The sequence below is a fragment of the Amycolatopsis sp. NPDC049691 genome (assembly GCF_040675005.1).
Classification (GTDB): Bacteria; Actinomycetota; Actinomycetes; order Mycobacteriales; family Pseudonocardiaceae; genus Amycolatopsis.
The window spans coordinates 1-109200 of the sequence record NZ_JBFANX010000002.1; the positions used below are offsets into that span (position 1 = coordinate 1).

A 109200-nucleotide genomic window follows, 5' to 3' on the forward strand; every position below is an offset into this window, starting at 1 on the left:
GCCGCACCCGCCGGCGGCGCGGGCCCCGCCGTTGCCGTTTTTTACGCGGGACTCCCGGGGATCGTGGTTCTTGAACTGGGTGGTCCACCCCCCCCCCACCACTCACGAGCGTCAGCCGCAGGCCGCGCGCAGGGCGTCGAGCTTCTTGACGTTGCGCTGCACCCACTGGGCCACGACGCCGGCGTCTTCGATGCGTTCCTTCTGCACCTCGACGTAGGACCCGGCCATGCCGAGCAGCGCGTTCTTGACGTCCTGGTCCTGGACGTCGGAGGCGAGCTCGCGCAGGCGCTTCTCCTTGTCGGCGGCCCGCGCCTTCAGCTTCTCCGGGTCGACCAGCGGGTTCAGGTCCGCCAGCCCGAGGGCCTCCGTGCAGACGCCCACCTTGTCGACGGTCTTCGACCCCTGGTCGACCGCGTTGCCGACCTCGGCGCACCCGCTCAGCAGCAGTGCGGCCGCGGCCAGCAGCGCGGCCGTCGTTCCACCCCTCGTCATGGCGCCAAGGTACCGGTCAGCCCTTGACGCAGACCACCTGCTTGAGGTGCGCCACGACCTCGACCAGGTCCGTCTGGGCCTGGATCACCGTTTCGATGTCCTTGTACGCGGCCGGGATCTCGTCGACGACCCCCGAGTCCTTGCGGCACTCGACGCCCGCCGTCTGCGCCGCGAGGTCGTCGGCGGTGAACAGCTTCTTGGCCTTGTTGCGGGACATCCGGCGGCCGGCGCCGTGCGACGCGGACTGGAAGGACGAGGTGTTCCCGAGACCGCGGACGATGTACGAACCGGTCCCCATGCTGCCCGGGATGATCCCGAGATCACCCGATCCGGCGCGGATCGCGCCCTTCCGGGTGACGAGCAGCTCGACGCCGTCGTAGGTCTCCTCGGCGACGTAGTTGTGGTGGCACGAGATCGCGTCGTCGAACGTCGTCCGCGGGACGACGTCCTTCAGCGCCTGCTTCACGAGCGCGACCATCGTCGCGCGGTTGCGCGCCGCGTAGTCCTGCGCCCAGAACAGGTCGCGCCGGTACGCCGCCATCTCGGGCGTGCCCGCGACGAACACCGCGAGGTCTCGGTCCGGCAGGTCCGCGTTGTGCGGCAGCTTCCGCGCGACCGCCATGTGGCGCTCCGCGAGCTCCTTGCCGATGTTGCGCGAACCCGAGTGCAGCATCAGCCAGACGCGGCCCTCGTCGGCGCCACCCTGCTCGAGGCAGACCTCGATGAAGTGGTTGCCGCCGCCGAGGCTCCCGATCTGCCGCGCGGCCCGGTCGTGCAGGTCCTGGACGCCTTCGTGCAACTGGCCGAAGCCCTTCCAGAACGCGTCCCAGCCGCCGACGCCGTGCACCTTCGCCGGGTTCACGGGCGTCTTGTGCAGCCCGAACCCGACCGGCACGGCGCTTTCGATCCGGCGGCGCAGCTTCCCGAGGTCGTCGGGCAGGTCGGCGGCGGTGAGCGACGTCCGCACGGCGCTCATCCCGCACCCGATGTCGACCCCGACGGCGGCGGGCGAAACGGCGTCGCGCATGGCGATGACGCTGCCCACCGTGGCGCCCTTGCCGTAGTGGACGTCGGGCATCACGGCGACCCCGTGCACCCACGGCAGGTTGGCGACGTTCTGCAGCTGCCGCATGGCCTGGTCTTCGACCGACGCGGGGTCCGCCCACATCCGGATCGGGACGCGCGCGCCGTCGACAGCGGTGTACATGGTTCCTCCCCTTGACTTGCTTGCGGTGCCGAGGATCCCCCATGGCCGCCGAAGCGACAAGGCGATTTCCGATCGTCCACTGTAGATAGTCAGCTCACCACAGCGAGCTTCGTGCCGGTCAGCTCGATCAGCTCGAGTGCCGCCGCACGAACCGCGCCCGTGGTGTCGGCCGCCGGGTCGTACGCCGCGAAGGTCGCGCTCACCAGCGGCAGCCGGGCACTGATCGCCTCGACGACCGCGCGGACCTCGGCCGCGTCGGGGCCACCCGGCGCCGCGTACTCGTTGGCCCGGCCCACCCGCCGGGAATCGTGCACGTCCAAGTCGACGTGCAGGTGCACCCGCCGCACCCGGGGCGGGAAGACGGCCGCCGCCACCTCGGCGGGCCGGGCCGGGAGCAGGCGGATGGCGGACCCGGCCAGGACCTCCCGCTCCGCCGGGTCGAGGTCGCGCGCGCCCACCAGCAGGACCTGCTCCTCGGGAACCGGGCGCAGCCCGGGGATCGCCGTCCGGCAGCGACCGGTGAGCATGGCGAGGGCCATCCCGTCGACGAAGCCCGAGGTCGTCGTCTCCGGGGTGTTCAGGTCGGCGTGCGCGTCGAGCCACACCACCGCCAGGTCGCCGTCGGTGTCCATGCTCGCGACCACGCCTGCCGACGCGCCGCAGTTGCCCGACAGCACCACCGGTGCGACACCGTCGGCGACCGCGCGCGCGACCTCGTCGGCGACCGCCCGCTGGACGTCCTCGTAAGAACCTTCCGACTCCACCGTGCGGACCTCGGCCGCGCCCAGCCGGCCGGCCGCGCCGTGGCGCAGCAGGTCGGCGGGGCCGGCTCCCATCCGCCGGTCGCGGTGGCCCGAGTCGAACGGAACGAGGATCAGGCGGGGCACGCGATCAGTGCTGCTCGGCGATCAGCTCCGCGATCTGCACGGCGTTGAGCGCCGCGCCCTTGCGCAGGTTGTCGTTGGAGATGAACAGCGCCAGCCCGCGGCCGCCCTCGATGCCCTGGTCGACGCGGATGCGGCCGACGTAGCTCGGGTCGTTGCCCGCCGCCTGCAGCGGGGTCGGGACCTCCGACAGCTCGACGCCCGGCGCGTGCGCCAGCAGCTCCGTCGCGCGCTCGACCGTCAGCGCCCGCTCGAATTCGGCGTTCACCGAGATCGAGTGGCCCGAGAACACCGGCACGCGCACGCAGGTGCACGAAACGCCGAGGCCCGGGATGCTCAGGATCTTGCGGCTCTCGTTGCGGAACTTCTTCTCCTCGTCCGTCTCCAACTCGCCGTCGTCCACAATGGACCCGGCCATCGGGAGGACGTTGAACGCGATCGGGCGGACGTACTTCTCCGGCTGGGGGAAGTCGATCGCCGCGCCGTCGTGGGTCAGCAGGGAAGCGTGCTCGGCGGCCGCCTTGACCTGGCCCGCCAGCTCGTCGACGCCGGCCAGCCCGCTGCCGGACACCGCCTGGTACGTCGACGCGACCAGCCGGACCAGCCCGGCTTCGTCGTGCAGCGGCTTCAGCACCGGCATCGCGGCCATCGTGGTGCAGTTGGGGTTCGCGATGATCCCCTTGCGCGCCTCCTTGATCGCCTGCGGGTTGACCTCGCTGACGACCAGTGGCACGTCCGGGTCCATCCGGAACGCCGAGGAGTTGTCGATCACCGTCGCGCCCGCCTCGGCGAACCGCGGCGCCTGCGCCTTGGACGTCGAGCCGCCCGCGGAGAACAGCGCGATGTCCAAACCGGACGGATCGGCCGTCGCCGCGTCCTCGACCGTGACTTCCGTGTCGCGCCAAGGCAGTTTCGAACCCGCCGAGCGCGCCGAAGCGAAGTACCGGAGCTCGGCGATCGGGAACTCCCGCTCCGCCAGCAGCTTGCGCATGACCGCGCCGACCTGGCCGGTCGCGCCGACCACCCCGACCCGCAACCCGTCCGCCATCAGCGACCACTCCCCGCGTAGACCACAGCTTCCTCGTCGCCGCCGAGCTCGAACGCGTCGTGGATCGCGCGCACGGCGTCGTCGAGCTGGGCGTCCCGGATCAGCACCGAGATCCGGATCTCCGAGGTGTTGATGATTTCGATGTTGACGCCGGCGTTGGCCAGCGCTTCGCAGAACGTCGCCGTGACACCGGGGTGCGAGCGCATCCCGGCGCCGACGAGCGAGACCTTGCCGACGTGGTCGTCGTAGAGCACCGACTCGAAGCCGATCTCCGCCTTGACCTTCTCCAGTTCCTTGACCGCCTTGGCGCCGTTGGCCTTCGACAGCGTGAACGTGATGTCCGTGCGGCCGGAGACGGTGCTGGAGACGTTCTGCAGCACCATGTCGATGTCGATCTCGGCGTCGGCGATCACGCGGAAGATCCGGGCCGCGGCGCCGGCGTGGTCCGGCACCCCGGTGACCGTGATCTTGGCTTCGGAGCGGTCGTGCGCCACACCGGTGATCAGGGCTTGTTCCACGGGGATCTCCTCGATAGAACCGGTCACCGTCGTGCCCGGCTTGTCACTGTAGGAAGAGCGGACTCGGATCGGGACGCCGTAGCGGCGCGCGTACTCGACCGAACGCAGGTGCAGGATCTTCGACCCGCTGGCGGCGAGCTCCAGCATCTCCTCGTACGGGATGGTGTCGAGCTTGCGCGCGTCCGGCACGATCCGCGGGTCGGCGGAGTACACACCGTCCACATCGGAGTAGATCTCGCAGACGTCGGCGTTCAGCGCGGCGGCCAGCGCGACGGCGGTGGTGTCCGAGCCGCCGCGGCCGAGCGTGGTGATGTCCTTGGTGTCCTGCGCGACGCCCTGGAAGCCGGCGACCAGCGCGATGTAGCCCTGCTCGAGCGCCTCGGTGACGCGGCTCGGGGTGACGTCGATGATGCGCGCGTTGCCGTGCACCGACGTCGTGACGACGCCGGCCTGCGAACCGGTGAACGACCAGGCCTCGGCGCCCTGGGCCGCGATGGCCATGGCGACCAGCGAGTTCGAAATGCGCTCACCCGCGGTGAGCAGCATGTCCATCTCCCGCTCCGGCGGCGCCGGGTTCACCTGCTGCGCCAGGTCGAGCAGCTCGTCGGTGGTGTCACCCATCGCCGAGCAGACGACGACGACGTCGTTGCCCGCCTTCTTCGTGGCGACGATCCGCTCGGCGACGCGCTTGATCCGGTCGGCACTTTCCAGCGACGATCCGCCGTACTTCTGGACCACGAGGGCCACGCCCGAACCTCCTCGCGGGCCGGGCGGCTCCCTGGTGGGCACCGGAGAGCCCCCGCGTCCCATGATTTGCAGTGGAGCCTACCGGGGCCGGGACGGCCCGCCACCCTCTTGACGTGGGGCGGACCCTCCGCGCGGGTCGTTCGGAAGTAAATCTTCCGTAACACCAACGAAATGCGCGGAGCCCTTCCTCCCGAGTGACGCACAGCACTCATCGGTATCTCCTCCCATGCCCCCACCACCACCCTCAACGGAGGCGCTTCGCGCCGCAGTACCGTCTTAATCGTGCGGAAACCAGCTGTGACGAGCGTCCCGATCGCCTCCCTGATGGCCGAGCGGTGGAGCCCGCGGGCGTTGGACGCGTCCTTTTCGGTGACCGAGGACCAGGTCCGGGCGCTGCTGGAGGCGGCTCGCTGGGCCCCGTCGTTCGGCAACACCCAGCCGGCCCGCTACCTGGTGGGCGTGCGCGGCACGCCGTCGTTCGACGCGATCCTGTCGACGTTGAACTCGGGGAACCGGGCCTGGGCGCACCGCGCGAGCCTGCTGCTGATCGGCGTGATGATGACGACGAACGAAAAGGGAGACGTGCCGTACGCGGAGTACGGGCTCGGGCTGGCGTCGGAGAACCTCGTGCTGCAGGCGGTGGAGCTGGGGTTGGTGGCGCACCAGATGGCGGGGTTTTCGGCGGACGCGGTCCGCGCGGCGTTCTCCCTCCCGGCGGACGCGGTCCCGAAGGTGGCGATCGCGGTGGGGTCGCCGGCCGACCCGGAAGTGCTCGAGGAGGACTGGCGGATCGAGCGCGAAAAGTCGGAGCGCGTGCGGCTGCCGCTGGCGGAGTTCGCGTTCACCGAGCAGTGGGGCAAGCCGGCGCTATGACGCGCCGCCCACCCGGCGGATGATCTTCGCCAGGATGCCGGACACCACGAGCCAGAAGATCGCCGCGATGCCGTAGTTCACCAGCACCCGCAGCTTCTCGTCACTCGGTGTGAACAGATCGCTGAACCCCAGTGCCAGCGAGTCCGCCCAGGACTTCACGAACGACACGATGCCGTTTTCCGGGTTCGCCGAGCCCACCGTGAAGATCACGTGGATCACCAGCAGCGCGGCGAAGATCAACCCCACCCAGCGGACGATCGACGCCACCACGGAGGCCACGCGGCCGCTCGCGCCGCGCCAGTCGACCGGGGCTCGGCGGGACACCTTCGTCTCCTCCGAAGACGACGCCGACGACGACTCTGCGTGCTCACCCATGCTCGCAGTTTCGCACGGCGACCCGCCGATTGCTACCCACAGGTAACCCCCGGAACGGGCCGCCCGGCTTCCCTCGCCCGGCGTTCCGTGGTTATGGTGGGGGCGTGGCGCGTGTTCTCCTGCTTCGCTGCCGCGACGGGGCCTGATCGGACCGGCTCCTCGTCGCGGGGCTTCGTGGTGCCGGTCGCACCCGTCGAGCTGGAGACACCCCCAATCCCATGAGCAAGATCCGCAAGCCTTCTCGTCCCGCGCCCGCCGACCAGCCCGCCTGGAACACCCAGCGCGGCACGTCCATGCCGGTACACCGCTACCGCCCGTGGTACGACCTCGTCGAGAACATCGACCTGCCCGACCGCACCTGGCCCACCAAGCGCATCGAGCGCGCGCCGCTGTGGTGCGCCGTCGACCTGCGGGACGGCAACCAGGCCCTGATCGACCCCATGTCGCCCGCGCGCAAGCGGAAGTTCTTCGACCTGCTGGTACGCATGGGCTACAAGGAGATCGAGGTCGGCTTCCCGGCCGCGAGCCAGACCGACTTCGACTTCGTCCGCGAGATCATCGAAGAGGGCGCCATCCCGGACGACGTCAGCATCCAGGTGCTGACCCAGTGCCGTCCCGAGCTGATCGAGCGGACCTTCCAGTCGCTCGAAGGCGCGCCGCGGGCGATCGTCCACATCTACAACTCGACCTCGATCCTGCAGCGCCGCGTCGTCTTCCGCGAGGAGCGCGAAGGCATCAAGAAGATCGCGACGCAGGCCGCGGAAATGGTCGTCGAGCTGGCCGCGAAGCAGCCGGACACCGACTTCCGCTTCCAGTACTCGCCGGAGTCCTACACCGGCACCGAGCTGTCCTACGCGCTCGAGGTCTGCAACGCCGTCACCGAGATCTGGCAGCCGACGCCGGAGAAGCCGGTCATCCTGAACCTGCCGGCGACCGTCGAGATGGCGACGCCGAACGTCTACGCCGACTCGATCGAGTGGATGTCCCGGAACCTGGAGCGCCGCGACTCGGTGATCCTGTCGCTGCACCCGCACAACGACCGCGGCACCGGCATCGCCGCCGCCGAGCTGGGCTACCAGGCCGGCGCCGACCGCATCGAAGGCTGCCTGTTCGGCAACGGCGAGCGCACCGGCAACGTCGACCTGGTCGCGCTGGGCATGAACCTCTACAGCCAGGGCATCGACCCGCAGATCGACTTCTCCGACATGGACGAGATCAAGCGGACCGTCGAGTACTGCAACCAGCTGCCGGTCGGCGAGCGCTCGCCGTGGGGCGGCGACCTGGTGTTCACGGCGTTCTCGGGCAGCCACCAGGACGCCATCAACAAGGGCCTCGACGCGCTGAAGGACGCCGCCGACAAGGCGGGCGTGCCGATCGACGAGTACCCGTGGGAGGTCCCGTACCTGCCCATCGACCCGAAGGACGTCGGCCGCACGTACGAGGCCGTGATCCGGGTGAACTCGCAGTCCGGCAAGGGCGGCGTCGCCTACATCATGAAGGCCGAGCACCAGCTCGACCTGCCGCGGCGGCTGCAGATCGAGTTCTCGAAGGTCATCCAGCGCTACACCGACTCCGAGGGTGGCGAGGTCGACCCGACGACGATGTACAACGCCTTCTCGGCCGAGTACCTGGAGCTGAAGACGCCGCTGGAGCTGGTCCGCCAGCACGTCCGCGACAACGGCGACGGCGAGTACGACATCACCGCGACCGTGAAGGTGGAGGGTGACGAGCACGAGGTCACCGGCCGCGGCAACGGCCCGATCGCGGCGTTCTTCGACGCGCTGTCGACCGTGGGCTTCGATCTGCGCCTGCTGGACTACTCCGAGCACACGCTCTCCCCGGGCGACGACGCGCGCGCGGCGTCGTACATCGAGTGCGCGATCTCGGACCGGGTGTTCTGGGGCATCGGCATCGACCCGTCGATCGTGACGGCGTCGCTGCGCGCGGTCGTCTCGGCGGTGAACCGCGCCAACCGCTGAACCTGTGGGCCGCCTGTCGGGTTGCTGTGAGTACTCCTCGATCAGGAGTTTTCCGGTCCCGGCAGGCGGTTAATGGAGACGTGGACGCGACTACGGCCGGACTGCTGGTGCTGTTCGTCGTCTCGCTGGTGCCGCTGCTGCCCACCGAGGTGACGCTCCTCGGCATGGGGGTCGCGGCGGCCCAGGGCGGGACGTCGCTCGCGGTCGTGATCGCGGTCGCTTCGGCCGGGTGCCTGGTCTCGGACCAGGCGCTCTACGCCCTCGGCCGGTTCGGTGGCCGGGCGGCGCTGAACCGGCTGAGCCGGCGGCGGAAGATCGCCGCCGGCATCGGCTGGCTCGACGGACGGCTGCGGCGCCACCCCCGGCCGGTCCTGGTGGTCGCCCGCTGGCTGCCGTCGGGCGGAACGATCGGCGCCTTGCTCGCCGGTTCGCTCCGGTGGCCGATGGCGGAGTTCTTCACCGCTTCGGCCGTCGGCGTCACGCTCTGGACGTCCTACGTGGCCTTCCTCGGCTACGCGGGCGGCCGGATCATCACCGAACCCGGGATCGGCATGCTGCTCTCCCTGGGCGTCGCCCTGCTCCTGGGTTCGGTGATCACCTACGGCGTGAAGCGCGGGGCTAGAGCGCTTTGAGGATCTCCGCCGGCTCGGTGCGCGTGACGAAGTCCGGGTGGACGTCGACGAACCGGAGCACCCGGTCCCGGTCCACCACGACGACCGCCGGGTGGACCAGCTCCCAGGAGCCGTTGACCTGCTCGAGGTCCGTGCCGAGCGTCTGCATGGCTTCGCGCACGGACGCGGAGACCGGGTAGCTCAGCCCGAGTCCGCGGGCGACGGTGCTGCCGACGTCCGACAGCACCGGGAACTCCAGGTCCGGGAGCGGGCCGTCCGGCTTCTGCGGACTGATCGCGACCAGGCTCGCGTTCCTCGCCGTCAGCTCCGGCAGCAGTTCCTGCTGGTACGTGCGCAGCGTCAGGTTGCAGTACGGGCACCACTGGCCGCGGTAGAACACGAGCACCGCCGGCCCGTCGGCGACGAGGTCGCCCAGGCTCACCGGCGTGCCGTCGGCCGCGGGCAGCGTGAAGTCTTCGATCTTGTCGCCCACCTCGGCGAACTTCGTCTCGGCAGCTCGACGCCGGGCCGCTTCGAGGACTTCGAAGATCTCCGGCGGCAAGGCGCTGCGGGCGTGGTCGTTCACGCCGGTCAGGGCGTCGTTGAGCGTCACGGATCCCCCTTGCTCGTTGTACTGATCGGTACAGTGGGCCGAACTGTACTATCCGGTACATGGAGGTGCAAGCGGCTTCGACCCCGCGCGGCAAGCGGACCCGCGACGCGATCGTCGACGCGGCGGCGGCGCTGATGTACGTCGACGGCGTCGCGGGCACGAGCGTCGACAAGGTGCTCGCCGCGAGCGGGGCCGGGAAATCGCAGATGTACCACTACTTCAAGAACAAGGAACAGCTGGTCGGGGCCGTGATCGACCGGTACCTCGAGCAGATCCTCGGCAACCAGCCGGCGATCTTCACGCTGTCGTCCTGGGCCGATCTCGAGACGTGGACCGAGCAGCTGCTGGACGTCCACCGCCGCGCGGGCGGGCCGATCGCGTGCCCGCTGGGCAACCTCGCCGGCGAGGTCGGCGACAACCCGAAGCTCGCGCCGCTGGTCGACCAGGCCTACCGGACGTGGGAGTCGCACCTGGAGCGCGGGCTGGAAGTGTTGCGGGACAAGGGTGAGCTGATCCCCGACGCCGACCCGGCGCGACTGGCCCGGGCGGCGATGACGTCCGTCCACGGTGGACTGCTGCTGGCGCACATCCGCAACGACCTCACGGCGCTGCAGGACGCGCTGGGCATCGCGCTGGCCTACCTGCGCGGCTTCAAGCGGTGAGCTGACCGACCTCCGCGCGCAGCTCGTCGATCACCTTGGCCACGGCCGGGCGTTGCAGCGCGCCCGTGCGGCACACCGCCTCCACCAGCCGCGCCGCGCGGATGCCGGACAGCGGCCGCCCCACCAGGCCGCTGGCGCGTCCGGTGTTCATCGTGTACCGCGGCAGCAGCGCGATCCCGTGCCCGGCCGCGACCAGGCGTTCGGTGATCCGGAAGTCGTTGATCCGCTGGACCACCACCGGCCGCACGCCGGTGCGGATGGTCAGCGAGCGCAGGACGTCGTCCACCGGGAAGCCGAAGTCGACGCTGATCCAGCGTTCGTCCGCCAGGTCCGCCAGCTCGACGCGCCGCCGGTTCGCCAGCCGGTGCCCGGCCGGGAGCGCGACGTCGAGCGGCTCGCGCAGCAGCGGCACGACGTCCAGCCGGCCGGAGTCGAACTCCGGCGCGTGCTCGTCCCGGTGCGCGACGACGATGTCGTAGTCCGCGACCAGGCCGGGCACCTCCGGCGGCGTCATGTCGACGTCGCGGACGTCGACCTCCAGGCCGTCGTACCCGGCCACGCGGGTCAGCAGGCCGGGCAGCAGCATCAGCCCCGCCGACTGGAAGATCGCGATCCGCACGCGCCCGCGCGGCGCGCTGCGGTAGGTGTCCAGTTCGGACTCGGCGCGTTCGAGCGCGGCCAGCACCTCGTCGGCACGGGCGACCAGCGCGCGGCCGGCGTCGGTCAGCCGCAGCCCGCGCCCGGCCGGTTCGGTGAGCGGCAGCCCGACCTCCGCCTGGAGCGCGCGCAGCTGCTGCGAAACCGCCGACGGCGTGCAGTGCAGCGCCCGCGCGGCCGCCGTCACGCTGCCGCGGTCGGCGAACTCCCGGAACGTGCGCAGGCGACCCAGATCCACGACGCCAGCATATGTGAAGCACGGCTACAAAGTCCCTGCAGATAATCTCGCTGGTCCTTCACTGTCCGCCTTGCGAGAGTGGAGGCATGCCCACCCGTGACCGCCTGCTCGCCGTGCTCGTCGCCGTCCTCTGGGGCCTCAACTTCCTCGCCATCCACGCCACGCTCGGCCAGTTCCCGCCGGTGTTCGCGGGCGCGCTGCGGTTCGCCGTCATCGCCGTGCCGACGATCCTGTTCGTGCCGTGGCCGAAGGTGAAGGTGCGGTACCTGCTCGGCTACGGCCTCGGCTTCGGCACCGGCCAGTTCGCGTTCCTGTTCATCGCGATGGACACCGGGATGCCGACCGGGCTCGCGTCGCTGGTGCTGCAGGCGTCGGCGCCGTTCACGGTGCTGCTCGGCGCGGTCTTCCTGCGCGAACGCGTCACGCCGCACCAGCTGGCCGGCATCGCGCTGGCCGTCGCCGGGATGGCGGCGATCGCGTGGCAGCAGTCCGGCCACGCGGCGCTGCTGCCGATGGTGCTGACGCTGCTGGCCGCGCTGAGCTGGGCGTTCGGCAACCTGAGCACGCGCAAGGCCGAGCCGGACAACCCGCTGCACTTCACGCTGTGGATGTCGGTGGTGCCGCCGCTGCCGATGTTCGCGCTGTCGCTGGTCATGGAGGGCCCGGCCGCGCAGTGGCGCTCGCTGACGACGCTCGGGACGCCGACCGGGCTGACCGCGCTGGGCGGGCTGGCCTACGTGGTGCTGATCGGGACGGTCGTCGGCTCGGGCCTGTGGACGACGTTGATGCGCCGCAACCCGGCCGGCGTGGTGTCGCCGTTCTCGCTGCTGGTGCCGGTGGTCGGGCTGACGGCGTCGTTCGCGTTCCTCGGCGAGCGGCCGACCTGGCTGGAGGCCGGCGCCGCCGTCGTCGTGATCGCCGGGGTGCTGCTGGGGTCGCTCCGGCCGGCGCGCAAGCCCGCGCCGGAACTGGTGACGGTCTAAGCCGCGTTCTCCTCCTGCTTCGGCGTCTCTTCGCTCTCGTGCTTCTTGCCGAGCCGCTTCTTCATGACGAAGAAGACGACGACACCGATGATGATGGCGGCGACCAGACCGTACTTGGAGAAGTTCCCCAGCCACTCTTCGGCGACGACGCCGAGGTAGTAGACGGCGGCGGTGGTGCCACCGGCCCAGACGATGCCACCGGCGGCGTTCGCCAGCAGGAACTTGGGGTAGTGCATCCGCAGCGACCCGGCGAGCGGGCCGGCGAGGATGCGCAGGAAAGCGATGAAGCGGCCCAGGAAGACGGCCCAGACCCCGCGTTTGTTGAAGATCCGTTCGGCGTTGGCGATGTGCGTCGGGCCGAAATGCTTCGGGAATTTCCGGCCCGCCCAGGCGAACAGCCGTTGCCCGCCGGTCTTTCCGATCAGATAGCCGATGCTGTCCCCGATGATGGCGCCGGCGCTGGCGAGAACCCCGATCCACAGCGGGTTCAGGGTGCTGTGCTGCGAAGCCAGCAGGGCGGCACTGACCAGCACGATCTCGCCGGGCAGCGGAATGCCGAGGCTTTCGATCATGATCACCGCGCCGACGATCAGGTACACCGAAAGCGGCGGGATCGCCTCCAGCCATTGGTCGATGTGCACTGTTCGTACCCCCTGCTGTCGCGGAATCTGCTTTTTGAAGGGTACCGGGGGTGGGGTGGCCGGGGCGGCCTACTCAGGTATTGGCAGGGGTACGACTTCAGTCGGGGGTCACGGAGTTGTCCACAGGGTTCACCCCCATGTGGACAACTTGTGGGCTACTGGGACGAACGGCGGTTTCGGTCGGTGGGCGCCGGTAGACTGGACGTGGGCACGCCCCCAGGGCAGGGCGGGGCTCCGGCGCTGCCGGTCACGGCTCCAACTTCGCTGCCCGGGCCTGCAGGTACCCCTGCTCCGGCAAACTCAACGTCCGCCGAGCGGCGGCCAGATAAGCCTCCCGAGCCCCCGCGAAATCCCCCACCTCCTCCAGCAAATGCCCCCGCACGGCAGCCACCCGGTAGTGCCCCGCCACCTCCACGCCGGCCAGCTCCGCCAACCCCGCCTCGGCCCCGTGGACCTGCGCGAACGCCACCACCCGGTTCAACGTCACCATCGGCCCCGGCGCCACCACCCGCAGCAGGTCGTACAACGTCAAGATCTGGGCCCAGTCCGTCGACTCCGCCGACGTCGCCTCGTCGTGGACCGCCGCGATCGCCGCCTGGAGCTGGTATGGCCCGATCGGGGACGTCGCCAGCGCCTTCGTGATCAGCGCCGTCCCCTCCGCGATCAACCCGGCGTCCCACAGCGAACGGTCCTGGGCCGCCAGCGGGACCAGGGCCCCGGACTCCGACACCCGGGCCGGGCGGCGGGCCTCCGTCAGCAGCATCAACGCCAGCAGGCCCGTGACCTCGCCCTCGGCCGGTAGCTCCGCGTGCAACGCGCGGACCAGGCGGATCGCCTCCGTCGTCAGCTCGACGCGGCTCACCGCGCCACCCGAACTGGCCGTGTGGCCCTCCGTGAAGATCAAGTACAGCACCTGCAGCACCGCCGCCAGCCGCTCGGGGTGCGCGTCGCCGGAGAACCTCTCGCCACGCAGTGAACGCTTCGCCCGGCTGATCCGCTGGCCGATCGTCGCCTCCGGAACCAGGAACGCGCGGGCGATCTCCGCCGTCGTCAACCCGCCCACCGCGCGCAGGGTCAGCGCCACCTGCGAAGGCCGCGGAAGCGCCGGGTGGCAGCACAGCAGCAGCAACGTCAGCGTGTCGTCGACCGCGACCGGCGCGGGATCCGGTGGCTCGGCCGAAAAGACAGCCTCTTCACGCCGCCGGCGGGCCGAGTCGCTGCGCAACTGCTCGATGCGGCGGCGGGACGCCGTTGTGATCAACCACCCTTTCGGGTGATCCGGGATCCCCGCAGACGGCCACTGCTGCGACGCCGCCAGCAACGCTTCCTGGACGGCGTCCTCGCACGCCTCGAAGTCGCCGTACCGCCGGACCAGCGCCGCCAGGACCTGGGGCGCCAGCGACCGCAGCAGCTCCGGGTTCACAGCTCCGGCCCGTGCAGTCCCATCACCGGCCGCACCTCGACCGCCGCGAACGCCGCCTCCGGGATGCGGAAGGCGATCTCGACCGCGCGCTCCTGGCTCTCGCAGTCGAGCAGGTAGAAGCCGGCGAGGAACTCCTTCGCCTCCGCGAACGGCCCGTCCGTCGTCGTGCCGGCGCTGATCCGGGTGGTCAGCTCCGGGTAGGCCAGCCGCTCGGAGACGATCCGTTCGCCGGACGCGTCGAGCTCGTCGGTGAGCTGCTGGTAGTACGCGAGCCCGGCGGCCCGCTGCTCCTCGCTCATCCCCTCCCACGCCCGGCGCGACTCGGGGTTGCCGTAGATCAGCACCACGTATTTCACGAACGCCTCCCGGTCGGTGTCGAAATCCGCGCGGCGGCGCCTACGTCCCCTCCGAAGGCACCACACCCGAGGAGGATGGCATGACCGAGCAGCGAATCCGCGACTTGATGGCGGCGCGTGCAAAGGCGATGACCGAACGCGACGCCAAGGCGCTGGCAGCGCAGTACGCACCGGACGCCGTGGCGTTCACCCTCGCCCCGCCGCTGGTGCACCACGGCGAGGACGTCGAAGCCCGCGAAGCGTGGTTCGCCACCTTCGACGGTCCGATCGAGTACGAGACCCGCGACCTCGAGATCGTCACCGGCGGCGGCATCGCGTACTGCCACGCGCTCACCCGCCTGTCCACGACGCCGAAGGGAATGCCCCAGCCCTTCGAGCTGTGGTTCCGCTCCACCGTCTGCTTCCGCGAGCAGGACGGCGACTGGCGGATCACCCACGTCCACGACTCGACGCCGTTCTATATGGACGGCTCGATGAGCGCGGCGCTCGACCTCAAGCCGTGAAAAAGGGCCGGCCGGGGCGAAACCCCGGCCGGCCCCTTCGACAACGAGAACTCAGAGGATCTCGGCGGCCGTGCCGACGTCCGGCGGGCCCAGGTCGGGGTTCAGCGCCCCGGTGAGCTCCACCAGCTCCGGCTCGACCTCGTGCGGCTGGATGCGCCCGTCGCGGATGTCCTCCGCGTAGTGGCACGCCACCCGGTGCCCGCCACCGATCTCACGCAGCTGCGGGCGGTCGGTGTCGCACAGGCTCGCCTGCCGCCACGGGCAGCGCGTGTGGAAGCGGCAGCCCGACGGCGGGTTGGCGGGCGAGGGCAGGTCGCCCGCCAGCAGGATCTGCTCGCGGGTGTCCTCGACCTGCGGGTCCGGCACCGGGATGGCCGACAGCAGCGCCCGCGTGTACGGGTGCAGCGGGTCCCGGTACAGCGAGTCCGCGTCGGTCTCCTCGACCAGCGCGCCCAGGTACATCACGCCGATGCGGTCGGAGATGTGCCGCACCACCGCGAGGTCGTGCGCGATCACCACGTACGTCAGGCCGAGCTGGTCCTGCAGGTCCTCCAGCAGGTTGACGACCTGGGCCTGCACCGAAACGTCCAGTGCGGACACCGGCTCGTCGGCGACGATCAGGTCCGGCTCCACCGCCAGCGCCCGCGCGATGCCGATGCGCTGGCGCTGCCCGCCCGAGAACTCGTGCGGGTACTTGCGCAGCGACGTCTCCGGCAGGCCGACCGCGGCCAGCAGCTGCCGCAGCCGCCGCTGGGTGGCTTCCTTGTCCTGGTCGAGGCCGTGCGCGTGCATGCCCTCGAGCAGGATGGACTCGACCGACTGGCGCGGGTCCAAACTGGACATCGGGTCCTGGAAGATCATCTGCATCCGGCGCCGGGCCTTCCGCAGCTCCTCTCCCTTGAGCTGGGCGACATCCGTGCCGTCGAACTTCACGGAACCGGCGGTCGGCTCGTTCAGCCGCAGGATCGCCCGGCCCAAAGTGGACTTTCCGCAGCCCGATTCGCCCACCAGGCCGTAGGTTTCGCCGCGGCGGATGGCCAGGTCGACGCCGTCGACCGCGTACACGTGCCCGACCGTCCGGTCGAACACGATGCCGCTCTTGATCGGGAAGTGCACCTTGAGGTCGTCGACCTCGAGCAGCACGTCACCAGCAGGACGGGTCATCGGGCTCCTCCTCCCGCGGCGACCGCGGGCCGCACGGGGTTGTGACAGCGCAGCAGCCCGCCGTGGTCGGGCACCAGCTGTGGCTGGACCTCGCGGCAGGTCTGGAGCGCGTTGGGGCAGCGCGGCGCGAAGGCGCACCCGTGGTCCCACGGGATGTTGTCGGCCACCGAACCCCGGATCGGGATCAGCTTCTCGCCGCGGCCCGCGTCCAGCCGCGGGATCGACGCCAGCAGGCCGTGCGTGTACGGGTGCCGCGGCTCGGCGAACAGCTGGTGCCGCTGCGCCCGCTCGACGATCTTGCCGCCGTAGAGCACGTTGACCTCGTCGCACAGCCCGGCGACGACGCCGAGGTCGTGCGTGATCATGATCAGCGCGGTGCCGGTGTCCTGCACCAGTTCCCGCAGCAGCGCCAGGATCTGCGCCTGGATGGTGACGTCCAACGCGGTGGTCGGCTCGTCGGCGATGAGCAGCCGCGGCCGGCACGCCAGCGCGATCGCGATCAGCGCGCGCTGGCGCATCCCGCCGGAAAGCTGGTGCGGGTACTCGGAAAGCCGGCGCGACGGGTCGGGGATGCCGACCTTGTCGAGCAGGTCCACCGCTTCGACGGAGGCCGCCTTGCGCGACATCCCGCGGTGGCGCTCCAGCACCTCGGTGATCTGCAGCCCGATCGGGATGACCGGGTTCAGCGAGGACAGCGGGTCCTGGAACACCATGCCGAGGTCGCGGCCGCGGCGGTCGCGCATTTCCTTGTCGGACAGGCGAAGCAGGTCGGTGCCCTCGAAGCGCACCGAACCGCTGACCTTGTTGCCGCGCTTGGCGAGCAGCCGCATGATCGCCAGCGACGTGACGGACTTGCCGCAGCCGGACTCGCCGACGAGGCCGACCGTCTGGCCCGGCTCGACGTCGAAGCTGACGTTGTCCACCGCGGTGAACGACTGCTCGCCACGGCGGACGAACTGGACCGTGAGATCACGGACCTCAAGGAGTGCCATGGGGGTTCACCGCCTGTTCTTCGGGTCGAGGGCTTCGCGGAGGGACTCGCCGAGCAGCGTGAACCCGAGCGCGACGACGATGATCGCGATCGCCGGGTAGTACGCGAGCTCGGGCCGGACGTCGAGGAACTGCCGGGCACCCTTGCTCAGCATGATGCCCCACTCCGCCCGGTTCGGGTCCGGGTCGCCCAGGCCGAGGAACGACAGCGCGGCGGCCTCGAGGATGGCGGTCGCCAAGGTCAACGTGGCCTGCACGATGACCGGGCCGAGCGAGTTCGGCAGCATGTGCCGGAACACGATCGCGCCGCGTTTCACGCCCAGCGACGTCGCCGCGAGGACGTGGTCGCTGCTGCGCTGCGTCAGCATCGAACCGCGCAGCAGCCGCGCGAAGATCGGCACCCCGATCAGCGAGACGGCGAGGATCACCGTCCACTGGCTCGGCTTGGCGAACAGCGCCGCGACCGAGATCGCCAGCAGCAGCGACGGCACCGACAGCATGACGTCGACCAGTCGCATGAGGACGGTGTCGACCCAGCCGCCGAACGCGCCGGCGAGCCCGCCGATGATGACGCCGAGGAGCACGCCGATCACCGTGGCCAGCACGCCGACCAGCAGCGTGTTCTGCGCGCCGACGATCAGCCGCGACAGCTCGTCACGGCCGAAGTCGTCCACCCCGAGCGGGAAACCCGGCTGGGCGCCGGGGATGATGCCCTGGCCCAGGGCGACCTTGTCCTGCAGGTACCGCTCGAACGGGTCCTTGGGCGCGACCAGCGGCGCGAACACCGCCAGCAGGACGAACAGGCCGGTGATCACGCCACCGGTGATGGCGACCGGGCTGCGCAACATCCGCCGCAGGGCCTCGCCGCCGAGGCTGTGCCCGCTCGCCGCGGCGAGCTTGTCGATCGGCTCTTTCTTCTTGTTCAGCAGAGTGTTCATCGCACACGCACCCTCGGGTCGATGATCCCGTACGAGACGTCGACCAGCATGTTCACCAGCACGTAGACCAGCGCCCCGAACAGCAGCAGCGCCTGGAGCCGGGGGTAGTCACGCCGTTCGATGCCTTCGGCCAGCAGGAACCCGAGGCCGCGGAAGTTGAACACGCGCTCGGTCAGCACCGCGCCGCCGAGCAGCGCGCCGGTCTGCAGGCCGATCGTGGTGACCACGGGCAGCAGGCCGTTGCGCAGCACGTGCCGGCGGCGGACCACCGGCTGCGTGAGGCCCTTCGAGTTGGCCGTGCGGATGAAGTCCTCGTTGAGCACTTCGAGCACCGACGCCCGGGTGATCCGGGTGATCACCGCGAGCGGGATGGTCGCGAGCGCGAACGCCGGGAGGATCAGGTGCTTGATCGCGTCCCAGACGGCGTCCCACTCGCTGGTCATGATGCCGTCGAGGACGGCGAAGTTCGTGACGGCGGTGGCGTCGAGCCCGGCGGTCTGCCGTCCCTGCGACGGCAGACCCAGGGGGCCGGCGAGCAGGTCCTGCATCATGTAGCCGAGGAAGAAGACGGGGACCGCGACGCCGATCAGCGTCAGCACGATGATCACGTTGTCGGCGACGCCACCGCGGTAGCGGGCCGAGAGGTAGCCCGCCGGGATGCCGATGAGCACCGCGACGATCATCGCGGAGACACCCAGCTCGATGGTGGCCGGCAGGAACGTGCCGATCTCCGACATCACCGGCTGGGTGGAGACCAGCGAGGCACCGAAGTCACCGGTGACCGCGCGGCCGAGGAACTTGAAGTACTGGATGATGACCGGCTGGTCGAGCCCCAGCACGTGGTTGAGGTTGGCGATCTTCTCCGGCGTTGCCTTGTCGCCGAGGAGGGCGGCCGCGGGCCCTCCGGGCAGCGACCGTAGCCAGGCGAAGACCAGGATGGACAGGATGAGCAGCGTCGGTATCGCTTGTAGCAGCCGACGCACGAGAAAACGGAGCACTTGGTGTCCTTTGGGGCCAGCCCGGGAGGTACGGGCAAGGGGTGGGCGCGGTAGCACCCACCCCATGCCTCACAGGTGGAACGTCAGTTGACGGTGACGGTGTTGAACCGCTCGTCGGTCAGCGGACTGGCGACCAGGCCCTTGACCTTCGGGCCGACCACGATGGCGGGCGGGCCGTAGGAGATCGGGATGGCGGGCAGGTAGTCCATGATCTGCTTGTTCACTTCCTGGTACGCCTTGGCGTGCGCGTCGCCGGCGGGCGAGGCGTCCGCGGCGGCCAGCGCCTGGAACAGCTGCGGGTTGTCGAACCCGAACTCCGGCTTCTTGCGGCCGAAGAAGGTGCCGACGAAGTTCCCCGCGTCGTTGTAGTCACCGGTCCAGCCGAGCAGGTGCAGGTCCTGCTTGCCGAACTTCTGGACGTCGTCCTTGTAGCCACCGTTCCACGGCTTGGCGACGGCCTCGACCTTGATGCCGATGGCCTTCAGGTCCTCGGAGATCGACGTGAAGACGTCCGCCGGGTTCGGCATGTACGGCCGGGTGACCTCGGTCGGGTAGTAGAACTTCAGCGTCAGGTTCGTCGCGCCGGCCTGCTGCAGCAGGTCCTTGGCCTTCTGCTGGTCGTACGGGTACTTGGTGACGTCGTCGGTGTAGCCGGAGATCGTCTTCGGGACGAACTCGGTGGCCACCTCGGAGCCCTCGGGCAGCTTGCTCTTGACGAACTGCTCGCGGTTGATGCCGTAGGCCAGCGCCTGGCGGACGCGGACGTCCTTCAGCTTCTCCCCGGCCGGGCCGGACTGGTTGATGCCCAGGTACAGCACGTTGAACGGCGGCCGCACGAGCACCTGCTCGCCGTCGCCGCGCAGCAGGTTGTAGTCCGCGGGCGCCGGGTAGTCGTAGCCCTGGATGTCGCCGGCCTTGAGCGCCTGCTTGCGGGCGTTCTCGTCCGGGATGACCTTGAAGATCAGCTTGTCGAGCTTCGCCGTCTGGCTCGGGCTGGTGTCGTTCTTGACGAGGGTGATCTCACCCTTGCCCTGGTCCCAGCTGTCGAACTTGAACGGGCCGGTGCCGACCGGGTGCTTGTTCGCGTACTCGCTGTAGGTGAACGAGTCACCGCTCTGGGTGACCTGGTCCGCGTTGTACTGCTTCAGCGCGGCCGGGCTCTGCATCGAGAACGACGGCAGCGTGAACGCCGCCGGGAACGCGCCCTTGGCCTTGTTCAGGTTCAGGACCGCGGTCGCCGGGTCCTTCGCCTCGCAGCTCTTGTAGACCGGGTCGCCGTACTCGTCGCTCTCGTTCTTCGCGAAGCCGCCGAAGACGTCGGCGTAGTAGATCATCTGGCTCTGGGCGGCGGCGCCCTTCATGTTGAACCAGCGGTCGAAGTTGAAGCAGACGGCGGTGGCGTCGAACGGGGTGCCGTCGGAGAACTTCACGCCCTGCTTGAGGCTGAAGGTCCAGGTCTTGCCGTCGTTGCTCGGCTCCCACTTCTCGGCGAGGGAGGGCTCGAGGTCGGCGGTGCCCGGCTTGTTCTGGATCAGCGTGTCGAAGATCTGCCGCGTGATCCGGAAGGTCTCGCCCTCGTCGTTGAAGATCGGGTCGAACAACTTCGGGTTACCGGCCGCACCGAAGATCATCGTGCCCCCGGAACCACCCCCCGCGCCCTCTTCACGCTTGGATTCCGCACAAGCGGACAGCGAAACCGCGAGCGCGCCGGCGAGCCCGATCAGGGCCACGCGGCGTGTTCGGGTCAGCCGCAATTGCTGCATCTGGCACCCCTTGGGAGATGTTCGGGATCAAAGTCACCGTCCGGTCGGTCAGGAACTCGACGGACGATCGGTGTGCCCCGCGACACTAGCGGGAACTCGGCCCAGGCTTAAGTACGTGAGGTTACGATCGCGCTACGTGGGCACCGATTTGACCGCAATGTGTCCGTAAATCGTGACAAAATGTGACCGTTTGAGGCCCGCAACTCCGCCCGGTGCCGGATCACTAACTCAGATGGCGGTACCAACGTTAGCCCGGGCGTGGTGGCGCAACCGTTCCGCCTTGATCGATCCGGACCGTCACCCTCACACTGGGTGACCGGACGAACCCCTACGAAAGTCGGGTGCCGGCGGCTTCGGCCGTGCCGTCGACGGCGAACCAGCCGCGTTCGAACCGTTGCCAGCGGCCCAGTTCGGCCTGTGCGGCCGCGCCGTCGCGCGCGACGGTCCTGGCCAGCCGGGCGGCTTCCGGGCCGCCGGAAAGCCAGCAGAGGTGCGAAAGCAGGGGTCTTACCGAAGTGCGGCCGCTGGAAACGCCCTCCAGCACCAGGACGTCCGGCACGGGCACCCGGACGAGCTCGCCGGGCCGGGGCGTCCCGCTCGTCCAGTCCATCCGCCGGTAAGCGCCTTCGACGCCGTCCGCGAGGGGCCGCAGGACGCCGTCCACCAGCCGGGGCCACCACGAAACCGGGTCGTCCCAGGTCGCGAAGGCGTCGGTACTCACCAGCTCCGTCCGGCAGCCGCGCGCACGCAGCTCGGCGACGACCTGGGCGGCCAGCGTGGACTTCCCGGCGCCCGACGGGCCGTCGATGGCCAGGACGCGCACCCCGCCGAGCCGCGCGGGCGCGGCGAGCAGGGCGTCGATCACCCGGTCACTTGCTGACGCGCTCGACCTCGGGAAGCCCTTTGACGTCGTCCGGCGCGGTCGTGCGCGCCTCCAGCTCGGCGATCCGGCCCGCCAGCTCGCGCTTGGCGTCCTCCAGCTCGCAGCGCAGCAGCGCGATCTCCTCGACCGACGTGCGCACCTCCTCCTCCAGGTGCCCGACCTCGGTCGAGAGGTGCAGCGACACCAGGGCCAGCACGACGCCGGCGAGGAGGAAGACGAAGTTCGACGGCGTCTGCACGCCGGTGTGCTTGGCGAGGAACTCGGCGGCCTGCGGCAGCACCGCGAGGACGACCACGCCGACCGCGACGACGAGCCACACGCCCGCGTACTTCTCGCGCAGCTTCCGCCGCCGCATCATCTCGAGGACGACGAACAGCACGACACAGGCGACGACGATGCTGAGGATGCGCCAACCCTGCATTTCTGCTTCCCCTTACGCCGAGTCGGACGAGTCGACCGCGGGCCGGCGGCGCACCAGCGCCAGCAGCAGCGCGAGCCCGGCCCGGCTCAGGTAGACGGCGGACTTCACGGGCGAGTGGCTGGGCGTGCCGCCCGCGCGTTCCCGCATGACGACCGGAACTTCCTTGATGGTCAGCTTGGCCCGGATGGCCATCACCAGCGACTCGACGGTGTCGCCGAGGTACTCCGCCGGGTAGTAGCCGGCGAACAACCGGATCGCGCGGGGCCCCATCGCCTTGAAGCCCGACGTGACGTCGGTGAGCTTGGTCTTCGCCAGCCGCGAGAAGACGATCGAGAGCGCGACCATGGCGTACTTGCGCGGGCCACTGGCCTTGTACGAGCCCTTGCCGGCGAACCGGGAGCCGATCACGATGTCGGCGTCGTCCAGCCCGCGCAGCAGCGCGTCGAGCTCGTCCGGGTCGTGCTGGCCGTCCGCGTCCACCTGCACGACGACGTCGTACCCGCGGGCGGCGGCGTAGCGGAAGCCGGTGCGCATCGCGCCGCCGACCCCCAGGTTGACCGCGAGGCGGGCCACTTCGGCCCCGGCCGCGCGGGCGAGCTTGGCGGTGTCGTCGACCGAACCGTCGTCGACGACGAGCAGGTCACCGCTCGGCAGAGCGCGTTTCACCTGGTCGATGACCGAAGCGACGCTCGCGGACTCGTTCAGCGCGGGCATCACGATGAGCACGCGGCGGCTGGTCACGGAGGTGCTGGACACGCGATCACTCTAGCCTTTCACTGCCCGTTACCGGCCGCGGACCCGGGAGCCGCACCAGCTGCGACGACGCCCTGCTGGCCCTCGATCTCGTACACGGTCGCGCCCGGGTTGCGGAACACGACCTTGAAGCCGGGGGTCGTGTCGAGGTGGCTCAGGCCCGGCCCGTTGAACGTGTCCTTGGTGACCTTGCCCGCGCCGACGAAGACGTACCTGACCTTGAGGTCGGTGAGCAGTTCCCGCACGTGCGGGAACTTGTCGATGTCGTCGAGGTAGACGCTCAGGTAGCCGGCCGGGGTGTTGCCCTCGGCGCCGTAGAACGTCCACTCGACCGGCTGGACGCCGTCGAGCGCGTACATCCAGACCGAGCCGTCGGCCTTGCCGTTCATCACCCGCTCGCCCGGCGCGACGTGCGCGGCGAGCCAGTCGAAGGCCTGGCGCTCGTCGTTGCTGACCGTCGGGCCGCCGCTGTAGTTGAGCTGCAGCCGAGCGGCGTTGCGGCCGATGTAGCCGCCGCGGCTCAGGCCGCCGATGACCACGACGAGCAGCACGACACCCACCGTGGTGAGCGTCGCCGGCGAAACGTTCGGCAGCCGGCCGCCGGCCTTGCGCGCGATCCAGCGGGCGGCGGTGTCGGTGAACTCGCCGAACGCGACCGCGCCCGCCAGCGGGACCAGCGCGCCGATCCGCCAGTGGTCGTTGTAGAAGATGCCGGTGAGGGTGTGGATGAGCGGCGTCTCGAGCGACACGGTGGCCGCGAACAGCCCGCCGAACACCACGTACGCGGCGACCATCCACAGCATCCGGCGGTGCCGGACCAGCAGGAAGACGCCGATCAGGGCGGGCACGCCGATCCACCACTGCGGGAACGCGGCCATCGGCGAGAAGGTGAGGGTCTCCCCGAGACCGCCGGTGACGGTGGCCTCCGACGCCCAGTACGCGCTGGTCACGCCGCCCGCGTTGTACAGCGAAGGCAGCGCCAGGGGCAGCCCGCAGACGACGGCGAGCGCGACCGTGGCCCCGAGCGAGGCCGCGGACCGGCGCCAGTCGATGCGCTCGAACTTGACGAGCACCGCGAGCAGGATCAGCAGGAAGTACACGACGACGACGAACGCGACGCTGGTGTGCAGGCCGATCAGGCCCGCGACGCCGACACCGATCGCGACCGGGCCGGAGATCCCGCGCGGCTCCAGCAGCCGGCGCCCGAGCGCGAGCATCGCCGGGATGAGCGCGACGCCGGCGACGTACGGCCAGAGCGGGCCGCGCCACAGCGAGTCGTACGGGAAGTTGGTGAACGACGCCGACACCGCGGCGGCCGCGGCGACCGCCAGCGCGGGCATCCGCCAGACGTGGCACATCGCGGCGACACCGATCGGCACGCACAGGATGACGGTGAGCGCGCCCATGTTCAGCGTCGGCATCATCGCCAGGCCGGCCTTGTCGAAGACCAGCGCGAGCAGGGCGTGGTAGGTGTCCGGGTAGAAGTAGTTCGTCTGGTCCGGCAGGTTCGCGATGGTGCCGACGGTCGAGGGCCGGGCGTCGCCGTGCTCGGCGATCCAGCGGACGAGGTTCGCGTGGAACGGCGCGTCCCAGCCCTGCTGGACCTGGTCGAGACCGCGGGCGCCGCGCAGGAACGTGACGATCCCGACGAGGCTGCCGGCCAGCACGCCGGCGCCGATCAGCAGGTGCTCGCGCAGCGAGCGGGCGGGCGCGGCCGCGGCGGCGTCCCGCTCGGCCCAGTCCGGGTGGCGGCGCGCGGTGAACCGCTGCACGCCGAACGCGAGCGCGAAGCCGACGATCGACAGCACGAGCGTCCACAGGGCGACGTCGAGCGTGGTCCAGCGGATGCCGAGCCCGCCGAGCACCGGGACGCCCAGGCTGACGATGCCGAACGTCAGGATCGGCGCGGCCGCGGCGAGCAGCCAGCCGCGAAGCCGGATCGCGGCCCCGAAGACGAGGCCTGGCAGCCAGAAGGCGAGCACGACCAGAAGTACGTTCATGGTTTTCCGCTGTCCAACCTCACCGGCGTTTCACGCCGATCCTGTCCCGGGTCCGGCCGGGGTCACCCTACTGGGACGTCCGGGGCGGGCCGCACGTTGCCCGGCCGCCGCAAGACGAACATCAACACGACCACCAGGCCCAGCGTGGGCCCCCCGGCCAGCCCGGCGACCGCCTTGAGGATCGGGTCGCCCGGCACGAGCAGCAGCGTCGCGGCGGTGGCGACCGCGACCACGGCCCAGGTGACGAGCACCTTGTTCGCCTCCTTGCGGGCCACCAGCACGGCGGTCATCAGCTGCAGCGCCGTGAGCAGCACCGCACCCCACACCATCCACGCCACCCACCAGCCCTGGGCGACGAAGCCCGAGCCGTAGAGCAGGGAGACCAGCCACGGCCCGATCAGCCAGCCGACCAGTGCGCCGACCACGCCGACCACGACCGTGCCGAGCGCGCCCGCCGCGAGCAGCTTCCGCAGCCGGTGCCTGCCGTCCTCGGTGCCCGAAAGCCGGACCACCGTCGGCACGGCGAGCGCCTGCAGCGGGGAGAGCAGCAGCAGCGGCACCCGGGACACGGTGAGCGTCGCGAAGAGGACGCCGACGTCGCGTTCGGAGCCGCCGGGCGCGAGCAGGCTCACCATCGCCGGGTAGCCGGTGATGACGCTCGCGGTGAGCGCGGCGCCGGTCAGCAGGACCAGGATCCGGGCGGTCACCGGGCCCCAGCCCTCGCCGTCGGCGTGCGGGTCGACCAGCCCGGAGATCGGCTTGACGAACAGCAGCCAGGCGAACGAGCCCGCAGCGGCCGCGATCGCGTAGGACGTCACGCCGGTGAGGCCGGCGGCGGCGATGCCGAACAGCACCAGGACGCGGACCGCGGCCTCGGCCACGACCAGCCAGGAGTACGGCTTGATCCGCTGCTGCCCGACGAGCAGGCCGCGGGCGGCGAACTGGCAGGCGAACGAGATCGCGCCGCACAGCACGATGACGCCGAGCGCGGTGTTGCCGTTGTAGAGCCGGTCCGACAGCACCGGCACGGCCATCGTCAGCGCGGCGACGACGGCCACGGTCACGGCGCCGACGGTCAGGGCGCGCAGCGCGGGCTTGCCGGCCTTGCCGCCGTCGAGCGCGGCCACCGCGGACTGGCGGGACAGCTCCTGCTCCAGCGGCGACAGCGCGCTGCCGAGGCCCATCAGGATGCCCCAGAACGAGAGGTAGACCTTGCTGTTCTCGGGGCCGAGCCAGCGGGTGGCGAGCAGCGTCAGCACGTACCCGAGCGCGATCGCGACGAGCAGCGAGACACCGATCTTCCCGGCCGAGCGCCCGGTCTCCTTCGCCAGGCTGCGCCCTTCCGCCTCGTCTGCCTCGTGGGGCTCGCGAGTCATCGGTGAGCTCATCGTCCCCGCCGCCGGCGGGCCCGCAGCGCCATGACGAGACCGCGGACGGCACCGGCGCCGAAGCCGGCCCCGAACACCGGAGCCAGCTTCGCGACGGCCTTGGCCTCCGCGTTCGTCGCGCCGAAGCGCGTCACGGCGGCCCCGGCCGCGGCCGAGCCGGCGGCCGCGAGCAGCACGGCCGTCTTCGGGCGTTTGACCGCGACGCCGAGGCCGAGCAGGCCGACGCCGAACGCGGCGAACAGGCCGGTGCGGGCCGGGCCCGGCGAGCCGAGGTAGGAGTCCACGAAGGTCGTTCCGCGGAAGTAGGCCTGCGCGGCGAACTTCTTGAAGCTGTCGCGCCCGTGGTAGGTCGCGGAGAACTCCGGCGCGAGGAAGATGCGGTGGCGCTCGGCGATCCAGCGCAGGACACCGGTGTCGTCGCTGGCGAAGCGGACGTCGTCGAAGAGCGAGACGAAAGCGTCCGAAGCCGCTTCGAGAACGCCGCGCGGCGCGGAAAAGAATCCGGTGCCCTTCGGGAAGAGGTCGAACTCCTCGATGCCGAAGGACATCAGGCGCGGGTCGGCGCAGTAGCGGCGCCAGGGAATCTTCACCAGCCCGGCCATGAAACCGGCGTACGGGTTGTTTTCGGAAGCGACGTTGACGTGGCCGTTCCACACCGTGCGCTCGGGGTGGTCGGCGAGCTGGTCGCGCAGGAAGGTCAGCGCGCCCTCGTCCACCACGACCCGGCTGTCGAGCAGCAGGATCTGGTCCCCGGCGGCCTTGGCGATGCCCGCCCGCCGGGCCTCGAACCGGCCCGCGTTGGCCTGGCCGACGACGGTGATGCCGTGGCGTTCACGCAGCTCGTCGAGCCGCGACGGCGTGGCGTCGGTGCTGCCGTCGTCGACGACCACGACCTCGATCGGCCAGTTCGCCGTCTCGGCCGAGGCGAGCAGCGCGCCGACACTGCGTTCGATCCAGTCCTGCTCGTTGTAGACCGGGATCACGACGCTGAGCGAGGGGAGGAGCGGGTTCGCACTCACCGTGCCGAGGCTACCCGGCGGCCCCCGCGGGAGGTCGGCCAGTATCCTTACGCCACCGCACCCGACCAGAAATGGGCTCCTCCGGTGATTTCCTTCATTCTCGGCACCACCGCGGAACTGATCAAGATCGCGCCCGTGTACCACGGGATCCGCGAACGCGGGATGCGGCCGAAGATCTGGTTCACCGCGCAGCACGTCGACGAGGTCGCGGACGTCCTCGCGGACCTGAACATGCCGGAGCCGGACGTCTGGCTGGTGCCGGAGGACAAGGCGCACAACCTCGAGTCGCCGGCGCAGGTGCCGGGCTGGGCCGCGCAGGTGCTGCGCACCGCGTGGAGCCGCCGCCACGAGCTGCGCGCCGCGCTGACCGAGGACGGCCGTCCCCCGCTGGTGCTGGTGCACGGCGACACGTTCACCACGCCGTACGGCTCGCTGATCGGCAAGCGGATCCTCAAGTCCCGCGTCGGCCACGTCGAGGCGGGCGCGCGGTCGGGCAGCATCCTGTCGCCGCTGCCCGAGGAGCTCAACCGCAAGATCGCGGCGAAGATCGTCGACATCCACTTCGCGCCGAGCATCCGCGAGGTGAACAACCTGCGCAACGCCCGCGGCGTCGTCGTGGACACCGAGGCCAACACGGCGATCGACGCGATGCGCCTGGCGATCAACGGGCCGCTGGACGTGCCGAACCTGCCGGAGAAGTTCGGTCTGGCCACGCTGCACCGCTTCGAGCTGGTCTCGCGCCCGGACAAGTACCGCGAGGCGCTGGAGATCCTGCGCGAGCAGAGCCGCAAGATGCCGATCCTGTACATGGCGGGCGCGCCGGAGCGCGAGAAGATCCGCGCGCTGGGCATCGGGAACATCTTCGACGACCAGTTCATCGTCCAGCCGAAGATGCGCTACCTGAAGTTCCTCCCGCTGGTGGCGCGCGCCGAGTACGTCGTCACCGATTCGGGTGGTCTTTCGGCGGAGTGCTACTACCTCGGGCTCCCCTGCGCGGTGCACCGCGAGCGCACGGAGACGCCGCAGCACCTCGGCGAGACGGTCGTGCTGACGGAAATGCGCGGCGACAAGCTGCAGAACTTCCTCGACACGTACCAGAACCGGCGCGGTGAGTCCTGGATGGACAAGTACCACCCGTCCGAGATCGTCGTCGACACGCTGGCGCAGCTCGGCTACTGCTGAGGTCTCTTTGGGGTGACCCCGTGTTTTTCCGGGGGTGAGCCGGGCAAAGTGTCGCCATGATCCACATCGGACTGGCGGCGCTGCTGGCGGTGGTCCCGCCGCCCATCGACCAGGCGTCGGTGCGTGACCAGGCGCTTTCCTCGGGCTTCCAGGAGGCGTACGTCGGCTTGGCGGCCCCGATCGCCCGGGAGATCCACGCGGCGTACGACATCCCGGCGTCGGTGACGGTGGCGCAGTCGATCCTGGAGTCGAACTGGGGCCGCAGCAAGCTGTCGGTGAACGAGCTGAACCACTTCGGCTTCAAGTGCGTGACGCCGACGAGCCCGGGACCGATCGCGCTGCGGTGCGCCGCGTACCCGACGACGGAGTGCGTTCCGGCGCCTTGTCACCCGGTGGATGCGTTTTTCCGTTCGTACGCCTCGGTTTCCGACTCGTTCCGCGACTACGGCCGGCTGTTGACGACGTCGCCGAACTACGCGGCGGCGTTGCCGGTGCGGAACGACCCGGACGCGTTCGTCCGGGCGGTGGCGCGGAAGTACGCCACCGACCCGGAGTACGCGAACAAGGTGATCAGGTTGATGGACCGGTACGACCTGCGGCGGTTCGACCGGTGAGCTTGCCGATCTCCTGGTCGTAGCAGCGGCCGGTCAGCTTGCCGAGCTTCTCGAAGAACGCGACGCCGCCCAACGCGAGGGCGGCGAGCAGGTCCTCCTCGCCGGCGACATTGGTCAGGCTCGTGTCTTCGCTGTAGGCCAGGGTGAGCCGCGCCAGACCGCCGGGAATAGCCTCGAGCCGGAGCTCACCGGGCTGGTCGGGCAGGTCCGTCGTGGCCTGGCCCGCCTCGCGGTACCGGGCCACGAGGCCGGCGATGCCGGACCACATCATCACCACCTCGGTGTCGAGCGTGGTCCGGCCGATGACCGCGGGTGCTCCGAACGGCAGCTCGATCGAGCCTTCCACGAGGCCGAGCAGCCTGGCGCCGGGCAGCTCGGCGCAGTCGAGGATGTCGACGTACCGCCCCTTCCGCCCCCGCCCGACGAGCACGAGCGTGCGGATCCGCGGAACCGGCCGGCCGTCAAAGGACACGGCGGCCCGAAAGCGCCCGGCCCAGGGTCAGCTCGTCCGCGAACTCCAGGTCACCGCCCATCGGCAACCCCGACGCCAGCCGCGTCACGCTCAGGCCCGGGAAGTCCCGCAGCATGCGGACCAGGTACGTCGCCGTCGCCTCGCCCTCCGTGTTGGGGTCCGTGGCGATGATGATCTCCTTGATGTCCGCCTCGCCGATGCGCTTGAGCAGCTCGCGCATCCGCAGCTGCTCCGGCCCGATGCCCGACAGCGGGTCGAGCGCGCCGCCCAGGACGTGGTAGCGGCCCTTGAACTCGCGCGTCCGCTCGACCGCCAGGACGTCCTTCGGCTCCTCGACCACGCAGATGACCGTGAGGTCGCGGCGCTCGTCGCGGCAGATGCGGCACTTCTGCTGCTCGGAGACGTTGCCGCACACCTCGCAGAACTGCACGCCCTCCTTGACCTTGCCGAGCACGTCCTGCAGCCGCGCGATGTCGGCCGGGTCGGTGGCCAGCAGGTGGAACGCGATCCGCTGGGCGCTCTTCGGCCCGACCCCGGGCAGCCGCCCGAGCTCGTCGATCAGGTCCTGGACGACACCTTCGTACAAGTTCGTCAGCCGCCGAAGCCGAGGCTGCCGAGGTCCGGCATGCCGCCACCGCCGCCGAGCCCGTTGGCCAGCGGGCCGAGCTTCTGCTCGGTGAGCTTCTGCGCGTTCGCCGACGCGTCGCGCACCGCCGCGACGACCAGGTCGGCCAGCGTCTCGACGTCGTCCGGGTCGACGACCTTCGGGTCGATCTTGAGGTTCTTCAGCTGGCTGTCACCGGAGACGGTCGCGGTGACCAGCCCGCCGCCGGCGCTGCCGGTGACCTCGGTGTTGGCGAGCTCTTCCTGCGCCTCGACGAGCTTCTGCTGCATCTGCTGCGCCTGCTGCATGAGCTGGGAAATGTCGAAGCCGCCGCCGGGTTGCGCCATGATTCGCTCGGTCCTCTCTGCACGCCTGTGTCAGCCACCAGGGTAGTCGCGCCACGCGGGGTGGGGGGCTGTGGCACCGTGGTCGCCGTGCGACGCGTGATGGTCCCCCTCCTGCTGGCCGGTGCCCTGCTGCTCACCGGCTGCTCCGGCGACGTCCCGGCGGCGCCGGCCTCCGTGACGACCAGGACGGTCACGCCGACGACCGTGACCTCCGCGCCACCGCCGCCACCGGTGTCTTCGTCTTCGGCCGCGCCGCCTCCGTCGTCGGTTCCCGCGCCGCCGGTCGCGTCCGGCAAGGTCGTCGTGCTGGATCCCGGGCACAACGGCGGGAACGGCGCGCACCCGGCCGAGATCAACCGGCAGGTGCCCGCGGGACGCGGGCAGACCAAGCCGTGCAACACCACGGGCACCGCGACCAACGCGGGCTACCCCGAGCACGCGTTCACCTGGGACGTCGCGCAGCGCGTCGGAAAAGCGTTGGCGGCCAAGGGAATCCGCGTTGTCTACACGCGACAGAACGACACCGGCGTCGGCCCCTGCGTCGACCGCCGGGCGGCGATCGGCAACGAGGCGAACGCCGACGCGGTCGTCTCCATCCACGCGGACGGCTCGACCGCGGCGGGCGCGAACGGCTTCCACGTGGCGTATTCGTCGCCGCCGCTGAACGCGGCGCAGGGCGAGCCGTCGACGAGGCTGGCGCAGGTGGTCCGGGACACGCTGCGCACGAGCGGCTTCAGCACGTCGAACTACATCGGCGGCAACGGCCTCTCGGCGCGGGCGGACCTGGCCGGGTTGAACCTGTCGACGCGCCCGGCGGTGCTGGTGGAGTGCGGCAACATGCGCAACGCGGCGGAGGCCGCCCGGATGACGAGCGACGAGGGGCGTCAGCAGTACGCATCGGCGATCGCGGCGGCGATCGAGGCCTACCTGGCTTCCTGAGCCGCGACGACGGCGTCGCCGTTGACCGTCGCCCACTTCGTGAGGACGCCGATGGGCTCGACGAGGGTCTCCCCGAGCTCGGTCAAGCGGTACTCGACGCGGGGCGGCGCCTCGGCGTACGCGCGGCGGTCGACGAGGCCGTAGCCCTGGAGCTTGCGCAGGGTCTGGGTGAGGACCTTGCGGGAGATGCCGCCGATGAGGTCGACGAGCTCGCCGTGCCGCCGCGGCCCGCGGCTGAGCGCGAACACGACGACGACCGCCCACTTGTCGGCGATGATCTCGATCGCCAGCCGGGCCGGGCAGTCGGCGAGGAAGACGTCACCGGAGAAGTCAGCCACGGAACCAAGGTACCCAGTGGTACCTATCGGATTCCTAGTCTCGGAGGCATGGAACTTCCCGAAAGCAGCCACCGCCTGTTCGAGCGGCCGTTCAACGCCGTGCTGACGACGATCAACCCGGACGGCTCCCCGCAGACCTCGCTGGTCTGGGCCAGCCGCGACGGCGACGAGATCGTGATGGGCATGGAGGGGCGGCGGCCCAAGGTGCGCAACATCCGGCGGGACCCGCGGGTGACGGTGCTGATCGAAGACCACGACGAACGCGACGAGCGTGGGCTGCCGCAGTACCTGCTGGTCCGCGGGACGGCTCGCGTCGTCGGCCCGGACATCGCCGACGAGTTCACGGCGTTGATGGACCGGCAGGCCCAGCGGTACCTCGGGGTGCCGAAGTACCTGCTGGGCAACCAGGGCTCGCCGACCGCGGTGATCGTGCGGATCACCGCGGACCGCGTGACGGGCATCGGCCCCTGGGCCTAGTCCAGGGGGCGAGCGCCGAGGTGGTCGGCGATGAGCTTGCGGGCGACCTCGTCCGGGTCCTGGTCCGGCGGCGGTGGGGGCGGCGGCGGGGCGGGGCTGGCGTCCTCGTTGTAGAGGTCGTCGTCGTCCTCGTCGGCGGGTTCCGGGGGCAGCGGGATGTCCGGCTCGCTGGTGGTCACCTTCGGCCGCGACGGCGCGGCGGGCGCCGGGGCGGGCCGCGCGGGGGCCGGTGCGGGAGCGGCCGAGGACTGCCGGGTGAAGGACCGTTCGGGCGCGGGCGCGGCCTGCTGGGCCCGCGCGGCGGGTGCGGCCGGGGCGGTGCCGTGGACGCAGCGGACCTGCCAGTCGCCCCCGAGGACGTCCGACAGCGCGCCGGCGATCTTGCGGGCGTTGTCCTGGTCGGACAGGCGGCGGGCCAGCGGCTCGGACTTGTGGGTGAGGGTGAGGGAGTTGCCCTCGACGCTCGCGACGGTGGCCTGGGTGAGCATGGCTTCGAGGCTCCGGCCGCCGGTGAACTTGCGCAGGGCGGTCATGAGCTGCGGCCAGACGTTCCGGATGCCGGCGGCATCGAGCGCGCCGGAAGCCGCGGGTTCGGCCGCGGCCGGGGCGGGCGGGGACGCCGGAGCCGCCGCAGGGGGCTGGGCCGGAGTACCGCCGCCCGGCGTGCGCGGGGTTCCCCAGCCACCGTCGGCGGACTGAGCCGCAGGAGCTGCCGCCGCGGGCTGCGCCGGAGTACCGCCACCCGGCGTACGCGGGGTACCCCAGCCACCGTCGACGGACTGAGCCGCAGGAGCTGCCGCAGCGGGCTGCGCCGGAGTACCGCCACCCGGCGTACGCGGGGTACCCCAGCCACCATCGGCGGACTGAGCCGCGGGCGCCTGCCCCGCCGCAGGGGCCGAGGCACCAGCGCCTACCGCGCTGGTCGGCGCGGTCGCGGGACGCACCGGCTCGGGAGCCGCCACCGGCGCTGGACCGGCCGAAGCCGCGCGCTGGGAAGGGCGGGAAAACTCCCTCTCCGGGGCCGCCCGGACCGGGGGCTCCACGCCACCCTCCGCGGGCGCTCCGCCGCCGCCGGCCACCGTGGCCCGGCGCTCCAGCCTCTCGATGCGGGCCAGCAGGGCCTTCTCCGCCTCCGTCACCGACGGCAGCAGCATCCGCGCGCACAACAGCTCGAGCACCAGCCGCGGCGAAGTCGCGCCGCGCATCTCCAGTAGTCCATTGTGGACGATGTCGGCGTACCGGGACAGCGTCGCCAGGCCGATGCGTTCCGCCTGCGCCACCATCCGGGTCAGCTCTTCCTCCGGCGCCGACACCAGCCCGCCCGCGGAGTCCGGCACCGCGCGCAGCAGCACCAGGTCGCGCAGGCGGTCGAGCAGGTCCGTCGCGAACCGGCGGGGGTCGTGGCCCGCCTCCGCGAGCTTTTCCACCGTCGAGAACACCGTCGCGGCGTCCTCGGTCGACAGGGCGTCGACCATGTCGTCGATCAGCGCGACGTCCGTGACGCCCAGCAGCGCCACCGCGCGCGAGTACGAAACGCCGTCCGGGCCCGCGCCCGCGAGCAGCTGGTCGAGCACCGACTGCGTGTCCCGCGCCGACCCGCCGCCCGCGCGGATGACCAGCGGGTACACCGCCTGCTCGACCTGCACGCCCTCGGCCGCGACGTTGCGCTCCAGCAGCTCGCGCATCGAGCTCGGCGGGATCAGCCGGAACGGGTAGTGGTGCGTGCGCGAGCGGATGGTGGTCAGCACCTTGTCCGGCTCGGTCGTCGCGAAGATGAAGATGACGTGCTCGGGCGGCTCTTCCACGATCTTCAGCAGGGCGTTGAAGCCCTGCGTGGTGACCATGTGCGCCTCGTCGATGATGAACACCCGGTACCGCGACTCGGCCGGCGCGTAGAACGCCTTGTCCCGCAGCTCGCGGGCGTCGTCGACACCACCGTGGCTCGCCGCGTCCAGCTCCGTGACGTCGACGCTGCCCGGCCCCTCGGGCGCGAGCGCGCGACACGAGTTGCACTCACCGCACGGGTCCGGCGTCGGGCCCTTGGCGCAGTTCAGCGAGCGCGCCATGATGCGCGCGCTGGACGTCTTGCCGCAGCCCCGCGGCCCCGAGAAGAGGTAGGCGTGGTTGATCCGCCCGGCGGACAGCGCCGTGCGGAGGGGTTCGGTCACATGCTCCTGCCCGACGACCTCGGCGAAGGTTGCCGGACGGTACTTGCGGTACAAGGCGAGAGCCACCTCGCGAGGGTACCGGGCACCACCGACAACCTTCGCCGTGCGGTCAGGGCAGCTGTGCGAGCAGCGCGTTCACCTTGGCGACGTGCGCCGCGGTGAAGGCGTCACGCGCCCGCGCCTTGCCCAGTTCGCCGTCCAGGTACGGCTGCAGGTACGAGTCCGGGCCGTCCAGGACGCCCTGCGCGACCGCGGTGACCTCCGGGCCCTCCGACAGCGTCTGCGCCACCCGGATCCGCAGGTCGTGCGTCCGCGCGACGTACTGACCGGTGGCCAGGAACGCCCGGACGTCGGCGACGGTGCCGTCCAGCGCCTGCTGCGCCGCGGACTTCGTCGCGGGCCCGCCGGCGGCCATGATCTGGTTGACCTCGACGCGGTCGTCGGTGTCACGGCCCGGGTAGTCCCGCGTGCGCAGCAGCGCGGCGACGCCGGCGTACGGCCCGGCGAGCGCGTCACGAGCCGCCTGCCGCAGCCCCGGGCGAGCCGTGGCGTCGGCCGCGATCGCGGCGACGGCGGCGCGGTCGTCGGTCTCCTGCGCGGCGGCCAGCCCGCCGCGCACGAACGCCACGACGTCGTCATCGGTGCCGCTCAACGCCGCCCGCGCGGCGTTCTTGACGGCGACACCGCCGGTGCGCAGCAGGTAGACCGACGCGCGACGGCCGTTCGGCACGGTCAGCGCCGGGTCGGCCGCGTCGGTGAGCAGCTTGTCGTTGTCGGCCTTGGCCTGCGCCGCGCGGGCGGCGGCGTCGCGAGCCTGCTGCTGCGCGGCGGCTTCGGCGCCCGCGGCGACCTGGGCGTCGTGCTGCGCCGCGGACTGCTGGGCGGCGAGCCGGTTCGTGTTCGCCGTCCGCGCGTCCGACGCGATCTTGCGCGCCCGTTCTCCGGCGAGCCGCACGATGAGCGGGTGGTGGGCGGCCGCACCCGCCTTGGCGCCGTCGAGCTGGCCCTGGACCGCGGCGAGCTCGGCGTCGCCGTCCGCGGCGACCTGCCGCCAGACGGCGAGGAAGTACCGGACGTCGGCCGGGGTGCCGTCGAGCGCGGTCTGCGCGGCGGCCTGGACCTCCGGCCCGCCGGCGGCGAGCGCCTGGTCCGTGCTGATCCGGTCGTCGGTGTCGCGCGCCTGCTGCAGGCCGCTCTCGAGGAACTTCCGGACGTCGGCGGGCGTGCCGTCGAGCGCCTGCTGGGCCCGCTCGTTGACGACCGGGCCGCCGGTGCTCATGGCCTGGCCGACGGCGATGCGGTCGTCGGCGATCCGGGCCTGGGCCAGTCCGGTGGCCAGGAACGCGCGGACGTCCTCGATGGTGCCGCTCAGCGCCTGCTGGGCGGCGCGCTTGGCGACCGGGCCGCCGGTCGACAGGACCTGGGTGACCAGCACCCGGTCGTCGTCGTCCTTCGCCTGCTGCCGGCCGGTGGCCAGGAAGGCCTGCAGGTCGGCCGGGCTGCCGAGCAACGCCGCTTCGGCGGCTCTGGCGACGCCGGGGCCGCCGGTCTCCAGGTACCCCACGGCCTGGGCCCGGTCGGGCAGGACGTCCGCGGCCGCCGGCGTCGCGAAGACACCGGCGGCGAGCGCCGCGGCGACGATTACTGCGTTCGCACGCAAGGAAAACCCCCTCGATCGATGATCGTTCCGCTCCCTTATCGCCGAGGCGGTCGGAATGTTTCCGATACGCTGCGGCTTCGTGAGCCGTTCGCGAAAACCCGGTCCGGTGCCCGGGCGCTACCCGGTCCGGTTCGGGACGGCGGAGCTGCTCCGCGACGCCGACCGCGGCAACGCGTGGCTGCTGTCGGTGGACGGCGTCGCCCAGTCCTACGTCGACCTCGACGACCCGGCCAACCTGGAGTTCGACTACGTCCGCCGGTTCGGCGACGTCGTGGACCAGCTGCCGCCCGGTCCCGTGGACGCGCTGCACATCGGCGGGGCGGCGTGCACGCTGCCGCGGTACGTGGCGGCTTCGCGCCCGGGGTCGCGGCAGCTGGTGTTCGACGCGGACGGCGAGCTGGTGGAGCTGGTCCGCGCCCAGCTCGGGCTGCGGGTGCCGGGCCTGCGCGTCCGGATCACGGACGGCCGGGCCGGGCTGGCGACGCGCCGCGAGGACTCGGCGGACCTGGCGGTGGTGGACGCGTTCGAGCGAGCAACGCTGGCGGGCGGCCTGGCCACCCTGGAGGCAACGCGCGCGATCGCGACGGTCCTGCGCCCACCGGGCATCTACCTGGCGAACATCACGGACGGCGCGGGACTGCCGTTCGCACGCCGCTTCCTGGCAACGCTGCGCGAGGTGTTCCCAGAGGTATTGCTCCTCGCGGACCCGGCGGTCCTGAAGGGCCGCCGTTTCGGCAACCTGGTGTTCGCGGCCTCGGCATCCCCGCTGCCAACGGCGGAGATAGCCCGCCGAACGGCCTCGGCGGCATTCCCGACAAGGTGCGTGGAGGGCCCAGAGCTGCGAAAACTGGCAGGAAGGGCGGCCCCAATCACGGACGAGGACCGGCCCCCATCACCCCAGCCACCAGACGACGTACTGGGCCTCTTCTGAAGAGGCCAGGAGGAAGCCGCGGCAGACCCGAGAACCGGCGGCAGAGGCACCGTGGGGGTCCGGGGGCTCGGCCCCCGGGTGAAAGGACGAAATGAAGGCCCGGCCGAAGGGGCGAAGCCCCGAAGAGCCGGAGCCGAAAAGAAGGGGACCCCGCGCACCCGTCAGAGCCTGCTTATCCTTGCTGCCTTCCGGCCCTGGGGAGGTTCACAGGGTGGACGCCGCGCGGGGTCCGTGGATCAGTGTACCCACACGCGTTCAGGCTCCCGCGCCCGCCTGGGCACGGGCCTTCTTGAACGTGTTGTGCAGGACCGCCAGCAGGGCGTCCCGCACCGACAGCTTCTGGCGCGCGTCGAACGTGATCAGCGGGACGTCCTCGCTGACCGCCAGCGCCCAGCGGACGTCCTCCAGGTTGTGCCCCAGCGATCCGTCGAACATGTTCACCGCCACCACGAACGGCAGGCCCGCGTTCTCGAAGTAGTCGACCGCCGGGTAGCAGTCGTCCATGCGGCGGGTGTCCACGATGACCAGCGCGCCCAGTGCGCCGTGGACCAGGTCCTGCCACATGAAGCCGAAGCGGTCCTGGCCGGGCGTGCCGAACAGGTACAGCTTGACCTCTTCGTCGATCGTGATGCAGCCGAAGTCGAGCGCCACCGTCGTCGTGGTCTTCGCCGGGACGTGGCCGGTGCTGTCCACCTGCGCCGCCACCGACGTGATCGCCGCCTCCGTCGTGAGCGGCTTGATCTCCGAGATCGACGACACCGCGGTCGTCTTGCCGACGCCGAAGCCGCCCGCGATGACGATCTTGACCGGGGCCGGTGGGCGGGCACCCGGTTCAGTGAATGGCTTCGAGTCCACGAATGACCCTTTCGATCATGCCGAGGTCTTGCGACGTGTGGTTCGCCGGCCGCCGGACGACGACGTAGCCCAGCTCGGCGAGGTCGGCCACCAGCACGCGGGCGACGCCGATGTGGAGGCCGAGCATGGCCGCCACCTCGGCGACCGACATGGTGGTGCGGCAGAGGGAAACGATTTCCTGCCGCTCGAAGGTGAGCTTCGGGTGCGACGCCGCGCCCAGGCGGGACGTCATGACCTGCGCCTCGATCTCCAGGCTCTGGTCGACCGGCTGGGCGCGTCCCGAGGTCATCAGGTACGGCCGCAGCAGCGAAGGTTCTTCGGTCATCACGAACCCACGGTGTTCTTCAGCTCCTCGATGAGCCCCGGCGTGAGGACTTCGGTGGCGCGGTTGGCGAACATCGCCATCTCGTAGGCGATCGTGCCGAGGCTCGCCTGCTTGTTGGCCAGCACGCCGAGCGAGCAGCCGATGCTGATGGTGCAGACCAGCAGGTACCCGTGCTCCAGCTCGATGATCACCTTGTCCGGGGAGCCGAGCGGGTGGCTTTCGGAGACGCCGTGGGCGAGGCCGAGCATCGCGGAGGAGATCGCGGCGAGGCGGTCGGCGTTGGACCGCTCGAGCTCCGACGACATCGCGATCAGCAAGCCGTCGGCCGAAACCGCGATGGCGGCGATCGCGCCCGCCGTGTGCTGCGCGAAGCGGCTCACCAGCCAGTTGAAGTTCTGGGCTTCGACACTGACGCCAGCTGCGGGGATGCTCATTTCCTGCTCTCTTCTGCTCGTTCCGTCACACGACCGGCGACCACGCCTCGCGGCGGGCTGTCTGCCGTCACCACGTCCGCCTTGGCGAGGCCGGCGGCGAACGCGTCGAACGCCGCTCGCTCGGCCGCCGGGTCCCGCCTGGTGCGGTTCACGACGGCTCGGGCGATCGGCCTGCCCGCGGGCTGCTGGCGCAGGCCGGGGGCGAGCTGGGCACCCGGGACGCGGCGGACCAAGCCGTCCCGGGACTGCGGGCCGGCCGGGACGCCGGCCGGCGGGGTGGCGGGGCCGCGCGCCGGGTGGGACGCGGGCATCGCCGAGTCCCCGGGCACGCGCACCGGCAGCGACGCGCCGTCTCCCGGCGCGGGCACCGGCGCCGTCACGATGGTCGGCGGCGCGGACGGCGGGTCGGACTCCATCGCGCTGACCTCGGCGGCCTTGGCGAAGGCGCTCTGGAAGCCGTCCATGGCGGCCCGGGTGGCGTCCGGGTCGTGGCGCGGCTGGTCGCTCGCCACCGGCGCGGTCGCGCCGGGGCTGGGCAGCTGGGCGCCGCGGACCCGGCGGCGCAGGCCGCCGCGGGTCTCGGCGTCCGCTTCGGCCGCGGGCGGCTCGGCTGGCTCGGTGTCCGGCCACACCGGTTCGAGCTGGTTGAACCAGCGGAAGCCGTTGGCGTGCGGTGCGCCGAGCAGCGCCGGGATCGCCGGTGCCGGCAGCGGTTCGACCGGCCGCGGAGTGTCCGAAGTGGACACCGCGACGGCCTCGGCGGGCCGCGCCTCGACGGGCGCGGGCGGCGGGGCCGGGGCCGGCGCCGCCGGCCGCACTCCGGAGCGGTGGCTGAACAGCGACGGCGGGATCGTCAGCCGCGCGGTCACGCCGCCGGTGGTCGGCGTCGCGAGCAGTTCGACGCCCAGGTCGTGGCGCCGCGCCAGGCGGCCGACGACGAACAGGCCGAGCACGCTGGTCGGGGCCAGCTCGAGGCGTTCGCGCTCGACGAGCCGCTGGTTCTCCTCCGCCATCTTCTCTGCCGTCATGCCGATGCCGTGGTCGACGATGTTCACCAGGCAGGAGCCGTCGGCGAGGAGCATCGTGTCGACCTCGACCACCGACCCCGGCGGCGAGAACGACGTCGCGTTCTCCAGCAGCTCGGCGAACACGAGCACCAGGTCGGCGCCGAGCGCCGACGACAGCAGGATCTCCGCGACGACGCCGAGCTTGACGCGCTGGTAGTCCTCGATCTCGGCGAGCGCGGAGCGCAGGGCCGTGGCCAGCTCGATCGGGCCGGCGATCCGGGCTTCGTCGCGGGTGCCGGACACCACGAGCAGGTTGTCGGCGTTGCGACGCAGGCGGGTGGAGAGGTGGTCGAGCCGGTAGAGGCTGGCCAGCAGCCGGGTGTCCTGCTCGTTGCGCTCGACCTCGTCGATCAGCGCGAGCTGGCGGCCGACGAGGTTCTGCGTGCGCTTGGCGACGTTCGCGAACATCAGGCTGGTGTTGCGCCGGGTGAGCGCCTGCCGTTCGACCAGCTCGGCCGCGGTGGTCTGGACCCGGTTGAACGCGGCGGCCAGCTTGCCGAGCTCGTCGCTCGAGACGACGTCGATGGTGGCCAGCCGGGGGATCTGCTGCTCGGCCTCCTCGGTGTCGGTCACGCGGACGAGCTCGGTGCCCGCGAGGTCGGCGACCGACGTGGCCGCGGTGGTCAGCCGCCGCAGCGGCCGGGCGATCGAGCGGGAGACCGCGACGGCGAGGAAGGCGACCAGCAGGAACAGCAGCCCGGCCCCGATGCCGACCGTCCAGGCCAGCCGGGTGCCGGCGTCGGCGCGCCCGGTCGCCGCGTCGGCGATTTCGCCGGTGACCTTCTCCTGCACCAGTTTCCGCTGGCCCGCCTGGCTTTCCGACGCGGTGAGGACGTCGGTGACGTACCGCGTGGTGGCCGCCGCGTCCCGCGGGTTGTCGATCTGGGCGGCGAGGTCGTCGATCCGGCGGCCGGCTTCACTCTGCTCGACGTTGACGACCAGCGCGGACTGGTCGCGGTCCTCCTCGTCGTCGGCCTGCTGGACGAACCGCTCGGTGAAGATCGGCGCCTGCTGGGTCGCGTCGTCCAGGATGGACCGGCCTGCCTCGGGCGACACCGCCGTCACGATCAACGCCATGCCGCGCAACGAGTTCTCCTCGTTCGCGCGCAGGAGCGCCTCCAGCGCGGTCAGCTCCCTGGTGCCCTCGGCGTCGCTGGTGAGCTGCGGGACCAGCCGCAGCGAGTCGATCACCGCCCCGATCACCGCGTGGTAGGTGCGGGCGACGCTGTCGAGCGCGACGCCGCGCAGCTGCGCGTTGTGCCGCAGCTCGTTCAGCGAGCCGATCCGGGTGAGTGCCGCGGAAAGCTCGTCCGGTGCGTCGGAGCCCAGCGATCCCCGGACGCTCTCGACCGCCGCGTCCACCGTCTTCTGCTGCTGGAGCATCTGGTCGGGCGGCATCGACGGCGTCGCGACGAAGGCGCCGGTGAGCAGCCGTTCGCGCTGCAGCTGCCAGACCAGGCCGCCGAGCTGCTGGGTGTGCCGCGCCACCGTGGCCGACTGGGTGGCGGCCAGCGCGCTGTTCGCCTGGGTCAGCACGAACGGCACCGACACCAGCACCACCGCGGCCAGCGGGGGCAGGAGCAGCAGGTTCAGCTTGCCGCGAATGCCGAGCCGGGCGAGGATCCCCCCGCCGCCGGCCCGTTCCGCGGTCGCCCCGCCGTGCCTCATCCCGCCACCTTCCTCTTCCGTTCTCACCCGTCCGCGGCCACCCGGCTCACGTGCCCGCGGTGCTGCTCCCGGACGAGGTCCTCGATCCGGGCGCGCAGCGCGAGGAACCGCGGTTCGCGCTTCACCGCCAGGTCCCGCTCGGCGGGCAGCGTCACCTCGACGTCGGCGGCGATCCGGCCGGGGTCGGAGGCGAGCACCACCACCCGGCCGCCCAGGAACACCGCTTCCTCGACGTCGTGGGTCACCATCAGCACCGTGGTGCCGGTGTCGGCCCACACCTGGCGGATGAGCACCTGCATGTCCTCTTTGGTCTGGACGTCCAAGGCGCCGAAGGGTTCGTCCAGCAGCAGCACATCCGGCTCGCACGCCAGCGCCCGCGCGATCGCGACGCGCTGCTTCTGGCCGCCCGAAAGCTGTTTCGGCAGCGACTTGCGCACGGCGTCGAGCCCGGTCTCGGCGAGGTACCAGTCCACGCGCTTGGCGCGCTCGGCCGCGTCGACCGGCAGCAGCTCCAGTCCGAACGCGACGTTCTTCTCGACGCTGCGCCACGGGTAGAGCGCACCGGCCTGGAAGACGAGCCCGCGGTCCGGGCCGGGGCCGGTCACCGGGACGCCGTCGAGCACGATCTCGCCCTCGGTCGGCTTGGCGAGCCCGGCCACCAGCGACAGCAGCGTCGACTTGCCCGAGCCGCTCGCGCCGACAACGCAGACGAACTCGCCGCGCAGCACTTCGAGGTCGACGCCGTCGAGCGCGCGCGTCACCTTGCCGCGCACGGTGTAGTCCTTGGCGACGTTCCGCAGTTCCAGCGTCATGCCGCCCACTTCCCGACCCGCGTGCGCAGCAGCCGCAGCAGGACGTCGATGACCAGTCCGGCGATCCCGATGACCACGAGCACGGCGAAGATCTTGTCCGTCTGCAGGAACCGCTGCGCGCGGACGATCCGGTAGCCGAGGCCGGCCGAGGAGTTGATCAGCTCGGCGACGACCACGAAGTTCCACGCCGCGGCGGCGTTGACCCGGATCGCGTCGATCATGCCCGGCAGCGAGTGCGGCACGACGACCTTGCGCAGCACCTCGCCCCGGCGCGCGCCGAGGGTGTAGGAGACGTCGATGAGCGCGCCCGGCACGCCGCGGACGACGTCGGCGGTCATCAGCGTGTTGAAGAAGACCGTCCCGATGAAGAGGATGGCGATCTTCGACGGCTCGCCGAGGCCGAGCCAGATGATCAGCAGCGGGATGAACGCGCTCGCCGGCAGGTAGCGCAGCAGGCCGATCAGCGGCTCGAAGAACGCCTGCCCGGCGGTGAACGTGCCCATCAGGATGCCGAGCGGCACCGAGACTCCCGCGGCGAGGCCGAACCCTTCGAGCACCCGCTGGGTCGTCGCCCAGAGGTCGCCGAAGAGCTCACCGGTGCTCGCCATGTCGACGCCGGCCTTGACCACCGCGGCCGGCGACGGCAGGAACGTCGAGTCGACGGCCCCGCTGGCGCTCAGCACGACCCAGGCGAGGAACGGGATCGCGAAGGACAGCGCCGCCAGCGTCCAGCGCGCGCCCGCGGAAATGGGCGCCCGCAGGGAAAACAGCGCGGACGCGGTCTTGGGCGCGGCCCGGCGCGGGAGCGGCGCCCACGCCGGGCGGTCCGACTCCCGGCGTTCGGCGAGCTGCTGGGCCGGACCCGTCACTGCGGCGCGGCCTTCACGAACTGGTCGTCGAACAGCCCGTCCAGCGACGGCCGCTGCTGCGCGAGCCCGGTGCTGACGATGAAGTCGACGATCTTGTTCGCCTGGAAGTCGAGGTGCTGCGCGGTGACGCCCGGGGTGAACGCGTCGATGTTCTGCTGGCGCGTGAAGATCGTGGTGCCTGCGTCGTAGGTCTTGTAGTCGGCGTCGGAGACCCCGCCGCGCTTGGCCATGATCCCGACGGCCGCGTCCTTGTTGTTCTTGATCCAGGTCAGCGTCTCGAACCAGGTGTTGACCAGCGCCTGGACGTCCTTCGGGCGCTCCTTGACCAGCTTCTGCGACGTGACGAGGTGGTCCGGGATGGCGCCGGGGAACTCCGCCGACGTCGAGATCGCGCGGCTGCCCTTGCGCTCGAGGGCCTTCGAGGTGAAGGGCGCGAACGCGCCCACCGCGTCGACCTGGCCGGCGACGAACGCGGCCGCGGCGGCGTCGGTCGGCAGGTTGACCAGCTCGATGTCCTTTTCGGTCAGTTTCGCCTCCTGCAGCGCGAGCAGCAGCAGGTAGTGGTCGACCGTGCCCTGCTCGACCGCGACCTTCTTGCCCTTCAGGTCGGCGACGGCGTTGATGCCCTCCCGGGCGATGATCTTGTCGTTGCCGGTGGAGTTGTCGTTGACCAGCACGATCGACAGCTTGGCGCCGCCGGAGGCCGAGGAGAGCGTGTCGTTGAGGGTCTGGCTGTTGGCGTCGATGGCCCCGCTGGACAGCGCGTTGATGCTGTCGGTGTAGTTGTCGAAGTACTTCAGGTCGACGTTCACGCCGTTCTTCGCGAACAGGCCCTGTTCCTGCGCCACCTGCCAGGGGAACCAGCCCGGCCACGCGCTGAACCCGAGGGTGATCTTGCCGCCGGTGCCGGAGGCGTCGCTGTCGCTGCACCCGGAAAGGGCGGTGACGCCGGCGAGGGTCAGCAAGGTCAGGAGCACCGTCAGCAGACGGGGGCGGGAACGGGAAATCACAACGAACTCCAGGTTGCGGGGGAAGTGGAGTGGTGCCGTACCAATGGGGGAATTGCGGTGCTCGGAACTACGGCCGGTGACAACGAGGAGGGGGGTCGGGCCGAGCGGCGCCACCGCGCACGGTCATCGCTGCTCTCTTCCAGCCGCACCTGATCGGGTCATGGCGAGAGAACAGGACCGGGAGCACCCCGACGAACCCAGCACTCACCGCGCTGGGCAGCCACCCCTTGTCCCTCTCCCGGCGGAGAGCCTAGCGACTAGCACAAGATCCCCACAACGTCTCCGCAGTGCATCCGAACGAGTGACCATCTACCGTGTCAACCAGCAACATCGACAGTATCGAAGATCAAGTACGACGGTGTTTCTGTCGGCCGTCCAGCCAAGATCACCGGCGGCGCGGAAGGGTGTCCCGTGCAGCTGCACGGCCGATCGCCCCTAGTCGTTACGGCGACCCCGAAGGGCGTCTTGATCATCACCGGCAACGGCCTCGACGACCCGAACAATCGTTCGGAATAGGCCATTCACCGGTACCGCGCTCGAACGGGTGTTCGCACTCCCGGATACCGCGCCGCCTCCGGAATCGCCGAATGATTCCGCGACTGTTAACACGCCGGAAACAATTCCAATTTCGGTCAAGCGACCGATTTTGTCAGGTCGTAAATCGTCGTGCCGCCGACGGTGACCGGCGCGAAGTTCTGCTCGACCCAGGACTGGATCTCACCCGACGTCCCGCGGCCGCCGCCGAAGCCGCCGCGCCCGCCCGCGACGTAGTAGTGGATGTCGCCGTCGGCGACGTACTGCTGGAACTGCGCGAGCGTCGGCGCCGGGTCGCTGCCGCTGAAGCCGCCGATCGCGAGCACCGGGCGGCCGCTCGCGAGCGCCAGCCCGGCCGACTGCATCGCGCCGCTCTGCGCCGCGGCCCACTTCGTCGTCGTGCCCTTCAGCAGGTCGATGACCGCGGAGTCGGTCTGCCCCTCGCCGAAGCCGCCGGGGCCGCGGCCGAACCCGCGTCCACTCGCGACGGACGGGCCGGACGACGGCGTCCCGCCGGAGTGCGCGGTCGCCGCTGTCGCCACGGTGTAGGACGTCGTCCCGAGCAGCGCACCGCACAGGCCCACCGCGGCCACGGCGGGCCCCAGCCGCCGGACGCGGTCGGCGCCGAAGAGCAGCGCCAGGACGGCGGCCGCGCCGAGCACGAGCAGCGCGTAGCGGATCCACGGCTGCCACTCCGGCGTCCGCGCGAGCAGCACGAACCCCCACACCGCGGTGACCGCGAGCAGGACGGCCAGCACCGCGCGGGCGGCGAAGTTCGCCCGCCCGCGCCAGAGCTCGCGCGCGGAGATGCCCAACGTGCCGGCGATCCCCGGGGCCAGCGCGACCGTGTAGTACGGGTGGATGATGCCGCTCATGTAGCTGAAGACGAGCGCGGTGACGACCAGCCAGCCACCCCACAGCAGCAGCGCGGCGCGGGTGGAGTCGGTGCGGGGCGCGCGGCGCGTGAACCACAGGCCGGCGACCAGGCCGATGACCGCGGCGGGCAGCAGCCACGACGCTTCCCCGCCGAACTCGCCGCTGAACAGCCGCGTCAGGCCGGTTTCGCCGCCGAAACCACCGAAGCCGCGCCCGCCGGCTCCCGCCGGCGGCGTGAAGGAGCCACCGCCGCCACCGCGGCCCTCGCCGAAGATCCGGCCGAGGCCGTTGTAGCCGAAAGCCAGTTCCAGCACGGTGTTGTCGGTCGAACCGCTGATGTACGGCCGATCGGCGACCGGCCACAGCGCGACGGCCGCGATCCACCAGCCCGCCGAGACGACCACGGCCCCGGCCGCGGCGAAGAGCTGCCCGACGCGGCGCCCGAGCGACGTCGGCGCCGCGACGGCGTACGCCAGCACGAACGCGGGCAGGACGAGGAACGCCTGCAGCATCTTGTCGAGGAAGCCGAAGCCGATCGCGACCCCGGCGAGCACCAGCCACTTCGTGCTCCCGCGCTCGAGGGCGCGCACGACGCAGTAGGCGCCGGCGACGAGCAGCAGCACGAGGAAGGCGTCGGGGTTGTCGTAGCGGAACATGAGCGCGGCGACCGGCGTCAACGCCAGGGCGGCCCCGGCGAGCAGGCCGGCCCCGGGCCCGGAAAGCCGGCGCACGGCGAGGTAGAGCAGCCCGACCGACGCGACGCCGGCGAGCGCGTTCGGCACGAGCAGGCTCCAGCTGGAGAAGCCGAAGATCCGCCCCGACAACCCCATGATCCACAGGGAGAACGGCGGTTTGTCCACGGTGACGACGTTGCCCGGGTCGAGCGAACCGAAGAACAGCGCCTTCCAGCTCCACGTGCCGGCCTGCGCGGCCATGGCGTAGAAGTCGTTGGCCCAGCCCGTCTTCGCCAGGTCCCACAGGTAGAGCAGGCCGGTCCCGAGCAGCAGGGCGGCCACGGAGGGCTTGACCCACCGGGGTTTCCGGACGGCTTCGGGAGCGGGCTGGGCGTGTTCGAGCGCCGACAGCGTGGTCGTCATGGGGTTCACCGTGTCGGCGGCGCATGTGGTGAACTTGTGCCGAAGCTGTGCGCCGGCTGTGCATCGGCCCCCGATCGGGTGGTGAGGGTCATGACGGAGTACCCGGACGAACCCGAACTGGCGCGCCGCGCGGTGCGAGCCGCCGGGCGTGCGGGTTTCGGCCGGTCCTGCCACCCCGCCCAGGGCAGGCTCCTGAGGGTGCTCGCCGGCGGCGTCGCGGGTGGGACGATCGGCGAGACGGGAACCGGCTTCGGGGCCGGCCTAGCGTGGCTCGCCGCCGGCGCACTGCCCGGGACGACACTGGTCAGCGTCGAACGGGACCCCGAGCGGCACGCGGCCGCGGCCGCGCTGTTCGCCGGGGTCCCGAACGTGACGCTCCTGCGCGGCGACTGGACCGACCTGGCCGCGGCGGCCCCGTTCGACCTGCTGGTGCTGGACGGCGGCGGTCAGGGCAAGGGCGCGGAACCGCCGCTGGCTCCGCGCGACTGGCTGCGCCCGCACGGCACCCTGGTCATCGACGACTTCACGCCGATGTCGTCGTGGCCGCCGACGTTCGAGGGCGAGCCCGACGAAGCACGGCTGCACTGGCTCCGGCACCCGGACCTGCTGGCGACCGAACTGCGGCTGGCGCCCGGCGTCGCGACCGTCGTGGCTCGGCTCACGACGCTGCCGGGAACGTGATCTCGAACTCCGTCCGCCCCGGCCGGCTCTGCACCCCGACGCGGCCGCCGTGCGCCCCGACCACCGCCGCCACGATCGCCAGCCCCAGCCCCGTGCTCCCCGCCGCCCGGGAGCGCGAGTTGTCGCCGCGGGCGAAGCGCTCGAAGACGTCCGGGAGGACGTCCGGCGGGATACCCGGGCCGTCGTCGGCCACCCGCAGCCGCACCACTCCGTCCGATGTGGACAGTGTGGTCGTCACGGTCGTGCCCGCCGGGGTGTGCGTGCGCGCGTTGGCCAGCACGTTGATCACCACCTGGTGCAGCTGGCCCGCGTCGCCGAGGACGCCGATCGGCTCGCCGGGAACGTCCATCAGCCACTTGTGGTCCGGGCCCGCGACGTGCGCGTCCGCGACCGCGTCGGCCACCAGCCGGCACAGGTCCACCCACTCGTGCACCACCGGGCGCCCGGAGTCCAGGCGCGCGAGCAGCAGCAGGTCCTCCACCAGCGTCGTCATCCGGCGCGACTCGGACTCGACGCGGCCCATCGCAAATGCGACGTCCGGCGGCACCTGCTCACCGCCGCGCCGGGTCAGCTCGGCGTAGCCGCGGATCGCCGCCAGCGGCGTCCGCAGCTCGTGGCTCGCGTCCGCGACGAACTGGCGGACGCGGTTCTCGCTCGCGTGCCGCACGGACAGCGCGTTCGCGACGTGCTCCAGCATCCGGTTCAGCGCCGAGCCGACCTTGCCGACCTCGGTGTTCGGGTCGGTGTCCGCTTCGGGAACCCGTTCGGACAACGCGACTTCGCCGCGGTCCAGCGGCAGTTCGGAGACGCGCGTCGCGGTCGCGGCCAGCCGGTCGAGCGGCTTCATCGTGCGCCGGATCGTCGCCGCGCCGACCGCGCCGGCGACCAGGATCCCGGCGAGCGCGACGCCGCCGAGGATGAAGCCCAGCCGCCACAACGTCTCGTTGACGTCCTTCAGCGGCAGGCCGATGACCGTCTTCTGGCCGCTGGGCGCCGTCGACGAGACGACGCGATACTGCCCGAGGGTGCCGCCGAGGTCGACGCTGTGCGGCTTCCCGTCCGACGGCAGCGCCAGCAGGGTCAGCACCTGCTCCGCCGGGACGGCCTTCACCGGCGGCCGCCGCTTCGACGGCGTCCCCGCGCTGAAGTCGAGCACCCCCGCCTGCGCCCGGTTGCCGGTCTGGACGACCGCGAGCGTGCCGTCGCCCTGGCCGAGCACGCGCAACGGGTCCGGCGGCGGCGCCTCGCCGTACGGCCACTCCGGCCGCTCCCCGCCGTGCGCGGCGCGGTCGCTGGCCGCCTTGAGCCGGTCGTCCTGCTGGCGCACCAGGAACTCGCTCAGCGCGAACTCCGTGACCACGCCGACGACCAGGCAGACCAGCGCCAGCAGCGCGGCGAGCTGGACGATCAGCCGCCGCCGCAGCGACCACGGCCGTCGCAAGCGGTTCGGTTCAGCCTGCTGGCTTGAGGACATACCCGGCGCCCCGCATGGTGTGGATCATCGGCTCGCGGTCGGCGTCGATCTTCTTGCGCAGGTAGGAGATGTAGAGCTCGACGATGTTGGCCTGGCCGCCGAAGTCGTAGCTCCACACGCGGTCCAGGATCTGGGCCTTCGACAGCACGCGCTTGGGGTTGCGCATGAGGTAGCGCAGCAGCTCGAACTCGGTCGCGGTGAGCGGCACGAGGTCGCCGCCGCGGTGCACCTCGCGGCTGTCTTCGTCGAGGGTCAGGTCGCCGACGACGAGCGTCGACCCGCTGGCGCCGGTCACCCCGCCCGCCCGGCGCAGCAGCGCGCGCAGGCGCAGGGCGACCTCTTCGAGGCTGAACGGCTTGGTGACGTAGTCGTCGCCGCCCGCGGTGAGCCCGGCGATGCGGTCCTCGACCGCGTCCTTCGCCGTCAGGAAGAGGACCGGCAGGTGCGGCGCCTCGGACCGCATCCGCCGCAGCACCTCGAGGCCGCTGAAGTCGGGGAGCATGACGTCGAGGACGACGGCGTCGGGCCGGAAGTCGCGCGCGATCCGGACGGCCTCCGTGCCGTCACCCGCGCTGCGCACCTCCCAGCCCTCCATGCGCAGGGCCATCGACACGAGCTCGGCCAGCGTCGCCTCGTCGTCGACGACGAGGACCCGCACCGGGCTCCCGTCGGCGCGGCGCAGGTCGGCCTTGCCGGGGCCGGGTGACGCGGCGTTCATAGCGGTCATAGTGCCATCTTCTCGGCGGCTCTTCAGTGCTCACTGTGACACCGCTGTGCGTTTCCTGTGAAGGTCGTTCGCCCGGGTAAGGGAGCCACAGCGCCCGCTGACGCCGCGCACAGCTCAAACACAGCCACGGCGGTGAACCTGGCCGGGACCAGTGTGGGCACGACCGGAGGACACGATGACGACCGAGCCGAACACGCCGCCCGAAGGCGCCGCGAACACCCCGGCCTGGGGCGAGCCCGCCCCGGCCAACTGGGGCGACCCGGCCCCGGCCGCGCCGAAGAAGGGCTGGTCGGGCAAGAAGACGGCGATCGCGGCCGGCATCGCCGTGGTGATCGCGGCCGGCGGCGGCGCGGCGATCTGGGCGGGCACGAGCAGCGCGGACAACTCGGCCCAGCAGGGCCCCGGCGGGTTCGGCGGCCAGTTCCCCCGCGGCGGCCAGGGCCAGGGCTTCCCGGGCGGCGGTTTCGGCGGCGGGATGGCGGCGCTGCGCGAGGCGCTGCACGGCGACTTCGTGGTGTCGAACGGAAGCGGCGGCTACACGACCGAGCGCCTGCAGACGGGCGACGTGACGGAGCTGAGCGCGACGTCGGTGACGCTGACGAGCAAGGACGGCTACAAGCAGACGTACACGCTCGACGGGTCGACCCAGAAGACGGGCGAGGTGAAGCAGGGCGACACGAACGTGACGGTGGTGGCGAAGGTCGAGGGCACCACGGCGACGGCGACCTCACTGGGCCAGGCCTTCGAGCCGGGCCAGGGACAGCGGGGCCAGCGGCGCGGCGGGGAGTATTCGGCCCGCCCGACGAACTGACCCGCGCTTCTCGGCACAACGCGCACAACCTCGCACAACCCGCGCGCGTAGGGGCGCCCCCGGTTTCAACGTTACCGGGTGGCACCGACAGTTTCCGGGGCCCGAAGTGGCGTTCGGTGCGGTCCCCCACTCACCTGACCAGGGAACGTCCCGGTGCCGCGGCCCCCTCCCGCCGCATCGGGGCGTTCCCGCCCATCACGCCCGCCCGTTAGGGCACAGTGGCACCTGTGCACGACATCAGCGGCTCCCTGCGACGCCAGTCGCTGCTGGTCGCGCTCGTCTGCGTCGTCTGCGACGCCGCCCTCTTCGGGCTTCGCGCCCCTCTCGCCGAAGCCGGCTGGCGGGCCTGGGCCGTCCTGCTCGGCGGGGTTGCCGTCAACGCCGCCCTCGCCGGCCCGGCCCGCTACTCCGGCTGGGTCGCCCTCGCGCACGCCGTCCTCTTCGCCGGCGCGCCCCTGCTGCTCTGCACCTGCTCCGGCTACGTCGTCGGGAACAACTCCGGCATCCTCATCGCCGGCTACCGGGCCGGGGCGTGGCTGCGGCCCAAACCCGCCGTCCTCGCGCTCTTCGCCCTGCTCGCCGGGGTCGTCGCGGGCTGCGTCGAAGGCGGCGGCCGCACCGCGTCCGACTGGCGGCTGATCGCCATCAGCGTCAGCGTCAGCGGCCTGCTGCCGTGGCTGGTCGGCCGGTACACCACGGCCCGCCGCGCCTACATCGCCGATCTCGAACGCGCCGCCGACGAACGCCGCCAGCACGAGGAAGAAGCCGTCAAGCGGGCCGTCCTCGAAGAGCGCACGACCATCGCGCGCGACCTCCACGACGTCATCTCCCACCACGTCAGCGCCATCGGCGTGCACGCCGGCGCGGCCCGGCTCGGCCTGCCCGACGGCGACGGGCCCGTGCGCAGGTCCCTCGGCGCGGTCGAGTCCGCGAGCCGCTCGGCGATGGCCGACCTGCGCCGCCTCCTCGACCTCCTGCACGCCCAGCCCCACGCCGAGCAGCCCGGCCTCGACAACCTCGACGAGCTGGTCGAGACCGTCCGCGCGGCCGGCCTGCCAACCCGGCTCACGCTGCGCGGCGAACCCCGCGAGCTCCCCGGCTCGCTCGACGTCGCCCTGTACCGGATCGCCCAGGAAGCCCTGACCAACGCGCTGCGCCACGGCGAAGGCCCGGTCGAGGTCGAGCTGAACCACGGCCGCACCGAGGTCGTGCTCACGGTGACGAACGGCCTGCGCCCCGGCCGCGCACCGCAGAAGGAGCACGCCCACCGCGGCCTGGCCGGCATCCGCCAGCGCGTCACCCTGTTCGGCGGCCAGGTCTCCTACGGCGAAACCGGCGAGCACTGGCAGCTGCGCACGACCTTCCCGGTGGAGAGCACATGATCCGCGTCCTGCTGGCCGACGACCACGCGATGTTCCGCTCCGGGATGAGAGCGCTGCTCGACACCCAGCCCGACTTCACCTGCGTCGGCGAGGCCTCCGACGGCCGCGAAGCCGTCGCCGAGACCGCGCGCCTGCGCCCGGACGTCGCCGTCCTCGACGTCCGGATGCCCCGCCTCGACGGTCTCGCCGCCACCGAAGCGATCCTCGCCGCGCCGGGCAACGACACCCGCGTCCTCGTGCTCACGACCTACGACGCCGACGAGTACGTCTACCGCGCGCTGCGCGCCGGGGCGAGCGGGTTCCTGCTGAAGAGCCTGGCGCCGGAGGAGCTGGTCGCGGCGATGCGGGTGGCCGCGCGCGGCGACGCGCTGATCGACCCGTCGGTGACCCGGCGGCTGGTCGCGAAGTTCGCCGCGGTGCTCGAGCCCGCGGCCGCCGAACCCCCCGAGCTGGCCCGGCTGACCTCCCGCGAACGCGAGGTCCTGCTGCTGATCGCCAACGCCTGTAGCAACGCGGAAATCGCGCGGCAGCTGCACGTCGGCGAGGAGACGGTCAAGACGCACGTCTCGCGCGTGCTGAGCAAGCTCGGCCTCCCCGACCGCGTGCACGCCGTCGTCTACGCCTACCGGCACAAGCTCGTGCCGGACGGCCGGCCCGCCTAAGCTGGACGGATGAGGCGGTGGATCACCCTCGCGGTCGGGGTCGTGCTCGTGCTGGTCGGCGCCGTCTGGGTGCTGCAGGGCATCGGCGTCGTCACCGGCAGCTTCATGACCGGCCAGAAGCTGTGGTTCCTGATCGGGCTGGCCGCGTTCCTGGTCGGCGTGGTCCTGATCGCGGCCAACCTGACGCGGCGCAAACCTACTTCGTGAAGATCTCGAAGATCGGGTAGCCGGGCGCGATCTCGCGCAGCTTTTCGTCCGACGCCTTCGCGTCGACGCCGTCGAAGAACACGCCGACCTCGAACTTCCAGCGCTTGAGGTACGCACGCAGGATGCCCGGCTTCTCGTCGTCGGCCAGCTCGCGGAACGTGAACTCCTCGACGCGCTTCCCGACGCGAAGCGTGCCTTCGCCGGCAACGCGCAGGTTGCGCACCCACTGCGTCTCGCCGCGCGGGGCGACGAGGTAGCGGACGCCGTCGACAGTCAGCAGGTTGACCGGCACCGACCGGGGCTCGCCGCTCTTGCGCCCGACGACGGTCAGCACCCGGCTGCCCCAGACGCTCACGCCCATCCTGGTCAGCTTCGCGACGATCTCGTTGAACGCGTTGGTGGCCTTCTTCGGCTCGATGTAGCGGGCGGTCATGGTGTCCTCCGGAAGTCTGGGAGAGCAGTGCTCTCGGTTAAGAGCAGTGAACACCCACGAGAGCACCGCTGTCAAGAGCAGTGCTCTCGGTTTTGTGCGGCGCTCTCGTCATGGCACACTGATCCGCATGACCGCGACCCGCACCGCGCGCGAACGAGCCCGCGCCGAGCTCACCCAGGAGATCAAGGACGAGGCCCGCCGCCAGCTCGCCGAGGTCGGCGCGCACGGGCTCTCGCTGCGCGCGGTGGCGCGGGAGCTGGGCATGGTGTCGTCCGCGCTCTACCGGTACTTCCCGAGCCGCGACCGGCTGCTGACCGACCTGATCGTCGACGCCTACAACGCGATCGGCGAAGCGGCCGAGCAGGCGGACCCGGGTGAAGGCGCCCCCCGCGAGCGGTGGCTGGCGATCTGGCGGGGCACGCGGGACTGGGCCCGCGCGCACCCCCACGAGTACGCGCTGATCTACGGCTCGCCGATCCCCGGGTACGCGGCGCCGCAGGACACCGTCGTGCCGGCCGCCCGGGTCGCGCTCGCCCTGGTCAAGGTGCTCACGCACACCGAGCTGCGGGACGTCGACGGTGAGGTCGCGCCCGAGCTGCGCGCCCAGGCCGAGGCGCTCACGAAGGTCCTCGGGATCGTCGCCGGCCCCGAGACCGTCGCCCGGCTGCTGATGGCGTGGACCCAGCTGTTCGGCGCGATCAGCTTCGACCTGTTCGGCCAGTACGTCGGCAGCGTCGACCCGGCGGACGCGTTCTTCGCCCACTCGGCGAGGCGGATGGCGGAGTTCGTCGGCCTCTAGGCTGGGGCGGAAGTCCAACGGCGGAAGGCGGCACGACGTGACGGGGTGGGCCGGGAAGGTCGGCAGGATCCGGGTGATCGGGACCGGGGTGATGGGCCGCGGGATCGTCCAGCTGGCCGCGACCGCGGGGGTGACCGTCGAGCTGGCCGACGTCCGGCGCGAGGCCGTCGCCGAGGCGATCGAGTTCGTCGGCGGGATGGTCGACAAGCTGGCCGCCAAGGGCAAGCTCGACGATCCGGCCGCGGTGCGCGCGCGGCTCGTCCCGGTGGACGCGCCCGACGCGCCGGCGGCCGGCGTCGACCTCGTCATCGAGGCCGTCCGGGAGGACCTGGCGACCAAGCGCGCCCTGTTCGCCGACCTCGAGCGCGTCTGTCCACAGGAGACGATCTTCGCGACGAACACCAGCTCGCTGTCGGTCACCGAGATCGCCGCCGGCCTGGCCGAGCCCGGACGCGTGGTCGGCCTGCACTTCTTCAACCCGGTGCCGCTGATGCGCCTGGTCGAGGTGGTCCCGGGCGCGCGCACGCACGACTGGCTGCCCCGCGAGGCGCTCGAGCTGGTCCGCAGCTGGGGCCACGAGCCGGTGCTGGCCAAGGACGCGCCGGGGTTCCTGGTCAACCACGCCGGCCGCGGCCTGAACACCGAGGCGCTGCAGATCCTCGCCGAGGCGCTGGCCGAGCCGGCCGACGTCGACCGCGTCGCCCGGGACGTGCTCGGCCTGAAGCTCGGGCCGTTCGAGCTGCTCGACCTGACCGGCCTCGACGTGTCCCACGCCGTGCTGGAGAGCATCTGGAGCGGCTTCCACGGCGATCCGCGCCTGCGGCCGTCGTGGCTGACCCGGCCGCGGGTCGCCGCCGGCCTTTTCGGCCGCAAGAACGGCGAGGGCTTCTACCCCTACACCGACGGGAAGCAGCAGGTCGCCGACGAGCCGGCGGCGCCGCCGAAGCCGTCGAGCCCGGTGTTCACGGCGGACGAGCACCTCGCCCGCGTGCTGTCCGCGGCGGGGGTGCAGGTGGTGCCGGACGCGTACCCGGACGCGGTCCTGCTCGTGCCGCTGTACGGCGAGTCCACAGTGGACGCGGGTACCCGCGCGGGACTGCCGCTGGACCGCGTCGCCGGCGTCGATCCCCTCGGCGGCTACGAACGGCGCCTGACGATGTCCGTCCACCCGGGACTCGACCCGGCGGCGGGCCGCGCGGCGTGGGGCGCGCTGGCGGCGACGGGCCATCCGGTGACGGTGGTCCGCGACGGGCCGGCCCCGATCGCCCAGCGCCTCCTGGCCTCGATCGTCAACACGGCGTGCTTCATCGCGGGCCAGCACCTCGCGACGCCGTCGGACATCGACACGGCGGTGCGCCTGGGCCTCGGCTACCCGCGTGGCCCGCTGGCGTGGGGCGACCTGGTGGGCGGCGACGTCGTGCTGCGCATCCTGCGCGGCCTGGCCGCGACGACCGGCGACCCGCGGTACCGGCCGAGCCCGTGGCTCACCGAGCGGGTCGCGCTCGGGCTGCCGCTGACGTCGGCCGGCACGACCCCCGCCGACCTGGAGTCCTGAACGGACGGCGGGCCGCCTCCGGAATCCCGGAGGCGGCCCGCTTTTGTTCAGCTGTCACGAAAACCCGTCACCAGGGACGGTCGACCGCTCCCGTCTGCGGCGTGTAGGTGATGTAGCCGCCCTGGAAGTCGCTGCGGTACACCCCGCCCGTCACGTACTCGTCGGTCGTCGGGTAGCGCAGGTACGACCGCTCCCAGCCCAGCGCCGCCCAGCGCTTGCGGATCTCGCCCTTGATCACGTGCGCGCCGGTGGCGTTGGTGAAGTAGATCGAGTGGCCGAGGCTGAAGTGGTTGAACCGGCCGATGCCGTCCGGCGTGCCGTCTTCGTCGTTCGTCGGGTAGCCGAGACCCTTCTCGTACCCGTACGCCGCCCACTTCTTCCGGATTTCGCCGTAGATCGCGTGCGCGCCCGTAGCGGGCGTGTAGTAGATCGAACCGACGTTGTTGCCCTTGAGGAAGTGGTTGAAGCGGCCGACGCCGTCGGGCGTCCCGTCTTCGTCGTTCGTCGGGTAGCCCAGCAGCGCGCCGTAGCCGAGCGCCGCCCACTTCTTCCGGATCTCACCGTAGATCGCGTGCGCACCCGTCGCGGCGGTGTAGTAGATCGAGCCCACGTTGCCGCCGTTGACGAAGTCGTTGAACTGCGCACCGTCCGAAGTGGACGCGGTGTCGGTCGTCGGCGGGCCGAGCTTGGTGAGCCCGCCCATGGCGAGGTACTTGTCCAGCACCGGACCGGTGATGAACTTCGCACCGCCCACCGCACTCCAGTACAGGCGGCCGTTCGCGTACGCCCGGTAGTGGACCGCGCCGTCGGTGACCTCGGCCGCCGTCGGCGCCCCGAGCTTCGCCTGCAGGGCCGGGTCGGCCTTGTAGCGCTGGTCGATCGGGGTGTCGTAGTTCGCCGTCAGCGTCAGGTCGCTCGTGCCGACCGTGACGACCCACGTCGTGTCCGTGGGACCGCCCTGCCAGCCGGTGAACTTCGAGACGCCGTCGGTGCCCAGCGGCGCGGCCTCGACGTCGAAGCTCGCACCCTCGGTGACCAGTGCCGTGTTGACGCCGCCCTCGACCGGGATGCTCAGCGCCGCGGGCTGCGTGCTGAGCAGGGTGATCCGGTGCTGGCGCGGCCACGCCGTGTACGTCTTGGACGTGGTGACGCCCGCGCTGTCGGTCACCGCCGCGGTGAACTCCATCCGGGAGTCCGGGTGCTCGGTGAACGGCTGCGCGAAGCTCGCCCCGGTGCCGCCGGCGCCGGGGTGCGAGTGGCAGGTCGCCTCGCTCGGGCAGTGCCGGACCGCGCTGGTCCAGGTGACCGTGAGCGGGCCGTCCTCGGTGTCGGTCGCCGTGGCGCTCAGGCCGACCTGCTCGTTGACCGCGAATGTCGCGGTGTCGCCGGGCGTGGTCAGCGTGAGCTGCGGGGTGTGGTTGCCGGGCGCGACCGCGATGGTGGCCGTGCCGGTGAGCCCCAGCGGGTCCCGGACCGTCAGCTTCGCGGTGAACGACTCGGTGCCGGCCGCGTACTGGTGGCTGACGGTGGGGCCGGCGTCGGCCGCCGTGGTCCCGTCACCGAAGTCCCAGTCGTACTTCAGCAGGTCGTTGTCGTAGTCGACCGACGTGGAGCCGTCGAACGACACCGTGCGGGTGTCCGGGTCGGTCGTCGTCGTGGCCTTGGCGACCGGCGCGGTGTTGCCCGCCGAGTAGCTCAGCCGGCGCAGGTTGCCGCTGAGGATGTCGGCGAAGACGATGTCGCCGTTCGGCGCCGCCGCGAACTTGACCGGGCCGCCGATGCCGGTGAAGACCGGCGGGTTCTCCGGGGCCTGCGTGAGCCTGCCCTGGTCGTCGTAGCGCAGCGTCCAGATCTTGTTGGTCACGTAGTCGCCGAAGAAGTACGAGCCGCGGTAGGCCGCCGGGTAGCTGGATCCGTTGTAGACGATCCCGCCGGTGACGCTGTTGCCCTGCATGGGGCCGGTGCCGTGCTGGTACTCGAAGATCGGCGCCTGGTTCGGCACGCCGGCGCAGCCCGCGAGGGTGCTGTAACCCGAGGTCGCGTGGTTGCCCTCCCAGCACGGCCAGCCCTGGTTGGAGCCGCGCTGCACGACGTCGACCTCTTCCCAGGTGTTCCAGCCGACGTCACCGACGACCGGCAGGCCGGAGTTCGCGTCGATGGTCATCCGGAACGGGTTGCGGAACCCGCGCGCGAAGACCTTGCTGGCCGTCGAAGCCGGGTTGGCGGCGTCGTAGTACGGGTTGCTCGGCACGCCCTTGCCGTCGGCGGTCAGGTGGAAGATCTTGCCGTACGGCTGGTTGATGTCCTGCGAGCGCAGCGCGCCCGGGTCCACCTTCGTGAAGTCGCCGTTGTCCCCGATGGACAGCCACAGCGTCCCGTCGGCGGCGGGGACGACGCCGTTGATGCCGTGGACTTCGAAGATGCCCGGCACCTCGAACAGCGTCTGCTCACCGGTCAGCGACGCCGGCGCACCGGCCGCGTCCAGGCCGACGGTGAACTTCGAAAGCCGCATGACGAAGCCGGTGCCGACGTTCAGCGAGCGCGTCGTGTAGATCGTGTGCGACGTCGCGTAGTCCGGCGCGACGGCCAGCCCGACCAGGCCGATGTCACTGATCTCGCGGGTCGGCAGCGTCGCGATGGTCCGCGGTGCCCCGCTGGTCGGTACCCACTGGACGCGGCCGTTCTTCGCCGTGGCGAGAACGGACTGGTCGGGCAGGTACGCGAAGTCGGTGAGCTGGTACTGCCCCGTGCCGGTGCTGGTGTCCTGCAGGACGAAGCCCGGCGGGAGCGTGGTCGCCGCTGCCGCCACCCCCGTGGTCACGACGGGCAGCAGCGCCCCTGTCAGCACTGCGGCCACGAAGGCGTGACGTAGTGCTCTGAGCTTTCCCAAGGCCATTTGGCCCCCCTTCCCAAGCGATCACTTATCGCCTGAACAGGGGGGCCAGTTGCACTCGGCCGAGTGATTTTATCTGTTTGTGACCTACTGTCCGTGTTGGCGTGTAGGTGATTACGGGACAACCTGCACGACGTCGCCGATGTGCAAAGTGTTGAAGAACTTCAGGGACGCGCTCGCCGACAGGTGGATGCAGCCGTGCGAGTACACCGACAGGCTGCCGGTGTGGAAGGCGTCGCCCGGGTAGAAGAACACCGAGTTCGGCATCGGCGCGTTGTCGAACTCCTTCGACAGGTGCACCTTCTCCTTCGACAGCACGTGGAACGTGCCGGTCGGGGTCGCGTAGCCCTTGCGGCCCGGCAGCATCGGCACCGGCCCGTAGACGACCTTGCCGCCCTGCAGGATCCACGCCTTGTGCGCGGAGATGTCGACGCAGGCGGCGGTGCCGGAAGCGGCCGCCGCGGCGGCGCACGGGACGCCGGGGTCGCTCGCCGGAGCGGCCGGCTTGGGCTTCGGCTTCGGCTTGGTGGTGGTCGGCGCCGGCTTCGTGGTGGACGGCGTCGGCGTCGGGGTGGCGCTGGTCGTCGTCGTGGTGGGCGCCGCGGTGGTGCTCGACGTGGTCGGCGTCCCGCCCCCGGTACCGGCCGCGGCGACGGCCCCGCCGCCCGCGTTCGGCGCCGCCGCCCCGCCCCCGGAGCAGGCGGCCAGCACGAACGCGGTGGCCAGTGCGGCCGCTCCCGCCAGAAGCCTCTTCACGATCCGTAACCCCCAGTGTCGATCCTCGCTTGTGGACACCCGTAAAGACGGGGGTCACCCGGTCGAGGTTCGTCCGGGAAGGTCACGATTCGGTCAGTCTCAACCCGTGGGTTGAGGCCGGGATCAACCCCGGCCCGATCCCCGCGCCGACGAAACCGGGCCGCCGTTCGCCGACGCTGGAGGCACCTCGGAACCAAGGAGCCCCGAAATGCCCAGCGCCGCGACCGTCCTGCTCTACGTGGCCATCGCCGCCTACGTCTTCTACCGCGTCGTCTACAAGCAGGTCCGCGGCACGCTGCTCGACCGCCGGACGTTGACGGTCATGCCGCTGGTCCTGGTCGCCGTCGGCGGCTACCTCGCCGCGAAAGCGCTGCCCGGCGCGCCGGCCGCCGAACTGGGCCTGCTGGCCGTGGACCTCGTCGTCCTCGCCGGGCTCGGGGTCCTGCGCAGCACCACCACGACCCTCACCGAGCGCGACGGCACGACGTTCCAGAAGGGCTCGGCCATCACGATCGGGTTGTGGGCGCTCACCATCGGTGTGCGGGTCGGGCTCGCCGCGCTCGGCACGGCGCTCGGGGTCGCCGGCCCGCTGACCTCGGCGTCGATCGCGCTCACCCTCGGCGTCAGCATCGCGGTGCAGAACGCCACGACGTACCGCCGCGTCCAGCGGCGCGGCCTGCCGCTCGCCGACCGGCGGCCGGCGGCGCTCAGCCGCTGACGCGCCCCAGCATCCGCGCGTACATCCGGCCCGGGCTGGGCACCGACGGCGGCACGAGGAACCCGGGCAACGGCGGCAGCGCGCCGACGAAGGCACCCAGCCGCTCGTACAAAACGGCCGCGCCGGGCGGCCGGGCGTCGGGGTCCTTCGCCAGCATCTCGGCGAGCAACGCGTTGAGCGGCTTCGGCACTCCCGGCACCGGCGGCGGCAGCTCCTTGACCTGCCGCTCGAACACGGCGTACGCGGTGGGGCCGTCGAAGAGCCGCCGCCCGGTGAGCATCTCGTGCAGCACGCAGCCCAGCGCGTAGAGGTCGCTGCGTGGTTCGGCGCCGCCGCGCTGGATCTGCTCGGGCGCCATGTACGACGGCGTCCCCAGCAGCTGCCCGGCCCGCGTGAACTGCGCCGCGTCGGCCTCGCGCAGCACCGCGAGCCCGAAGTCCATCACCTTGACCCCGCCGTCCGGACCCAGCATCAGGTTGGACGGCTTGAGGTCCCGGTGGCACACCGCGAGCGCGTGGGCGGCGGTCAGCACCGCGCACGCCTGCGCCGCGATCGCCGCGGCCCACGGGACCGGCAGCGGCCCGTGCTCGGCGAGCAGGTCGGCCACCGTCACGCCGTCGACGAACTGCATGACCTGGAACAACCGGTCGTCGTGGGTGCCGTAGTCGTACAGCGTCGGCACGCCGGGGTGGTCGAGCGTCGCGAGGATTCGCGCTTCGCGGGCGAAGCGGGCTTCGAGCTCTTCGTCGCGGCCCGGCAGCCTGAGCAGCTTGATCGCCACGCGCCGGCCGAGCCTGCGGTCGTGCCCGCCGTGCACCGCGCCCATCCCGCCGCGGCCGAGCGGCAGCTCGTCGAGCTCGTAGCGGTCGGCGATCAGCATCCGTTCCCCTAACGGCCCGGCCTGAGCCGTCCTTCGACAAGTCCCGCGAAGCCTAGCCGGACCAGCTCGCGGCCCGTTTCCGCCGTCTGCCGCAGGACGGTGTCGAACTCGGCCAGGCGCCGGAAGACCGCGCCGTACTCGCGCTGGACGTCGATCGCCACCCGCGGGATCCGCACGCGCCTGCCGTCGATCCGCGTCGACGCCGACGCGGCGGGCAGGTCGGCCGCGCGCAGGCAGCCGGCGAGGAAGTCCGCGTCCAGCCGCTCCGGGTCGACGCGGTACACGGTGAGCCCGGCCCCGACCGGCGCCGGCTCTCCACTGTGGACGTACGCGATACCGGTCACCGACGCCACGACGTCACCGTCTTCGGCGATCGGGTGCTCGCCGTCGGTGCGTGCGGCGTGCTTGACCTCGACGACCCCGGCCTTGACCAGCTCCCCGACCGTCGTGAACGCCGGTTCGCCGTCGGCCGCTTCGAGCGGCGGCAGCTGCGGCGTCAGCTCGGCGAACCGGCCTTGCACTGCTTGGAAAGCGCGGCCGAGGTCCTCGTCCCGGCCGCGGCGCCGGGCGGGCGTGAGGTCGACGTCGTCGTCGAGCAGGTCGATGATCCGGACGCCGGATTCGGGGTGCTCGCGGAACTCCCGGCACATCTTGTCCACTGTGGACAGCTCGGCGCCCGCCTCGGCGAGGAGCACGGTGGACGGCGGGCGCTCGCCGGGGATCGGCCGTCGCAGCAGCCAGAGATCGGAAGTCGCCAGTGTGACGACCGCGCGGACCGCGCCCGCGCGCAACAGGTTGCCGCGGATGCGCTTGCCGCTGCGCCGCCCGGCCGCCGCGCCCGGCATCAGGATCGCCACCGTGCCCCCGGGTTCGACGTGCGCGAGGCAGTGCTGCACCCAGGCCAGCTCGGGCTCGCCGCGCGGCGGCAGGCCGTACTCCCAGCGCGCGTCGCCGACGAGTTCGTCGTGCCCCCAGGCCCGTTCGTTGAACGGCGGATCGCACAGCACGGCTTCGGCGGTCCGGCCGGCGAACGCGTCTTCGCGCAACGCGTCGACCGCGTGGACCTCGGCCTCGATGCCGCGCAACCGCAGCCGCAGCGTCGCGATCGACGCCGTCATCGGGTCGCTGTCCTGACCCAGCACGGTTTTCGCGCCGCTCGCCAGCGCGAGCGCGCCGAAGCCGCAGGCGGGGTCGAGGATCGTCGACACCGGACCGGCGAGCCGGGCCATCAGCTCGGCGACCGGCTCCGGCGTGGCCGACAGCCGGCGCGAATGCGCCTCGAAGTACCGGTGGCACAACAACTCGAAGGATTCGAGCGGGCCCGCCCGGTGCGTCATCTCGCTGAGCAGGGTGATCAGCTCGGGGTCGTCGAGCCTGCTGTCGAAGGTGTCGAAGATGCCGGCCTGGAAGGCGAAGAAGACGCCGGCGCGGCTCACGCGCTCGGCGAGGTCGAGGTCGTCGCCCAGCGCGCGCAGGCGCTGCCACGCGCGTTCGCCCGGGGACAGCTCGAACTTCTTGCCGCGGGCGCGGAACCAGCCGGCGACGGCGGACAGGCCGAACAACGGGCTGGACGCCGTGCCGCCGACCGGCGGCGGGAAGTCCGGGTAGCGACGGCGCCAGTTGCTCACCGCGGCCCGGCCGACCCCGGCGAGCCGCGCGATGTCGGCCGCGCTGACCGTGGCGTCGTCGTCCATGGCGGGCACTCTATCGGAGAGTGCTCCATTCAGCCGAGTTGCTTGTGAACTCAGTCAACCAATGCTTTCATGGGTGGCATGACACACGATCGGTACGTCCTCCGGTACGCCGCGGGGTCGGACGTCGGCAGGCGCCGCAAGGTCAACGAGGACTCGCTGTACGCGAGTTCCCGCCTGCTCGCCGTCGCCGACGGCATCGGCGGCCAGCCGCACGGCGAAGTCGCCAGCGCGACCGCGGTCGACGTGCTGCGCGAGCTCGACGTCGATCTCCGGAGAATGGACCTCACGGGCGTCGACCTGGTGGCGACGCTGGCCGGCGTGGTCAAGTCGATCGGCGAGCGGCTGGCGGAGGTCGCGTCGAACGAGCCGACGACCGAAGGCATGGGCACGACGCTGACGGCACTGATGTTCGACGGCGCCGAGTTCGCGGCGGCCCACATCGGCGACTCCCGCGGCTACCTGCTGCGCGGCGGCGACCTGCGCCGGCTGACCCGCGACCACACGCTGGTGCAGGCACTGGTCGAGGACGGCCGGGTCGCGGCCGAGGACGCGGCGACCCACCCGCGGCGTTCGCTGCTGATGAAAGCGTTGCAGACGACGGGCTCCAGCGACCCCGACATCTGGACGTTCAAGGCGAAGCCGGGCGACCGCTACCTGCTGTGCTCGGACGGCCTGAGCGGCCCGGTCACCGAAGCGACCCTGCGCGACGTACTGGACTCGAAGCGCGAGCCGGCGGAGGTGATCCCGGAGCTGATCCGCCTGGCCAACGAAGGCGGCGGCCCGGACAACATCACCTGCGTGGTGGCCGACGTCACGAGCTGACCCACCTTCACGGAAGAGCGGAGCCATCCGGTATCGTCTCCTGCGGAGGATTGGCCGAGCGGCCTAAGGCGCACGCTTGGAAAGCGTGTTGGGTTCACGCCCTCGCAGGTTCGAATCCTGTATCCTCCGCCGTTGAACAGGCGAACGCCGGGCTCCATGCCCGGCGTTTCGCCGTTCCGGGGCCACCTCGGGCGAACCGCCTAGTGCCGTGCCGCCGGTCGGAGCAAGCCGTCCGCCGGAAAGTGAAATGTCTTCGACAGACTGACGGACAAATTCTTGCGCCCACAGGGAGTTAACCAGCGGGGCTGATCGCAGCCCGCTACTCCGGTCGCGCTAGTCTCACCCCGAACCAAGCCCGACGCTTCCAGAAAGGCCAGCAGTGGCACGAAAACCGCTCTGACCTGGGGTAGCGCTGGCCAACGACGTTTCGCGCGCGGTTCTGGTGCCGGGCCACCCCCAGCACACACCGTGACCGGCCTGGCCCCGGACGTTCCCACGTCCGGGGCCTTGCTGATTTCGCGGTCGCGATCACTCCGCACAATCAGATGATCACGCTCAGTCGTTGGATCTGTTTCAATAGAAGTCCCCCTCTCAACCACCCCGATTCCGAGGAGTATGAGGCCCGATGGCCGGAGTCGAAGAGATCCGCGCTGGCATCGCACTCGCCAACGAAAAGGCGTCCGCGAGCATCGCCGCCCTGCAACAGGCAGCGCAGTCTCTCGAAGAAGCGCAGCAGTCGCTGTCGCAGGCGACCCAAGGCAGCAGCCAGCACGAAGTGAGCCAGGCCCACGGCCTGCTCGCGGAAGCCCTGCAGGGCATCAACGGTCTGCAGAGCACCGTCCAAGCGAGCATTTCGTCCGCCGACTCCTACTCGGCGCGTCTCTAGCGGATGACGCTCGCCGAACTCCACCAGCTGCTCACCGCTGTCGTCACCGGGCTCGCCGACGCGCGCGCCCACTCCGAACGGGCCACCAGCCTGCTCGGAGAAGCACGACAGGCTCTCGTGGACGCCCAGGCCAAGGCCGATCCCTGGCTTCCTTCGCAGTACGCACAGGCCGGCGAGGGGCTGGACCAGCTCCTCGGCCGCCTGGCCTCCGCGGAAGATCTGGTGAGCGGATACCGGTCGCGTTTGTAATCCTTGCAGGGGACACCGTTTTTGGGGACGCCGATGGCCAACAGGGCAGCCGAACAACGCAACCGCGTCGAAACCGCGCTTGACCGGGTACGCCACCAGATCGGGCTGGTGCTGGGCGCGGCGGCCGGTGCGCGCCAAGCCGCGGAGGCCGAGCTCGCGAAGCTCGAGCTGGAGCGGGACATCGTCAAGGTCGGCATGAACCACGCCACCACCGAGCAGCAGAACGAGTGGGCCAAACACCCCGCCGCGCACGAAGTGTTCGGTGCGCTCGGTAGTGCGCGAAGCGCTTTCTACACCGACTGGAGCCAAGGTCCGTCGATGCTGCGCGAGCTGGTCGCGCAGAACGCACCGGGCCCGGCCGGGCTGCCGCCGGGCGACTGGCTCGGGCGCGTCGGCCACAACGCCGGCCTCACCTCGCCCGGTCTGTGGCGCGTAGGCTCCGCGACGGCCGCGGGCAGTGACGCGACCCGCACCTTCGACGTCGCCGTCCCGCTGCTCGACGAGTCGCACCTGGCGATCACGTCGGCGCCGAAGACGCGGCCGGTGATCGACGGCATCGTGCAGAACCTGCTGCTCCGCGTGCTTTCGACGTTCGAACCCGGCGCGGTGCGCGTGCACCTGTGGGACATCGGGCAGCTGACCGCGATCCTGCCCGACCTCTACCCGCTGAGCCGCACGAGCGCGCTTTCGCTGTACGACCCGGGCCGGCTCGAGGACCTCCTCGACGAGCTGGCCGGGCACATCCGCCGCATCCACGCCAGCTGCATGTCCGCCGGCTTCACGTCGTTGCGGGAAATGCGGCAGCGGACCGGACAGCGGAGCGAGCCGTTCCGCGTCGTCGTGCTGTACGGCAACGGCGAAACCCTCGAACCCGAACGCGCCCGCGACCTCAAGCGCGTCGCGAGCGGCGCGCTGGCCGCCGGCATCTGCCTGATCATGGTCGACGTGCCGACGGCGGTGAGCGCGCCCGTCGAGACGCTGAGCCTGGTCGACGACCGGCACGCGATCAGCAGCATGACCGGGACCGACCTGACCGTCGCCCTCGACCCGCCGCTGCCTTCGGGGCAGGTGATCCGCGCCGTCGCCAAGATCGCCGAAGCGCTGATCGCCAAGCAGGGCGGGCCACGGTCGTTCGACGACCTGCTGCCGGCCGAACTCGGCCACGAAAGCTCCGCGCGAGAACTCCGGGCGCCGGTCGGGTTCTACGAGGGCGAGCCGGTCGAAGTCGTCATCGGCGACGCCAGCCCGCACGCCCTGATCGGCGGACCGTCCGGTTCGGGCAAGACGAACTTCCTGTACGCGCTGCTCGGCAGTCTCGCGGCGCGGTACACCCCGGACGAGCTGGCGCTGTACCTGCTGGACTTCAAGGAAGGCGTCTCGTTCGCCGGGCTGGCGCCCGGGCGCAAGGACGCGAGCTGGCTGCCGCACGCGCGGCTCGTCGGCGTCAACGTCAACACCGACCGCGAGTTCGGCCTGGCGCTGCTGCGGTTCCTGGCCGACGAGCTGCGGCGCCGGTCCGCGGCCGCGAAGGAGCACGAGGTCACGAACCTCGCGGACCTGCGCGAAGCCGACCCGGGCGGGCACTGGCCGCGGATCGTCGCGGTGATCGACGAGTTCCAGTACCTGTTCGCGGGCCGCGACCAGGTGACGGCGGCGGCGACCCAGCTGCTGGAGGACATCGCGCGACGCGGGCGGTCCCAGGGCATCCACCTGGTGCTGGCAAGCCAGGACGTCGCCGGCATCGAGGCGTTCTGGGGCAAGCCGGCGGTGTTCGAGCAGTGCACGCTGCGCATCGCGATGCCGAAGGCGCGGCGCGTGCTGGCCGAGACGAACAACGCGGCGGTGTCGGCGCCGAAGTGGCACGCGGTGATCAACCACGACTCCGGTGTCGCGCACGGCAACCAGCTGGCCCACATCCCGGACGCGAGCAGCAAGAACGTGTTCGTCCGGCTGCAGCACCGGCTGTGGGAGTCGTACGCGGGCTACTTCCCGCGGCCGCGCCTGTTCGACGGCGCGCATTCGCCGGTGCTGGAACAGTTCCCGGCCTACCTCGACCTCAAGCCGAACTCGAAGCCGCGGGCGCTGCTCGGCCAGTCGATCGACGTGACCGAGACGGCGTGCGGGGTGGACCTGCCGCGGGCGCCGGGCCGCAACGTCGCGGTGCTCGGGTCGGCGACGGCCGAGGCACTGTCCATCATGGACTCGGCGGCGCGGTCGCTGTCCCGGCAGTACGAACCGGGCGAAGTCGAGTTCATCCTGAGCTGCCCGATCGAGGCGTGCGCCCCGGCCGCGCTGGAGCTGACCGAGCGCCTGCGCACGGACGGCCACGCGGCGACGCTGGTGGACGACCTGACCGGCGTGCTGGAGTCGATGACCGGCGGCATGGCGGGCGGCGCGAAGATCCTGCTGCTGTACGGGGTCGACGCGGCGTTGCCGACGTTGGAGGCGAAGGCCGTCGGCCAGCTGAAGAGCGGCCTCGACCACCTGCGGGTGGTGCTGAAGCAGGGTCCGGGCCACGGCGTCCACACGATCGGCTGGTGGCGCAGCATCGCGAGGCTGAAGGACACGCTGGGGTTCGCCGGCACCGACGACATCGGCACGTGGGCCGCGCTCGACGTCCAGGGCAACGAGCTGGCGCCGTTCGCGGCGGGCCAGGTGGTGCACTGGTCCCCGCGCCCGGGCCGCGCGTTGTTCTTCGACCGCACGACCCACGGCGCCCCCGAAGTGATCATCCCGTTCCAGCGCCCGGAGAACGTTCAGTGACCGACGACGGCGCCACCGCGGCCATGCGGTACAAGGAAATCATCGCCCTCTCCCGCGGCTCGGCGGAGAACCTGCGCGATTGGGAACTCCAGCGCGCGGAGGCGTTGCAGGCGGAGATCGAGGAAGCCCAGTCCGCGATCGAGGCGGCGACCGAACGCGAAACGAAGGCGGCGGAGCGAGCGACGCGCTGGTGGCGGATGGCGCTGCACAACATCCAGGGCCTGCTGTGGCTGGACCCGGGCGACGAACCCCGCCCGGTGACGACGGCGCGTCCGGCGTACCTGGACCGGTACCTCGAGGAAGTCAAGCCCAGTTACCAGGAGCTGGTGCAGGCGGTGCTGGCGCTGGGCTGGCGCGCCAAGCGAGCGGCCCCGAAGCGGGGGGACCAGCCGCCGGTCTAGACGTCGTAGACGGTGTCGTAGGGCTCGTCGTCGTCAGCCGCGACCGGCCTGCGCGGCGCGGCCGCCCGTCCGGTGGCCGCCTCCTGGATGGCAGCCGTGATGATCCGGCTGAGCGTGCCGGCGTCCAGTCGCATGGCCTCGGGCGCGAGACGCACCTCGCTGACCCGGCCGCCGGGCCCAGCGAGCACGGTAACCATCCGCGTGCTGTGCTCACACGCCGCGATGAGGCGCTGGTTCTCGGCCCTGCGGTCTTCGATCTGCTTGAGCTGCCAACGCATTTCCTCGATCAGCTGCGCGTTGTTCACCGTGCCTCCTGATGCCGCATGAATTCGTAGTTCCGGCCGTTCCGCTGAACGGTGTATCCCCTGCTGTGCGCCAGCACCATCAGCTCGACGAGGCTCAACGAGGTGTAGAAGACAGCCATCCGATGCCTCGGGCGCCCATCGAGGTGCGCCGCGACCTCCCGCAGCAGCGGGTTGCCGGTGAAAGCCGTTTGGGGTGCGCCCCGCGCGAACTCGTACCGCGAAGCCGCGGGATCGGGCGCCATGGCGTAACCGTGCGCCTGGGCCGTGCTGAGCACATCGGGAACGGTCAGCAGGCAGTCACGGTAGGGCACGTACACGAGGGGCCGGCCATCGAGCTGCTGGACGAGCCGGCGAATACGTTCTCGCCGGGTCTTTTCCCGCTTGTTGTGCACGAAGATGAACACCACCGCGGCCACCAGGAAGATCGCGGCGAGGGTTCCGGCTGTCCCGAGCATCTCCGCTTGGCTGCCCTTGAACCGCGAACCGGCGACGATCACTTCGACGCCGCTCACGACACGTCCTGGCTGCGCAGGCTCCAGGCGACCTTCGCCGTGGCCTCGGCGACGGCCGGCCAGGCGTCTTCGGACTCCGCGACCACCGAGAGGATCACCACGGACCGGCCGTCCGGCAACGGGATCTGGTACTCCGCCTTGATCTGCGTGCGCACGTCGTCCTCGGGCAGGTGGAACTCACCCCCGCTGATCGCGACGAGGGCGGGGCCGATCGGGAGACGCACCGGCTGGACCACCGCGAGCTTGTGCCGGCCGCGGTATTGCTCGGCCATCGCCGCCACGAGGGCGTCCCGGTTCCCGGGCGCGGGATCCGGCCACCGCGCCACCCCGAGCGTCAAGGTGGCGACGTCGCCCTTGCGGCGACCGACCGCGAACTTGCCGAACACCCGGATCCCGTTGGCCTGCATGGTCGGGACCAGTGACATCAGGTAGCTGCCGAACTCCTCGACCGAGGTGCCGGAAGCCACGTTCTCGGCGATGGTCCAGGCGTGCCCGCGGTTCATCTTGTCGTCGGCGCCCACCGGCATCCCGGCGAACCCGGGTGGCAAGTCGATCTGGAGAGGCATCAGTTCCACACCTCGCCTTCCGCCCGCGCACGCCGGCGCTCCGGCGCGTTGTCCGCTTGGACGCCGGCCTCGGTCGCATTGCCCAGCGCAACCGCGACCCATGGGGCCGGCCCGGCGAAGATCGCCGAACTGGCTGCAGCCCACTGACCGGCGTCTTTGGGAAGCCAGTAGTCGGTGAAGTCACTCCACGGACCTTCGAAGCTCTTGCCCGTCGCTCCGGCGGCAGCCTCGCCGGCGAGTTGCTCCGCCGGTAACCCGTAGGTGGACAGCTTGAGCGCCCACGTCGGTACGCCCGGCACCATGCCGGCCAGCGATGTGGCCGCCCCCATCGCATCGAAAGCCAGCGTCTCGGGGGCGACGTCGGCTCCGGCGGCCTTGGCCAGGGCGTGTCCGCTCAGTGCCGCCAGACCCATCCCAGTGGCGATGGCGCCCGTCACCTCGTCCGCCGGGGGCGGTAGAACATCGCTCAAGATGCCCAGGCCGTTGCCGATGTCGCCGACCACATCCGAGAGCTTCGAGATCAGCTCCGCGTGGTCCTGGACGAAGTCCCAAGCCTGGTCCGCCCCATCGGCGAGCGCGTTCGACAAGTCGACAAGTGCCCCGCCCACCGCGTCGCTCAGCTTGTCGAGGACGTCCGGCTCCTCCGGGGCCAGATCCTTCGCCTTCCGCAGGGCCTCCGCGACCCGGCTCGCGGCGTCCGTGTGCTCCTGTTGCAGCTGATGCGCCGCGTCCTGGACGTTCTGACAGCCGTCCATGGCGGATTGGAGATGTTGGCTCGCGTTGTCGAGCAGGCGCTGGGCGATCTGCAGCGACTGCTGGTCCGGAAACGTCCGGTTGGCCAATGCCAGGTCCGGGTTCGCCCGCGCCGCCTCGGCTGCCTTGGCCGCCGCCTCTGCCCGGGCCTCCAGGTCATTTGCGCGTTTCTGCAGGTCACCGAGGTCCTGGGACCACTGCTCGAGCGCGTCCGCGGCTTCGCCCATCGAACGTGCGGCGCCTTCGAGGTACTGCGGGAGCGGGCCGATGCGCCGGGTGAACGCCTCGCTCGCCTCGCCCTGCCAGCTGCCCTGCTTGCGGACGATCTGGCGCAGCGCGTCGTCGGCCTCGGTCAGGTCGGTGCTCACCGCGCGGTACTTGCCGGCCAGATCCGTGACGCCGTCGAGGTCGCCGGGCGCCGGGTCGAAGCCCAGGGCCGGGAAGTCGCGGCGGCTCATCGGTCGAGGCCGTTCAGGATGTCGGTGATGCCGCCGGTCGCGCCGCCGCCGACCATGCCGCCGTCGCCGGCACCCGGCACCGCCGAGCCGAACTTCGACCACCCCTCGCCGAACTCCGCCTCGATCCGCTCGTACTTCGCCTTCGCCTGCCTCAGCCGCTCGGTGATCTCCGAAGCCGCGTCGCCGAGGCGCCCGATGCCGTAGCCCCAGGCCTCCTCGAACTCGACGCCCGCCTTGCCCAGGTCCACCGTCCCCAGCGAGCCGAACGCCCCGCCGCCGCCCAGCTTCTCGTTGGCGTCGGCCATCCGGCCCGCCGCCGTGTCGAGGTCGCCGATGAGCTTGCCCAGCTCGTCGGCCTTCACCGCGTACCCGTCCACGCCACCCTCCCCTGTGGTCCGTCAACAGGTCTGACGGCCCTCCACGCTGCGTGGTTCCATCGTCACCCATTGGCGTGGGCACGGAAAGGCCACCATCGGGGCAACCCGATGGTGGCCTTTCGCCAGTGGCTTACGGGAAGTACTTGCCCAGCACCTGCTCCAGGTAGTCGAGCAGGTCGTTGAGCCCGTCCTCGATCGCGTTGCCCGCGCCCGGCCGGAACCGGATCACCTGCGGGTCGTGGTCGCTGGCCTGGTCGGCGAACTCCGCGTTGATGTGGACGACGTCGTAGTCCACCCCGCGCGGCGCCTTCGACGCCAGGATGTGGTCCAGCACCTGCGACTGGCCCTCGAACACGTAGCTGTACCGCTCGGCTTCCGGCACCGACGCGATCAGGTCCTTCAGCGCACCACCCGCGGTGAGCGTCTGGACCGCCGGCGAGAACGGGTAGTCGTTCAGGTCACCGGCCACCACGATGTTCGCGTTGCGATCCGACGCCAGCAGGGAATCGACGAACCCGCGCAGCACCGTCGCCTGCTTCGCCCGCTGCACCTCGGAACTGCGCACCGGCGGCTGGAAGCGGCCGTGCGTCGGCTGGTCGCCGCCCTTGGAGTTGAAGTGGTTGGCGATCACGAACACCGTGCGGCCCTTGAAGACGAACTCGCCCGCCAGCGGCTTGCGGCTCGTCGTCCAGGCTTCGTTCGTCGGGTCGACGCGGCCCGGCGAAGCCGTCAGGTGCGTCTTGCCGTGCTCGCGGACGACGCCGACGGCGGTCGTCGACGTCCCACCCGGACGGTCCACAAAGGACACGCGGGCCGGGTTGAACAGGAACGCCACGCGGATGTTCCCGCCCGGCTGGCCACCGTCCTGATCGTTGACCGGGTCGATCGAGCGCCACTGGTAGCGCGGGCCGCCCTTGGCGACGATGGCGTCGGTGAACTTCTGCAGCGTCTGGTCCGCCGCGACGGTGCCGTCGTCGGTCGCGCCCGTGTTGTCCTGGATCTCTTCCAGGTTAACGATGTCCGGCGTCGCCAGGTGCGTCACGATCGCCTCGCCGAGCCGGTCGTACTTCGCCTGCGGGTCGCCCGGCGCCAGGTTCTCGACGTTGTAGGTCGCGACGGCCAGCTCGCCCGAGCGCTGCTTGCGCGTGGTCTCGGCCTGCAGCCCGTTGTCCTTTTCGGTGCCGAGCACGCTGGCGAACAGCGTGTAGCCGCCGAAGTTGCTGTACTCCACCGGGCCCGACGTGGTGCCGGTCAGCACGTCGCCGACGTTGAGCTTCGGGAACGGCCGCTGGTCGAACGGGATCAGCGACGACACCTTCATGACGCCGCTGTTGAGCTGGTCGTAGCCCAGGTAGACGCTGCCGCCGCGGACCGACTCGTGCTGGTCCGGCTTGGACGTCACGTACAGCTCGTTGAACGAGTTCGACGGGCCGACGACCCGGGCGTCGGTGACCGAGACGATCTCGCTCTCGTGGGATTCCCAGAAGTCCAGCGCGTACTTCGCTGGCTCCAGCGTGAGCGGCTCGATGTTCCCACCGGGCGACGGCGCGTACGTCGTCGGCACGGTGTCCGGGTTCAGCACGGTCGGCGCCGGCAGCGCGTTCCCGTGCGAATCGACCGTCCACTGTGCACTGCTCAGCTCGGTGAGCGACTGGTAGTTCGACGTCGCCGGCGCGTCCGGGTAGAACTCGCGGACGGTGCCCGCCGCCGTCACCGCGTCGCCGACCGCGACGGCCGGGCTGGTCGATCCCGTGTAGACGAACAGGCCCTCGCTGGTGCGCGGGTCGTTGTCCGGATTCGGGTCCGTGAGCCAGAAGCCGCGCGACGAGCCGAAGGTCCGGGTCGCCGTCACGACGCCGGTGACGTCGCTGACCTTCTTGTCCTTGAACGGCGAAATGCGCGTGGCGCCCTGGATTTCGTGGATCTTGGCCGGGGTGCCGGGATCGCCCGGGGTACCGCCGCCGGTCGTCTCGCCCTTGGTGTTCGTCGGGGTCGGGTCGCCGACTGCGAAGTCGGTGGCGTTGTCGTCGGTGTCGGCCAGCGACGCGGCGCGCGCGACGGACGTCGTGTTGGACGGCGCGGCCGTCGGGGCGCCTTCGCGCACGGTCGCCGCGCCGAAGCCGACGAGGTCCTTGATCCGCGGGTCGGCGGCGCAGTCCGCGGCGGTCTTGCAGGTCAGCGCCGTGGTGCCGGAGACGAGGGCGATCGTGCCCGCGGTCGCGGACATCGCGATCGCGCCGGTCGCGTCCGGGGTGGGCAGCGCGACCGTGCCGCCACTGCCCTTGCCCTCGGCGACGAGGTAGCGCCCGCCGGGCGCGACGCTGCCGGCCAGCTGCGTCACCTGCCACGTGCTGGACGCGCTCGGCGAGCCGGGCAGGTACTGGACGCTGAACCCGTCGACGCTCGCGGCCGCAGTACCGTGGTTGGCGAGCTCGACGAAGTCGTTGGTCAACGTGGCGCCGGAGTTGCCGCCACCGCCGTAGACCTCGGCGATGACCGCGTCGGCGCTCGGCGCGGCGAGCGCGGCCGGTGCGGCCACCCCGCCGAGTACGAGACCGGACGCGACGGCCGCGGTGAGCGCGGCCTTGCCTCTGTGGGTCTTGGTCACCCTGAGTCCCCTTTGTGCTTGAACAGTCGTGGCATAGTCCCCCGAGCAAGTGAGGTGGAGGAAGACAAAGATGCAACGATTCGTAACAACTACTTTCGTCGTCACTCGTTCGGCAGAGCAGGTTCCGTGATCACGCTGGTACTCGGCGGAGACGTCAACGTTCAGGGGCGCGCGACGCCCTCGGCGGCGTTCGAGCGGCTGGAACCGCTGCTCAAGGGCGCCGACGTCCGGTTCGCGAACCTCGAAGGTCCGCTGGACGCGGCGATGGCCGAAGCGCTGACGTCGGCCGGCATCGACGTCGTTTCGTGCGCCAACGACCTCACCGCGCCATCGAGCCTCCCGGTCCTCGACCACGTCGGGATCGCCTACTGCGGCGCCGGCACGAGCCTCGACGCCGCGCACGCGCCCGCCGTGCTCGAACGGGCCGGCGAGAAGGTCGCGTTCCTCGCGTACACGTCACTTCGCCCCTACGGGGCACCACTGGACTTCCCGGGCGTCGCGCAAGCGTTTGCCACCACGGCCTACCAGCCCGATCCGCGCGTCGCGGAGATCCCGGGCCGGCCGCCACTGGTGCGCACGTTCCCGGTGCCCGAACACCTCGGCCGGCTCGTCGCCGACATCGAACAGGCCAAAGCCGCCCACGACCACGTCGTCGTCTCGATGCACTGGGGGCTGCCGGGGCCGGAGCTGGCCGAATACCAGGTGACCTACGGACGCGCCGCGATCGACGCCGGCGCCGACCTGGTCGCCGGGCACGGGCCCCACACCGTCCAGGCCGTCGAGGTCTACCGTGGCCGGCCGATCCTCTACAGCCTCGGCAACCTCGTCTTCGACTGGCCGGCGATGCGCGGGCGGCACGTCGACGGGCTGCTGGCCGGCTGCATGTTCGGCGACGAACCCCGCCTCGAGCTGATCCCGGTGCGGCGCGACGCCGACAACGAGTGCGTACCGCTCGCCGGGGACGAAGCGGGCAAAGTACTGCAGTACGTCGCCGATCTTTCCGCTCGGCGCTCGACGACTGTCTCCATCCGGGACGGAATAGCTTCGGTAAGCGTTGGCACATAACTGATCGCGCGCGAGCTGTTACAGGACGCGGTGCGCCTGTCACCCATCCGGCGCATCTGCCTTAAATGCTCCCTAAGACCGGGAACAACCCGCGTGAAGCGGCGGTACGGTCTGCGGGAGCCGCCGGAAAAGTGGCACAGACCACTCCCCGAAAGCTCTCGACCAGCACGAACACGTGGGGGAGGGAGAACCATCATGTGGGGGCTGATTGTTCTCAGTTGCGTGTTCGTGCTGGTCCTGGGGATAGCCGCGGTCGTGGACCTCCGGGACCACGACCGCGGCGAACACCGGGTCTAGCGCACGGCCTGCTTCGCCTTGTAGCGGCCGAGAAGCGACCGCGCGCCGGCGAGCGCGACCCGCCCGGCACCCTTCGCGCTCGCGGCCAGCACCGTCGTCCAGTCGAAGTAGTCGCGCCACAGCACGATCCGGCCCGCTTCGACCTCGAACGTGCCGCACACCCAGAACTCCGCTTCCCACGCGCCGCGGCGCAGGACGTCGGTGCGTTCGGTGAGCACGACGTTGCCGTCCACGGCGATGTGGTGGGTCCGCGCCTCGAAACCCGAGCCGTACTTGGCCATGAGGCGCAGCTGCTTTTCGACCGCGGCGACGCCGCGAGCGGGCGGCAACGGCACGTTCTGGTACACGATGTCGCTCGCCGCGAACGTCAGCGCGCGGTCCACGTCGAGGTCTTCGAGGGCCTTGAGGAACCCGGTCACCACTGCCTGGGGTTCATCGGTCATCACCCCAGGTTAAAGGTCAGTACGGCCGGTCGCCCGCGATGGCGACGCGCTCCGCGATCCGGACGTGCGGGTGGTAGTCGTTGACCGCGTAGTGCTGGGTCGCGCGGTTGTCCCAGAAGGCCACCGAGTTCGGCCGCCAGCTGAAGCGGACCTGGAACTCCGGCGTGTGGGCCTGCACGAACAGGTACCGCAGCAGCCGGTCGCTTTCGTCGCGGTCCATGCCGACGATGTGCGTCGTGAAGGCCTGGTTGACGAACAGGGTGCGCCTGCCGGTCTCCGGGTGCGTCCGGACGACCGGGTGCTCGACCGGCGGGAACTCGTCCTGCCACCGGGCGAGCAGCGCCGGATCGGCGAACCGGTCGAAGCCGGGGAGGTAGTCGTGGACGGCGGTGAGCCCGTCGATGCGGGCGCGGACGTCCTCGGGCAGGTTGTCGTAGGCGGCGGCCATGTCGGCCCACATCGTGTCGCCGCCGACGGGTGGCACCTCGATCAGCCGCAGCACCGAGCCGAGCGCCGGGTTCGGCCGCCAGGTCACGTCGACGTGCCAGATGTTCTCGTAACCGGGCATGGCGGCGGTGCGCTCGAAGCGCGTGACGGCGTCGTCGTCGCCCTTCGGGATGAACGGGTTGGTCTCCAGCTCGCCCCAGTTCGCGGCGAACGCGCGCTGCTGCGCCGACGTGATGTCCTGGTCGCGGAAGAAGAGCACCTTCCACTCGAGCAGGGCGTGGTTGAGCTCTTCGCGCAGCTCGGGGGTGAGCGGCTCGCGCAGGTCGACGCCGTCGACCTCGGCGCCGATCACCCGGCTGAGCGGGCGGATCCGGAAGAGCTCGTAGGTTTCCCGCGGCTCGTGCAGGACGCGCGGGCCTTCGACGATGCCGTCGGCGGGCGTGCGGGCCTCGCGCAGCTGAACCCGGGCAGGGACGTCTACGGACATGGGTGTGCTCCAGGGGGTTCGGAAGGGATTCGGACGCCGGGCTCGCGTCAGGCAGGGGGCGAGCCCAGGCGGCCGCGGCGCAGCAGGAGCTCCACGGTGCCTTCCCCGACCGACCGCTTGGAGGCGCGGCCGTGCCACCGGACCGGCGTGCTTTCCGAGGTGGCGGGCATGCGTCAATGGTCGCTTTCTTCCCGAGTCGCGGTCAAGACGTCCACTTGGTGGAACGCTGTTCAACGCCGCAGGTCACCGCGATGCGGGGCGGCTCGGAGGCATGAGGCAAGATCTTCCACGATCGGGTGAGCGCCCTTGACGACGGAGGTCCCCATGCCGGAAGGCAGAGGCTCGCGGATCGACAGTGACCGGCTGCGCGCAGCGGCCGACCTGCTGGATCAGGCCACGGCCGCCGACGACAAGGCAGCGGGCCGGTTCGCCGAGGCCCGCGTCGATTCGACGCCGTTCGGCATCTCGGCGCAGGCCCGCGAGCTGGCGGCCCGCTGGGCAGCGGCACTGGCGGCCCGCGAAGCCGACGCGAGGGTCCTCGGCGACGCGACGTCCGACCTGGCCGGCCGCCTGCGCATGACGGCGGAGAGCACCCGCGCCACCGGCTTCCGCGGCCGCCTCGCGGTGGCGCCGTGACGGCTCCGGTGTTCGAGCACCCGGCGTTGACGTCGGCGGCGGCGTCGCTGGCGTCGTTGCGCGCGGCGGCGGGCCGCATCGGCGCCCCGGACCCGGTCGCGGCCCTGCGTCACCTGGACTGTTCCCCGGCGTCGATCAGCGCGTCCGCGACGACGGTCGACGCGGGGGCGCTGCTGGTGACATCGGCGTCGGCGGAGTTCCGCGAGGGAGTGGAGCACGCGGAAACGGGCGGCAGCGCGGAGACGTTCGGCATCTGGGCGGACACAGTGGACGGTCAGTACGCGGCAGCGGCCCAGGCGGCCGCGGCCACGGCGGCGTTGGGCGCCCGGATCGCGTCGGAACTGGACACGCTGGCGGTCTCGACGGCGGCGCAGGTGTGCGAGCTGGCCTCAGCGGCCGCTGCCTCGGTGACGGCGGTCCTGGCGGGCGACCGTTCGGCCGAGGTGGTGAGCACGGTGAGTTCGACGTGCACTTCGGTGGTCCGGACGGTCTTGGCGCAGGTCGCTTCGTTGTCTTCGCTGGCGGCGGAGCTGGAACCGTTGACGGCGCCGGTGGTCGAGCTCAGCTGAACCGTTCGCGAGCCCATTCCTCGAAGGACCGCGCGGGGTGGCCGGTTACGTTCGGGACGTCGAGCGAGACGGGCTCCGGGTTGTCGACAAGCGAAGCCCAATAGGGCAGGGCGCTCTTCGCGAATTCCTCGCCGAGTTGCGTTATCGCTTCTTGTTCGGGCTGTTCTTCCCAGCGGACTGGCTTTCCCATCGCTTGCCCGATGATCTTCACCTGGTCCGCTTGGCTGAGGGCTTCCGGTCCGGTCACGAGGTAGAACTGCTTCGCGTGGTCTTCGGTGAAGGCTTTGACCGCCATGTCGGCGACGTCTTTCTCGTGCACGAGGGATCGCTTGGCCTGCCCGTACGGGGCGCGGACTTTGCCGGTTTCGGCTTGGGCGACCCAGCCGAGGGTGTTGGTGGCGAGGCCGGTGATCCGGAGGAAGGTCCAGTCATCGGTGACTTTCCCGGCGGCGGTTTCAATGTCACCCCAGAATCCCCCGTCCTCCGCGGCGGCCGAGGAGACGTAGACGATTTTCTTGTCTCTGAAGGGTTCCAGCGCTTTGTCGATTCCTTCGGAGGGGTAGAAGGGCCAGACGAAGTAGACGGCATCAACCCCTTCGGCGGCTTGGGCCGGGTCGGTGATGTCGCCTACTACGACTTCGCCTTGCTGCACTTTGGCGGGATCACGGACGAGAACTCGGGTATCGACGCCTCGGTCGAGCAGCCCGGCGACGACGTGCCGGCCGGTGTTGCCGGTGGCCCCGGTGACGAGGACCTTCATGTGCGCTCCTTGGTGATCGGCTGGTACCGACCACGCTCACACTTCAAGGGCCCTTCAGGTCAAGCGTCACGTAACAACCCGGCCGAGTACAGCGACCTCAACGCACGACCGGCGCCAAGATGGGAAGAACTCGATGAAGTGCCCCCGCTGTCAAGGACAGGAAATCCGGACGATCGCTCCGGGCTACTTCGAATGCAGGTCGGTCGGCACGACTACGATCTTCGTACCCGACCAGGCCAGGCCCGGCCAGATGCGGCCAGCGAGCAGCGGGACCGCTTGCGGGCACCTGTGGCAGGAAGCAGCGCCGTCCGGCGCCGGAGACACACCAGTGTGCCACGAGTGCGGCACCTTCGCCGTCGGCCGCTGCCCGGAATGCGGGCACGCGGTTTGCGGGGTTCACAGTTGGCTGATCAACGACAAGCGCCTCTGCCGAGCGCATGCGATCGCCGCGCAGAAAGCCATCGACGACCGACGTGCCGCAGCCAGCCGGCATCAGCAAGACCGTGTCGAAGCGGCTGCAGTTTCGGCGAAACAACGTCAAGAACGTGCCGAGGCCGAGCTGCGGAGGTTGATCGGAAGCCTCAACGAAGCAGGCCGACCCGGCTTGGCTCCTCGCCACCGCAGATGGCACGAGGAACGCTATTTTTCGAAGAAGCTCCGGGAAGTGATCGACCCCCTCGAACCCGGCTGGCCGGTCGGCCCGCTGCTTTGGCACTGGTCGTACGTCGTCCGCGGCGACGACATAACCGGCAAGCGCGCCGTCCAAAGCGCCGCCCTGCCGAACGGCAAGCTCGCGGAGTTGAACGTCGGTCACAGCTACGAATCCGAACACTGGTCGCTGAGACTCCACCCACACACTCTCCAGACGGAGCGCGTCAACACTGCCCTGGCCTGCCACCTGCGACGCACCGAACTGCCGGAGTGGCAGGAGGAGCCAACGAAGGGCAGCGAGACGCTCTCGATCATCGTGGACTTGGAGCACGCGGACAAGGCGGCTGACGAAGTATTCCTACGCGCAGCCGAAGGAAGCAGCAGCATCAGCGAATTGACGGAGACGGCAGCGCAACTCGACAAAGCCATGCGAGCGGTCGAGGCATTGCTCAGGACCGTCGAGCCCACCTGGCTGACCGATCACCAGGGTGACCGGATCGTCCGCGCCCAGGAACTGGCCGCCCACACCCGAGCACGGCTCGAATCGCAGCTCGAGGACCGAACGCAACGGACCCCCGGCCAGCTGGGCTGACCGGGGGTCCGGGTGAGAGCGGTGGCGGTGGGATTTGAACCCACGGACGGGATTAACCGTCACACGATTTCGAGTCGTGCTCCTTCGGCCGCTCGGACACGCCACCGCCGAGAACAATACCGGAGGGCCGACCACGACCTCACAAGGGGTCGGTGCGCCGCCCCGAGCGGAGCCTGACCTGGGCTTCCCGCACCGCTCGACCGGCCCGCACGCGGACGTCGCCGACCGCCGAGCGGAACTGGGCCGAGCGCCTCTGGGCCCGGCCCGATGACTCCAGACGGCGGTTGCCGGTCACCGCGCCGGCCTTCTCGCGAGCACTACCCACTACCTGCTGGATCCGGTGCTTCATCGTCATACCGGAGGAGTACCCAAAAATCAGCGACGCGTAGCGAAGTACGTCTCCAAGACCGCCGCACACTCCACCGAAAGCACGCCTCCGTGCACCTCGGGCCGGTGGTTGAGACGGCGGTCACGCACGACGTCCCACAGCGACCCCACCGCGCCCGTCTTCGGCTCCCACGCCCCGAACACCAGGCGCGCGATGCGGGCCAGCACCAGCGCCCCCGCGCACATCGTGCACGGCTCCAGCGTCACCGCCAGCGTGCAGCCCTCCAGGCGCCAGCCGTCGCCGACGACGGCCGCCGCCGCGCGCAGCGCGAGGATCTCCGCGTGCGCCGTCGGGTCGCCCAGCTCGACGCGCGCGTTGCGCGCCGCCGCCAGTGGTGTGCCGTCCGGGCCGAACACGACCGCGCCGATCGGCACGTCCGCGCCCGGAGCCCGCGCTGCCTCCAGCGCGGCCTCCACGGCCTCGGTGTCGGACAGCCGGCTCAGAGCTCGTCCAGGAGCTTGGCGAACTCGCTGCCGAACCCGCAGCGCTGCGCGACCATCTGCAGCTGCTCGTCCGGGTACAGGTCGACCTCGCCGACGATGACCTCCAGCTCCGGCCCGGGCAGCCCGAGATCGGCGAGGATCTCCAGGTCGCCTTCGGGCCAGACGGAGTCGTCCTCCTCGTCGGGCGGGTCGACGCGCAGGACGTCGAGGACGTCCGCCGCGATGTCGTAGTCCAGCGCCGCCGCCGCGTCCGAGAGCAGCAACGACGGCCCCCGCGGGCTCGGGCGGACGATGACGAAGAACTCGTCGTCGACCGCCAGGAGCCCGAAGCTCGCGCCGGTGGAACGTAGTTTGCCCAGTTCAGTGATCGCCGCGTCCAGCTCGGTCAGCGCCCCCGGGTCGAGCGCACTGCACCGCCACCGACCGTCTTCCCGGACCACGGCTACCGCGAAGCCCGTGACCGGCTCATCCACCGCCATGCGCACACCGTATTCCGCCGCTCGACCGAACGCACGCACGGTGCGCCCGAAGCGCCGCATGGGGCACTATCGGGTCCATGACCGGCCCCACTGACCTGCCCACCCTGCCCGGCACGCCGTTCGCCGGCCTCCTCGACGACGCGCGGGCGCTGCAGGACCGCACGGTCGCGCTCCGCCGCGTCGTGCACCGCCACCCGGAGCAGGGGCTCCACCTGCCGCGCACCCAGAAGGCGATCAGGGAGGCCCTCGACGGCCTGCCGCTGGAGATCACCGAGGGCAAGGCCACGACGTCGCTGACGGCCGTCCTGCGCGGCGGGAAGCCCGGCCCCGCGGTGCTGCTGCGCGGCGACATGGACGCGCTGCCGCTCACCGAGGAGACCGGCCTCGACTTCGCGTCCGAGGACGAGGAGTCGATGCACGCGTGCGGGCACGACACGCACGTCGCGATGCTCGCGTCGGCGGCCCGGCTGCTCGCCGAGCGCAAGGACCAGCTGGCCGGCTCGGTCGTGTTCATGTTCCAGCCGGGCGAGGAGGGCCACCACGGCGCCCGCTTCATGATCCACGAGGGTGTGCTCGACGCCGCCGGGACGCGGGTCGAGCGCGCGTTCGGCGTGCACATCCTGGCCAACGCGCGCAGCGGGCTGCTGCAGCTGCGGCCCGGCCCGCTGATGGCGTCGGCGGACTCGTTCCACGTGCGCGTCACCGGCAAGGGCGGCCACGGCTCGGCGCCGCAGCACACGATCGACCCGGTGCCCGCCGCCGCGGCGATGGTCGGCGCCCTGCACACGATGATCACGCGCCGGGTCAGCGTGTTCGACCCCGCCGTGCTCTCGGTGACCCGGATCCAGGCCGGCACGACGTCCAACATCATCCCGGAGACCGCCGAGCTCGAGGGCACGATCCGCACGCTGTCCGAGCAGACGCGCGCGCTCGTCCGCGCCGAGCTGCCGAAGGTGTGCGAGCAGGTCGGCGCGGCGTACGGGTGCCGCGTGGTCGCCGACGTCGAGCCGGGCTACCCCGTGACGGTCAACGACGACCGCGTCGCCGCCGAAGTCCTGCGGCTCGGCGCGGAGGTGCTCGGCCCGGAGAACGTCGAGCTGCTCGCCGACCCCCTGATGGGCGCCGAGGACTTTTCCTATGTACTGCAACGCGTCCAGGGCGCGTATGCGTTCCTCGGCGCGTGCCCGCCCGGCGTCGACCCGGCCGAAGCGGCGGCGAACCACTCCAACCGCGTTCTCTTCGACGAGGACGCGATGCCGAGCGGCGTCGCGATACTCGCCGCGTTCGCGCTGGACGCCCTGCGTTAAGGCCCGGTCCTGGACGGCCTCCCGTCTTCCAGGTGGCCGGCGAAGCGACGGCGCCACCCCGGCGTCTCGAAAACGACGTCGTACCAGCCGTTCTTCGTCGGCACCGGGTAGTCGTGCGAGGCACCCGGCGCCAAGGTGACATCGTTCAGCGCGACCGGCGCCGGCCCGCTGTTGGTCACCGTGACGCGCAACGCGGGCGTCGGCGTGAACGTGACGGACGCGTCGAGGCCCGCGTTGCCGGAAGCCTCGACGACGAAGCCGTTCGGCCCGTGGATGGCGATGTCGTACGACTCGGCGTACCGGACTTCGCCAGTCGTCTCGGTCTTCGGGCCGAGGTCGAAGCGTTGTGACGCTCCGCCCGCGTGGTAGGCGTACGCGGCCAGCTGCAGCGCGTGCGTCCCGTGGTTGGCCAGGTGCAGCTTCAGTGCGCCCGGCCCGGCCGTGACCCAGGCGACCGGCTGGTACGGCAGCGGGCGCGCCTTCGCCGTGCCGGGGTCCTGCACCAGCGCCCCCGGTCCCAGCCCGGGCTTCGGCAGCCGGGGCTGCGTCCGGTCGGCTTCGGCGCGCAGCGCGTTCGCGTCCGGCAGCAGCGGGATCGTCGTGTCGTGCGTGCGGAAGTCGAAACAGCTGGTCAGGTCGCCGCAGATGGCCCGGCGCCAGGCCGAGATGTTCGGCTCGCGCACCCCGGTCCAGGTCTCGAGGAAGCGCAGCACCGACGTGTGGTCGAAGACCTGCGAGTTCACCCAGCCGCCGCGGCTCCACGGCGAGACGACGGTCATCGGCACCCGCGGCCCCAGCCCGATCGGCAACGGCGCGCCGGACGCCCCACCCTTCTCCGGCCGGTTGCCCGGCAGGTACTCGCCGGGGGTCCCGGGTGGCGGCGTCGGCGGGACGACGTGGTCGAAGAAGCCGTCGTTCTCGTCGTAGTTGATGAAGACGACGGTCGACTCCCACAGCGAAGGGTTGTCCCACAACGCTTTCAGCATCCGCTGGACGTAGGCGGCGCCGTCGACCGGCCGGGCGGCGGGGTGCTCGCAGTAGCCGTACGGCGCCACGACCCACGACACCGCGGGCAGTGTCCCGGCGGCGCAGTCCGCGAGGAACTCGGCCAGGACGTGGTCGAGGTCTTTGCCCTTGCCCGAGTCCGGCAGCAATTTGGTGCGCAGGTTCGCGCGTTCGGCCAGCCGCCGCTTCACCGGGTCCATCGAGTACAGCGCGTCGTGGAAGTTCTGGAACAGCCACAGCGGGTTGTCGCCGTAGTCGCCGACGAAGTGCTCGGGGACGCCGCGCTCTTCATCGTTCGCGTAGATCCGCCACGTGATCCCGGCGGACTCGAGCCGTTCGGGGTAGGTCGTCCAGCGGAACGACGGCTCGTAGTCCGGGAAGTTGTGCGTGACCGGGCCGCCGGCGACGCCTTCCGGGTCGATCGTGCCGGTCCAGTGGAACAGCCGGTTCGGCTGCGTCGGGCCCTGGATCGAGCAGAAGTAGTGGTCGCACAGCGTGAACGCGGCCGCCAGCGCGCGCTGGAACGGGATGTCTTCGCGCGTGAAGTACCCCATCGTCATGGGGCTCTTCGAGGCGACCCAGGCGTCGTACGCGCCGCCGTTCCACGCGCGGTGCGTGCTGTTCCAGTCGTGCGGCAGCTCGCCGAGGTCCTGGCCGTCCACAACGGACGTGTCGACCCGGAACGGCAGCACCGGCGCACCCTTGCCGCGCTGGCGGAAGACGTCCCGCAGCGCCGCGCGGTCGCCGAAGCCGCGTACGCCGGCCATGGTGCCGTAGTAGTGGTCGAACGACCGGTTCTCCTGCATCAGCACCACGACGTGCCGGACGTCGTCGATCGTTCCCTTCCGCGGCGGAGCGGCGCACGAAGCCGAGAGCGAGCCGGCGACGGTGGCGGCGGCCGCGCCGCCGAGCACCGTGCGCCGCCGGATGCGGCCCATGCCTGCCTCCTCGCACGAGGTTTGCCCACGTCAGCGGACCAGGTAGCTTTTCACCTCCGGGAGAGAGGTGAAGCCATGCTCGGCTCAGCGGAACTGGTCGCCTTCGCACCGTCAACCGACCTGGAACGTTCACGTGCCTTCTACACGGATGTCGCCGGGCTCGAGTTCATCGAGCAGACCCCCTTCGCGTGCGTGTTCCGCAGTGGCGCGACCATGCTGCGCGTCACCGCCGTCGCCGAGTTCACGCCCCAGCCGTTCACGGTGCTCGGCTGGGCGGTCGCCGACATCCGGGTCGCAGTGGCCGGCCTGCGCGACCGGGGCGTGGAGTTCCTCACGTTCGACACGCTGCCACAGGACACCGACAAAATCTGGACCACGCCCGGCGGCCGGATCGCGTGGTTCCGCGATCCGGATGGCAACGTGCTGTCACTGACCGAGTTCACTGGCAATTAAACAACAGTGTTGATTTAATGGGTGGATGACCGAAGCCGACCGCCTCGCCCAGCTCGCTGAGCAGGAAGAACGTCTCCAGTTCACGAAGTTCGACAACGAGACGGCGCTGGCCCTCGGCGCCCAACTGCTGGCCGCGGCCCGGGAGCGCGGCCTGCCGGTGACGGTCTCGGTCCGCCGCGGCGGCCAGCGCCTCTTCCACGCGGCCCTGCCCGGCACGTCCGCGGACAACGACGCATGGATCGACCGCAAGAGCCGGGTGGTCGACCGCTACGGCCACAGCTCGTTCTACGTGGGAACGCAGTTCCGCGCGAAGGGCGGCTCGTTCGAGGCGGACTCGCGCCTGGACCCGGACGAGTACGCGGCCCACGGCGGGGTGTTCCCGGTGCTCGTCCGCGGCGTCGGCCCAGTCGGGACGGTGGGCGTATCCGGCCTCCCGCAGGCCGACGACCACGCGTTCGTCGTCGAGCAGCTGGAGCTGTTCCTGGCTTCGCGAAAATGACTGGCGAGCGCGGCTACTGTTGAGAACATGAAGCGCGCTGCGAGCACGACGACGCCGGAAAGTGTCCCGGCGCGCTGATCCATGCTCACGCAAAGCCCGGGGCGGTCGCCCCGGGCTTTCGTCTTGTGGTCCTCCGCCTCGCCGCCCGACGAGGAGTCCACAATGCACGACCACCGCAAGCTCGGCCGCGAACTCGGCCTGTTCGGCACCGACCCGCTCATCGGCGCCGGCCTGCCCTACTGGCTACCCGACGGCGCCGTCATCCGGCACAGCCTCGAGGAGTACGTCCACAGCCTCGAACGGCGCGCCGGCTACCGGCACGTCCACTCGCCGGTGCTCGCCAAACGCGAGCTGTACGAGATTTCCGGGCACTGGGCGCACTACCGCGACGACATGTACCCGCCCATGGACGTCGGCGGCGAACAGCTCGTGCTGCGGCCGAGCCTCTGCCCGCACCACGCGCTGATCTACCGTTCGCGCAGCCACAGCTACCGCGAACTGCCGCTGCGGATCGCCGAAATCGGCGGGATGTACCGCAGCGAGCTGTCCGGCGTGCTCGGCGGGTTGAACCGCGTGCGCGCGATCCAGCTCAACGACGCCCACATCTTCTGCACCCTCGACCAGGTCGAAGCCGAAGCCGCCGCCGCGCTGGCGCTGATCCGCCAGGCCTACGCCGCCCTCGGCATCCAGCCCGCGCGCTACCGCCTCTCCCTGCCCGGCCCCGGCGGGAAGTACGTGCCCGGGAACTGGGACCGCGCCGTGGCGATCCTGCGTTCGGTCCTCGACGGCCTGCCGTACGACGCCGTCGAGGGCGAAGCCGCCTTCTACGGCCCCAAGATCGACGTCCAGATCGCCGACAGCGCCGGTCGCGAGTCGACCCTGTCCACCGTGCAGGTCGACTTCCACCAGCCGGAACAGTTCGACCTCGAGTACGTCGGCGCGGACGCCGCGAAGCACCGGCCGGTCATGCTGCACCGCAGCATCATCGGCAGCGTCGAACGCGCGGTCGCGCAGCTCGTCGAGGTCCACGGTGGCGCGTTCCCGGCATGGCTGGCGCCGGTCCAGCTGCGGCTGCTGCCGCTGTCCGTCGCGGAGCTGCCCTACGCGCAGTCGCTTGTGGACAGCTGCGCCGACCTGCGGGTCGAGATCGCGGCCGAAGGCAGCCTCGGCGCACGGATCCGAGACGGCCGGCTGGTGCCGTACCAGGCCGTGATCGGACCGCAGGAGGTCGCCGCCGGGCAGCTTTCCGTCCGGTTGCGTGACGGGAGCCGGGTGGACGCCCAACCGGTGGAGGACGCGCTGGCATCGATCCTGGACGCGGTCAGGCCGCCATGGCCTCGGCCAGCCAGTCGAAGGCGGGAGCCAGGCTTTCCGGTGCCGCCCAGCCGTTGATCACCCCCAATAGCTGCAAGTAGCGCTCGCGGCGCGGATCGTTGACGACGCCGAGCCACTCCCGGAGCTCGCCGGGATCGCGCCCCAACCCGTCGACGATCGCCTTCGCCGCCGGTGACTTCGGCACGATCCCGGCTGCGACGGCCGGGGTGACAGCGTCCCGCACCTCGGCAGCCAGGTCACGACGCAACCCGCCTTCGTGACGGTCCGCGAGCCGGCGCAGGTTCGCGCGGAACTCCGTGTCCCGCATCAGCGCGGCCAGCTCGAGCCACGCCTCGGCCTGCTCGGGGCTGGGGTCCTCGGGCAGGTCCGGGGTCAGGGTCCGGGCGATCCCCGCCAGCTCGGGACGCTCACCCAGCGCGTCGGCGAGGAAGTCGCCGATCAGGCACCGCCGCTCCACTTCGGACAGCAGGGCCCGCTGGTGCGAGAGACTCGCTTCCGCAGGGGACGAGCCGCGATCCGCCACCGCGTTCAGCACCTCCCTTCGCCGACGCAGCACGCCGATCTGCACCTCCACCGCCGCGGCGTGCTCCGCCGCGACCTCCGCGACGGTGGTCTCGCCGTCGATCACCTGCCGGATCGTGGCGAGGTCGACACCGAGGTCGCGGAGGACCCGGATGACGTCGAGCCGGGCGAGCGCGGCGTCGTCATAACGGCGCTGGCCCGCGGTGTTGCGCCCGGACGGCGGCACGAGGCCGCGATCCGAGTAGAACCGGACAGCCTTGACCGTGAGCCCGGTCCGGTGGGCGAGTTCGCCGATCGAATACCGCATGCCGCAAGCCTGGCAGCTCCCCTCGGGGGAGGCGCAAGACCTGCAGGTTCGCTCGATCGTGTCGATCACACGTTCGACTTTGCGCGGTACAGTCGAACGCATGAGCGAACGAGCTAGGCCTCCTCCCGGATCCGGGTGACCAGCTGAGTCGGGTTCACGAACCGCAACGCGATGAGAAGGAGCACGAGCATGGCGGCGGTGTAGATGGTCGCCATGGCGTCGACCGACTGGTTGGCCCGGATGCCCGCGGCGAACACGGAGTTGTAGAGCGCCACGACGAGGGTCGTCGAGTCCGGGCCGGCGGTGAGGAACGTCAGCTCGAACATGCCGACCGTCCGGACCAGCACGAGGATCGAGGCGGCCAGGATCCCCGGCAGCAGCAGCGGGCCCAGGATCCGGGTGAACACCGAAACCGTGCGCGCGCCGGACATGCGCGCGGCGGCTTCGATCTTCGGGTCGATCTGCTCGATGAACGGCGTCATGGTCAGCACGACGAACGGCACGGACGGCACCAGGTTGGCCAGGATGACGCCGGTGGTCGTGCCGGCCAGGTGGAACTTGTAGAGCACGGTGGCCAGCGGGATGCCGTAGGTGATGGGAGGGATCAGGATCGGCAGCACGAACAGCAGCATCACCAGGCGCTTGCCGCGGAACGAGCGGCGGGCCAGCGCGTAGGCGGCCGGGACGCCGACCGCCACCGACACGGCGATCACCACCAGGGCGACGATCGCCGTGGTGAGGAGGACGTCGGAGAGGCCGAACTCGCGCCAGGCGTCGGCGTACCAGTGGGTGGTGAAGCCGTCCGGGAGCCAGGTGCCGAACCACTGCTTGCCGAACGAGTCGACGACCACCGACAGCACGACCCCGGCGAGGTTGACGAAGAAGAACACGACGATGGCCCAGACGACCCAACGTCCGGGACGCGCGACCCAACCGGTCATCCCTTGCCTCCGGTCGCTCCGCGGTACAGCGTGCCGCGCCACGCCATGACCAGGCCGATCACGATCAGCATGACCACCGCCATGAGCATCGCGACGGCCGAGCCCATCGAGTAGTCGTACTCCTCGAACGCGGCGTGGTAGGCCGCGATCGAGATGACGCGGGTCTCGTTCGCGGGGTCGCCGACGAGCTGCGCGGAGGGGAACACGGAGAACGCCATCACGAACGAAAGGCAGAAGGTGATCGCCAGGCCTGGGGCCAGCAGGGGCAGCGTGATCCGGCGGAAGCGCTGGACCCAGTTCGCGCCGAGCGTCGCGGCCGCCTTCTCCAGGGAGGGGTCGATGCCCGAGAGATAGGAGAGCGTCAGCAGGAAGGAGAACGGGAAACCGGTGATCACCAGGGACAGCAGCACGCCGGTGTAGTTGTGGATCAGCGGGAGCGGCTGATCCGTGATGCCGAGGACGGTGAGCAGCTTGTTCAGCCAGCCCGCCGGGCCGCCGTACATGATCAGGCCCTGCGCGGTGAGCACCGTGCCGAGCGTGATCGGCACGACGAGGATCGTCGTCAGGAGGCGCTTGCCGCGGACGCGGCCGCGCATCACGTACGCGATCGGGATGCTGGCGAGCACGTTGATGAACGTCGCGGGCAGCGCGATGCCGAGCGTCGTCCAGATGGTGTCGCGGAGGTAGGGGTCGCCGAAGAAGCGCGCGTAGTTGGCGAAGACGCCGCCCCGGCGCGGGGCGAACGACAACTGGAGGCCGTACAGGAAGGGGTACAGGAACAGGCAGGCCGTGACCAGCAGACCGGGCACGAGGAGGAGCAGGGTGCGGTCGATGCCGCGTTCGGCCAGGCGGTGACGCAGTGCCGGGCGGGCACTCGCGACGGCCGTCATGGCTCGAACACCAGGACGCGCTCGGCCGGGACGCCGATCCGCGTGGTGTCGCCGGGGGCGAGGCGCTTGTCGGTCCGGAAGTAGACCGGCACACCGCTCTCGAGCCGGGCCGAGACCGACAGCTCGCGGCCGTGGTATTCGACGATCTCGACCGTGACGTCGAGGGCGTTCTCCGTGCCGTCGCCGACCACGAAGTCCTCCGGGCGGATCGCCACCTTGGCCGCGCCTTGCGCGAGCGAGCCGCGGCCGGTCAGGCGGACCCCCGCGCCCTCCACGGTGACGGAGGAGCCGGCGGTTCCGGTGACCGTCACGTCCAAGAGGTTGCGATAACCCATGAAGGAGGCGACATAGCTGTTCACCGGCTGGGCGTAGACCTCCTCGGGCGTGCCGATCTGCTGCACCGCGCCTTCGCGCAGCACGACCAGGCGGTCGGCCAGCGACAGGGCCTCCTCCTGGTCGTGGGTGACGTACACCGTGGTCAGGCCGAGCGTCTGGTGGAGCCGGCGGATCTCCATCCGCATCTCGAGGCGGAGCTTGGCGTCCAGGTTGGACAGTGGCTCGTCCATCAGGACCACCGGTGGCTCGAGCACCACGGCGCGGGCGATGGCGACGCGCTGCTGCTGTCCGCCGGACAGCTGCGCGGGGAACTTCGCCGCGTGGTCGGTGAGCTGGACCAGGCGGAGGGCCTCGTCGACGCGGCGGCGGGCGTCGGCCCGGCCGACCTTGCGCATCTTGAGGCCGAAGCCGACGTTGGCGCGGACCGACATGTGCGGGAACAGCGCGTAGTTCTGGAAGACCATCCCGAATCCGCGCTGCTCCGGGGGCTGGCCGTCGATGCGGGTTTCGTCGAGCCAGATGCTGCCGCCCGTCAGGGGCAGCAGACCGGCCAGGCAGTTCAGCGCGGTCGACTTGCCGCAGCCGGACGGGCCGAGCAGGGCCACGAACTCGCCGCGCGCGATGGCGAGGTCGAGGCCGCTCAGGGCGTTCGCGGTGCCGAAGCTGCGCGAGACGCCGTCCAGCCGCAGCTGCCCGAACGTCACTTCTTGCCGACCTTCGAGCCGCCGACCAGCTGGTTCCACTTGTCGAACGCCTTGACCTGCTGCTCGGCGGGCAGCGAGGTCTCCTTGGGGTACTGCGCGATCCACTGCTCGTACTCCGGGCGCCCGAACTGCTTGATCGTGTCCTGGCTCTTCTGCGGCGCCATCTGCAGGGTGACGTCCTTGACCGCCGGGCCGGGGTAGAAGTAGCCGTCGTCGTAGGCGATCGCCTGCTGGTCCGGCTTCAGCATCCACGCGATCAGCTGGAGGATCGCCGACTCCTGGTCGGGCGAGAGGCCCTTCGGGATCAGGGCGTACTGGGCGTCGGTGACCCAGTGCATCGGCTGCATGATCGCGGTCTTGACCGTGTTGGGCACCGTGCCGAGCTTGCGCGGGTTGATGTCCCAGCCGGTCGTCGACATGATCATGTCCACCGAACCGGACGCGAGGTTCTTCATGGTCTCGGTGGTGCCGGACGGGTAGTACTTCACGTACTTGCCCAGCTCCTGCAGGAACGCCCAGGTCTTGTCCCAGCCCTTGTCCGGGTCCTTCGGGTCCTTGTCGCCGAGCAGGTACGGCAGGCCCATGAGGAACGTGCGGCCGGGGCCGGAGTTGGACGGCTGCGCGTACTGGAACTTCTCCGGGTGCGCTTTGGCCCAGTCGAGCAGTTCCTGCGGGGACGCCGGCGCCGCCTGAACGGCCGCCGGGTTGAACTCCAGCAGCGGGCCGGACGGGTAGTAGACGACCTCGACGCCGTAGCCGTTGGCCAGCTCCTGCATCTTGGCCGCGGGCTCGAGGTAGTTCTGCATGAGGTTCGGGAACCGGCCGGAGAAGTCCGGCAGCACCTTCGCCAGCGTGCCGTTCGCGATGCCGGCGGAGAGGCCGTCCGTGCCGCTGAGGACGAGGTGCGTCTGGGCGACGCCGCCGTCCTGCTCGGCCTTCAGCTTGCCCGCCATGCTCGGTGCGGGCGCCGTCGAGTACGTGACCTTCGCGAGCACCTCGGGGTGCGCGGCCTTGAAGTTCTCGATCATCTGCTTGGTGAGCTGCAGGTTGCCCGCGACGTCGAGGATGTTCAGGTCGACGGGCTTGCTCGGCTTGTCCGGCACGGCCGAGGGGTTCGCCGCCTGGCCGCCGTCCCCGCCGGGCGCGCCACAGGCCGCCAGGCCGGCGGCGAGGCTCGCCGCCAGCAGCACTCGTCGGAATCGGAAGCCGGTGCGACGCTGCATGGCTGCTCCCTGGGTCCGTGATAATGTTGTATGTCGCATCGTATATCAGATCGGACATGCCAGTGGCGAGCACTTCTTCGGCCAGGAGGCCGCCGCCGCCCGTCTCGCGCACTGATTTCGTGCGGGACGCGATCAAGGAAGCGATCTTGAGCGGGGAGTTCGGGCCGGGCGAAACGCTCGTCGAGGCCGAGGTGGGCGCCCTGCTCGGGGTGTCGAAGACGCCGGTGCGCGAGGCACTGCGGATCCTCGCCGGTTCCGGTTTGGTCACGATGAGCACGTACAAGGGCGCCGCGGTCCGGGTCATGGACGCCGAGAGCGCCCACGCGGTGTACGACCTGCGTGCGCTTCTCGAGCCCGAAGCCGTCCGGCGCGCTGTCGAGCGCGGCGCGGACTTCGCCGACGCGCGGCAGGTGCTGGCCGGGGTCGAGACCGGCGCGAACGCGGCCGACCGCGCGAAAGCCAGCCTGGCCAACCGGCTGTTCCACCGCGCGCTCTACGCCGGGTGCGGGAACCCGCTGCTGGTCGAGGTCCTCGACGGCCTGCGCGACCAGGCCGCGCTGATCACGGTCACCGGCTGGGGCATCAGTCCCACGTGGCAGGGCGAGGCGGCCGAGCACCGGGCGATCCTGGCCGCCGCCGAGAGCGGGAACGCCCGGCAGGCCGAACACCTGCTGCGCAGGCACATCACGGATTTCCTCGACCGGGTCGCGTGCGGCCTGCCGGGTGAGCACAGCACCGAGACGAAGGGAGCCCGATGACGTTCGAGCAGCAGAGGCGGCGGCTTTCCGGGGTGGTGGCCATCCCGGTCACGCCGTTCGACGCCGAGGGCGCCGTCGACGGGCAGACGTACGCGAAACTCGTCGACCGGCTGGTGACCGGCGGCATCGAGGTCGTGACGCCGAACGGGAACACCGGCGAGTTCTACGCGCTGGACGCGGCGGAAGCCCGGCACTGCCTGGAAGTCACCGTCGAAGCGGTGGCCGGCCGGGCCGGCGTGCTCGCCGGGATCGGCCACGACGTCACCTCGGCGACGCGGGCGGCGACGCACGCGCGGGACGCGGGCGCCGACATGATCATGATCCACCAGCCCGTGCACCCGTACATCTCGGGCGACGGCTGGGTCGACTACCACGCGGCGATCGCGGCCGCGGTGCCCGAACTCGGCGTCGTGCTCTACGTCCGCAACCCGGCGATCGCCGGCGAACAGCTGCGGGCGCTGGGCGAGGCGGCCCCGAACGTCATCGGCGTGAAGTACGCGGTCCCGGACCCGGTGCGGTTCGGCTCGGTCGCGCGGGACGCCGGCTTCGACCGGTTCGTGTGGATCGCCGGGCTGGCCGAACTCTCGGCTCCCGGCTACTTCGCCGTCGGCGCGACCGGGTTCACGTCGGGCCTGGTGAACGTCGACCCGGCGATCTCGCTGGAGATGTTCCGCGCACTGTCCACAGGGGACTACCCGGCGGCGATGGCGGTCTGGGAGCGGATCCGCCCGTTCGAGGAGCTGCGCGCGGCGAACGGGAACGCGAACAACGTGAGCGTGGTCAAGGACGCGCTCGGCCAGCTCGGCCTGTGCCGCCCCGACGTCCGCCCGCCGAGCCGGCTGCTGACGGCGGCCGAACGGGAACAGCTCTTCGGGCTGCTCTCGTCGTGGGGGCTTTCGTAAGAAGAGCGGCTCGTCGGCGGGCCATGGCGCGGTGACGCCGGACCTCGGCCCGCCGACGAACCACCTGACGACAGGAACCACGACCGAGCGCGAAACTCGTTGCGGCAACCTTGATGGGCGCCCCGGGCGTCGCTCTGCGCGACTGCGGGCGGCTGCTCGCCGGCCGATCGGCCGGCATGGCTGCGGACAAACGGATTTCGGAAGCCGGGTCAGCTCCTGTCCCCGGCCGGTGTGCTCCGGCCGGAAGGTTCCGGGTGTGCGGCAAATCACCGTCATCCCGATGTGGCCGACTGTACACCTCTTCGGTGACCAGCGGGGAATTGTCATCCAGCGCCGGGGATGTCACGCTGGGGGCATACCGCGGAGCGAACCCGCGGTCAGGCCTCAGCGCCCTTCTTCGGGATCGGTCCGGCACACCCAGTGCCGGAAGCCGTTGCTGGACAAGCATTTCAGCTGACCAGGACGGCGGACATGACTTCGCTCCAGACACCGGAAACCTCGCACGGCAGTGATTTCGCCGAGCTGTCCAGGCTCATCAAGGACGCCGGGCTCCTCCGCCGGCGACGGCGCTACTACGCGATCCGCATCGGGCTCAACCTCACCGCGTTCGGCGGCGGCTGGGTCGCGTTCGCCTACCTCGGCGACTCGTGGTGGCAGCTGTTCCTCGCGGCCTTCTTCGCGATGATGTTCGGGCAGCTGTCGTTCATCGGCCACGACGCCGGGCACAAGCAGATCTTCCGCGGCCGCCGGGCGAACGACCTCACCGGCTTCGTCCACGGTGGACTGACCGGGCTGAGCTACGGCTGGTGGATCGGCACCCACGCCCGGCACCACGCCAACCCCAACCACGAGGACGAGGACCCGGACGTCGACATCGCCGCGCTCGCGTTCAGCAAGGCGCAGAGCTCGCGGAAGCGCGGTTTCCTGCGCTGGGTGGCGAAGTACCAGGCGTTTCTGTTCTTCCCGCTGTTGCTGCTGGAAGGCCTGAACCTGCACGTCTCCAGCGTGAAAGCGGTGCTGCGCAAGGATCTCCGGCGCCGGAAGCTGGAGTCCGCGCTGCTGCTCGCACACCTGGTGGCGTACCTGGCCGCGGTGTTCATCGTGCTGTCGCCGCTGACCGGGATCATCTTCATCCTGGCGCACCAGTTCCTGTGGGGCTTGTACATGGGCTGCTCGTTCGCGCCCAACCACAAGGGCATGGAGATGCTCGCGACCGGGCACCGGCTCGACTTCCTGCGCAAGCAGGTGCTGACGTCCCGCAACATCCGCGGCGGCCGGATCGTCGACTTCGCGCTCGGCGGGCTGAACTACCAGATCGAGCACCACCTGTTCCCGAGCATGGCCCGGCCGAACCTGAAGCACGCGCAGGTGATCGTCAGCGAGTTCTGCGCGCGGCGCGGGATTTCGTACGCCCAGTGCGGCTGGGCGCGCTCGTACGGGTACGTGCTCCAGCACCTCCACGAGGCCAGTGAACAGCTGCGGAAGCCGCGGGTGGCGGCGTGACGGCCCCGCTGCCCGACGCACCGGAGACACCCCGATCCGGTACGCGCTGCCCGAGCTGCCCCCACCCGCTCGGCACGCACGACGAGATAGCCCGCCGCTACTGCGCGGCGACGGCGGCGGGCCGAGGAGCGGACCGCGGCTGCGTCTGCGGCACGACGGCGGACCACAAACCAGCCTGACCCCGGCCGGTTGAGGGCAACCGGGGCGTGACCGAAGTTACTCGCGCGTTAACAACACGTCAGCGACCGACGGAAACCCGTCAGGACGGCATTCACGGGTGGGCGCCAACACCGCGAACAGCGGTGTCCTGGCGAAGTCCGATCCGCCGCGATGCCCGGAGGCACCCGTGACGCTCAGCGAGCTTCTTCCCAGCCTCGGCTGCGAAGCCGCCGATCACCTCGAGCCAGGAGTCTGGCCGCGAAGCACCCGACTCGGCGAAGACGGCGAACTCCTCTTCGCCGGCGCGAAGGTCAGTCACCTCGCTGCCCGCTTCGGGACGCCGTCCTACCTCCTCGACGAGCAGCAGGTCCGTGACACTGCCCGCGAGTACCGCGAAGCGCTGCCGGACGTCGAAGTCGCGTACGCGAGCAAGGCGTTGTGTACGCGGTCCGTACTGCGTTGGGTCGCCGAAGAGGGGCTGTCGCTCGACACCTGCTCCGCGGGTGAGATCGCCGTCGCGCGCGCTGTCGGCTTCCCCGCCGAGCGCATGCTGCTGCACGGCAACGCGAAGACGCCCGAAGACCTGAAGGCCGCTCTCGAGTACGGCGTCCGGCGGATCGTCGTCGACTCGCTCGACGAGATCGAGCAGCTCGGCGCGCTCGCGCACGGCGGACAGCAGGTGATGATCCGCGTGACACCAGGCGTCCCGGCCGGGGCCCACCAAGCCATCAGCACCGGCACCGAAGGGCAGAAGTTCGGCTTCTCCCTCCTCGACGGCGTGCCCGACAACGTCGACGCCGCCGTCGAGGCAGTGAAACAGCAACCCGGGTTGTTGCTGAAGGGCCTGCACTGCCACATCGGCTCCCAGGTGACCAGGATCGACCGGTACGAGGCCGCCGCGCGGCGGATGGCCGCGGTGCTCGTCCGGATCCGCGACACCCACGGCGTCACGCTGCGGGAGCTCGACCTCGGCGGCGGGCACGCCGTGCCGTACGTCGGCGGCGAGCCCGCGTTCGACCTCGGCGGCTACTCCCGGCGCCTGCGCGTCGCCCTCGCCTACGAGTGCGCGGCGCACGGGTTCCCGATGCCGCGCCTCACCGTCGAGCCGGGCCGGGCGATCGTCGGGCCGGCCGGGATCACCGTGTACCGCGTGTGCGCGGTCAAGCGCGGCAGCCGCACGTTCGTCGCGGTCGACGGCGGCATGAGCGACAACGCCCGCCCGTCGCTCTACGGCGCCCGCTACACGACACGCCTGATCGGGCGCCGCTCGAAGGAAAAGCGCGTCCCGATGACCGTCGTCGGGCGGCACTGCGAGTCCGGCGACGTCCTCGCCGACGGCATCAGCCTGCCCGGCGACCTGCACGCCGGCGACCTCCTGGCCGTCCCGTGCACCGGCGCCTACCACCACTCGCTGGCGTCGAACTACAACCAGGTCGGGCGGCCGCCGCTGGTCGGCGTCAAGGACGGCTTCGCGACGCTGCTCGTGCGCCGCGAAACCGAGGAGGACCTCAGCCGCCGCGACCTCGGTTAGCCACCTCCAGGCCCGCGAGCAGCACGCCGAGCGCGTACCGGAAGTCGTCGTCGGTCGTCGAACCGGCGCGCTCGCGCAGGCCCCGGGCCATCAGCGGGAACGGGAACGCGTCGGATTCGATCACCGCCGCCTCCTCGGAAGGTGCCGGTCGCGTCTGGTCCTCGACCGCCCGGCCCAGCACGAAGTGCACCAGCACCCCGGCCGCGCGGGTGGCCTCCCCGATCGGGAAGCCCGCCTCGTGCAGCACTCCGACCGCGCGCTCGGCGAACTCGCCGAGCGCGCGGGCCACGGTGAGGTCCGCGCCCAGCGCGACGCGGGCGCCGTCGCGGTGCGCGAGCAACGCCGTGTGCAGCGCGAATCCCGCGCGTTCGAGCCATTCGAGCCACGGCCCCGACGACGGCAGCCCCGCGACGACCGGCGCGACGATCGCGTCCGTCAGGTGGTCGAGCAGCGCGCGCTTGCTGCGGAAGTGCCAGTACAACGCGGGTGCCTTGACGCCCAGCTCGGTGGCCAGCCGCCGGACGGTCAGCTTGTCCAGCCCCTCGGCTTCGAGCAGGCGAAGCGCGACGCGCACCGCGCCGTCGACGTCCAGCGACATGCTCCTCCTTGACGCTTTAACTTGTTAAGGACATCCTAGTCCTTAACAAGTTAAGGGGGACCCATGGATGCCGATGTGATCGTCGTGGGCGCGGGCCCGGTGGGCCTGTTCCTCGCGGCCGAACTAAAGTTGGCGGGCGCCGAACCGCTCGTCCTGGAGCGGCTGGAAGCACCGTCCGAAGAGCCGAAAGCCCGCGGCTTGGGCGCACTGGCGACCGAAGCGCTTTGGCGACGCGGTCTCGGCGACCGGCTCGCCGAAGCCGACGTCGAAGGCACGAAGGACCTCGCCCGCGACCACGGCACCACCCGCGGCCACTTCGCGAACATCTTCAAGATCGAGCCCCGCGCAGACCGCCCGCGGACGAACATCTGGCAGCCGGAGCTGGAACGCGTCCTCGCGAAGCACGCCGAAGGCGTCCGGGTGCTGCGGGACCGCGAGGTCACCGCGCTGGAGTCCGATGTGGACGGTGTCACCGTGACCGCCGGACGGACGTGGCGCGCGAAGTACGTCGTCGGCTGCGACGGCGGCCGCAGCACGGTCCGGAAGCTGGCCGGCTTCGCCTTCCCCGGCACGCCGGCGCTGCTGCGCACGGTCGCCGGGCAGGCGCGGTTCGCCGGGGCCGTCCCGCCGGCCGGGCGGTACGCCGGGGGCACGTTCCTGCACGGCGGCAGCATGGTCGGCATCACCGAACCCGCGACGAAACCGGAGCCGGTCACCGCGGCGGACTTCGCCGAGAGCATCCGGCGGATCACCGGCGCGGACGTCGTCGTCGAGGAGTTCCGCGAGGAACGGCGCTTCGGCGACCAAGCCCGGCAGGTCGACGACTACCGCCGCGGGCGCGTCCTCCTGGCCGGTGACGCGGCGCACGTGCACTCGCCCAGCGGCGGCCAGGGCCTCAACCTCGGGCTGCTCGACGCGCTCAACCTGGGCTGGAAGCTCGGCGCCGTCCTCCGCGGCGACAAGCCCGAAGCGTTCCTCGACACGTACACGCGCGAAAGGCATCCAGCCGGCGAAGCCGTGCTACGCAACACGAGGGCGCAGTCCGCACTGCTGGCACCCGGCCCGCACGTCGACGCGCTGCGCGAGATCGTCGCGGAGCTGATGGACCTGCCGGAGGCGAACAGGTACTTCGCGGACCTCCTGTCCGGGGTCGGCACCCGCTACGACTTCCCTTACCCCGCCGGAAAGCCGGTCGGCGAGCACTGCCCGGACCTCGAACTGGCCCACCCCGACGGCCACCGGAGCAAGCTGCACGAACACACCCGCACCGGCCGCGGCCTCCTGCTGACCCCGGACGACGTGACCGAACCGCGAGTCGACGTCGTCCGCGTGACGAACACCGGCCCGCTGCTGCTGCGCCCCGACGGCGTCATCGCGTGGGCGGGCGAAGGCTCGCCGGCGACCGCGCTGGACACCTGGTTCTAGCCCGGCTCGATGACGTCGCCGCCGCGTCGCACCACCCCGCGCGGCAACCGGCGGCCGGCGAAGAAGTCCCGGCACGCGCGGTGGACGGCGAACATCAGCGGCACGCCGAGCACGATCGACACCACGCCGATCACCGCGACCCCGCCGATCCCGAACACCGTCGTCTCGCCCGCGTCCGGCTTCGCGTACTCCACCAGCGCGAACACCAGCACGGCCAGGAAGAACACCCCGCCGGCGAACGGCAACAGCCCGCGCAGCACGAAGTTGCGCACGCTCGCCAACAGCGTCCGGCGAAACACCCAGACGCAGGCCAGCGCCGTCATCGTGTACTCGATCGCGATGGTCAGCCCGACCGCGTCCACCGAATCCGAGAGCACGTTGTCGCTGACCAGCGCCAGGAGCACGTACACCGCCAGCGACACGAGCCCGAACGTCCAGGTGGCCACCGACGGCGTCCGGAACCGCGGGTGCACGCGGCCGAACACGCGGGGCAGCGCGCCGTGGCTGGCCATCGACAACGTCGTGCGCGCCGCGGGCATGATCGTCGCCTGGCTGGTGGCCGCGCCGCTGGTGAGCACCGAGACGATCAGCAGCACGCCCAGCACCTTGCCCGTCGTCCCGTCGCCGAAGACCGCGCTGCCGAGGCCGGCGAGGACGTCGTCGGAGTTGGCCTCGTTGCCCAGGCCGATCCCCTCGGCACCGACGCCCGCGAAGGCGAGCGCGGCCACCGTGACGAGCAGGTAGTTCAGCACCAGCAGCACGGTCGAAAGCACGGCGGCGCGGCCGGGCGCGTGGCGCGGATCGGCGGACTCCTCGTTGACCGAGAGCGAGCTTTCCCAGCCCCAGTAGATGAACACGGCCAGCAGCACGGCCGAGACGGCGGTGCCCGCGCCGACCCCGCCCGGCCAGAGCCAGTCCAGGCGCGGCACCGAGGCCTGCGGCCCCGCTGTGCCGTCGAAGACGCGGACGAGCGCGACGACCGAGAACAGCACCAGGACAGCGAGTTCGACGCCGAGCAGGATCCACTGCGCCCGCGCCGACACCTCGATGCCGCGGTAGCAGAGCCAGCACAGCACCAGCAGCCACGCGGCACCGATCGCCGTCGTGACCCACCGGTTGTCCGCCGCGCCGGACGCGCCGAACAGCAGCAGCGTGTACCGGCCGGTCAGCGCCGACTGGCTGCTCATCACCAGCAGCTGGGCGACCGTGACGACCCAGCCGGTGAACCACCCCGCGTGCGCGCCGAACGCGCGGGCCGCCCACGTGAAGTTGGTGCCGCAGTCGGGTTCCGCGGTGTTCAGCTCCCGGAACGCGAACGCCACGAACAGCACCGGCACGAACGAAAGCAGCACGAACGCGGCCGCCTTGAAGCCGGTGCCGGCCAGCACGATCAGGCCGAGCGTGGCCGCGATCGAGTACGCCGGCGCGGTCGACGACATCCCGATGACCATCGACGACACCATGCCCAGCGCGCCACCGCGCAGCCCCTTCTCCGGGACGGCGGGAGCGAGTGCCACGGTCATTGCGTTGGTCCTCCTGGGGTTGCGGGCGACGGCAAAGCCGACAGACGGTACCCGCCGCGGCCCCGCGAGCGGGTCCGGCTGTGCGCGGGCGCACAAAACCGCCTCGGAATGACTCGTGAGTTTCCCCCTCAGCCACCGAATCCTCGGCAAATCACGATCCTGGCGCCGGATCACGTGAAGCTGGCGCAGGGGTCTCGCTTTCTGGTCAGGTCTCGATACGCTGCGCACTTGACAAATCACATGCCGAAACACAGGGAGGGACGGCATGGGTGACGATTCACGTGCGCGCGGACTGGACAACACGGACAGATCGCTCATCGCCCTGCTGCAGCAGGACGGCCGCGCGTCGTTCACCGCGCTCGCGAAGGCGGTGGGGCTTTCGGAGGGAGCCGTCCGCCAGCGCGTGCAGCGGCTGCTGCGCGACGACCTCATGCAGATCGTGGCGGTGACCGACCCGGTCAACGTCGATCTGACGCGCCAGGCGATGGTCGGCATCAGCGTCGACGGCGCTGATCCGCGCGAGGTGGCGGACAAGCTGTCCGAGCTCGCGCACGTGCACTACGTCGTGCTGTGCGCCGGGCGCTACGACCTGCTGGCCGAGCTCGTCTGCCGGGACGACGACCACATGCTCGAAGTGCTGGGCGAGGAGATCCGCAAGATCGACGGCGTGTCCGGGACCGAGCTGTTCGTCTACCTCAAGCTGGCCAAGCAGAACTACGCCTGGGGCCGGCTCACGGCGTAGCTCGTGCGGGGATGACGGACCCCACCCGCCATCCCCGCCCGGCTACAGGAACCGCCGGTGCCCGGCGCGCACGGGCGTGCCCGCGTCGGCGAGCCCCGACAACACCGCCGGCAGCGGATCCCGGTGCAGCACCCCGAGGCGCTGCGTGGCGCGCGTGAGCGCGACGTACAGCTCGGCCGCGCCCCGCGCGCCTCCGGCCAGGATCCGCTCCGGTTCGACGACGAGGACGGCGTCGAACTCCAGGCCCTTGGCCGCCGACGGCGGGACCGTGCCGGGCACACCCGGCGGGCCGATGACGACGCTGGTGCCTTCGCGCCCGGCTTCGGCGCGGACGAATTCGCCGATGGCGGCCGGCAGTTCGCCATCGGCGATGCGCCGCGACCACGGCCGGATTCCGCACGCGCGCACCGATTCCGGCGGCCGCACGTCCGGCGCGAACTCCGCGAGGAGCGCGCCGGCGACGGTCATGATCTCCGCCGGCGTCCGGTAGTTGACGGTCAGCTCCCGGTACACCCACCGGTCGGCGACGTACGGCGCCAGCACCGGCCCCCACGCCGTCGCCCCGGCCGGGCTGCGCCGCTGCGCCAGGTCGCCGACAATCGTGAACGACCGGCTCGGGCACCGCCGCATCAGCACCCGCCAGTCCATTTCGGACAGTTCCTGAGCCTCGTCGACGACGACGTGCCCGTACGTCCAGTCGCGGTCGGCGGCGGCACGTTCGGCGAGGTCGCGCGGGTCGCGTTCGGTGAACCGGCCGGCCAGGTCTTCGGCGTGGAGCAGGTCGGTGGCGACCAGGCCGAGGTCTTCGTCCAGTTCCTCGCGGTCCAGCTTGATGAGGTCCATGACGCCTTCGGCGTACTCGGCGTCCTCCCGCGCCCGCCGGCGGGCCGCGGCGCGTTCGGCGGAGGCGTCGTGGCCGAGCAGATCGACCAGCTCGTCGAGCAACGGCACGTCCGAGACCGTCCAGGCCGCGCCGTCCGCGCGGAACAGCGCGGGGTCGGCCCCGGCGGCCGCGAGCCGGCGCGGCGACATGTACAGCGGCGCCAGCAGCGTCTCCGGCGTCAGCTCCGGCCACAGCGCCGCGAGCGCGGCGTCGAAGCCTTCGTGTCCGGCCAGCTCGTCGAGGACGTCGGCACGCAGCTCAGCCCACGCCCCGCGATCTTCGCTGGTCAACCAGCCCTCGCCGATGCGCGCGACGGCCCGCTCGGCGAGCGCCGTCACGACGTGCTCGCGGAAGACCGCGCGGGCCTCGTTGTGCGGCAACCCGGACCGGCGGGCCGCCAGCCGGGCCTCCTCCGCGATGCCGGCGTCGAGGTCGACGGTGACGTCGGCCAGCTCGACCGGCACCGGTTCGTCGGGCACCTTCTGCCGGTCGGCGACCGCCGCCTTCAGCACGTCGAGGATCTTCAGCGAACCCTTGAGCCGCGCGGCTTCCGGCGTGTCCTCGGCGGTCACGCGCAGCCCCGGGACGAGGTCGCCGGTGGTCCGGAAGACGACGTCGGACTCGCCGAGCGACGGCAACACCCGGCCGATGTGGTCCAGGAACAGCGGGCTCGGCCCGACCACCAGCACGCCGCTGCGCGACATCCGCTCGCGCCGGGTGTAGAGCAGGTACGCGACGCGGTGCAGCGCGACGGCGGTCTTGCCGGTGCCGGGCCCGCCCTCGACGACGAGCACGCCCGGGTGGCCGAGCCGGATGATCTCGTCCTGCTCGGCCTGGATCGTCGCGACGATGTCCCGCATGCCCTCGCCGCGCGGCGCGTTGACCGCGGCCAGCAGCGCCGCGTCCCCGCGCTCGTCGGCACCCGGCCGGCCGAGCACCTCGTCGGTGAAATCGACGACTTTCCGCCCCATGGTGTGGAACTGACGACGGCGGCGCGTGTTTTCCGGCGTCGCCGCGGTGGCGACGTAGAACGGGCGCGCCGCCGGTGCCCGCCAATCCAGCAGAAGCGGTTCGTAGTCGTTTTCGCCGTCGAAGAGACCGATCCGGCCGATGTAGCTGGTTTCGCCCGAAAGGGTGTCCAACCGGCCGAAGCAGAGCCCATTGTCGGCGACGTTCAGCCGGACCGTCTCCCGCGCCCGGACGCGCACGTCCGCGTCCCGCTCCACCAGCGTGGTCCCCGGTTCCCCGAGAGCGGAGCGGTAGCGGGCGCGCGCTTCGTCACGTTCGCGGTCGAGGCGCGCGTACAACCCGTTGACGTACGCGCGCTCCGCCCGCAATTCCTCGTCGTACCCCTGATTTGACAAATTCCCCTCACAGCGGTTAGACTTACGGAACATTCGATGGGCCATCCTGTTTGTTCGGAAGGCACGTCGATTTTTTATTGTCCACCCGCTGTCAAGGGCCTCAGCCCAGCATGAATTCACGCGGGTTCAGCGGCCGGTCGACCACCCGCACGTCCCCCAGCAACCCGGCGAAGCTCCGGTCCACCTTGCCGTCGTACGACGACGCGCCGACCAGCCACGAACCGCCCGGGTTCGCGAGCCCGATCGCCGGCGTGGCCGGGTTCCGCACCACCGGGCAGCCGTCGACATAGACGACCGTGCGCCGCCCGTCGTTGACCACCGCGACGTGCCACCACTTCTCGACCGGCAGCTCGTGGCCCCAGTTCGTCGAGATGCGGTCCTGGTTGAGCGGGAACACCGCCCACTGCAGCTCGCCACCGTCCGAAAGGGACAGTGTGGCCGCCGATTCCTTCGGGTCGTCGCCGGTCTTGCCCGCGGCCGCGCCGCTGCCCTCGCGGGCGAACAGGCCGCACCAGCCGTGGTGACCGTCCTTGAAGTTCGCCGGCAGCCAGAAGAACGCCTCGACGGTGTAGCCGCGCTCGAACGTCAGCTTGTTCATGGGCGCCGCGTCGACCGTGCGCAGGTACGCGCCCCGGCTCGGGTCGCGGCCGCCGTCGAACCGCAGGCTCGCCCGCGACGGCTGCCGCGGCGAGAACTCGCTCGAGAACTTCAGCGCGTCCGGCCCGCTGCCGGGCGCGGTGACGCGGGTGAGGTCGTTACCACGCCCGGTCTGGTCGCGCACGACGACGTTGTCCGGCACGGGCTTCCCATCCTGGCCACCTTCGAAGCGCCAGTAGGCGACCGTGCCCGGCACCAGCTGCTGCTTCGCCGGACGCCCCGGCGGCACCGGCACCGGCGCGAAGCCCTGGAAGCGCTCGGCGAAGTCGATCTCCAGGCTGAAGTAGTCGGCGGTGCCGCTGCGTTCGACCTCGATCCGCTGCATCTCGGACAGGTGGTCCTGCGCGGCGAGCCACGGCGAGAACGTCCGGACGTCGATGACGCCGCGCGCGAGGTCGAACTGGTAGAGCCGGACCATCGCGCTGCCGCCGTAGTAGCGGTCCTGGTAGTTGGCGATGTGGACGTGGACGTCGTGCCCGGCGGCGTTCTTGCGGACCGTGCGCCCGGTCGGCCAGTAGTGGCCGTTCAGCGTCAGGAAGATCTGGTCGTTGCCGTCGACGAGTTCCTTCCAGACCATCTCGCCGAAGGTGGAGAACTGGGCTTGGTGGTCGTCGTCGGCCCAGACCAGCTCGTGGATGGTGAGGATGGCGGGCAGCGCCGGGTGCTGCGCGAGGACCTGCTTCGCCCAGTTCAGCCCGCCGGCCGAGGGCCGCCAGTCCAGCGCGAGCAGCAGCCAGTCGCGGCCGCCACCGCGGAAGATGTGGAAGGTGTTGTAGCCGTCCTTCGACGCGCCGCGGAACGTCGGCGAGGTGCGCTGGCGCTGCGGGCCGAACGCGTCCAGGTACGGCGACGGGCCGCGCTGGTCGTCCTTCGAGCCGTCGATGTCGTGGTTGCCGGCGAGGGTGCTGTACGGGAACCGGCGGCGGTCGAGGGCCTGGAACGACCTGCTGATGCGGGCGAACTCGTCCGCGCGGCCGTTCTGCGTGAGATCTCCGAGGTGAGCGAGGAAGACAACGTTGTCATCGGCCTCGTCGAGGACGTACCGCAGCGAGGCGTCCAGTGGGGCCGCGTCCCCGCGGTCCTCGTCGAACAGGTACTGGGTGTCCGGCATGACCACGAGCGTGAAGCGCGGATCTTCGGCGTCCGGGCGGTGCAGGCCCTGGGCTTCGGCGGCCGGCGCGCCGAGGACGCCCGGCAGGGTCGCCGCGGCGGCGACGGCCGGGGCACCGAGGAGGAAGGTCCGGCGAGAAGTGTCAGTCACGGGCGGGAAGCTACGGGCGCCGGCCGACTGCCCCGGCAACTGCTGCCGAACACGGGATGAACAGCGGTACTGTGCGCGCATGCGGGTCTTCCGGCTGATCCAGCCCGTCGACGACATCGAGGTCGCGGTCGCCTTCTACGCCGCCGTCCTGGGCGACCCCGGCGAGCGGATCTCCGTCAACCGGCACTACTTCACCTGCGGCGGCGTGGTGCTCGCCTGCGTCGAGGCGCCACTCGAACACCGCGAACCGCGGCCGCGCAAGGATCCGCGGATCGTCTACCTCGCGGTCGACGACGTCGAGGAGACGTTCGGGCGGGTGCGCGCCGCCGGGCCGCGCTGGCTCGACGACGCGATCGAGACCCAGTTCTGGGGCGAACGGTCCTTCTACGCCGACGACCCCTTCGGCAACCCGCTCTGCTTCGTCCAGGAGGACACGCTCTACTTGGGCGGTCCCGTCGGCTGATCGCCGTTCGCCGGGTTCAGCCGCAGCGGCATCGCGAACCAGAGGATCCCGAAGATCAGCACGCAGAGCACGCCCATGACGATCATCGCGATCTCGCCGTAGACCACCTTGGCGATCAGCGCGACCGTCGACGTGATCGCCAGGGCGAGGCAGACCAGGCCGACCAGCACCAGGCGGTTGCCGACCGTCAGGATCCGCTCCCGGCTCCCGGTGCGGAACAGCAGGCGGTGCCACGCCGCGGGCGCGGTCAGCAGCGCCGTCGCCGCCACCGCGAGCGCCACCGCGGACAGGTGCAGCGACTTCTCGAACCCGCTGGCGTCGTGGAAGCGGTCGGTGAACACGACCGAAAGCAGGAAACCGAACAGGATCTGCACGCCGGCCTGCGCGACGCGCAGCTCCTGCAGCAGCTCGCCGATGTTGCGCTGCAGCTTCTCGTTGCGGGTCTCGCCGGTGTGTTCCGCCACAGGAAGACGATACGCGGGTTCCGTCCGGTTCACCGGTCTTCGGCGGCGGCCAGCAGGCGCTGCCCGAGCACGCGGACGGCCTCCCGGACTTCGCGGCACCGCACGATCCGGAACGGCGCCGGGATCCGGGCGAGCTGCTCGGCGTACCACGCGGGGTTGCTGGTACTGCCGGTCAACCGGGTCGTTCCATCGTCGACGCGCGCCAGCTTCCCGACGGCGCGCGCCAGGCACCGGCCCACGAGGTCGAGCGGCGCGTCGATCACGACTTCGACGTCGTACTCCCAGCCGACGGCGAGGTGGTCCTCGACCGTCGCGACGGGGTCGAGGTCCCGCGGCGGCTCGAAGGTGCCGTCGCCGATCTCGACGCCGCGGACGCGGTCGATCCGGTACGCCCGCTGCGCGCCCTTCGGGTGGGTGCGGCACAGCAGGTACCACCGGCCGTGGCGGACGACGACCGCCCACGGGTCGACCTCGCCGTCCCACTCCGTGCCCGCCTCGGAGCGGTAGCGGAGCCGGACGCGCCGATGCTCGGCGCAGGCCTGGACGAGGGCCGCCGTGGTGTCGTGATCCGGCCGCGCGGCAGCGGCGTCCGGAGCGGGCGCGGCGGTCCGCCGGACGGCCTCGGCCTGCGCCGCGACCGGCTCCGGGAGCGCCTGCACGATCTTGCCGAGCGCGCCGCCGACCAGGGTGGCGGAGTCCCGGGCGTCGTGGTGCCCGTCGAGCACGGCCATGACCAGGCCTAGCGCCTCGGCCGGGCTGAACGTCAACGGCGGCAGCCGCAGGCCACGCCCGACCCGGTAGCCGCCGTACGGCCCGCGCGTGGCGACGACCGGGATGCCGGCCTCGCGCAGGATGCCGACGTAGCGCCGGGCGGCGCGTTCGGACACGCCGAGCTTGGCCGCGAGCCGGTCGGCGGTGCTGCCCGGACCGGCCTGCAGGAGCTCCAGCGTGCGCAGCGCCCGCGCCGTCGGGCTCGTGTCGTCCGCCATGGCGATTCTCGATTCCGGCAGTGGATCGTCCGGAATCGATCCTAGGCTGCGCGACCATGACCGCCGACGTCGACATCGTCCCCGCCAACGAGGCGTCCTGGGCGGACCTCGTCGCGATCTTCGGCACCGCCGACTACCCCGGCCGCTGTCAGTGCCAGCGGTTCAAGGTCGCCGGCTGGATCTGGCGCGACTCCACCCAGGAGCAGCGGACCGCCATGCTGCGGAGCCAGACGGCTTGCGGGGTCCCGGACGCCACCACGAGCGGGCTCGTCGCGTACGTCGACGGCGAGCCGGCCGGCTGGGTCGCCGTCGAGCCGCGGACCGCCTACCCCAAGCTGCGCGGCTCGCGCGTCCCGTGGAGCGGCCGCGCCGAAGACAAGGACGACGACGGCGTCTGGGCCGTGACGTGCTTCGCCGTCCGCAAGGGCTACCGCGGCCGTGGTCTCACCTACCCCTTGGCCGAGGCGACGATCGGCTTCGCCCGCGAACGCGGTGCGCGCGCGCTCGAGGCGTACCCGATGATCACCCGGCCGGGCAAGGAGATCACGTGGGGCGAACTGCACGTCGGCGCCCGTCAGGTGTTCGCCGACGCCGGGTTCACCGAAGTCAGCCACCCCACACCGCGACGCGTGGTCATGCGTATTGAGTTGTCTACAGTGGACTGATACTCACCACCCCCAGGAACGCTCGGGCACCACGCGGATGCGGACGGAGTACTCGGCGTCGAACGCATCGGGCGTCTCGAACCCGATGGCGGCATACGCGGGGCCGTACTTGTCGAGGTAGCCGGGTGCGTCCGACGCCTTCCCGGGTTCGACGTGCGCCTTGCCGTTCACGACGAGGACCGCACCGCCGCCTTCGTTGCTGTTGAGGTGAAAGCTCACCTCGGGGTTGGCCTCGATGTGCCGCAGCTTCGCGGTGTCCGGCTTGCTGAACACCACGATGTCGTCGCCGTCGAGGACGAACCACACCGGTCGCGGTGCGGGCCGCCCCTTCGGCGTGACGGTGGTCAGCCAGCCGATCCGTTCCGCGGACCGGTCGGCGAGGTTCGGTTGGGTCATCGGTCGCTCCCCCTGGTCGTCGGGTTGTGATCCAGGTAACCACAGGGGTACGACAATTCTTCCGCGTCAGCGGGAGGCGACCCGCCGCGCGTACCGCGTCCCGGCCGCGAGCAGGACCAGTCCCGCGCCGAGGAACGCGCCGACGCGCGCGAGGCCGTCCAGCGTCGCCAGGTCGAACAGCACCAGCTTCAGCACGGCGGCGCCGACCAGGACCAGCCCGATCACGCGCAGCGCGACGACGTCGATGCCGCGCAGCAGCAGCACCAGCGCCGCGATCGTCCAGGACACCGTGATCAGCGCGTGGCCGAGCAGGAAGCCGGTGCGCCCGGGGACGGCCAGCAGCGACCCGCACAGCACGACGCCGGCGGCGCCGTACAGCGCGGAAACCCCGGCGACGAGCCAGATCGGCAGGTCGTCGGCCGGCCCACGGAAGACCGCCAGGCGCAGGGCCGCCCACGGCAGCGCGACCGAAACGGCGAGGAGCAACGCGGCGACCGCCAGCGCCCCGGCGACGTCGCCGGCCGGCCGGATCCGGTACACCATCAGCAAAACCGGGGTCACGTCGAAGAACACGCCGATGACGCCGCCGATCATCGCGAAGCCGAGCGCGGCGCCCAAGGCGACCTTGTTGCGGCCGCCCAGCGCGGCCACGACGAGCAGCAGCGCCTCGCCGAGCAGCACGGCGGCGCGCGCCGGACCGTCGAACTGCGTGACGGTCGCCTGCAGGATCGCCAGCAGCCCGGCGAGCCCGGCCAGCTGCCCGGCGAGACCCGGCCACCAGCGGCGCGCCGCCCACACGGCCAGCAGGACGACCCCGGCACCGGCCGCGACGGGCACCGCCTGGACCTTCGGCAGCAGCACGGCCGCGACGAGCGTGGGCAGGATCGCCGTCGCCAGCAGGGAAAGCGCGGCGGGGTCGTTTTCGCGGCGGCGCAGGACGATCACCGCGAGCGTGACGCCGACGAATCCCGCGCCGAGCGCCGCGGAGGTGTTCGCCCAGCCGCTGTGCACCACCGCCGTGCTGACGACGGAGGCGAACAGCGGCGGCACGCCGGCGGCGAGCGTCAGCGACGACCAGTCGCGGCGCAGCTGCACCGGCGTCGTCGCGAGCTGGACCATCAGCAGGAAGGTGACGAGTTCGGGGCTGAAGCCGCCGGTGATCATCGGCGCGCAGACGACACAGCCGATGACGACGGCGGAGGCCAGCAGCGGCGACTCCCAGCGCACGGCCACGAGCAGCCCGCCGACCGCGACCGCCAGTCCGGCGGCGAGGCCGGCGAGGACCGGCAGGAAGCTGTAGAGCGCCGTCGCGGCGACGGCGTCCAGGTAGAGCGTCGCGATGCCGGTGGCGGCGAGGGCGAAGGCGCCGGTGCGGCCGGCGGGCTTGCGGTGCAGCCAGACGCCGGCCCCGGCCAGCGCGAGCCCGAAGGCGGCCCCGACGAGCACGCGCGGCAGCGGCCCGAGCCAGCCGCGCTGGACGGCCAGCACGAGCAGCAGGACGACGCCGAGCAGCGTGACGGCACCGCCGACCCAGGCCAGGACGCGGCTGCCCGCGCCTTCCTTGCCGAGCTTTTCGCCGAGCGTCGGGCGCGGCGGGGGCGGCAGGTAGGGCGACGGCGGCGGGGCGTAGCGCTGCTGAGGTGGCTGCCAGGGGTTCTGCGGCCAGGGCGCCTGCTGCGGAGGCGGCTGCGGCCAGGGCTGAGCCTGGGGCTGGGGCTGGGGAGGCGGAGGCACGGCCGGCTTCGACGGCTCAGCCTGCTTCGGCTGTTCGGCCCGGACGGAACGGAGTTCGGAGCCCACCACGGCGAGACGACGCCCCAGGTCGTCGATCTCGCCGGCGAGCCGGAGGAGCACATCTGCGTCGGTGGTCATACCGGACAGAGTCACCCACAACGGCCCGCCGGCGGATCCGTAGCACTACTCAACCGCGGTGAGTACCCGGTCCATGGTCGTCATGATCGAGACGGTCTCGGCGAGCGGCATGAGCGGGCTTTCGGTGTCGCCGGCCGCCAGCAGCCGCGCGACCTCGTCGGCCTGGTGCCGCAGGCCACGGCCCTCGTCGACGTACTCGTGGCGGACGCGCTCGCCCTCGCGCGGGACGAGCGTGAAGGACGCGGGAGCGTAGAACGGCCCGTCGACCTCGATGCGCGCGTCCGTGCCGACGACGACCGCGGTGGTCGGCGAAACCGCGCTCAACGTGCAGTTCAGCACGGCCTGTGCGCCGTTCGGGTAGCCGAACAGCATCGACATCTGCGCGTCGACGCCGGTGAAGGCGGGCGTCGCCATGGCGGCGACGCGGTCGGGCGTGCCGAGGACCATCGACGCGAACGAAACGGGGTAGATCCCCAGGTCGAGCAGGGCGCCACCGCCGAGTTCGGGTGCGAAGAGCCGGAAGGCGGGGTCTTCGGCGAACCACTGCCCG

112 protein-coding genes, 2 tRNA genes and 1 other RNA gene (1 of these 115 only partly in view) are annotated in these 109200 nt (G+C 71.2%); 42 read left to right on the forward strand and 73 right to left on the reverse strand.

The annotated features are described in order from the left end of the window. Positions 1 to 111: 111 nt before the first annotated feature. The 5 genes from AB0J40_RS04145 to AB0J40_RS04165 form a co-directional block, all read right to left on the reverse strand. Positions 112 to 492: a hypothetical protein gene (locus tag AB0J40_RS04145; protein WP_364447332.1), complete on the reverse strand. Its 381-nt coding sequence runs from the start codon at positions 490 to 492 to the stop codon at positions 112 to 114. 16 nt (positions 493 to 508) lie between these two features. After that, positions 509 to 1699 carry an RtcB family protein gene (locus AB0J40_RS04150; RefSeq protein WP_364447335.1) on the reverse strand — a complete coding sequence of 397 codons (1191 nt, stop codon included), beginning with the start codon at positions 1697 to 1699 and terminating at the stop codon, positions 509 to 511. Between the two features lie 89 nt (positions 1700 to 1788). Continuing rightward, positions 1789 to 2586 (reverse strand): arginase family protein, encoded by a 798-nt coding sequence (locus tag AB0J40_RS04155; protein WP_364447338.1) that lies wholly within the window; start codon positions 2584 to 2586, stop codon positions 1789 to 1791. A gap of 4 nt (positions 2587 to 2590) precedes the next feature. Further along, positions 2591 to 3631, reverse strand: coding sequence for an aspartate-semialdehyde dehydrogenase (locus tag AB0J40_RS04160; protein ID WP_364447340.1), 1041 nt, complete (start codon positions 3629 to 3631; stop codon positions 2591 to 2593). Next, complete coding sequence (locus AB0J40_RS04165) at positions 3631 to 4896, reverse strand: aspartate kinase (RefSeq protein ID WP_364447343.1); 1266 nt, start codon at positions 4894 to 4896, stop codon at positions 3631 to 3633. Before AB0J40_RS04165 ends, AB0J40_RS04160 begins: the two co-directional genes overlap by 1 nt. Before the next feature lie 282 nt (positions 4897 to 5178). On the opposite strand from AB0J40_RS04165, the gene AB0J40_RS04170 reads away from it, so the two are divergent. After that, positions 5179 to 5769, forward strand: a complete 591-nt coding sequence (locus tag AB0J40_RS04170; RefSeq protein ID WP_364447346.1) for a nitroreductase family protein — start codon at positions 5179 to 5181, stop codon at positions 5767 to 5769. Here AB0J40_RS04170 and AB0J40_RS04175 read toward each other — a convergent pair. Continuing rightward, positions 5764 to 6144 (reverse strand): hypothetical protein, encoded by a 381-nt coding sequence (locus tag AB0J40_RS04175; protein WP_364447349.1) that lies wholly within the window; start codon positions 6142 to 6144, stop codon positions 5764 to 5766. The two genes, AB0J40_RS04170 and AB0J40_RS04175, sit on opposite strands and share 6 nt — an antisense overlap. 218 nt (positions 6145 to 6362) lie before the next feature. Between AB0J40_RS04175 and leuA the strand changes: the two genes are divergently transcribed. Then, positions 6363 to 8123 carry a 2-isopropylmalate synthase gene (gene leuA / locus AB0J40_RS04180; RefSeq protein ID WP_364447352.1) on the forward strand — a complete coding sequence of 587 codons (1761 nt, stop codon included), beginning with the start codon at positions 6363 to 6365 and terminating at the stop codon, positions 8121 to 8123. An 80-nt stretch (positions 8124 to 8203) separates the two neighbouring features. Beyond that, complete coding sequence (locus tag AB0J40_RS04185) at positions 8204 to 8755, forward strand: VTT domain-containing protein (RefSeq protein ID WP_364447355.1); 552 nt, start codon at positions 8204 to 8206, stop codon at positions 8753 to 8755. Here AB0J40_RS04185 and AB0J40_RS04190 read toward each other — a convergent pair. After that, on the reverse strand, positions 8742 to 9347 hold the full coding sequence (locus AB0J40_RS04190) for a peroxiredoxin-like family protein (protein ID WP_364447357.1): 606 nt from the start codon (positions 9345 to 9347) through the stop codon (positions 8742 to 8744). The genes AB0J40_RS04185 and AB0J40_RS04190 overlap by 14 nt on opposite strands. 59 nt (positions 9348 to 9406) lie before the next feature. Here AB0J40_RS04190 and AB0J40_RS04195 point away from each other — a divergent pair, with 59 nt between their 5' ends. Further along, complete coding sequence (locus tag AB0J40_RS04195; RefSeq protein WP_364447360.1) at positions 9407 to 10009, forward strand: TetR/AcrR family transcriptional regulator; 603 nt, start codon at positions 9407 to 9409, stop codon at positions 10007 to 10009. Here AB0J40_RS04195 and AB0J40_RS04200 read toward each other — a convergent pair. Next, positions 9999 to 10904, reverse strand: coding sequence for a LysR family transcriptional regulator (locus AB0J40_RS04200; RefSeq protein WP_364447362.1), 906 nt, complete (start codon positions 10902 to 10904; stop codon positions 9999 to 10001). The genes AB0J40_RS04195 and AB0J40_RS04200 overlap by 11 nt on opposite strands. An 86-nt stretch (positions 10905 to 10990) precedes the next feature. Here AB0J40_RS04200 and AB0J40_RS04205 point away from each other — a divergent pair, with 86 nt between their 5' ends. Then, positions 10991 to 11887, forward strand: coding sequence for an EamA family transporter (locus tag AB0J40_RS04205; RefSeq protein ID WP_364447364.1), 897 nt, complete (start codon positions 10991 to 10993; stop codon positions 11885 to 11887). Here the strand turns inward: AB0J40_RS04205 and AB0J40_RS04210 are convergent. From AB0J40_RS04210 to AB0J40_RS04220, 3 genes are all read right to left on the reverse strand, one after another. Then, positions 11884 to 12528: a DedA family protein gene (locus AB0J40_RS04210; protein ID WP_364447366.1), complete on the reverse strand. Its 645-nt coding sequence runs from the start codon at positions 12526 to 12528 to the stop codon at positions 11884 to 11886. The two genes, AB0J40_RS04205 and AB0J40_RS04210, sit on opposite strands and share 4 nt — an antisense overlap. Before the next feature lie 247 nt (positions 12529 to 12775). After that, positions 12776 to 13951 (reverse strand): DUF6596 domain-containing protein, encoded by a 1176-nt coding sequence (locus AB0J40_RS04215; RefSeq protein WP_364447368.1) that lies wholly within the window; start codon positions 13949 to 13951, stop codon positions 12776 to 12778. Next, the gene (locus tag AB0J40_RS04220) at positions 13948 to 14307 is read right to left on the reverse strand and encodes a YciI family protein (RefSeq protein WP_364447371.1); all 360 of its coding nucleotides are present in this window, start codon (positions 14305 to 14307) and stop codon (positions 13948 to 13950) included. The genes AB0J40_RS04215 and AB0J40_RS04220 overlap by 4 nt, the downstream gene beginning before the upstream one ends. A gap of 80 nt (positions 14308 to 14387) precedes the next feature. Here AB0J40_RS04220 and AB0J40_RS04225 point away from each other — a divergent pair, with 80 nt between their 5' ends. Further along, positions 14388 to 14810, forward strand: coding sequence for a nuclear transport factor 2 family protein (locus AB0J40_RS04225; RefSeq protein ID WP_364447374.1), 423 nt, complete (start codon positions 14388 to 14390; stop codon positions 14808 to 14810). 51 nt (positions 14811 to 14861) lie between these two features. Here the strand turns inward: AB0J40_RS04225 and AB0J40_RS04230 are convergent, their stop codons facing one another. The 11 genes from AB0J40_RS04230 to AB0J40_RS04280 all read right to left on the reverse strand — a co-directional run bounded on the left by AB0J40_RS04230 (position 14862) and on the right by AB0J40_RS04280 (position 27127). Then, positions 14862 to 15974 carry an oligopeptide/dipeptide ABC transporter ATP-binding protein gene (locus AB0J40_RS04230; protein ID WP_364447377.1) on the reverse strand — a complete coding sequence of 371 codons (1113 nt, stop codon included), beginning with the start codon at positions 15972 to 15974 and terminating at the stop codon, positions 14862 to 14864. Then, complete coding sequence (locus AB0J40_RS04235; RefSeq protein WP_364447380.1) at positions 15971 to 16966, reverse strand: ABC transporter ATP-binding protein; 996 nt, start codon at positions 16964 to 16966, stop codon at positions 15971 to 15973. The genes AB0J40_RS04230 and AB0J40_RS04235 overlap by 4 nt, the downstream gene beginning before the upstream one ends. A 6-nt stretch (positions 16967 to 16972) precedes the next feature. Then, complete coding sequence (locus AB0J40_RS04240; RefSeq protein WP_364447382.1) at positions 16973 to 17902, reverse strand: ABC transporter permease; 930 nt, start codon at positions 17900 to 17902, stop codon at positions 16973 to 16975. Beyond that, positions 17899 to 18900: an ABC transporter permease gene (locus AB0J40_RS04245; protein WP_364447385.1), complete on the reverse strand. Its 1002-nt coding sequence runs from the start codon at positions 18898 to 18900 to the stop codon at positions 17899 to 17901. Before AB0J40_RS04245 ends, AB0J40_RS04240 begins: the two co-directional genes overlap by 4 nt. An 83-nt stretch (positions 18901 to 18983) precedes the next feature. Further along, positions 18984 to 20663, reverse strand: coding sequence for an ABC transporter substrate-binding protein (locus AB0J40_RS04250; RefSeq protein WP_364447388.1), 1680 nt, complete (start codon positions 20661 to 20663; stop codon positions 18984 to 18986). Between the two features lie 328 nt (positions 20664 to 20991). After that, the gene (locus AB0J40_RS04255) at positions 20992 to 21528 is read right to left on the reverse strand and encodes a uridine kinase (RefSeq protein WP_364447390.1); all 537 of its coding nucleotides are present in this window, start codon (positions 21526 to 21528) and stop codon (positions 20992 to 20994) included. A 4-nt stretch (positions 21529 to 21532) separates the two neighbouring features. Then, positions 21533 to 21967: a DUF2304 domain-containing protein gene (locus tag AB0J40_RS04260; protein WP_364447393.1), complete on the reverse strand. Its 435-nt coding sequence runs from the start codon at positions 21965 to 21967 to the stop codon at positions 21533 to 21535. 12 nt (positions 21968 to 21979) lie between these two features. Continuing rightward, positions 21980 to 22723: a glycosyltransferase family 2 protein gene (locus AB0J40_RS04265; protein WP_364447396.1), complete on the reverse strand. Its 744-nt coding sequence runs from the start codon at positions 22721 to 22723 to the stop codon at positions 21980 to 21982. A 17-nt stretch (positions 22724 to 22740) separates the two neighbouring features. Beyond that, complete coding sequence (locus AB0J40_RS04270; protein WP_364447398.1) at positions 22741 to 24720, reverse strand: DUF6541 family protein; 1980 nt, start codon at positions 24718 to 24720, stop codon at positions 22741 to 22743. Between the two features lie 62 nt (positions 24721 to 24782). Continuing rightward, the gene (locus tag AB0J40_RS04275; protein WP_364447400.1) at positions 24783 to 26096 is read right to left on the reverse strand and encodes a hypothetical protein; all 1314 of its coding nucleotides are present in this window, start codon (positions 26094 to 26096) and stop codon (positions 24783 to 24785) included. Between the two features lie 8 nt (positions 26097 to 26104). Continuing rightward, a complete protein-coding gene (locus AB0J40_RS04280; RefSeq protein WP_364447403.1) occupies positions 26105 to 27127 on the reverse strand; it encodes a glycosyltransferase in 1023 nt (340 codons plus the stop codon). Between the two features lie 84 nt (positions 27128 to 27211). Here AB0J40_RS04280 and AB0J40_RS04285 point away from each other — a divergent pair, with 84 nt between their 5' ends. After that, complete coding sequence (locus tag AB0J40_RS04285; RefSeq protein ID WP_354910145.1) at positions 27212 to 28309, forward strand: UDP-N-acetylglucosamine 2-epimerase; 1098 nt, start codon at positions 27212 to 27214, stop codon at positions 28307 to 28309. A gap of 56 nt (positions 28310 to 28365) precedes the next feature. Then, the gene (locus AB0J40_RS04290) at positions 28366 to 28923 is read left to right on the forward strand and encodes a glucosaminidase domain-containing protein (protein ID WP_364447406.1); all 558 of its coding nucleotides are present in this window, start codon (positions 28366 to 28368) and stop codon (positions 28921 to 28923) included. On the opposite strand, the gene AB0J40_RS04295 is transcribed toward AB0J40_RS04290, so the two are convergent. From AB0J40_RS04295 to AB0J40_RS04305, 3 genes are read right to left on the reverse strand one after another with little or no spacing between them, the layout of a single operon-like run. Next, a complete protein-coding gene (locus tag AB0J40_RS04295; protein ID WP_364447409.1) occupies positions 28880 to 29395 on the reverse strand; it encodes a hypothetical protein in 516 nt (171 codons plus the stop codon). The two genes, AB0J40_RS04290 and AB0J40_RS04295, sit on opposite strands and share 44 nt — an antisense overlap. Next, entirely contained in the window at positions 29385 to 29981 is a 597-nt protein-coding gene (gene recR, locus AB0J40_RS04300; RefSeq protein ID WP_364014686.1) for a recombination mediator RecR, read from the reverse strand. Before recR ends, AB0J40_RS04295 begins: the two co-directional genes overlap by 11 nt. 5 nt (positions 29982 to 29986) lie before the next feature. Beyond that, positions 29987 to 30346 carry a YbaB/EbfC family nucleoid-associated protein gene (locus AB0J40_RS04305; protein WP_364447411.1) on the reverse strand — a complete coding sequence of 120 codons (360 nt, stop codon included), beginning with the start codon at positions 30344 to 30346 and terminating at the stop codon, positions 29987 to 29989. A gap of 78 nt (positions 30347 to 30424) precedes the next feature. On the opposite strand from AB0J40_RS04305, the gene AB0J40_RS04310 reads away from it, so the two are divergent. After that, positions 30425 to 31285, forward strand: a complete 861-nt coding sequence (locus AB0J40_RS04310; RefSeq protein WP_364447414.1) for an N-acetylmuramoyl-L-alanine amidase — start codon at positions 30425 to 30427, stop codon at positions 31283 to 31285. On the opposite strand, the gene AB0J40_RS04315 is transcribed toward AB0J40_RS04310, so the two are convergent. Continuing rightward, entirely contained in the window at positions 31270 to 31623 is a 354-nt protein-coding gene (locus AB0J40_RS04315) for a helix-turn-helix domain-containing protein (RefSeq protein WP_364447417.1), read from the reverse strand. The two genes, AB0J40_RS04310 and AB0J40_RS04315, sit on opposite strands and share 16 nt — an antisense overlap. A 48-nt stretch (positions 31624 to 31671) precedes the next feature. Between AB0J40_RS04315 and AB0J40_RS04320 the strand changes: the two genes are divergently transcribed. Further along, the gene (locus tag AB0J40_RS04320) at positions 31672 to 32100 is read left to right on the forward strand and encodes a TIGR03618 family F420-dependent PPOX class oxidoreductase (protein WP_364447420.1); all 429 of its coding nucleotides are present in this window, start codon (positions 31672 to 31674) and stop codon (positions 32098 to 32100) included. On the opposite strand, the gene AB0J40_RS04325 is transcribed toward AB0J40_RS04320, so the two are convergent. Both AB0J40_RS04325 and AB0J40_RS04330 read right to left on the reverse strand, forming a co-directional pair. Continuing rightward, positions 32097 to 34334 (reverse strand): DNA polymerase III subunit gamma and tau, encoded by a 2238-nt coding sequence (locus AB0J40_RS04325; protein WP_364447423.1) that lies wholly within the window; start codon positions 34332 to 34334, stop codon positions 32097 to 32099. The two genes, AB0J40_RS04320 and AB0J40_RS04325, sit on opposite strands and share 4 nt — an antisense overlap. 43 nt (positions 34335 to 34377) lie before the next feature. After that, positions 34378 to 35928 (reverse strand): ALF repeat-containing protein, encoded by a 1551-nt coding sequence (locus AB0J40_RS04330; protein ID WP_364447426.1) that lies wholly within the window; start codon positions 35926 to 35928, stop codon positions 34378 to 34380. A gap of 55 nt (positions 35929 to 35983) precedes the next feature. Between AB0J40_RS04330 and AB0J40_RS04335 the strand changes: the two genes are divergently transcribed. Then, the gene (locus tag AB0J40_RS04335) at positions 35984 to 36859 is read left to right on the forward strand and encodes a fused MFS/spermidine synthase (protein ID WP_364447429.1); all 876 of its coding nucleotides are present in this window, start codon (positions 35984 to 35986) and stop codon (positions 36857 to 36859) included. 139 nt (positions 36860 to 36998) lie between these two features. Here the strand turns inward: AB0J40_RS04335 and ffs are convergent. From ffs to AB0J40_RS04380, 9 genes are all read right to left on the reverse strand, one after another. Beyond that, positions 36999 to 37093: signal recognition particle sRNA small type (gene ffs, locus AB0J40_RS04340), an RNA gene on the reverse strand. A gap of 21 nt (positions 37094 to 37114) precedes the next feature. Then, positions 37115 to 37714, reverse strand: coding sequence for an ATP/GTP-binding protein (locus AB0J40_RS04345; RefSeq protein ID WP_364447431.1), 600 nt, complete (start codon positions 37712 to 37714; stop codon positions 37115 to 37117). Further along, complete coding sequence (locus AB0J40_RS04350) at positions 37692 to 38039, reverse strand: DUF742 domain-containing protein (protein ID WP_364447434.1); 348 nt, start codon at positions 38037 to 38039, stop codon at positions 37692 to 37694. Before AB0J40_RS04350 ends, AB0J40_RS04345 begins: the two co-directional genes overlap by 23 nt. Further along, the gene (locus AB0J40_RS04355) at positions 38039 to 38473 is read right to left on the reverse strand and encodes a roadblock/LC7 domain-containing protein (RefSeq protein ID WP_361087652.1); all 435 of its coding nucleotides are present in this window, start codon (positions 38471 to 38473) and stop codon (positions 38039 to 38041) included. Before AB0J40_RS04355 ends, AB0J40_RS04350 begins: the two co-directional genes overlap by 1 nt. Then, entirely contained in the window at positions 38470 to 41208 is a 2739-nt protein-coding gene (locus tag AB0J40_RS04360) for a nitrate- and nitrite sensing domain-containing protein (protein WP_364447438.1), read from the reverse strand. The genes AB0J40_RS04355 and AB0J40_RS04360 overlap by 4 nt, the downstream gene beginning before the upstream one ends. A gap of 23 nt (positions 41209 to 41231) precedes the next feature. Then, the gene (locus AB0J40_RS04365) at positions 41232 to 42020 is read right to left on the reverse strand and encodes an ABC transporter ATP-binding protein (RefSeq protein ID WP_364447441.1); all 789 of its coding nucleotides are present in this window, start codon (positions 42018 to 42020) and stop codon (positions 41232 to 41234) included. Beyond that, on the reverse strand, positions 42017 to 42889 hold the full coding sequence (locus AB0J40_RS04370) for an ABC transporter permease (RefSeq protein WP_364447444.1): 873 nt from the start codon (positions 42887 to 42889) through the stop codon (positions 42017 to 42019). Before AB0J40_RS04370 ends, AB0J40_RS04365 begins: the two co-directional genes overlap by 4 nt. After that, the gene (locus AB0J40_RS04375; protein WP_364447446.1) at positions 42886 to 43899 is read right to left on the reverse strand and encodes an ABC transporter substrate-binding protein; all 1014 of its coding nucleotides are present in this window, start codon (positions 43897 to 43899) and stop codon (positions 42886 to 42888) included. The genes AB0J40_RS04370 and AB0J40_RS04375 overlap by 4 nt, the downstream gene beginning before the upstream one ends. A 632-nt stretch (positions 43900 to 44531) precedes the next feature. Beyond that, complete coding sequence (locus AB0J40_RS04380) at positions 44532 to 46406, reverse strand: glycosyltransferase family 39 protein (protein ID WP_364447449.1); 1875 nt, start codon at positions 46404 to 46406, stop codon at positions 44532 to 44534. 90 nt (positions 46407 to 46496) lie between these two features. Here AB0J40_RS04380 and AB0J40_RS04385 point away from each other — a divergent pair, with 90 nt between their 5' ends. Then, positions 46497 to 47087 (forward strand): class I SAM-dependent methyltransferase, encoded by a 591-nt coding sequence (locus AB0J40_RS04385; protein WP_364447451.1) that lies wholly within the window; start codon positions 46497 to 46499, stop codon positions 47085 to 47087. Here the strand turns inward: AB0J40_RS04385 and AB0J40_RS04390 are convergent. Then, a complete protein-coding gene (locus AB0J40_RS04390; RefSeq protein ID WP_364447454.1) occupies positions 47065 to 48561 on the reverse strand; it encodes a HAMP domain-containing sensor histidine kinase in 1497 nt (498 codons plus the stop codon). The genes AB0J40_RS04385 and AB0J40_RS04390 overlap by 23 nt on opposite strands. Further along, positions 48539 to 49288, reverse strand: coding sequence for a response regulator transcription factor (locus AB0J40_RS04395; protein ID WP_361087672.1), 750 nt, complete (start codon positions 49286 to 49288; stop codon positions 48539 to 48541). Before AB0J40_RS04395 ends, AB0J40_RS04390 begins: the two co-directional genes overlap by 23 nt. Positions 49289 to 49463: 175 nt before the next feature. Here AB0J40_RS04395 and AB0J40_RS04400 point away from each other — a divergent pair, with 175 nt between their 5' ends. From AB0J40_RS04400 to AB0J40_RS04415, 4 genes are all read left to right on the forward strand, one after another. Then, positions 49464 to 50099: a hypothetical protein gene (locus AB0J40_RS04400; protein ID WP_364447458.1), complete on the forward strand. Its 636-nt coding sequence runs from the start codon at positions 49464 to 49466 to the stop codon at positions 50097 to 50099. Positions 50100 to 50326: 227 nt separating this feature from the next. Next, positions 50327 to 51481, forward strand: a complete 1155-nt coding sequence (locus AB0J40_RS04405; protein ID WP_364447461.1) for a histidine kinase — start codon at positions 50327 to 50329, stop codon at positions 51479 to 51481. Then, positions 51478 to 52143, forward strand: a complete 666-nt coding sequence (locus tag AB0J40_RS04410; protein ID WP_364447464.1) for a response regulator transcription factor — start codon at positions 51478 to 51480, stop codon at positions 52141 to 52143. The genes AB0J40_RS04405 and AB0J40_RS04410 overlap by 4 nt, the downstream gene beginning before the upstream one ends. Positions 52144 to 52152: 9 nt before the next feature. Next, positions 52153 to 52350 carry a hypothetical protein gene (locus AB0J40_RS04415; RefSeq protein WP_364447467.1) on the forward strand — a complete coding sequence of 66 codons (198 nt, stop codon included), beginning with the start codon at positions 52153 to 52155 and terminating at the stop codon, positions 52348 to 52350. Here AB0J40_RS04415 and AB0J40_RS04420 read toward each other — a convergent pair. After that, the gene (locus tag AB0J40_RS04420; protein ID WP_364447470.1) at positions 52340 to 52783 is read right to left on the reverse strand and encodes a nitroreductase family deazaflavin-dependent oxidoreductase; all 444 of its coding nucleotides are present in this window, start codon (positions 52781 to 52783) and stop codon (positions 52340 to 52342) included. The genes AB0J40_RS04415 and AB0J40_RS04420 overlap by 11 nt on opposite strands. Positions 52784 to 52910: 127 nt before the next feature. Here AB0J40_RS04420 and AB0J40_RS04425 point away from each other — a divergent pair, with 127 nt between their 5' ends. Beyond that, the gene (locus AB0J40_RS04425; RefSeq protein ID WP_364447473.1) at positions 52911 to 53582 is read left to right on the forward strand and encodes a TetR/AcrR family transcriptional regulator; all 672 of its coding nucleotides are present in this window, start codon (positions 52911 to 52913) and stop codon (positions 53580 to 53582) included. A 37-nt stretch (positions 53583 to 53619) separates the two neighbouring features. Continuing rightward, positions 53620 to 55137: a 3-hydroxyacyl-CoA dehydrogenase gene (locus AB0J40_RS04430; RefSeq protein ID WP_364447475.1), complete on the forward strand. Its 1518-nt coding sequence runs from the start codon at positions 53620 to 53622 to the stop codon at positions 55135 to 55137. Between the two features lie 67 nt (positions 55138 to 55204). Here the strand turns inward: AB0J40_RS04430 and AB0J40_RS04435 are convergent, their stop codons facing one another. After that, on the reverse strand, positions 55205 to 58033 hold the full coding sequence (locus AB0J40_RS04435; RefSeq protein ID WP_364447478.1) for a PQQ-dependent sugar dehydrogenase: 2829 nt from the start codon (positions 58031 to 58033) through the stop codon (positions 55205 to 55207). Between the two features lie 111 nt (positions 58034 to 58144). Then, positions 58145 to 58786 carry a L,D-transpeptidase gene (locus AB0J40_RS04440; protein ID WP_364447481.1) on the reverse strand — a complete coding sequence of 214 codons (642 nt, stop codon included), beginning with the start codon at positions 58784 to 58786 and terminating at the stop codon, positions 58145 to 58147. 208 nt (positions 58787 to 58994) lie between these two features. Here AB0J40_RS04440 and AB0J40_RS04445 point away from each other — a divergent pair, with 208 nt between their 5' ends. Beyond that, entirely contained in the window at positions 58995 to 59504 is a 510-nt protein-coding gene (locus AB0J40_RS04445) for a hypothetical protein (protein ID WP_364447483.1), read from the forward strand. On the opposite strand, the gene AB0J40_RS04450 is transcribed toward AB0J40_RS04445, so the two are convergent. Beyond that, complete coding sequence (locus AB0J40_RS04450; protein WP_364447485.1) at positions 59494 to 60384, reverse strand: serine/threonine-protein kinase; 891 nt, start codon at positions 60382 to 60384, stop codon at positions 59494 to 59496. The two genes, AB0J40_RS04445 and AB0J40_RS04450, sit on opposite strands and share 11 nt — an antisense overlap. Positions 60385 to 60392: 8 nt before the next feature. Continuing rightward, positions 60393 to 62078 carry an N-6 DNA methylase gene (locus AB0J40_RS04455; RefSeq protein WP_364447488.1) on the reverse strand — a complete coding sequence of 562 codons (1686 nt, stop codon included), beginning with the start codon at positions 62076 to 62078 and terminating at the stop codon, positions 60393 to 60395. A 78-nt stretch (positions 62079 to 62156) separates the two neighbouring features. Here AB0J40_RS04455 and AB0J40_RS04460 point away from each other — a divergent pair, with 78 nt between their 5' ends. The 6 genes from AB0J40_RS04460 to AB0J40_RS04485 all read left to right on the forward strand — a co-directional run bounded on the left by AB0J40_RS04460 (position 62157) and on the right by AB0J40_RS04485 (position 67199). Then, positions 62157 to 62900 carry a protein phosphatase 2C domain-containing protein gene (locus tag AB0J40_RS04460; protein WP_364447491.1) on the forward strand — a complete coding sequence of 248 codons (744 nt, stop codon included), beginning with the start codon at positions 62157 to 62159 and terminating at the stop codon, positions 62898 to 62900. 44 nt (positions 62901 to 62944) lie between these two features. Next, positions 62945 to 63029 (forward strand) — tRNA-Ser (locus tag AB0J40_RS04465). A gap of 496 nt (positions 63030 to 63525) precedes the next feature. After that, entirely contained in the window at positions 63526 to 63786 is a 261-nt protein-coding gene (locus tag AB0J40_RS04470) for a hypothetical protein (RefSeq protein ID WP_086677306.1), read from the forward strand. Between the two features lie 3 nt (positions 63787 to 63789). Continuing rightward, on the forward strand, positions 63790 to 64035 hold the full coding sequence (locus AB0J40_RS04475; protein WP_086677304.1) for a hypothetical protein: 246 nt from the start codon (positions 63790 to 63792) through the stop codon (positions 64033 to 64035). A gap of 33 nt (positions 64036 to 64068) precedes the next feature. Further along, positions 64069 to 66798: an FtsK/SpoIIIE domain-containing protein gene (locus AB0J40_RS04480; protein WP_364447496.1), complete on the forward strand. Its 2730-nt coding sequence runs from the start codon at positions 64069 to 64071 to the stop codon at positions 66796 to 66798. Continuing rightward, complete coding sequence (locus AB0J40_RS04485; RefSeq protein WP_364447499.1) at positions 66795 to 67199, forward strand: hypothetical protein; 405 nt, start codon at positions 66795 to 66797, stop codon at positions 67197 to 67199. The genes AB0J40_RS04480 and AB0J40_RS04485 overlap by 4 nt, the downstream gene beginning before the upstream one ends. On the opposite strand, the gene AB0J40_RS04490 is transcribed toward AB0J40_RS04485, so the two are convergent. The 6 genes from AB0J40_RS04490 to AB0J40_RS04515 form a co-directional block, all read right to left on the reverse strand. Then, complete coding sequence (locus AB0J40_RS04490; protein WP_364447502.1) at positions 67196 to 67504, reverse strand: YbaB/EbfC family nucleoid-associated protein; 309 nt, start codon at positions 67502 to 67504, stop codon at positions 67196 to 67198. The genes AB0J40_RS04485 and AB0J40_RS04490 overlap by 4 nt on opposite strands. After that, positions 67501 to 68016 carry a hypothetical protein gene (locus AB0J40_RS04495; protein ID WP_364447504.1) on the reverse strand — a complete coding sequence of 172 codons (516 nt, stop codon included), beginning with the start codon at positions 68014 to 68016 and terminating at the stop codon, positions 67501 to 67503. The genes AB0J40_RS04490 and AB0J40_RS04495 overlap by 4 nt, the downstream gene beginning before the upstream one ends. Then, positions 68013 to 68582: a hypothetical protein gene (locus tag AB0J40_RS04500; RefSeq protein ID WP_364447506.1), complete on the reverse strand. Its 570-nt coding sequence runs from the start codon at positions 68580 to 68582 to the stop codon at positions 68013 to 68015. The genes AB0J40_RS04495 and AB0J40_RS04500 overlap by 4 nt, the downstream gene beginning before the upstream one ends. Then, complete coding sequence (locus AB0J40_RS04505) at positions 68582 to 69793, reverse strand: putative T7SS-secreted protein (protein WP_364447510.1); 1212 nt, start codon at positions 69791 to 69793, stop codon at positions 68582 to 68584. Before AB0J40_RS04505 ends, AB0J40_RS04500 begins: the two co-directional genes overlap by 1 nt. After that, the gene (locus AB0J40_RS04510; RefSeq protein WP_364447512.1) at positions 69790 to 70170 is read right to left on the reverse strand and encodes a type VII secretion target; all 381 of its coding nucleotides are present in this window, start codon (positions 70168 to 70170) and stop codon (positions 69790 to 69792) included. Before AB0J40_RS04510 ends, AB0J40_RS04505 begins: the two co-directional genes overlap by 4 nt. A gap of 130 nt (positions 70171 to 70300) precedes the next feature. Further along, positions 70301 to 72778, reverse strand: coding sequence for an endonuclease/exonuclease/phosphatase family protein (locus tag AB0J40_RS04515; RefSeq protein WP_364447514.1), 2478 nt, complete (start codon positions 72776 to 72778; stop codon positions 70301 to 70303). Positions 72779 to 72904: 126 nt separating this feature from the next. Here AB0J40_RS04515 and AB0J40_RS04520 point away from each other — a divergent pair, with 126 nt between their 5' ends. Next, positions 72905 to 73843, forward strand: coding sequence for a CapA family protein (locus AB0J40_RS04520; RefSeq protein ID WP_364447518.1), 939 nt, complete (start codon positions 72905 to 72907; stop codon positions 73841 to 73843). A 293-nt stretch (positions 73844 to 74136) separates the two neighbouring features. Here the strand turns inward: AB0J40_RS04520 and AB0J40_RS04525 are convergent, their stop codons facing one another. From AB0J40_RS04525 to AB0J40_RS04535, 3 genes are read right to left on the reverse strand one after another with little or no spacing between them, the layout of a single operon-like run. Next, the gene (locus AB0J40_RS04525) at positions 74137 to 74583 is read right to left on the reverse strand and encodes a limonene-1,2-epoxide hydrolase family protein (protein WP_364447521.1); all 447 of its coding nucleotides are present in this window, start codon (positions 74581 to 74583) and stop codon (positions 74137 to 74139) included. Between the two features lie 16 nt (positions 74584 to 74599). Next, positions 74600 to 75517: a TauD/TfdA family dioxygenase gene (locus AB0J40_RS04530; RefSeq protein ID WP_364447524.1), complete on the reverse strand. Its 918-nt coding sequence runs from the start codon at positions 75515 to 75517 to the stop codon at positions 74600 to 74602. A 47-nt stretch (positions 75518 to 75564) separates the two neighbouring features. Further along, positions 75565 to 75687 (reverse strand): hypothetical protein, encoded by a 123-nt coding sequence (locus tag AB0J40_RS04535; protein WP_364447527.1) that lies wholly within the window; start codon positions 75685 to 75687, stop codon positions 75565 to 75567. A gap of 154 nt (positions 75688 to 75841) precedes the next feature. Here AB0J40_RS04535 and AB0J40_RS04540 point away from each other — a divergent pair, with 154 nt between their 5' ends. Then, positions 75842 to 76153 carry a hypothetical protein gene (locus tag AB0J40_RS04540; RefSeq protein WP_364447530.1) on the forward strand — a complete coding sequence of 104 codons (312 nt, stop codon included), beginning with the start codon at positions 75842 to 75844 and terminating at the stop codon, positions 76151 to 76153. After that, on the forward strand, positions 76150 to 76722 hold the full coding sequence (locus AB0J40_RS04545) for a hypothetical protein (protein ID WP_364447532.1): 573 nt from the start codon (positions 76150 to 76152) through the stop codon (positions 76720 to 76722). The genes AB0J40_RS04540 and AB0J40_RS04545 overlap by 4 nt, the downstream gene beginning before the upstream one ends. Here AB0J40_RS04545 and AB0J40_RS04550 read toward each other — a convergent pair. Continuing rightward, the gene (locus AB0J40_RS04550; RefSeq protein WP_364447535.1) at positions 76715 to 77482 is read right to left on the reverse strand and encodes an NAD(P)H-binding protein; all 768 of its coding nucleotides are present in this window, start codon (positions 77480 to 77482) and stop codon (positions 76715 to 76717) included. The two genes, AB0J40_RS04545 and AB0J40_RS04550, sit on opposite strands and share 8 nt — an antisense overlap. Before the next feature lie 328 nt (positions 77483 to 77810). Between AB0J40_RS04550 and AB0J40_RS04555 the strand changes: the two genes are divergently transcribed. Continuing rightward, positions 77811 to 78725: a hypothetical protein gene (locus tag AB0J40_RS04555; RefSeq protein WP_364447538.1), complete on the forward strand. Its 915-nt coding sequence runs from the start codon at positions 77811 to 77813 to the stop codon at positions 78723 to 78725. Positions 78726 to 78744: 19 nt separating this feature from the next. Here the strand turns inward: AB0J40_RS04555 and AB0J40_RS04560 are convergent. From AB0J40_RS04560 to AB0J40_RS04575, 4 genes are all read right to left on the reverse strand, one after another. Beyond that, a tRNA-Ser gene (locus AB0J40_RS04560) sits at positions 78745 to 78831 on the reverse strand. 33 nt (positions 78832 to 78864) lie between these two features. Next, positions 78865 to 79080, reverse strand: a complete 216-nt coding sequence (locus AB0J40_RS04565) for a CsbD family protein (protein ID WP_364447540.1) — start codon at positions 79078 to 79080, stop codon at positions 78865 to 78867. Positions 79081 to 79100: 20 nt separating this feature from the next. Beyond that, positions 79101 to 79529, reverse strand: coding sequence for a nucleoside deaminase (locus tag AB0J40_RS04570; protein ID WP_364447543.1), 429 nt, complete (start codon positions 79527 to 79529; stop codon positions 79101 to 79103). A gap of 23 nt (positions 79530 to 79552) precedes the next feature. Beyond that, positions 79553 to 80035, reverse strand: a complete 483-nt coding sequence (locus AB0J40_RS04575; RefSeq protein WP_206789346.1) for a tRNA adenosine deaminase-associated protein — start codon at positions 80033 to 80035, stop codon at positions 79553 to 79555. Between the two features lie 77 nt (positions 80036 to 80112). Here AB0J40_RS04575 and AB0J40_RS04580 point away from each other — a divergent pair, with 77 nt between their 5' ends. Continuing rightward, the gene (locus AB0J40_RS04580) at positions 80113 to 81342 is read left to right on the forward strand and encodes a M20 family metallopeptidase (protein ID WP_364447546.1); all 1230 of its coding nucleotides are present in this window, start codon (positions 80113 to 80115) and stop codon (positions 81340 to 81342) included. On the opposite strand, the gene AB0J40_RS04585 is transcribed toward AB0J40_RS04580, so the two are convergent. Further along, a complete protein-coding gene (locus tag AB0J40_RS04585) occupies positions 81339 to 83285 on the reverse strand; it encodes a phosphocholine-specific phospholipase C (protein ID WP_364447549.1) in 1947 nt (648 codons plus the stop codon). The two genes, AB0J40_RS04580 and AB0J40_RS04585, sit on opposite strands and share 4 nt — an antisense overlap. A 75-nt stretch (positions 83286 to 83360) precedes the next feature. On the opposite strand from AB0J40_RS04585, the gene AB0J40_RS04590 reads away from it, so the two are divergent. The 3 genes from AB0J40_RS04590 (at position 83361) to thrS (ending at position 85629) form a co-directional block, all read left to right on the forward strand. After that, complete coding sequence (locus AB0J40_RS04590; RefSeq protein WP_364447552.1) at positions 83361 to 83738, forward strand: VOC family protein; 378 nt, start codon at positions 83361 to 83363, stop codon at positions 83736 to 83738. A 25-nt stretch (positions 83739 to 83763) separates the two neighbouring features. Continuing rightward, positions 83764 to 84237, forward strand: coding sequence for a heme-degrading domain-containing protein (locus AB0J40_RS04595; RefSeq protein WP_364447555.1), 474 nt, complete (start codon positions 83764 to 83766; stop codon positions 84235 to 84237). 162 nt (positions 84238 to 84399) lie between these two features. After that, positions 84400 to 85629, forward strand: a complete 1230-nt coding sequence (gene thrS / locus AB0J40_RS04600; RefSeq protein WP_364447558.1) for a threonine--tRNA ligase — start codon at positions 84400 to 84402, stop codon at positions 85627 to 85629. Here the strand turns inward: thrS and AB0J40_RS04605 are convergent. The 5 genes from AB0J40_RS04605 to AB0J40_RS04625 form a co-directional block, all read right to left on the reverse strand. Further along, positions 85559 to 86401 (reverse strand): MerR family transcriptional regulator, encoded by an 843-nt coding sequence (locus AB0J40_RS04605; RefSeq protein WP_364447561.1) that lies wholly within the window; start codon positions 86399 to 86401, stop codon positions 85559 to 85561. The genes thrS and AB0J40_RS04605 overlap by 71 nt on opposite strands. Before the next feature lie 113 nt (positions 86402 to 86514). Next, positions 86515 to 87342, reverse strand: coding sequence for an ABC transporter permease subunit (locus AB0J40_RS04610; protein ID WP_364447564.1), 828 nt, complete (start codon positions 87340 to 87342; stop codon positions 86515 to 86517). Continuing rightward, positions 87339 to 88232: a sugar ABC transporter permease gene (locus AB0J40_RS04615; protein WP_364447567.1), complete on the reverse strand. Its 894-nt coding sequence runs from the start codon at positions 88230 to 88232 to the stop codon at positions 87339 to 87341. Before AB0J40_RS04615 ends, AB0J40_RS04610 begins: the two co-directional genes overlap by 4 nt. Then, positions 88229 to 89272 carry an ABC transporter ATP-binding protein gene (locus AB0J40_RS04620; protein ID WP_364447569.1) on the reverse strand — a complete coding sequence of 348 codons (1044 nt, stop codon included), beginning with the start codon at positions 89270 to 89272 and terminating at the stop codon, positions 88229 to 88231. The genes AB0J40_RS04615 and AB0J40_RS04620 overlap by 4 nt, the downstream gene beginning before the upstream one ends. After that, positions 89269 to 90495: an extracellular solute-binding protein gene (locus AB0J40_RS04625; protein ID WP_364447572.1), complete on the reverse strand. Its 1227-nt coding sequence runs from the start codon at positions 90493 to 90495 to the stop codon at positions 89269 to 89271. Before AB0J40_RS04625 ends, AB0J40_RS04620 begins: the two co-directional genes overlap by 4 nt. Before the next feature lie 62 nt (positions 90496 to 90557). On the opposite strand from AB0J40_RS04625, the gene AB0J40_RS04630 reads away from it, so the two are divergent. The 5 genes from AB0J40_RS04630 (at position 90558) to lysA (ending at position 95348) form a co-directional block, all read left to right on the forward strand. Continuing rightward, the gene (locus tag AB0J40_RS04630) at positions 90558 to 91253 is read left to right on the forward strand and encodes a GntR family transcriptional regulator (RefSeq protein WP_364448683.1); all 696 of its coding nucleotides are present in this window, start codon (positions 90558 to 90560) and stop codon (positions 91251 to 91253) included. After that, the gene (locus tag AB0J40_RS04635; protein ID WP_364447575.1) at positions 91250 to 92155 is read left to right on the forward strand and encodes a dihydrodipicolinate synthase family protein; all 906 of its coding nucleotides are present in this window, start codon (positions 91250 to 91252) and stop codon (positions 92153 to 92155) included. Before AB0J40_RS04630 ends, AB0J40_RS04635 begins: the two co-directional genes overlap by 4 nt. A gap of 471 nt (positions 92156 to 92626) precedes the next feature. Continuing rightward, positions 92627 to 93658 carry an acyl-CoA desaturase gene (locus AB0J40_RS04640; RefSeq protein WP_364447578.1) on the forward strand — a complete coding sequence of 344 codons (1032 nt, stop codon included), beginning with the start codon at positions 92627 to 92629 and terminating at the stop codon, positions 93656 to 93658. After that, a complete protein-coding gene (locus AB0J40_RS04645; RefSeq protein ID WP_364447580.1) occupies positions 93655 to 93837 on the forward strand; it encodes an RGCVC family protein in 183 nt (60 codons plus the stop codon). The genes AB0J40_RS04640 and AB0J40_RS04645 overlap by 4 nt, the downstream gene beginning before the upstream one ends. A 167-nt stretch (positions 93838 to 94004) precedes the next feature. Beyond that, positions 94005 to 95348: a diaminopimelate decarboxylase gene (gene lysA / locus AB0J40_RS04650; protein WP_364447583.1), complete on the forward strand. Its 1344-nt coding sequence runs from the start codon at positions 94005 to 94007 to the stop codon at positions 95346 to 95348. Here the strand turns inward: lysA and AB0J40_RS04655 are convergent. Further along, positions 95326 to 95946: a TetR/AcrR family transcriptional regulator C-terminal domain-containing protein gene (locus tag AB0J40_RS04655; protein WP_364447586.1), complete on the reverse strand. Its 621-nt coding sequence runs from the start codon at positions 95944 to 95946 to the stop codon at positions 95326 to 95328. The genes lysA and AB0J40_RS04655 overlap by 23 nt on opposite strands. 63 nt (positions 95947 to 96009) lie before the next feature. On the opposite strand from AB0J40_RS04655, the gene AB0J40_RS04660 reads away from it, so the two are divergent. Further along, the gene (locus AB0J40_RS04660) at positions 96010 to 97371 is read left to right on the forward strand and encodes an FAD-dependent monooxygenase (RefSeq protein ID WP_364447589.1); all 1362 of its coding nucleotides are present in this window, start codon (positions 96010 to 96012) and stop codon (positions 97369 to 97371) included. Here AB0J40_RS04660 and AB0J40_RS04665 read toward each other — a convergent pair. Continuing rightward, positions 97368 to 98894 carry an APC family permease gene (locus tag AB0J40_RS04665; protein WP_364447592.1) on the reverse strand — a complete coding sequence of 509 codons (1527 nt, stop codon included), beginning with the start codon at positions 98892 to 98894 and terminating at the stop codon, positions 97368 to 97370. The two genes, AB0J40_RS04660 and AB0J40_RS04665, sit on opposite strands and share 4 nt — an antisense overlap. A 265-nt stretch (positions 98895 to 99159) precedes the next feature. Between AB0J40_RS04665 and AB0J40_RS04670 the strand changes: the two genes are divergently transcribed. Continuing rightward, a complete protein-coding gene (locus AB0J40_RS04670; protein ID WP_086677247.1) occupies positions 99160 to 99636 on the forward strand; it encodes an Lrp/AsnC family transcriptional regulator in 477 nt (158 codons plus the stop codon). Between the two features lie 42 nt (positions 99637 to 99678). Here AB0J40_RS04670 and helR read toward each other — a convergent pair whose 3' ends face one another. Continuing rightward, entirely contained in the window at positions 99679 to 101883 is a 2205-nt protein-coding gene (gene helR, locus AB0J40_RS04675) for an RNA polymerase recycling motor ATPase HelR (protein WP_364447595.1), read from the reverse strand. A gap of 100 nt (positions 101884 to 101983) precedes the next feature. Continuing rightward, entirely contained in the window at positions 101984 to 103801 is a 1818-nt protein-coding gene (locus AB0J40_RS04680; protein ID WP_364447597.1) for a LamG-like jellyroll fold domain-containing protein, read from the reverse strand. 79 nt (positions 103802 to 103880) lie between these two features. On the opposite strand from AB0J40_RS04680, the gene AB0J40_RS04685 reads away from it, so the two are divergent. Next, positions 103881 to 104264, forward strand: coding sequence for a VOC family protein (locus tag AB0J40_RS04685; RefSeq protein WP_364447600.1), 384 nt, complete (start codon positions 103881 to 103883; stop codon positions 104262 to 104264). Here AB0J40_RS04685 and AB0J40_RS04690 read toward each other — a convergent pair. Together AB0J40_RS04690 and AB0J40_RS04695 are read right to left on the reverse strand one after the other, a co-directional pair. Further along, positions 104240 to 104728: a DUF6328 family protein gene (locus tag AB0J40_RS04690; protein ID WP_364447602.1), complete on the reverse strand. Its 489-nt coding sequence runs from the start codon at positions 104726 to 104728 to the stop codon at positions 104240 to 104242. The genes AB0J40_RS04685 and AB0J40_RS04690 overlap by 25 nt on opposite strands. 29 nt (positions 104729 to 104757) lie before the next feature. Further along, positions 104758 to 105717: a WYL domain-containing protein gene (locus AB0J40_RS04695; protein ID WP_364447604.1), complete on the reverse strand. Its 960-nt coding sequence runs from the start codon at positions 105715 to 105717 to the stop codon at positions 104758 to 104760. Between the two features lie 56 nt (positions 105718 to 105773). On the opposite strand from AB0J40_RS04695, the gene AB0J40_RS04700 reads away from it, so the two are divergent. Then, a complete protein-coding gene (locus AB0J40_RS04700; protein ID WP_364447606.1) occupies positions 105774 to 106382 on the forward strand; it encodes a GNAT family N-acetyltransferase in 609 nt (202 codons plus the stop codon). 3 nt (positions 106383 to 106385) lie between these two features. Here AB0J40_RS04700 and AB0J40_RS04705 read toward each other — a convergent pair whose 3' ends face one another. The 3 genes from AB0J40_RS04705 to AB0J40_RS04715 all read right to left on the reverse strand — a co-directional run. Further along, positions 106386 to 106778, reverse strand: a complete 393-nt coding sequence (locus tag AB0J40_RS04705; protein WP_364447608.1) for a TIGR03667 family PPOX class F420-dependent oxidoreductase — start codon at positions 106776 to 106778, stop codon at positions 106386 to 106388. Positions 106779 to 106844: 66 nt separating this feature from the next. Then, entirely contained in the window at positions 106845 to 108650 is a 1806-nt protein-coding gene (locus AB0J40_RS04710; protein ID WP_364447611.1) for a DUF2339 domain-containing protein, read from the reverse strand. Positions 108651 to 108695: 45 nt separating this feature from the next. After that, positions 108696 to 109200, reverse strand: the 3' portion of a protein-coding gene (locus AB0J40_RS04715; protein WP_364447614.1) for a Gfo/Idh/MocA family oxidoreductase. 458 nt of this gene lie beyond the right edge of the window; only the last 505 of its 963 coding nucleotides appear in the window; the start codon falls outside the window, past its right edge — the gene reads right to left on this strand; the stop codon is at positions 108696 to 108698.

What these genes read in the sequence shown, in the direction of transcription:
- AB0J40_RS04145 (WP_364447332.1), bottom strand. Translation starts at nt 492, where the DNA reads ATGACGAGGGGTGGAACGACGGCCGCGCTGCTGGCCGCGGCCGCACTG.
- AB0J40_RS04150 (WP_364447335.1), bottom strand. Translation starts at nt 1,699, where the DNA reads ATGTACACCGCTGTCGACGGCGCGCGCGTCCCGATCCGGATGTGGGCG.
- AB0J40_RS04160 (WP_364447340.1), bottom strand. Translation starts at nt 3,631, where the DNA reads ATGGCGGACGGGTTGCGGGTCGGGGTGGTCGGCGCGACCGGCCAGGTC.
- AB0J40_RS04175 (WP_364447349.1), bottom strand. Translation starts at nt 6,144, where the DNA reads ATGGGTGAGCACGCAGAGTCGTCGTCGGCGTCGTCTTCGGAGGAGACG.
- leuA (WP_364447352.1), top strand. Translation starts at nt 6,363, where the DNA reads ATGAGCAAGATCCGCAAGCCTTCTCGTCCCGCGCCCGCCGACCAGCCC.
- AB0J40_RS04195 (WP_364447360.1), top strand. Translation starts at nt 9,407, where the DNA reads ATGGAGGTGCAAGCGGCTTCGACCCCGCGCGGCAAGCGGACCCGCGAC.
- AB0J40_RS04205 (WP_364447364.1), top strand. Translation starts at nt 10,991, where the DNA reads ATGCCCACCCGTGACCGCCTGCTCGCCGTGCTCGTCGCCGTCCTCTGG.
- AB0J40_RS04225 (WP_364447374.1), top strand. Translation starts at nt 14,388, where the DNA reads ATGACCGAGCAGCGAATCCGCGACTTGATGGCGGCGCGTGCAAAGGCG.
- AB0J40_RS04230 (WP_364447377.1), bottom strand. Translation starts at nt 15,974, where the DNA reads ATGACCCGTCCTGCTGGTGACGTGCTGCTCGAGGTCGACGACCTCAAG.
- AB0J40_RS04235 (WP_364447380.1), bottom strand. Translation starts at nt 16,966, where the DNA reads ATGGCACTCCTTGAGGTCCGTGATCTCACGGTCCAGTTCGTCCGCCGT.
- AB0J40_RS04240 (WP_364447382.1), bottom strand. Translation starts at nt 17,902, where the DNA reads ATGAACACTCTGCTGAACAAGAAGAAAGAGCCGATCGACAAGCTCGCC.
- AB0J40_RS04250 (WP_364447388.1), bottom strand. Translation starts at nt 20,663, where the DNA reads ATGCAGCAATTGCGGCTGACCCGAACACGCCGCGTGGCCCTGATCGGG.
- AB0J40_RS04260 (WP_364447393.1), bottom strand. Translation starts at nt 21,967, where the DNA reads ATGCAGGGTTGGCGCATCCTCAGCATCGTCGTCGCCTGTGTCGTGCTG.
- AB0J40_RS04270 (WP_364447398.1), bottom strand. Translation starts at nt 24,720, where the DNA reads ATGAACGTACTTCTGGTCGTGCTCGCCTTCTGGCTGCCAGGCCTCGTC.
- AB0J40_RS04275 (WP_364447400.1), bottom strand. Translation starts at nt 26,096, where the DNA reads ATGACTCGCGAGCCCCACGAGGCAGACGAGGCGGAAGGGCGCAGCCTG.
- AB0J40_RS04290 (WP_364447406.1), top strand. Translation starts at nt 28,366, where the DNA reads ATGATCCACATCGGACTGGCGGCGCTGCTGGCGGTGGTCCCGCCGCCC.
- AB0J40_RS04305 (WP_364447411.1), bottom strand. Translation starts at nt 30,346, where the DNA reads ATGGCGCAACCCGGCGGCGGCTTCGACATTTCCCAGCTCATGCAGCAG.
- AB0J40_RS04320 (WP_364447420.1), top strand. Translation starts at nt 31,672, where the DNA reads ATGGAACTTCCCGAAAGCAGCCACCGCCTGTTCGAGCGGCCGTTCAAC.
- AB0J40_RS04335 (WP_364447429.1), top strand. Translation starts at nt 35,984, where the DNA reads ATGTTTCCGATACGCTGCGGCTTCGTGAGCCGTTCGCGAAAACCCGGT.
- AB0J40_RS04350 (WP_364447434.1), bottom strand. Translation starts at nt 38,039, where the DNA reads ATGACCGAAGAACCTTCGCTGCTGCGGCCGTACCTGATGACCTCGGGA.
- AB0J40_RS04355 (WP_361087652.1), bottom strand. Translation starts at nt 38,473, where the DNA reads ATGAGCATCCCCGCAGCTGGCGTCAGTGTCGAAGCCCAGAACTTCAAC.
- AB0J40_RS04360 (WP_364447438.1), bottom strand. Translation starts at nt 41,208, where the DNA reads ATGAGGCACGGCGGGGCGACCGCGGAACGGGCCGGCGGCGGGGGGATC.
- AB0J40_RS04365 (WP_364447441.1), bottom strand. Translation starts at nt 42,020, where the DNA reads ATGACGCTGGAACTGCGGAACGTCGCCAAGGACTACACCGTGCGCGGC.
- AB0J40_RS04380 (WP_364447449.1), bottom strand. Translation starts at nt 46,406, where the DNA reads ATGACGACCACGCTGTCGGCGCTCGAACACGCCCAGCCCGCTCCCGAA.
- AB0J40_RS04385 (WP_364447451.1), top strand. Translation starts at nt 46,497, where the DNA reads ATGACGGAGTACCCGGACGAACCCGAACTGGCGCGCCGCGCGGTGCGA.
- AB0J40_RS04390 (WP_364447454.1), bottom strand. Translation starts at nt 48,561, where the DNA reads ATGTCCTCAAGCCAGCAGGCTGAACCGAACCGCTTGCGACGGCCGTGG.
- AB0J40_RS04395 (WP_361087672.1), bottom strand. Translation starts at nt 49,288, where the DNA reads ATGACCGCTATGAACGCCGCGTCACCCGGCCCCGGCAAGGCCGACCTG.
- AB0J40_RS04400 (WP_364447458.1), top strand. Translation starts at nt 49,464, where the DNA reads ATGACGACCGAGCCGAACACGCCGCCCGAAGGCGCCGCGAACACCCCG.
- AB0J40_RS04410 (WP_364447464.1), top strand. Translation starts at nt 51,478, where the DNA reads ATGATCCGCGTCCTGCTGGCCGACGACCACGCGATGTTCCGCTCCGGG.
- AB0J40_RS04415 (WP_364447467.1), top strand. Translation starts at nt 52,153, where the DNA reads ATGAGGCGGTGGATCACCCTCGCGGTCGGGGTCGTGCTCGTGCTGGTC.
- AB0J40_RS04420 (WP_364447470.1), bottom strand. Translation starts at nt 52,783, where the DNA reads ATGACCGCCCGCTACATCGAGCCGAAGAAGGCCACCAACGCGTTCAAC.
- AB0J40_RS04425 (WP_364447473.1), top strand. Translation starts at nt 52,911, where the DNA reads ATGACCGCGACCCGCACCGCGCGCGAACGAGCCCGCGCCGAGCTCACC.
- AB0J40_RS04435 (WP_364447478.1), bottom strand. Translation starts at nt 58,033, where the DNA reads ATGGCCTTGGGAAAGCTCAGAGCACTACGTCACGCCTTCGTGGCCGCA.
- AB0J40_RS04445 (WP_364447483.1), top strand. Translation starts at nt 58,995, where the DNA reads ATGCCCAGCGCCGCGACCGTCCTGCTCTACGTGGCCATCGCCGCCTAC.
- AB0J40_RS04450 (WP_364447485.1), bottom strand. Translation starts at nt 60,384, where the DNA reads ATGCTGATCGCCGACCGCTACGAGCTCGACGAGCTGCCGCTCGGCCGC.
- AB0J40_RS04455 (WP_364447488.1), bottom strand. Translation starts at nt 62,078, where the DNA reads ATGGACGACGACGCCACGGTCAGCGCGGCCGACATCGCGCGGCTCGCC.
- AB0J40_RS04460 (WP_364447491.1), top strand. Translation starts at nt 62,157, where the DNA reads ATGACACACGATCGGTACGTCCTCCGGTACGCCGCGGGGTCGGACGTC.
- AB0J40_RS04470 (WP_086677306.1), top strand. Translation starts at nt 63,526, where the DNA reads ATGGCCGGAGTCGAAGAGATCCGCGCTGGCATCGCACTCGCCAACGAA.
- AB0J40_RS04475 (WP_086677304.1), top strand. Translation starts at nt 63,790, where the DNA reads ATGACGCTCGCCGAACTCCACCAGCTGCTCACCGCTGTCGTCACCGGG.
- AB0J40_RS04480 (WP_364447496.1), top strand. Translation starts at nt 64,069, where the DNA reads ATGGCCAACAGGGCAGCCGAACAACGCAACCGCGTCGAAACCGCGCTT.
- AB0J40_RS04500 (WP_364447506.1), bottom strand. Translation starts at nt 68,582, where the DNA reads ATGCCTCTCCAGATCGACTTGCCACCCGGGTTCGCCGGGATGCCGGTG.
- AB0J40_RS04505 (WP_364447510.1), bottom strand. Translation starts at nt 69,793, where the DNA reads ATGAGCCGCCGCGACTTCCCGGCCCTGGGCTTCGACCCGGCGCCCGGC.
- AB0J40_RS04525 (WP_364447521.1), bottom strand. Translation starts at nt 74,583, where the DNA reads ATGACCGATGAACCCCAGGCAGTGGTGACCGGGTTCCTCAAGGCCCTC.
- AB0J40_RS04530 (WP_364447524.1), bottom strand. Translation starts at nt 75,517, where the DNA reads ATGTCCGTAGACGTCCCTGCCCGGGTTCAGCTGCGCGAGGCCCGCACG.
- AB0J40_RS04535 (WP_364447527.1), bottom strand. Translation starts at nt 75,687, where the DNA reads ATGCCCGCCACCTCGGAAAGCACGCCGGTCCGGTGGCACGGCCGCGCC.
- AB0J40_RS04540 (WP_364447530.1), top strand. Translation starts at nt 75,842, where the DNA reads ATGCCGGAAGGCAGAGGCTCGCGGATCGACAGTGACCGGCTGCGCGCA.
- AB0J40_RS04550 (WP_364447535.1), bottom strand. Translation starts at nt 77,482, where the DNA reads ATGAAGGTCCTCGTCACCGGGGCCACCGGCAACACCGGCCGGCACGTC.
- AB0J40_RS04565 (WP_364447540.1), bottom strand. Translation starts at nt 79,080, where the DNA reads ATGACGATGAAGCACCGGATCCAGCAGGTAGTGGGTAGTGCTCGCGAG.
- AB0J40_RS04575 (WP_206789346.1), bottom strand. Translation starts at nt 80,035, where the DNA reads ATGGCGGTGGATGAGCCGGTCACGGGCTTCGCGGTAGCCGTGGTCCGG.
- AB0J40_RS04580 (WP_364447546.1), top strand. Translation starts at nt 80,113, where the DNA reads ATGACCGGCCCCACTGACCTGCCCACCCTGCCCGGCACGCCGTTCGCC.
- AB0J40_RS04585 (WP_364447549.1), bottom strand. Translation starts at nt 83,285, where the DNA reads ATGGGCCGCATCCGGCGGCGCACGGTGCTCGGCGGCGCGGCCGCCGCC.
- AB0J40_RS04590 (WP_364447552.1), top strand. Translation starts at nt 83,361, where the DNA reads ATGCTCGGCTCAGCGGAACTGGTCGCCTTCGCACCGTCAACCGACCTG.
- AB0J40_RS04595 (WP_364447555.1), top strand. Translation starts at nt 83,764, where the DNA reads ATGACCGAAGCCGACCGCCTCGCCCAGCTCGCTGAGCAGGAAGAACGT.
- thrS (WP_364447558.1), top strand. Translation starts at nt 84,400, where the DNA reads ATGCACGACCACCGCAAGCTCGGCCGCGAACTCGGCCTGTTCGGCACC.
- AB0J40_RS04605 (WP_364447561.1), bottom strand. Translation starts at nt 86,401, where the DNA reads ATGCGGTATTCGATCGGCGAACTCGCCCACCGGACCGGGCTCACGGTC.
- AB0J40_RS04610 (WP_364447564.1), bottom strand. Translation starts at nt 87,342, where the DNA reads ATGACCGGTTGGGTCGCGCGTCCCGGACGTTGGGTCGTCTGGGCCATC.
- AB0J40_RS04615 (WP_364447567.1), bottom strand. Translation starts at nt 88,232, where the DNA reads ATGACGGCCGTCGCGAGTGCCCGCCCGGCACTGCGTCACCGCCTGGCC.
- AB0J40_RS04625 (WP_364447572.1), bottom strand. Translation starts at nt 90,495, where the DNA reads ATGCAGCGTCGCACCGGCTTCCGATTCCGACGAGTGCTGCTGGCGGCG.
- AB0J40_RS04635 (WP_364447575.1), top strand. Translation starts at nt 91,250, where the DNA reads ATGACGTTCGAGCAGCAGAGGCGGCGGCTTTCCGGGGTGGTGGCCATC.
- AB0J40_RS04640 (WP_364447578.1), top strand. Translation starts at nt 92,627, where the DNA reads ATGACTTCGCTCCAGACACCGGAAACCTCGCACGGCAGTGATTTCGCC.
- AB0J40_RS04655 (WP_364447586.1), bottom strand. Translation starts at nt 95,946, where the DNA reads ATGTCGCTGGACGTCGACGGCGCGGTGCGCGTCGCGCTTCGCCTGCTC.
- AB0J40_RS04660 (WP_364447589.1), top strand. Translation starts at nt 96,010, where the DNA reads ATGGATGCCGATGTGATCGTCGTGGGCGCGGGCCCGGTGGGCCTGTTC.
- AB0J40_RS04665 (WP_364447592.1), bottom strand. Translation starts at nt 98,894, where the DNA reads ATGACCGTGGCACTCGCTCCCGCCGTCCCGGAGAAGGGGCTGCGCGGT.
- AB0J40_RS04670 (WP_086677247.1), top strand. Translation starts at nt 99,160, where the DNA reads ATGGGTGACGATTCACGTGCGCGCGGACTGGACAACACGGACAGATCG.
- AB0J40_RS04685 (WP_364447600.1), top strand. Translation starts at nt 103,881, where the DNA reads ATGCGGGTCTTCCGGCTGATCCAGCCCGTCGACGACATCGAGGTCGCG.
- AB0J40_RS04695 (WP_364447604.1), bottom strand. Translation starts at nt 105,717, where the DNA reads ATGGCGGACGACACGAGCCCGACGGCGCGGGCGCTGCGCACGCTGGAG.
- AB0J40_RS04700 (WP_364447606.1), top strand. Translation starts at nt 105,774, where the DNA reads ATGACCGCCGACGTCGACATCGTCCCCGCCAACGAGGCGTCCTGGGCG.
- AB0J40_RS04705 (WP_364447608.1), bottom strand. Translation starts at nt 106,778, where the DNA reads ATGACCCAACCGAACCTCGCCGACCGGTCCGCGGAACGGATCGGCTGG.
- AB0J40_RS04710 (WP_364447611.1), bottom strand. Translation starts at nt 108,650, where the DNA reads ATGACCACCGACGCAGATGTGCTCCTCCGGCTCGCCGGCGAGATCGAC.